The sequence below is a fragment of the Psychroserpens luteus genome (genome assembly GCF_015319355.1).
Classification (GTDB): domain Bacteria; phylum Bacteroidota; class Bacteroidia; order Flavobacteriales; family Flavobacteriaceae; genus Psychroserpens; species Psychroserpens luteus.
Window position 1 is genome coordinate 173015 of record NZ_JADILU010000001.1, and the last position, 115343, is coordinate 288357.

At 32.7% G+C, this 115343-nt stretch carries 95 protein-coding genes, 1 tRNA gene and 2 pseudogenes (2 of these 98 running past the window's edge); 40 read left to right on the forward strand and 58 right to left on the reverse strand.

Annotated elements, in window-relative coordinates:
• On the forward strand, nt 1–327 hold the 3' portion of the coding sequence (locus tag IM744_RS00820) for a CoA transferase subunit B (RefSeq protein ID WP_194506188.1). The gene continues 327 nt to the left of window position 1, outside the view; 327 of the gene's 654 nt are visible here — the last part of the coding sequence; its start codon lies off the left edge, out of view; its stop codon occupies nt 325–327.
• 408 nt (nt 328–735) lie between these two features.
• Here the strand turns inward: IM744_RS00820 and IM744_RS00825 are convergent, their stop codons facing one another.
• Complete coding sequence (locus tag IM744_RS00825) at nt 736–2427, reverse strand: ABC transporter ATP-binding protein (RefSeq protein ID WP_194506189.1); 1692 nt, start codon at nt 2425–2427, stop codon at nt 736–738.
• A gap of 483 nt (nt 2428–2910) precedes the next feature.
• Here IM744_RS00825 and IM744_RS20600 point away from each other — a divergent pair, with 483 nt between their 5' ends.
• The 3 genes from IM744_RS20600 (at nt 2911) to IM744_RS00855 (ending at nt 16120) form a co-directional block, all read left to right on the forward strand.
• Nucleotides 2911–7734, forward strand: a complete 4824-nt coding sequence (locus IM744_RS20600) for a T9SS-dependent choice-of-anchor J family protein (RefSeq protein ID WP_241738267.1) — start codon at nt 2911–2913, stop codon at nt 7732–7734.
• Nucleotides 7735–8086: 352 nt separating this feature from the next.
• Nucleotides 8087–10630, forward strand: a complete 2544-nt coding sequence (locus IM744_RS00850) for an immunoglobulin-like domain-containing protein (RefSeq protein ID WP_194506190.1) — start codon at nt 8087–8089, stop codon at nt 10628–10630.
• Between the two features lie 276 nt (nt 10631–10906).
• Nucleotides 10907–16120, forward strand: coding sequence for a reprolysin-like metallopeptidase (locus IM744_RS00855; RefSeq protein WP_194506191.1), 5214 nt, complete (start codon nt 10907–10909; stop codon nt 16118–16120).
• Between the two features lie 85 nt (nt 16121–16205).
• On the opposite strand, the gene IM744_RS00860 is transcribed toward IM744_RS00855, so the two are convergent.
• The 11 genes from IM744_RS00860 to hemB all read right to left on the reverse strand — a co-directional run bounded on the left by IM744_RS00860 (nt 16206) and on the right by hemB (nt 27382).
• Nucleotides 16206–16919, reverse strand: a complete 714-nt coding sequence (locus IM744_RS00860; RefSeq protein WP_194506192.1) for a 3'-5' exonuclease — start codon at nt 16917–16919, stop codon at nt 16206–16208.
• Nucleotides 16919–19150 carry a S41 family peptidase gene (locus tag IM744_RS00865; RefSeq protein WP_194506193.1) on the reverse strand — a complete coding sequence of 744 codons (2232 nt, stop codon included), beginning with the start codon at nt 19148–19150 and terminating at the stop codon, nt 16919–16921. Before IM744_RS00865 ends, IM744_RS00860 begins: the two co-directional genes overlap by 1 nt.
• 78 nt (nt 19151–19228) lie before the next feature.
• Entirely contained in the window at nt 19229–20380 is a 1152-nt protein-coding gene (locus tag IM744_RS00870) for a serine hydrolase domain-containing protein (protein ID WP_194506194.1), read from the reverse strand.
• An 11-nt stretch (nt 20381–20391) separates the two neighbouring features.
• Nucleotides 20392–20913, reverse strand: coding sequence for a DUF4442 domain-containing protein (locus IM744_RS00875; protein ID WP_194506195.1), 522 nt, complete (start codon nt 20911–20913; stop codon nt 20392–20394).
• Between the two features lie 57 nt (nt 20914–20970).
• Nucleotides 20971–23628, reverse strand: a complete 2658-nt coding sequence (locus IM744_RS00880) for a BspA family leucine-rich repeat surface protein (protein WP_194506196.1) — start codon at nt 23626–23628, stop codon at nt 20971–20973.
• A 113-nt stretch (nt 23629–23741) separates the two neighbouring features.
• Nucleotides 23742–24215 (reverse strand): methylated-DNA--[protein]-cysteine S-methyltransferase, encoded by a 474-nt coding sequence (locus tag IM744_RS00885; protein ID WP_194506197.1) that lies wholly within the window; start codon nt 24213–24215, stop codon nt 23742–23744.
• A gap of 3 nt (nt 24216–24218) precedes the next feature.
• A complete protein-coding gene (locus IM744_RS00890; RefSeq protein ID WP_194506198.1) occupies nt 24219–25301 on the reverse strand; it encodes a CNNM domain-containing protein in 1083 nt (360 codons plus the stop codon).
• 38 nt (nt 25302–25339) lie between these two features.
• On the reverse strand, nt 25340–25471 hold the full coding sequence (locus tag IM744_RS20765) for a hypothetical protein (RefSeq protein ID WP_262892939.1): 132 nt from the start codon (nt 25469–25471) through the stop codon (nt 25340–25342).
• A gap of 9 nt (nt 25472–25480) precedes the next feature.
• Nucleotides 25481–25606: a c-type cytochrome gene (locus IM744_RS20875; RefSeq protein ID WP_194506717.1), complete on the reverse strand. Its 126-nt coding sequence runs from the start codon at nt 25604–25606 to the stop codon at nt 25481–25483.
• Between the two features lie 178 nt (nt 25607–25784).
• Nucleotides 25785–26192 (reverse strand): Lrp/AsnC family transcriptional regulator, encoded by a 408-nt coding sequence (locus IM744_RS00900; protein ID WP_262892940.1) that lies wholly within the window; start codon nt 26190–26192, stop codon nt 25785–25787.
• A gap of 197 nt (nt 26193–26389) precedes the next feature.
• Complete coding sequence (gene hemB / locus IM744_RS00905; protein WP_194506199.1) at nt 26390–27382, reverse strand: porphobilinogen synthase; 993 nt, start codon at nt 27380–27382, stop codon at nt 26390–26392.
• Between the two features lie 218 nt (nt 27383–27600).
• Here hemB and IM744_RS00910 point away from each other — a divergent pair, with 218 nt between their 5' ends.
• Entirely contained in the window at nt 27601–30237 is a 2637-nt protein-coding gene (locus tag IM744_RS00910) for a DEAD/DEAH box helicase family protein (protein ID WP_206694452.1), read from the forward strand.
• A 21-nt stretch (nt 30238–30258) separates the two neighbouring features.
• Here IM744_RS00910 and IM744_RS00915 read toward each other — a convergent pair whose 3' ends face one another.
• The 9 genes and pseudogenes from IM744_RS00915 to hemA form a co-directional block, all read right to left on the reverse strand.
• Nucleotides 30259–30645: a YchJ family protein gene (locus IM744_RS00915; protein ID WP_194506200.1), complete on the reverse strand. Its 387-nt coding sequence runs from the start codon at nt 30643–30645 to the stop codon at nt 30259–30261.
• A 1-nt stretch (nt 30646) separates the two neighbouring features.
• On the reverse strand, nt 30647–31549 hold the full coding sequence (gene hemF, locus IM744_RS20610; RefSeq protein ID WP_317175380.1) for an oxygen-dependent coproporphyrinogen oxidase: 903 nt from the start codon (nt 31547–31549) through the stop codon (nt 30647–30649).
• Between the two features lie 219 nt (nt 31550–31768).
• Nucleotides 31769–32119: pseudogene (locus tag IM744_RS20880) on the reverse strand (transposase); the annotation flags it as partial.
• Nucleotides 32120–32170: 51 nt separating this feature from the next.
• Nucleotides 32171–32707, reverse strand: coding sequence for a GNAT family N-acetyltransferase (locus IM744_RS00925; protein ID WP_194506202.1), 537 nt, complete (start codon nt 32705–32707; stop codon nt 32171–32173).
• Complete coding sequence (locus IM744_RS00930; protein ID WP_194506203.1) at nt 32707–33474, reverse strand: EI24 domain-containing protein; 768 nt, start codon at nt 33472–33474, stop codon at nt 32707–32709. Before IM744_RS00930 ends, IM744_RS00925 begins: the two co-directional genes overlap by 1 nt.
• An 18-nt stretch (nt 33475–33492) precedes the next feature.
• Nucleotides 33493–34518 carry a uroporphyrinogen decarboxylase gene (gene hemE, locus IM744_RS00935; protein ID WP_194506204.1) on the reverse strand — a complete coding sequence of 342 codons (1026 nt, stop codon included), beginning with the start codon at nt 34516–34518 and terminating at the stop codon, nt 33493–33495.
• Nucleotides 34519–34562: 44 nt separating this feature from the next.
• Nucleotides 34563–34919 (reverse strand): four helix bundle protein, encoded by a 357-nt coding sequence (locus IM744_RS00940; protein WP_194506205.1) that lies wholly within the window; start codon nt 34917–34919, stop codon nt 34563–34565.
• Nucleotides 34920–35006: 87 nt separating this feature from the next.
• On the reverse strand, nt 35007–36596 hold the full coding sequence (gene hemC, locus IM744_RS00945) for a hydroxymethylbilane synthase (RefSeq protein WP_194506206.1): 1590 nt from the start codon (nt 36594–36596) through the stop codon (nt 35007–35009).
• Complete coding sequence (gene hemA, locus IM744_RS00950; RefSeq protein ID WP_194506207.1) at nt 36589–37851, reverse strand: glutamyl-tRNA reductase; 1263 nt, start codon at nt 37849–37851, stop codon at nt 36589–36591. Before hemA ends, hemC begins: the two co-directional genes overlap by 8 nt.
• A 196-nt stretch (nt 37852–38047) precedes the next feature.
• On the opposite strand from hemA, the gene IM744_RS00955 reads away from it, so the two are divergent.
• A complete protein-coding gene (locus IM744_RS00955) occupies nt 38048–38941 on the forward strand; it encodes a helix-turn-helix transcriptional regulator (protein WP_194506208.1) in 894 nt (297 codons plus the stop codon).
• Between the two features lie 48 nt (nt 38942–38989).
• On the opposite strand, the gene IM744_RS00960 is transcribed toward IM744_RS00955, so the two are convergent.
• Nucleotides 38990–39595, reverse strand: a complete 606-nt coding sequence (locus IM744_RS00960; protein WP_194506209.1) for a DUF6705 family protein — start codon at nt 39593–39595, stop codon at nt 38990–38992.
• 156 nt (nt 39596–39751) lie between these two features.
• Between IM744_RS00960 and IM744_RS00965 the strand changes: the two genes are divergently transcribed.
• Genes IM744_RS00965 through IM744_RS00980 form a run of 4 tightly spaced genes read left to right on the forward strand, consistent with a single transcriptional unit; the run spans nt 39752 to nt 43377 of the window.
• Nucleotides 39752–40348, forward strand: coding sequence for a hypothetical protein (locus IM744_RS00965; protein ID WP_194506210.1), 597 nt, complete (start codon nt 39752–39754; stop codon nt 40346–40348).
• 26 nt (nt 40349–40374) lie between these two features.
• Complete coding sequence (locus IM744_RS00970; protein WP_194506211.1) at nt 40375–40950, forward strand: hypothetical protein; 576 nt, start codon at nt 40375–40377, stop codon at nt 40948–40950.
• 28 nt (nt 40951–40978) lie between these two features.
• Nucleotides 40979–42025, forward strand: coding sequence for a ferrochelatase (gene hemH, locus IM744_RS00975; protein WP_194506212.1), 1047 nt, complete (start codon nt 40979–40981; stop codon nt 42023–42025).
• A complete protein-coding gene (locus tag IM744_RS00980; protein ID WP_194506213.1) occupies nt 42025–43377 on the forward strand; it encodes an MATE family efflux transporter in 1353 nt (450 codons plus the stop codon). The genes hemH and IM744_RS00980 overlap by 1 nt, the downstream gene beginning before the upstream one ends.
• A gap of 95 nt (nt 43378–43472) precedes the next feature.
• Here IM744_RS00980 and IM744_RS00985 read toward each other — a convergent pair whose 3' ends face one another.
• Genes IM744_RS00985 through IM744_RS00990 form a run of 3 tightly spaced genes read right to left on the reverse strand, consistent with a single transcriptional unit; the run spans nt 43473 to nt 44998 of the window.
• Nucleotides 43473–44051: a DUF6705 family protein gene (locus tag IM744_RS00985; protein WP_194506214.1), complete on the reverse strand. Its 579-nt coding sequence runs from the start codon at nt 44049–44051 to the stop codon at nt 43473–43475.
• A 10-nt stretch (nt 44052–44061) separates the two neighbouring features.
• Nucleotides 44062–44184: a hypothetical protein gene (locus tag IM744_RS20770; protein ID WP_262892941.1), complete on the reverse strand. Its 123-nt coding sequence runs from the start codon at nt 44182–44184 to the stop codon at nt 44062–44064.
• Between the two features lie 19 nt (nt 44185–44203).
• Nucleotides 44204–44998, reverse strand: coding sequence for a hypothetical protein (locus IM744_RS00990; protein WP_194506215.1), 795 nt, complete (start codon nt 44996–44998; stop codon nt 44204–44206).
• 627 nt (nt 44999–45625) lie between these two features.
• On the opposite strand from IM744_RS00990, the gene IM744_RS00995 reads away from it, so the two are divergent.
• The 6 genes from IM744_RS00995 to IM744_RS01020 all read left to right on the forward strand — a co-directional run bounded on the left by IM744_RS00995 (nt 45626) and on the right by IM744_RS01020 (nt 53303).
• Nucleotides 45626–48730 carry a VPS10 domain-containing protein gene (locus IM744_RS00995; RefSeq protein ID WP_194506216.1) on the forward strand — a complete coding sequence of 1035 codons (3105 nt, stop codon included), beginning with the start codon at nt 45626–45628 and terminating at the stop codon, nt 48728–48730.
• A gap of 44 nt (nt 48731–48774) precedes the next feature.
• Nucleotides 48775–49089 carry a GIY-YIG nuclease family protein gene (locus IM744_RS01000; protein WP_194506217.1) on the forward strand — a complete coding sequence of 105 codons (315 nt, stop codon included), beginning with the start codon at nt 48775–48777 and terminating at the stop codon, nt 49087–49089.
• 86 nt (nt 49090–49175) lie between these two features.
• On the forward strand, nt 49176–49724 hold the full coding sequence (locus IM744_RS01005) for a CopD family protein (RefSeq protein ID WP_194506218.1): 549 nt from the start codon (nt 49176–49178) through the stop codon (nt 49722–49724).
• Between the two features lie 45 nt (nt 49725–49769).
• A complete protein-coding gene (locus IM744_RS01010) occupies nt 49770–51224 on the forward strand; it encodes a sensor histidine kinase (RefSeq protein WP_194506219.1) in 1455 nt (484 codons plus the stop codon).
• A gap of 136 nt (nt 51225–51360) precedes the next feature.
• Complete coding sequence (locus IM744_RS01015; RefSeq protein ID WP_194506220.1) at nt 51361–52143, forward strand: enoyl-CoA hydratase/isomerase family protein; 783 nt, start codon at nt 51361–51363, stop codon at nt 52141–52143.
• A gap of 86 nt (nt 52144–52229) precedes the next feature.
• On the forward strand, nt 52230–53303 hold the full coding sequence (locus tag IM744_RS01020) for a PA0069 family radical SAM protein (RefSeq protein ID WP_194506221.1): 1074 nt from the start codon (nt 52230–52232) through the stop codon (nt 53301–53303).
• A 72-nt stretch (nt 53304–53375) separates the two neighbouring features.
• On the opposite strand, the gene IM744_RS01025 is transcribed toward IM744_RS01020, so the two are convergent.
• The 3 genes from IM744_RS01025 to IM744_RS01035 form a co-directional block, all read right to left on the reverse strand.
• Nucleotides 53376–53449 (reverse strand) — tRNA-Asn (locus tag IM744_RS01025).
• 87 nt (nt 53450–53536) lie between these two features.
• Nucleotides 53537–54862, reverse strand: a complete 1326-nt coding sequence (gene rseP / locus IM744_RS01030; RefSeq protein WP_194506222.1) for an RIP metalloprotease RseP — start codon at nt 54860–54862, stop codon at nt 53537–53539.
• Between the two features lie 58 nt (nt 54863–54920).
• A complete protein-coding gene (locus IM744_RS01035) occupies nt 54921–56858 on the reverse strand; it encodes a M1 family aminopeptidase (protein ID WP_194506223.1) in 1938 nt (645 codons plus the stop codon).
• A 279-nt stretch (nt 56859–57137) separates the two neighbouring features.
• On the opposite strand from IM744_RS01035, the gene IM744_RS01040 reads away from it, so the two are divergent.
• The 4 genes from IM744_RS01040 (at nt 57138) to IM744_RS01055 (ending at nt 60377) form a co-directional block, all read left to right on the forward strand.
• On the forward strand, nt 57138–57806 hold the full coding sequence (locus tag IM744_RS01040) for an SCO family protein (protein ID WP_194506224.1): 669 nt from the start codon (nt 57138–57140) through the stop codon (nt 57804–57806).
• Between the two features lie 71 nt (nt 57807–57877).
• Nucleotides 57878–58111, forward strand: a complete 234-nt coding sequence (locus IM744_RS01045) for a FeoA family protein (protein ID WP_194506225.1) — start codon at nt 57878–57880, stop codon at nt 58109–58111.
• Complete coding sequence (gene feoB / locus IM744_RS01050) at nt 58104–60203, forward strand: ferrous iron transport protein B (protein ID WP_194506226.1); 2100 nt, start codon at nt 58104–58106, stop codon at nt 60201–60203. The genes IM744_RS01045 and feoB overlap by 8 nt, the downstream gene beginning before the upstream one ends.
• 30 nt (nt 60204–60233) lie before the next feature.
• Complete coding sequence (locus tag IM744_RS01055) at nt 60234–60377, forward strand: FeoB-associated Cys-rich membrane protein (RefSeq protein WP_194506227.1); 144 nt, start codon at nt 60234–60236, stop codon at nt 60375–60377.
• An 11-nt stretch (nt 60378–60388) separates the two neighbouring features.
• Here the strand turns inward: IM744_RS01055 and IM744_RS01060 are convergent, their stop codons facing one another.
• The gene (locus IM744_RS01060) at nt 60389–61045 is read right to left on the reverse strand and encodes a metal-dependent transcriptional regulator (protein WP_194506228.1); all 657 of its coding nucleotides are present in this window, start codon (nt 61043–61045) and stop codon (nt 60389–60391) included.
• Between the two features lie 125 nt (nt 61046–61170).
• On the opposite strand from IM744_RS01060, the gene IM744_RS01065 reads away from it, so the two are divergent.
• The 5 genes from IM744_RS01065 to IM744_RS01085 all read left to right on the forward strand — a co-directional run bounded on the left by IM744_RS01065 (nt 61171) and on the right by IM744_RS01085 (nt 67550).
• Nucleotides 61171–63402, forward strand: coding sequence for a TonB-dependent receptor (locus tag IM744_RS01065; protein ID WP_194506229.1), 2232 nt, complete (start codon nt 61171–61173; stop codon nt 63400–63402).
• 41 nt (nt 63403–63443) lie between these two features.
• Nucleotides 63444–64352 carry a metal ABC transporter solute-binding protein, Zn/Mn family gene (locus tag IM744_RS01070; protein WP_194506230.1) on the forward strand — a complete coding sequence of 303 codons (909 nt, stop codon included), beginning with the start codon at nt 63444–63446 and terminating at the stop codon, nt 64350–64352.
• Between the two features lie 117 nt (nt 64353–64469).
• Nucleotides 64470–65204: a metal ABC transporter ATP-binding protein gene (locus tag IM744_RS01075; protein ID WP_194506231.1), complete on the forward strand. Its 735-nt coding sequence runs from the start codon at nt 64470–64472 to the stop codon at nt 65202–65204.
• Entirely contained in the window at nt 65204–66331 is a 1128-nt protein-coding gene (locus IM744_RS01080; RefSeq protein ID WP_194506232.1) for a metal ABC transporter permease, read from the forward strand. The genes IM744_RS01075 and IM744_RS01080 overlap by 1 nt, the downstream gene beginning before the upstream one ends.
• The gene (locus IM744_RS01085; protein ID WP_194506233.1) at nt 66324–67550 is read left to right on the forward strand and encodes a metal ABC transporter permease; all 1227 of its coding nucleotides are present in this window, start codon (nt 66324–66326) and stop codon (nt 67548–67550) included. The genes IM744_RS01080 and IM744_RS01085 overlap by 8 nt, the downstream gene beginning before the upstream one ends.
• A gap of 91 nt (nt 67551–67641) precedes the next feature.
• Here IM744_RS01085 and bglX read toward each other — a convergent pair whose 3' ends face one another.
• From bglX to IM744_RS01130, 9 genes are all read right to left on the reverse strand, one after another.
• Entirely contained in the window at nt 67642–70008 is a 2367-nt protein-coding gene (gene bglX / locus IM744_RS01090; RefSeq protein ID WP_194506234.1) for a beta-glucosidase BglX, read from the reverse strand.
• A gap of 8 nt (nt 70009–70016) precedes the next feature.
• Complete coding sequence (locus IM744_RS01095) at nt 70017–70901, reverse strand: endonuclease/exonuclease/phosphatase family protein (RefSeq protein WP_194506235.1); 885 nt, start codon at nt 70899–70901, stop codon at nt 70017–70019.
• Between the two features lie 2 nt (nt 70902–70903).
• Complete coding sequence (locus tag IM744_RS01100; RefSeq protein WP_194506236.1) at nt 70904–72469, reverse strand: family 16 glycosylhydrolase; 1566 nt, start codon at nt 72467–72469, stop codon at nt 70904–70906.
• Between the two features lie 149 nt (nt 72470–72618).
• Nucleotides 72619–74229 carry a RagB/SusD family nutrient uptake outer membrane protein gene (locus tag IM744_RS01105; RefSeq protein WP_194506237.1) on the reverse strand — a complete coding sequence of 537 codons (1611 nt, stop codon included), beginning with the start codon at nt 74227–74229 and terminating at the stop codon, nt 72619–72621.
• A gap of 19 nt (nt 74230–74248) precedes the next feature.
• The gene (locus IM744_RS01110; RefSeq protein WP_194506238.1) at nt 74249–77320 is read right to left on the reverse strand and encodes a SusC/RagA family TonB-linked outer membrane protein; all 3072 of its coding nucleotides are present in this window, start codon (nt 77318–77320) and stop codon (nt 74249–74251) included.
• Between the two features lie 303 nt (nt 77321–77623).
• A complete protein-coding gene (locus IM744_RS01115; protein ID WP_194506239.1) occupies nt 77624–80395 on the reverse strand; it encodes a helix-turn-helix and ligand-binding sensor domain-containing protein in 2772 nt (923 codons plus the stop codon).
• Nucleotides 80396–80486: 91 nt separating this feature from the next.
• The gene (locus tag IM744_RS01120) at nt 80487–81215 is read right to left on the reverse strand and encodes an MIP/aquaporin family protein (protein WP_194506240.1); all 729 of its coding nucleotides are present in this window, start codon (nt 81213–81215) and stop codon (nt 80487–80489) included.
• Nucleotides 81216–81221: 6 nt separating this feature from the next.
• Nucleotides 81222–82724: a glycerol kinase GlpK gene (gene glpK, locus IM744_RS01125; RefSeq protein WP_194506241.1), complete on the reverse strand. Its 1503-nt coding sequence runs from the start codon at nt 82722–82724 to the stop codon at nt 81222–81224.
• A 54-nt stretch (nt 82725–82778) separates the two neighbouring features.
• Entirely contained in the window at nt 82779–84344 is a 1566-nt protein-coding gene (locus IM744_RS01130; RefSeq protein ID WP_317175375.1) for a glycerol-3-phosphate dehydrogenase/oxidase, read from the reverse strand.
• 141 nt (nt 84345–84485) lie between these two features.
• On the opposite strand from IM744_RS01130, the gene IM744_RS01135 reads away from it, so the two are divergent.
• Together IM744_RS01135 and IM744_RS01140 are read left to right on the forward strand one after the other, a co-directional pair.
• On the forward strand, nt 84486–85241 hold the full coding sequence (locus tag IM744_RS01135) for a DeoR/GlpR family DNA-binding transcription regulator (protein ID WP_194506242.1): 756 nt from the start codon (nt 84486–84488) through the stop codon (nt 85239–85241).
• A gap of 23 nt (nt 85242–85264) precedes the next feature.
• Nucleotides 85265–86752, forward strand: a complete 1488-nt coding sequence (locus tag IM744_RS01140) for a sulfatase family protein (RefSeq protein WP_194506243.1) — start codon at nt 85265–85267, stop codon at nt 86750–86752.
• On the opposite strand, the gene IM744_RS01145 is transcribed toward IM744_RS01140, so the two are convergent.
• From IM744_RS01145 to IM744_RS01155, 3 genes are all read right to left on the reverse strand, one after another.
• The gene (locus IM744_RS01145; RefSeq protein WP_194506244.1) at nt 86742–87167 is read right to left on the reverse strand and encodes a hypothetical protein; all 426 of its coding nucleotides are present in this window, start codon (nt 87165–87167) and stop codon (nt 86742–86744) included. The genes IM744_RS01140 and IM744_RS01145 overlap by 11 nt on opposite strands.
• 116 nt (nt 87168–87283) lie before the next feature.
• Nucleotides 87284–89440: an energy transducer TonB gene (locus IM744_RS01150; RefSeq protein WP_194506245.1), complete on the reverse strand. Its 2157-nt coding sequence runs from the start codon at nt 89438–89440 to the stop codon at nt 87284–87286.
• An 11-nt stretch (nt 89441–89451) separates the two neighbouring features.
• The gene (locus IM744_RS01155) at nt 89452–89994 is read right to left on the reverse strand and encodes an RNA polymerase sigma factor (protein ID WP_194506246.1); all 543 of its coding nucleotides are present in this window, start codon (nt 89992–89994) and stop codon (nt 89452–89454) included.
• 132 nt (nt 89995–90126) lie between these two features.
• Between IM744_RS01155 and IM744_RS01160 the strand changes: the two genes are divergently transcribed.
• Nucleotides 90127–90276, forward strand: coding sequence for a hypothetical protein (locus IM744_RS01160; RefSeq protein WP_194506247.1), 150 nt, complete (start codon nt 90127–90129; stop codon nt 90274–90276).
• A 3-nt stretch (nt 90277–90279) separates the two neighbouring features.
• Here the strand turns inward: IM744_RS01160 and IM744_RS01165 are convergent, their stop codons facing one another.
• Nucleotides 90280–91068: a DnaJ domain-containing protein gene (locus IM744_RS01165; protein WP_194506248.1), complete on the reverse strand. Its 789-nt coding sequence runs from the start codon at nt 91066–91068 to the stop codon at nt 90280–90282.
• Nucleotides 91069–91194: 126 nt separating this feature from the next.
• Here IM744_RS01165 and IM744_RS01170 point away from each other — a divergent pair, with 126 nt between their 5' ends.
• The 5 genes from IM744_RS01170 (at nt 91195) to IM744_RS01190 (ending at nt 94717) form a co-directional block, all read left to right on the forward strand.
• Complete coding sequence (locus tag IM744_RS01170) at nt 91195–91602, forward strand: hypothetical protein (protein ID WP_194506249.1); 408 nt, start codon at nt 91195–91197, stop codon at nt 91600–91602.
• Between the two features lie 138 nt (nt 91603–91740).
• On the forward strand, nt 91741–92151 hold the full coding sequence (locus IM744_RS01175) for a BrxA/BrxB family bacilliredoxin (protein ID WP_194506250.1): 411 nt from the start codon (nt 91741–91743) through the stop codon (nt 92149–92151).
• Nucleotides 92152–92252: 101 nt separating this feature from the next.
• The gene (locus tag IM744_RS01180) at nt 92253–92993 is read left to right on the forward strand and encodes a lysophospholipid acyltransferase family protein (RefSeq protein WP_194506251.1); all 741 of its coding nucleotides are present in this window, start codon (nt 92253–92255) and stop codon (nt 92991–92993) included.
• Between the two features lie 17 nt (nt 92994–93010).
• The gene (locus IM744_RS01185) at nt 93011–94000 is read left to right on the forward strand and encodes an acyl-ACP desaturase (protein WP_194506252.1); all 990 of its coding nucleotides are present in this window, start codon (nt 93011–93013) and stop codon (nt 93998–94000) included.
• Between the two features lie 60 nt (nt 94001–94060).
• Complete coding sequence (locus IM744_RS01190) at nt 94061–94717, forward strand: HD domain-containing protein (RefSeq protein WP_194506253.1); 657 nt, start codon at nt 94061–94063, stop codon at nt 94715–94717.
• A 10-nt stretch (nt 94718–94727) separates the two neighbouring features.
• Here the strand turns inward: IM744_RS01190 and IM744_RS01195 are convergent, their stop codons facing one another.
• Both IM744_RS01195 and IM744_RS01200 read right to left on the reverse strand, forming a co-directional pair.
• The gene (locus tag IM744_RS01195) at nt 94728–94901 is read right to left on the reverse strand and encodes a hypothetical protein (protein ID WP_194506254.1); all 174 of its coding nucleotides are present in this window, start codon (nt 94899–94901) and stop codon (nt 94728–94730) included.
• A 48-nt stretch (nt 94902–94949) separates the two neighbouring features.
• On the reverse strand, nt 94950–95822 hold the full coding sequence (locus IM744_RS01200) for an AraC family transcriptional regulator (protein WP_194506255.1): 873 nt from the start codon (nt 95820–95822) through the stop codon (nt 94950–94952).
• 202 nt (nt 95823–96024) lie between these two features.
• On the opposite strand from IM744_RS01200, the gene IM744_RS01205 reads away from it, so the two are divergent.
• Nucleotides 96025–96603 (forward strand): hypothetical protein, encoded by a 579-nt coding sequence (locus IM744_RS01205; protein WP_194506256.1) that lies wholly within the window; start codon nt 96025–96027, stop codon nt 96601–96603.
• A gap of 69 nt (nt 96604–96672) precedes the next feature.
• Here IM744_RS01205 and IM744_RS01210 read toward each other — a convergent pair whose 3' ends face one another.
• The gene (locus tag IM744_RS01210; RefSeq protein WP_194506257.1) at nt 96673–97638 is read right to left on the reverse strand and encodes an NAD-dependent epimerase/dehydratase family protein; all 966 of its coding nucleotides are present in this window, start codon (nt 97636–97638) and stop codon (nt 96673–96675) included.
• A gap of 194 nt (nt 97639–97832) precedes the next feature.
• Here IM744_RS01210 and IM744_RS01215 point away from each other — a divergent pair, with 194 nt between their 5' ends.
• The gene (locus tag IM744_RS01215) at nt 97833–98315 is read left to right on the forward strand and encodes a hypothetical protein (RefSeq protein ID WP_194506258.1); all 483 of its coding nucleotides are present in this window, start codon (nt 97833–97835) and stop codon (nt 98313–98315) included.
• Between the two features lie 112 nt (nt 98316–98427).
• On the forward strand, nt 98428–100491 hold the full coding sequence (locus IM744_RS01220; protein WP_194506259.1) for a M13 family metallopeptidase: 2064 nt from the start codon (nt 98428–98430) through the stop codon (nt 100489–100491).
• 78 nt (nt 100492–100569) lie between these two features.
• Here IM744_RS01220 and IM744_RS01225 read toward each other — a convergent pair whose 3' ends face one another.
• On the reverse strand, nt 100570–101280 hold the full coding sequence (locus tag IM744_RS01225; protein ID WP_194506260.1) for a tetratricopeptide repeat protein: 711 nt from the start codon (nt 101278–101280) through the stop codon (nt 100570–100572).
• 119 nt (nt 101281–101399) lie between these two features.
• Entirely contained in the window at nt 101400–102236 is an 837-nt protein-coding gene (locus IM744_RS01230; protein WP_194506261.1) for a Rossmann-fold NAD(P)-binding domain-containing protein, read from the reverse strand.
• 84 nt (nt 102237–102320) lie between these two features.
• Between IM744_RS01230 and IM744_RS01235 the strand changes: the two genes are divergently transcribed.
• Entirely contained in the window at nt 102321–102788 is a 468-nt protein-coding gene (locus IM744_RS01235) for a CBS domain-containing protein (RefSeq protein WP_194506262.1), read from the forward strand.
• 3 nt (nt 102789–102791) lie between these two features.
• On the opposite strand, the gene IM744_RS01240 is transcribed toward IM744_RS01235, so the two are convergent.
• From IM744_RS01240 to IM744_RS01255, 4 genes are read right to left on the reverse strand one after another with little or no spacing between them, the layout of a single operon-like run.
• A complete protein-coding gene (locus tag IM744_RS01240) occupies nt 102792–103127 on the reverse strand; it encodes a hypothetical protein (protein WP_194506263.1) in 336 nt (111 codons plus the stop codon).
• A 6-nt stretch (nt 103128–103133) separates the two neighbouring features.
• Nucleotides 103134–103823 (reverse strand): hypothetical protein, encoded by a 690-nt coding sequence (locus tag IM744_RS01245; protein ID WP_194506264.1) that lies wholly within the window; start codon nt 103821–103823, stop codon nt 103134–103136.
• Nucleotides 103824–103876: 53 nt separating this feature from the next.
• The gene (locus IM744_RS01250; protein WP_194506265.1) at nt 103877–104227 is read right to left on the reverse strand and encodes a hypothetical protein; all 351 of its coding nucleotides are present in this window, start codon (nt 104225–104227) and stop codon (nt 103877–103879) included.
• Nucleotides 104228–104260: 33 nt separating this feature from the next.
• On the reverse strand, nt 104261–104905 hold the full coding sequence (locus IM744_RS01255) for a fused MFS/spermidine synthase (protein ID WP_194506266.1): 645 nt from the start codon (nt 104903–104905) through the stop codon (nt 104261–104263).
• Nucleotides 104906–105157: 252 nt separating this feature from the next.
• Between IM744_RS01255 and IM744_RS01260 the strand changes: the two are divergent.
• From IM744_RS01260 to IM744_RS01265, 3 genes and pseudogenes are all read left to right on the forward strand, one after another.
• Nucleotides 105158–105328 (forward strand): annotated as a pseudogene (locus IM744_RS01260) (single-stranded DNA-binding protein); the annotation flags it as partial.
• Complete coding sequence (locus tag IM744_RS20885) at nt 105324–105608, forward strand: helix-turn-helix domain-containing protein (RefSeq protein ID WP_394354970.1); 285 nt, start codon at nt 105324–105326, stop codon at nt 105606–105608. The pseudogene IM744_RS01260 and the gene IM744_RS20885, both read left to right, overlap by 5 nt.
• Entirely contained in the window at nt 105589–105921 is a 333-nt protein-coding gene (locus IM744_RS01265) for a single-stranded DNA-binding protein (RefSeq protein WP_194506267.1), read from the forward strand. Before IM744_RS20885 ends, IM744_RS01265 begins: the two co-directional genes overlap by 20 nt.
• Before the next feature lie 130 nt (nt 105922–106051).
• Here the strand turns inward: IM744_RS01265 and IM744_RS01270 are convergent, their stop codons facing one another.
• The 7 genes from IM744_RS01270 to IM744_RS01300 all read right to left on the reverse strand — a co-directional run.
• Complete coding sequence (locus tag IM744_RS01270) at nt 106052–107602, reverse strand: hypothetical protein (RefSeq protein ID WP_194506268.1); 1551 nt, start codon at nt 107600–107602, stop codon at nt 106052–106054.
• 8 nt (nt 107603–107610) lie between these two features.
• Complete coding sequence (locus IM744_RS01275) at nt 107611–108543, reverse strand: hypothetical protein (RefSeq protein ID WP_194506269.1); 933 nt, start codon at nt 108541–108543, stop codon at nt 107611–107613.
• Nucleotides 108540–111734, reverse strand: a complete 3195-nt coding sequence (locus IM744_RS01280; RefSeq protein WP_194506270.1) for a hypothetical protein — start codon at nt 111732–111734, stop codon at nt 108540–108542. Before IM744_RS01280 ends, IM744_RS01275 begins: the two co-directional genes overlap by 4 nt.
• Nucleotides 111727–112422, reverse strand: a complete 696-nt coding sequence (locus tag IM744_RS01285) for a condensin complex protein MksE (RefSeq protein WP_194506271.1) — start codon at nt 112420–112422, stop codon at nt 111727–111729. The genes IM744_RS01280 and IM744_RS01285 overlap by 8 nt, the downstream gene beginning before the upstream one ends.
• Nucleotides 112392–113195 carry a hypothetical protein gene (locus IM744_RS01290; RefSeq protein ID WP_194506272.1) on the reverse strand — a complete coding sequence of 268 codons (804 nt, stop codon included), beginning with the start codon at nt 113193–113195 and terminating at the stop codon, nt 112392–112394. The genes IM744_RS01285 and IM744_RS01290 overlap by 31 nt, the downstream gene beginning before the upstream one ends.
• Before the next feature lie 669 nt (nt 113196–113864).
• Nucleotides 113865–115211, reverse strand: coding sequence for a patatin-like phospholipase family protein (locus IM744_RS01295; protein ID WP_194506273.1), 1347 nt, complete (start codon nt 115209–115211; stop codon nt 113865–113867).
• Between the two features lie 10 nt (nt 115212–115221).
• On the reverse strand, nt 115222–115343 hold the end of the coding sequence (locus IM744_RS01300) for an AAA family ATPase (RefSeq protein ID WP_194506274.1). Its footprint extends 3064 nt past the window's final position; the window shows 122 of its 3186 coding nt (coding positions 3065–3186); the start codon falls outside the window, past its right edge; its stop codon occupies nt 115222–115224.

Sequence of the window (115343 nt, forward strand, 5' to 3'; positions counted from 1 at the left end):
GGTGACATCGCCAATTGGAAAATACCAGGTAAAATGGTAAAAGGAATGGGAGGAGCAATGGATCTCGTTGCTAGTGCTGAAAACATTATAGTAGCCATGATGCACACAAATAGAGCGGGAGCTTCAAAACTATTAAAGCAATGTTCGTTGCCTTTAACTGGAGTAGCTTGTGTTAAAAAAGTGGTTACTGATTTAGCGGTTATGGAAATTACTCCAAATGGTTTTAAGTTATTAGAACGTGCGCCAGGAGTTTCGGTAGAGGATATTAAAAATGCTACAGAAGGCACTTTGATTATTGAAGGTAATATTCCTGAGATGGATTTGTAAACTCTAAAATAGCATTATTCTTATTTAAAATAACATCGAGATATATTAAGCCACTTTTTAGTGGCTTTTTTCATTTCCGAAGAAATAATAACTAATATTTATTGTAAGAAAAATCTGTTAAATACATGCTAAATGTTAAAATATTATGTATTTAATCGATTAATAATGTATTTAGGCTGATTAATTGAAAAATCATATTATGTTTACAGAACCAAATCGGAATAAGATATTTAATGTGTAACCTAGATTTATGATTTGCCCCAAATCTATCATAATTTTAACTGAATGAACTTTTTTGCCCCAAATTTACCTAAACCTACTACTACCGAAAACAAGCTTAATGCTGGTTTTCAAAACACATTCAGATTACTTAAAAGTGTCTTAACCCTAACTAAAAAAATATTCATGCTATAATCCCTTGGGAATAGCATGAATAAGTTTTTTAGTGTATTCTTTTTGTGGATTGTTATAAATCACATCTGCATCATCCATTTCTTCAATTTCACCTTTATTCATAACAATTAGTTGATCAGACATATATTTAACCACAGCCAAATCATGTGAAATAAATATATAAGTGAAACCAAAATTACTTTTGAGATCGTTAAGTAAGTTTAATACTTGAGCTTGTACAGAAATATCTAATGCTGATACAGATTCGTCACAAATAATAAGTTGAGGTTCTAGAGCTATCGCTCTCGCAATCCCGATTCGTTGTCGTTGACCTCCAGAAAACTCATGAGGATAACGATTAAAATACGTTTCATCTAATCCTACCTTTAGTAATAAATCTAATACGCGTTGTTGTCTATCATTTTCATTAGTTCCAATACCATGAACTTTCATGGGTTCCATAATGGCTTTTCCAACGGTTAATCTTGGATTTAAAGATGCGTAAGGATCTTGAAAAATGATTTGAATATCTTTTCTTAGTTTGCGTATCGCAGATTTTGAGAGTTTTGTAATATCTGTTCCGTGATATAAAATAGCTCCCGCAGTTGCTTTGTCTAATTGTAAAATGGCGTTTGAAAGTGTTGATTTTCCGCAACCAGATTCACCAACCAACCCTAAAGTCTCCCCGTTATATAATTTAAACGACACGTTATTAACTGCTTTAAACGTTTCTGGTTTAGAAAACCAACCAGATTTAGAAACGAATTCTTTTTCAAGATTGATAACTTCTAAAAGCGGTTTTTTAGAATATATGTTTTTGTGGACTTCAGCTCGTTCTATTGAAGTTACAACATCAGATTTTGTGGTATTATTTATGAAATCATCAATGGTAGGTAACTGTTTAAGTCGCGTTTCCATAGATGGTTTGGAGTTGATTAATGCTTTTGTATATAAGTGCTTAGGAGATTTGAAAACTTGTTCAACCTCACCTTGTTCTACAATCTCTCCTTTATACATTACCATAATGCGATCTGCAATTTCTGAAACTAATGACAAATCATGAGATATAAAAATGATACTCATTTGCTCTTCTTGCTGTAATTTTTTTAATAGTATGATGATTTCTTTTTGAACAGTAACATCTAGAGCAGTTGTTGGTTCATCTGCAATTAAAATTTTTGGTTTACAGGCAATTGCCATTGCAATCATAACACGTTGTTTTTGTCCGCCAGAAATTTCATGAGGATATGCATTATAAACACGCTGAGGTAATGGTAATTTTACTTTTTCAAAAAGTGATAAGGTTTCGGTTTTAGCTTCTGCTTTAGATAAATTTGTATGCTGAAGAATCACTTCAATGACTTGCTTTCCACAGGTCATCGACGGGTTTAAAGCACTCATAGGTTCTTGAAAAATCATAGAGATTTTGTTTCCTCTTATCTTCTGAAATTGTCTAGAATTAAGACTTGTCAAATCTTGAGAATCAAACAAAATTGAGCCTTGAGTGATTTTTGATATGTTCTTAGGTAGCAAACCAAGTATTGCTAAAGAAGAAACAGATTTTCCTGATCCAGATTCACCAACAACACCTAAAATTTCATTTTTATTTAAATGGTACGATATATTATGTATGATTTCTTTATCAACTCCTTCCGAAGAAAAAGAAATTAATAAGTTTTTGACGTCAAGTAATTTGGATTTATCCATAAGTAAAAGTAGTCATTTTCTCATTTTAATTTTGGTAAAACTGCAAACAAATGTTTTAATGCTTTCAAAAAACAGAATTAAAAATGTTACTCTTTCTGATATAGAATCACAATTTTTTTATTTAAATAATAAGATATCACTAAGATGTTTAATGTACTGATTCATTGTTTGTGAGACAATTTTAAAAAGCATTTTACGAAATTAAAATAATCTGGATTTTTCATAGCGTTTAATTTTTGTGTTTATGAAAAAATATAATAATAATTTATGTATAAAAATTAAATTTCTATATTTGCATGATTTTTAGGTAATTATAAAAAATCCACGTTGTTTTGCGCTTAACCAAACGTTGTTCTTTTTTTTATTACCTATGATTTTTTACAGTAAAGCCTCGTCTACTAAAACGCAATTTTCTACTCATAAATCTGTTGCAATACAGATTTCTTTAAAATTATGAATTAATAAATTGAACCAATCGTGGTTATGAACAAAATTGACAATGCGATAAATGAATCATTGTATTCAACAATCACTTCTGAAAAAACAATAAGCGTTTTAGTAAAAAAAAGTTTAACTAATAATAGCAATAGTGTTAATTTAAAAACAAGCCATTTGCTTAGGCAAATTATACTGCTCTTGATTTTCTTTTTTGCTATAATTACAATTAGTGCACAACAAGTTAAAGCTTTTCCAACTGCAAAAGGTGCAGGAGCTTATACAACTGGCGGAAGAGGGAAACCCGTTTATATAGTAACCAATTTAAATAACTCTGGTCCTGGTAGTCTTAGACAAATACATGATGACACTGCTGCTACAAATGGCGGTATTATTACTTTTTCAGTATCTGGTACTATAGTTCTTACAAGTCGGTTAACTTTAAGTCAAGATAATATTACTATTGCTGGTCAAACTGCTCCTGCTGGTGGCATAACTATTGTAGGTTCAAACAATTCAGCTTATGTTGAATATAAAAATGCTAGTAATTTCATTATTAGATATATAAGGTTTAGACCTAAGTACACTGAAGCTCCTACTTCAGAAAATGATTCATTCTACATGTATGACACGAGTAATTACATTGTTGACCACTGTTCTTTTTCTTGGGCTACAGATGAAGTTGTTGATGCTGGAAATGGTACTGATTACACTTGGCAAAGAAATTTGTTTGCTGAAAGTAATAAAACAGGTGTGCTTATAGGAGCAGAACCAGAGGATTCCGAAAACATGAGTTTTATAAATAACATGTTTTACAACTGTAGTCATAGGTTCCCTAATTGGCAATCTAATGGAAGAGTTGATGTTATTAACAATGTAATATGGAACTTTAGAACAAGACTTTCAGTAGTCTCATTTGCATTTAAAGCAAACCATATAGGTAATTATTATCAATATTTTTCAAGTTCTCCAAGTTCAGATGATGCGAGATGGATGTCATACATACAAGCAGATAATAACTATCCAACTATATACACTAAAGGGAATTATATAAGTGATGTTTTAACTAATCCTAATGCAGATAATTGGTTTATTTGGAGGTGGAGATTTGCTCCATCTGGTGCGTATTCTGGAGCAGCTATAAGTAGTCAACTTACAACTGACTTTAGAACTACTACTCAATTTCCACTTCTTGGTGATCCTTTTACAATTAAATCAGCTACTGATGCTTTTGATGATGTTAGAAATAATGCTGGTGCAAATGTTAGGTTAGATGAAAATGGAAATAGTATTGAAGATATAGATGGTTTAGATTCTGTTTATTTAACTAATGTACAGAATGATATATTAGTTCAGTATGGACAAGTTGATGTCCTTAATACAGCTCATAGAGCAACTTTTCTTAATTCAATTAGTACTATACCAATAAATACTCATCCTTCAAATTTTGATACAAATAATGATGGAATTCCCAATCAATGGGTTGTTAATAAAGGATTTAGCGTTAATGATGATCTCACGACATATGTTTGGGCTAGCGGATATGTTGGTATCGAAGAATATTTAAATGGAGTTGACAATACCACCAATAATACCAATACTACTTTAGCAGAAGACGACATCAGTCAAACAACAGTAAACACGCCTGTAAATGGAAATGTAAGTATAAACGATAGTGACCCACAGGGAGATAATCAAACAGTAACAAGAGTCTTAACCGATACCGATGGTGATGGTGTAAGTGATAATCCAATAACAATAGGAGCAGCTACATCTATTTATGGTACAGATGATACAAATGCAACAGTACCTGCAGGAGCCATAAAGCTTAATGGTAATGGTACCTATACTCATACTCCAGAAACCAATTTTATAGGTGAAGTAGAAGTACTATATACAGTAACAGATGATAATGTTATACCTGCCACAGACGATGCAACCTTGTATTTAACAACATTACCGAATTCAACAGATGTATGTTCTGGAGAAATTACTTCGTATCCTTATTCTGAAGGATTTGAAAATACATTGGGAGCTTGGACACAATCATCATCAAACGATATTGACTGGATAGTGGATACTGATGGAACAACATCAAGTGGAACAGGGCCCTCAAGCGCATCTCAAGGCACATATTATGTTTATGTGGAAGCTTCAGGAAATGAAACAGGATTTCCAACAAAACAAGCGATATTAAATTCACCATGTTTTAATTTGTCTGGTTTGTCAGAAGCAAATTTTAGCTTTAAATACCATCAATATGGGTCAGATGATATGGGAAGTATTGGCTTAGAAGCAAGTGATGATAATGGTGCAAGTTGGACATCCATTTGGAACAGTACAGGAAATAAAGGTGATACATGGTTACTTGCAAATGTTGACCTTGGAGGTTATGTGGGAGGAAGCATTCAGTTGCGTTTTAATAGAGTTACAGGTAGTACATGGGTAGCAGATCTAGCTATTGATGATGTAAATTTATCTGGAGAAAATACACAAGCTAACGTATGTTCTGATGAAATTACTTCTTTCCCATATTCTGAAGGATTTGAAAACACATTAGGCGCATGGACACAATCATCATCAAACGATATTGACTGGATAGTGGATGCTGATGGAACGCCATCTAGTGGAACAGGACCATCGAGTGCTGCTCAAGGTACTTATTACGTCTATGTAGAAGCTTCAGGAGCTCTATCAAAACAAGCGATATTAAGCTCACCATGTTTTAATTTATCTGGTATGTCAGATGCAAATTTCAGCTTTAAATACCATCAATATGTGTCAGCTGATATGGGAAGTATTGACTTAGAAGCGAGTGGTGACAATGGAACAAGTTGGACGTCGATATGGGACAGTACAGGAAACCTAGGAAATACATGGCTAACAGCAGATGTAGACTTATCTGCTTATGTAGGAGGAAATGTTCAATTACGCTTTAATAGAATTATAGGAAACACATGGCAAGGAGATTTCGCAATTGATGATGTGAGTTTATCAGAAGGAGGAGGAAGTACTGGAGGAAACACAGGAAGTAACGGATGTTCTGACGGAATTACTTCTTTTCCATATTCTGAAGGATTTGAAAACACATTAGGAGCTTGGACACAATCATCATCAAACGATATTGACTGGATAGTGGATGCTGATGGAACGCCATCTAGTGGAACAGGACCATCGAGTGCTACTCAAGGGTCATATTATGTATATGTAGAAGCTACAGGAGCTCTATCAAAACAAGCGATATTAAGCTCACCATGTTTTAATTTATCTGGTATGTCAGAAGCAAATTTCAGCTTTAAATACCATCAATATGTGTCAGCTGATATGGGAAGTATTGACTTAGAAGCGAGTGATGACAATGGAGCAAGTTGGACGTCGATATGGGACAGTACAGGAAACCTAGGAAATACATGGTTAACAGCAGATGTTGACATATCTGGTTATGTAGGAGGAAATCTTCAATTACGCTTTAATAGAATTATAGGAAGCACATGGAAAGCAGATTTCGCAATTGATGATGTGAGTTTATCAGAAGGAGGAGGAAGCACAGGAGGTGACGGATGTTCTGATGAAATTACTTCGTATCCCTATTCTGAAGGATTTGAAAACACATTAGGAGCTTGGACACAATCATCATCAAACGATATTGATTGGACAGTGGATGCTGATGGAACGCCATCTAGTGGAACAGGACCATCGAGTGCTATTCAAGGGTCATATTATGTATATGTAGAAGCTACAGGAGCTCTATCAAAACAAGCGATATTAAGCTCACCATGTTTTAATTTATCTGGTATGTCAGAAGCAAATTTCAGCTTTAAATACCATCAATATGTGTCAGCTGATATGGGAAGTATTGACTTAGAAGCGAGTGATGACAATGGAGCAAGTTGGACGTCGATATGGGACAGTACAGGAAACCTAGGAAATACATGGTTAACAGCAGATGTTGACATATCTGGTTATGTAGGAGGAAATCTTCAATTACGCTTTAATAGAATTATAGGAAGCACATGGAAAGCAGATTTCGCAATTGATGATGTGAGTTTATCAGAAGGAGGAGGAAGCACAGGAGGAAACACAGGAAGTAACGGATGTTCTGACGGAATTACTTCTTTCCCCTATTCTGAAGGATTTGAAAACACATTAGGAGCTTGGACACAATCATCATCAGATGATAATAATTGGACGGTTAATGCGAACGGAACACCATCTAGTGAAACAGGACCATCAAATGCGATTCAAGGGACATATTACGTATATGTAGAAGCTTCAGGAACTGGAACAGGAATTCCAACAAAACAAGCGCTATTGAATTCACCTTGTTTTGATTTGAGTTCTCAAGATTCAGCGACATTAAGTTTCAACTATCACCAGTTTGGTGCATCAGATATGGGAACTATTGATTTAGAAGCTAGTGATGACAATGGAGCTAGTTGGGTAAGTATCTGGAATAGTTCGGGAAACTTGGGTGATTCATGGCAATCAGCTAATGTTAATCTTTCTACTTTTATAGGAGGAAGTGTACAATTACGTTTCAATAGAATTACAGGAAGTACATGGCAAGCAGACATTGCTATTGATAATGTGAATTTATCAACTGGTATGGCTAGAATACAGACAGCGAAAACAGTATTTGATGATATTAAAGAAATCACTATATATCCAAATCCAGTAAAAGATAATATACTTAATATTAAGTCTACTTATTCTAATATTTCTTATAAAATTTATAGTACCGTTGGTCAGCTAGTTTCTAAAGGAAATGTAAAAAACAATGCTATAAATATTGGTGATTTGAATAGAGCAATCTACCAAATTACATTTTCTTCGGAAGGAGAAATAATTACAAAACAATTTATTAAGCAATAACTTATTTTTAGAAAATAGACTATCTAAGAAATAGTTTAAAATGTTATTTTGAGCATAATTGAAAATTTATTTTTATAATTTTCAATTATGCTCATTGTTATTTGTATGTAAAAGTGTTTTCATAAATCCTCTTTTTATTGTTTATAAGTCAAGGCTTACATATCGTTCAATTTAGTAGTCTCAACGATTAAATGTAGGCGGTTTCTGAATTTAAATTACGGTAAAACCGTAACTATTTTTTTTGTTACCGTAGTTCAGCGAAAACGTTATATTAAAATTTTGATTTTAACAAAATTTTAATACTTTCATGAAGAATAATTCAATATTAACACTAATTTTTTAAAAATTTAACATGAAAAAAGCAATTACATTAACACTATTGTGTTTGTTTTCAATTGTTTCCATTTTTGCTCAAGATTTACTTGAGAGAAACTGCGGAGCAATGGAAAATTTAGAACTCAGAAAACTACAAGACCCAAATCTTGAAGCTCGAATGCAACAAATTGAAATCTTTACTCAAAACAAGGTTCAGGAGATGCAAAACAACAGAATTGATGGTAGCATCATTACCATACCTGTTGTTGTGCATGTGCTTTATCGTAACAGTACAGAGAATATTAGCGTTGCTCAAATTCAATCGCAATTAGACGTTTTAAATGAAGATTTTAGACGTACAAATCCAGATGCAGATAATACATGGTCTCAAGCAGCCGATTCAGAGATTGAATTTTGCTTGGTAACTGTAGATCCAAATGGAAATGCAACTACAGGTATTACAAGAAAATCTACTACGAGAAGAGATTGGGGAACTTCTGATGACATGAAAAGATCATCAACTGGTGGAGTAGATCCATGGAATACAAGTGAATATTTAAACATGTGGATTGTACCACAAATGTTAAGCAATGGTGGAACCATTTTAGGCTATGCACAATTTCCTGGAGGAAGTGCAGCAACAGACGGTGTTGTAATGGGGTATAATTATTTTGGAAGAACAGGTAATGTGTCTGCTCCATTTGATGGAGGTAGAACAACAACACATGAAGTAGGTCACTATTTTAACTTGCGTCATATTTGGGGAGATTCTAACTGCGGAAATGATTTTGTTAGTGATACTCCAACTCATCAAACTTCAAATGGAGGTTGCCCTACAGGACAAGTATCTTGTGGATCTACAGATATGGTTCAAAATTATATGGATTACACAAATGATTCATGTATGAACTTGTTTACACAAGGCCAAAAAGACAGAATGCGAGCAGTATTAGAAGCTGGAGGTTCAAGACGTACTTTAGCATTATCTGATAAATGTGGAGCAGTAGCACAACCAACATGTACAGATGGTATTCAAAATGGAAATGAAACAGGTGTTGATTGTGGTGGTCCAGATTGTTCTCCTTGTCAAACAGCATGTACTGAAAATGAAATTAACATATCAATTACTTTTGATAATTATCCAGAAGAAACTGCTTGGACACTTACTAATGCAAGTGGAACAACAGTGGCCTCAGGTTCTTATTCATCAGCAAATGCAGATGGCTCAACAGTTAATGAAAGTTACTGTTTACCAAATGGATGTTATGATTTTGTGATTACAGATGTTTATGGTGATGGGATGTGCTGTTCTTATGGTAATGGAGCTTTTAGTGTGACAAGTGGTTCAACTACTTTGGCATCTGGAGGCTCATTTGCTAGTTCTGATGTAACTAACTTTTGCTTAGGAGGAGTTGCAGATACAGAGAAACCAGTTATTTCTTTAACAGGAAGTGCAACTATTAATTTAACTGTTGGAGACACATATAACGAGTTAGGTGCTACAGCTACAGATAATATAGATGGAAACTTAACTTCTAGTATCGTAATTTCAGGGACTGTAAATTCAAATACCGCAGGCACATACACAAGAAACTACAATGTTAGTGATGCAGCAGGCAATGCAGCAGATCAGGTATCAAGATCTATAGTTGTAAGTCCAGCAAGTACATCTGGATGTTCAGGGGCAATTTCATCATTCCCATATAATGAAGGTTTTGAAAGCGGATTTGGAGCTTGGACGCAATCAACTGGAGATGATTTTAACTGGACGAGACGATCTGGTGCTACACCATCAAGTAACACGGGTCCATCAAGTGCAAATGAAGGTTCTCAATATGTATTTATGGAGTCTTCATCACCAAACTACTCTACTAAAAGAGCTATTTTAGTTTCACCATGCTTTAATTTAGCAGGTCAAAACCAGGCAACTCTTACTTTTAAGTATCATATGTATGGAGCTTCTTCAATGGGTAGCTTAAATCTAGCAATTAGTACAGATGATGGTTCTTCATGGACAACTCTATGGACTAGATCTGGAAATCAAGGTAACTCATGGCAAGATGCAAGTGTAGATTTATCTTCTTATTCAGGAAACTCTGTGCAATTGAGATTAGATGGAACAACAGGTACAACATGGCAAGGTGATATGGCAGTGGATGCTATTAGTATAACTAATGGATCTGCATCTGCAGATAAATGTGCAGGCGTTTCAGCATATAATAGCAGTCTATCTTACGCAACAGGAGATAAAGTGACTTATCTAGGTTCTTTATATGAGAGAACATCTTCAGGTTGGACTAATTTAGGAACTTGCGGAACTGCAAGAATGGACTATGAAGGTACTGTACAATATTTAGGGGTTGAAATTTCAATATACCCTAATCCTGTAAAAGGAAACGAATTGTTTATAAAATCTAACATTCAAAACTTAGCATTTACAATAGTAAATATGTTAGGTCAGGAAGTAGCAAAAGGTACTTCGGCAAATAGTGTTGATGTTGGAAATCTTGAAGCTGGATTATATTTGATTCAATTTAAGGTTAATGATAAATTTGAAACACGAAAATTTATTAAACAATAACTAATTTAGTAATCCCTTAATTTTAAAAAAGTCCAGATGTAAATCTGGACTTTTTATTTTTAATAAGATAAATATGAAAATAATGGATGATATAATCTTAAGTTTTTTCAAATGTAGTTGAGCGAAAACTATGTTATAATGTTTTTATTTTAACAATATTTTAATATTTTCACATCTTTTGCGTGTAAGAACACATTTTTATATATAAATCCCTTGATATTAATGATGAAAATTTATGTTTTTAACATTAGTGTTCAATTTAATATATCCGTTGACATGAAAATTAAAATACTATTACTTATTACCCTAATAAGTACAAGTTTTGTTTTGGCACAAAACAAAACATTTTGGCAAAGGCAATCAATTGACAACACAACTAGAATTAAAGCTAGTAAACAAAATCTTCCAAAAACCCACACTTTTAGTCTTAATGTTGAAGGTCTTAAACAGGCTTTGATAAACGTTCCCAAAAGAGGTAAGTATACAAAGTCGTCCAATATTATAGTTGCGTTTCCAAATGAAGATGGAACTTTTGAAAGTTTTAGAATAGTTGAAGCATCTGTTTTAAGTCCAGAACTTCAAGAGCGCTATCCAGATATTAAATCGTATGCAGGACATGGTGTTGAGGACCCTTCCGCAGTAATACGTTTTAGTATATCACCACTTGGGTTTCAAAGCATGAAATTATCTGCCAATAAACCTGCTGCATTTATAGAAGCACTTACTAAAAATGGGTCGCATTATGCAGTATTTAAAAGAGCAGATAAAATTAATTATAATGATGATTTTGAATGTTCTGTGACAGAGGACGTTAATAGTCAATTAAATAGTGGAATGCAGGAACGAAATGCAGATGACGCTATTTTAAGAACATACAGATTAGCTGTATCTACCACTGGAGAATATACTGTTTATCATGGAGGTACAAAGGCTTTGGCTCTCGCAGCTATTAATCAAACGATGACTCGTGTTAATGGTGTTTTTGAAAACGATTTTAATGTGACTATGGTTTTAATATCAAATAGCGATGATGTTATTTATACTAATTCTGGTGGTGATCCTTATACAAGTTCTGCTAATTATAACAGTCAATTACAATCTACATTAACAAGTGTGATTGGAGAATCTAATTATGATATTGGACATTTATTTGCTCAAGCATCTAATAATGGTAATGCAGGCTGTATAGGTTGTGTTTGTGTAAATGGTGAAAAGGGAAGTGGTTTTACTTCTCGTACAGATCCAGAAGGAGATCCATTTGATATTGATTATGTGGCACACGAGATGGGTCATCAATTTGGAGGAAATCATACATGGACATTTAATGGAAATGAAGGTACTAATGCACAAATGGAACCTGGAAGCGGATCAACCATTATGGGTTATGCAGGTATTACAGGTGCAACAGATGTACAGTCTAACAGTGACCCTTATTTTCATGCAAGATCTATCGAGCAAGTTACAGATTACATAAAGACAACAAGTTGTCAAACTAATACCAATACAGGAAATGCAGTACCAAGTGCAGATGCTGGTTCAAATTACACAATTCCTAAAGGAACAGCGTTTGTTTTAGAAGGTTCAGGGTCTGATTCAGATGCAGGAGATGTGCTAACTTATTGTTGGGAGCAGTATGATGAAAATAATGCGTCTACAACGTATCCAAGTGTTACAGCTACAACAGGTGTTGCTTTTAGGTCTTATAGTCCAACTATTAGTACAGATAGATATTTCCCACGATTATCTACAATTAAAACAGGTGCGACTTCATGGCAATGGGAAGCGGTTCCCAATGTGGCTCGTAGCTTAAATTTTAGACTTACTGTTAGAGATAATCGTCTTGGAGGCGCAAACAACAATAGTGATGATATGCAAATAACGGTGAATGGTACAGCTGGACCATTCGTGGTGAATTCACCAAATACTAATGTCTCATGGAGTGCTGGAACAACACAAACTATAACTTGGGATGTTGCTGGTACAACAGGAAATGGAGTAAATACTGCAAATGTTGATATTTTCTTATCTACAGATGGAGGAGATACATACCCAATTTCTTTAGCCTCTGGAGTTGTAAATGATGGTTCGCATGACATTGTAGTGCCAAATAGTCAAGGTAATCAAAATAGAGTGATGGTGAGAGGAGCTAGTAATATCTTTTTTGATATTTCTAATTCTGATTTTACAATTGCAGGCGAAGTCGTTTGTAATGCTACAGTTCCAACAAGTTTAGCAGCTTCTAATATTGGAGAAACAACAACAACTTTAGGATGGGACGCGGTTCCTGGTGCAACTTACGACTTAAGATATCGTGAAGTAGGTGCTTCAACTTGGATTACAAATGCTGTAACAGGAATATCATCAAATATTTCAGGATTAACAACATTAACACAATACGAAGCACAAGTGAGAAGTAAATGTTCTGGAGGAAGTAATTCTGCCTATACAACTTCGGTTGTTTTTATGACAACAGATGTACAATTAGATTATTGTGATTCTGCTAGTACAGACACTGATGATGAATTTATTAGTAGAGTACAACTAAATACTATTGATAATACTTCTGGAGCACAGTTCTACTCAGATTTTACAAATATTTCAACAACCTTAACTAAAGGAACTCAATACACAATCACTGTAACACCAACATGGACAGGAACGACATTTTCTGAAGGATATTCAGTTTGGATTGATTATAATAGAGATGGGGATTTTGAGGATGCTGGAGAACAAGTTTGGACTCAAGCAGCAACTACAAATTCTCCTGTATCAGGAAGCTTTACTATACCTACAGGAGCAGTAGAAAATTCAACAAGAATGCGAGTTTCATTAAAATTTAATGGAATACCTGCGGAATGTGAAACTTTTCAATATGGTGAAGTTGAAGATTATACTGTTATAATTGAGAGTTCTGATCCAGATGTTGAAGCGCCAAGCGTCCCTAATAACTTAATAGCCAATGGTACAACGCAAACAACAACTGACTTATCTTGGGATGTATCCACAGATAATATTGGAGTTACAGAATACGACATATATCAAGATGGAATATTAGTAGCTACAGTACCTTCAATAATGTATCAAGTCACAGGATTAACCCCTTTAACGAGTTATGATTTTTATGTTATTGCTAAAGATGCAGCAGGAAATAGTTCACCACAAAGTAATACTGTTACCATTATTACTTTAGAACCAGATACTGAGAATCCTACAACACCTTTAAATTTATTAGCCAATAATATAACTGATTCAACAGTTGATTTAGCATGGGAAACTTCAACCGATAATTCTGGAGTTGTTTCTTATGATGTTTATCAAGATGGTATTTTTGTTATTAACGTTTCAACGACAACATACCAAGTTACGGGTCTAACAGCAGAGACCGTTTATACTTTCAAAGTAAAAGCTAAAGATGTAGCAGGTAACGAATCAGAAGACAGTAATGAGGTCGCAGTATTGACATTACCTAGTGATTTAAATTATTGTGTTTCAGAAAGTACAGATACTAGTGATGAATATATAAGTAGAGTACAATTAAATACAATTGATAATGCTTCTGGACCAACATTTTATTCAGATTTTACAGCAATTTCAACCACTCTAAGAAAAGGAACGCAATACACTATTGATATAACTCCAACTTGGACTGGAACACTTTATAATGAAGGTTATGGTGTTTGGATGGACTACAATAATGATGGTGATTTTGAAGATATAGGAGAAGACGTATTTACAAATGCTCCTAGTCAAAATACTCCAGTGAGTGGTGATTTTACAATCCCACAAACTGCTTCAGAAACTGATTTAAGAATGCGAGTTACACTAAGATATAACCAAATACCTGGACCTTGCGATTCATTTACTTATGGCGAAGTCGAAGATTATACAGTCAAAATCATAGGTTCTGGAGATTTAATTTATAGCAATAGTGCTTGGACACCTTATGCGCCATCACCAACTACAGGAGTAGATAATGCTATAGTTTTAGACGGAACATACAATCTCACAGGAGATATTCAACTCAATAATATTAGTGTAAATGAAGGTACAAGCATGGTTGTTGAAAAAGGGCAATCTCTTACGTTAAACGGAAATCTAATAAGCAATGATAATGTGATTTTAGAGTCCGATTCTAACGAATATGCAAGTTTGATTGTTACTAATAATGTCGTCGGAAATGTGCAATATAAAAGATATGTCAACACAACAACAGGAGGTAATGATCTTATTGCACCACCAGTTTTTGGAGAACCATTTGATGTTTTTCAAGTTGCTAATTCAAATATTGTAAGCAATACAGAGAATACATCATTCTTATTTGGACCATTTGATAAAGTTACAGATACTTATTTACTGTATTCAGATACAGAAACAACACCTTTATACGCTTCAAAAGGCTATAGAGCAGCCTCAACAAATGCAAGTACGTTTACATTTACAGGCCTAGTGAATACTAGAGATGTGAGTGCGCCAGTGGTTATTTCTGGACCTACAAAACCGGAATGGAATTTAATAGGAAATCCATATCCATCCTATATTAAATTAGCAGATTTTTTAAGTGCTAATAACGCTAAATTCGATATGCAACGCTCTGGTATTTATGGATATGATGGCGATGCTTCAAGTGGTTGGACGATTTGGAACCAAGCATATTCAGATGCGCATCCAAATGCTAAAATAACGCCAGGTCAAGGGTTTTTAATTGCATCTGGTGCTAGCCAAGCTCAAATTAATTTCACACCAATCATGCGAGCTATAGGTAGTGATGATGATTTTATCCTCGGAAGACAAGGTAATAACGTACCAATCTCGCATTTAAAATTAAAATTGGATAATACCTCAAACTCGTACGATACAGATTTTTATTTCACAGAAAATGCGTCTTTAGGATTAGATCCTAATTATGATTCTGGATTATTTGGAGGAGTATCTACATTTGCTATGTATTCACAATTAGTTGAAGATAATATAGGACGTAATTATGGTGTCCAATCTATTGGTTCGACTAATTTATCTAATGTGACAATACCTTTGGGGATTCATATTTCCGAAGGACAGCAAGCAACAATTAGCATTACAGAAACAACACTTCCTGAAAATGTTGAAGTTTATTTAGAAGATAACTCAACAAATACCTTTACGTTATTAAATACATCAGATTATGTCTTTACAGCCAATACGAATCTCTCAGGAATAGGGCGTTTCTTTTTACACTTTGCAGAAAGTACATTAGGTACAAATATTTATGATTCTAACAATATTAAGATTTTTACAACTACAGAGGCTAAAGTGATATTTGTAAAAGGACAACTCTTTGAAGATACAGTATTAACAATTTTTGATATCCAAGGTCGTGTATTGAAAACGATGACTTTAGATGGGTCTCAAACCCTAAACAGAATTGATGTCTCATCATTTTCTAAAGGCGTTTATATTGTGAGCTTGAAGAATGGAATGCAGGAAAGGACAGAGAAGGTTATTGTTAAGTAACTTTAAAATAGATTTATTGTATAATCATAAAAAAGTCCAGATTAACAATCTGGACTTTTTTATGATTATTTAAGGTTGAATTTGTTTATACATGTACAATCTCATTATCATGTAACAATTCATCACCACGTAATCTCAAAAATATTTGAGCCACAGCAATCGTATCTTTTTCACAATACACAATAATACGATCTACTTCTTTTTCTTTATAATACACGCGATAAACTTCGCTACCATCAATATCGTCTTTTGGTGATGGGATACCTAAAACGTTAGTCAATAATTTTAAAGATGTATAGGTTTTGTAGTCTCCAAATTTCCAGAGTTCTAAGGTGTCTAGATGAGGAACTTCCCAAGGCTTTTTTCCGAAGAGATTTAATTTATAAGGTAATTCAATATTATGAATAATCATGCGACGTGCAATGTATGGGAAATCAAATTCTTTACCATTATGTGCGCAAAGTAGATGTTTATTGGAGCTAAAATGTGTGATTAGCATGTTTTTGAAATCTTTCAGGATTTTCACTTCATCACCATAAAAAGAAGTGACTCTAAAGGTTCTTACATCACCTTCCATTTTAAAGTACCCAACCGAAATACAAACAATTTTACCAAACTCAGCCCAAATTCCTGCTCGATCATAAAATTCTTCCGCAGTAAAATCATCACGTCTTTGGTATTTAGACTTACTCTCCCAAAGCTCTTGTTTAGTTTCATCCAATTCAGAAAAATGCTCAGTCTCAGGAACTGTTTCAATGTCTAAGAATAAGATGTGTTCTAAATTGAGTTTATTGATCATTAGTCTTTTATAGTTTCCGTTTTACTTATGTTTTGATTGATGAGTTCTAAGGCTTTTTCCATGAGTTCATCTCGACCTTCTGTAATTCCTACAATCGTTGGTTTTACTTCTACATCTGGAACGATACCAACACGCTGGGTTTCATTACCATCTGGATATTGAACACCAATTCCAGAAATCATGGTACTTAAACCTCCTGGTAAAACAATTGATGAAACGTTGCCATCTGCTCCTGCAGTAGTGCTTCCAATAATTGTTGTTCTATCGCCTGCTCTAAATGCCATAGCTGTATATTCTGCCTGACTTTGAGAAAGCTCGTTCACTAGAATAATTACCTTTTGCCCTTTGTAAGTCCAACCTCTCTGTAGTCCGACTTTATGACCTTCTCTATGTAAAAACTCACCAGGTTGATTTACACTGCCTTGTGTAAATTTAACAAAATCTGAACGATTACTGTTCAAATAGTTGCCTAGTTTAAATGGGACAAACGTAGAAGGGTAATTTCTAATATCTACAATGATACCTTTTGTATCTTTAAACTCCTCTTTTAGTAAACTAATATCCTCAACAGTAATGTTTTGTAAAGTGACGTAGCCAATATCATTACTTATCTTTTTAAAGCTACGCTCAGTTCGTTTTGGATACCATCTATAGTATCCGCTAAAATTACTTTTGTTGAATAAATCTAGGGTTACATTCATAGGCTTCTCTTGACGATTTACTTTTAGCTCTAAAGAATTTTTTGTAGAACGCAACATATCAAAACTGATGTCTCTTAATCGTGTAGGTTGATTAGAAGCTGGATAAAAAGGATTCATATCTTCTACAAGCGCATTAATAGATTTCCCGTTGATATGTGTAATTACATCACCAATTTCTAATCCAGTAGTTTTACGTATTTCTTCATCAAAAAAGTCATCAACCACTAATTGATTTTCTATAAACCGTACATGAACAGGTGCGAAAAAATCACCTCGTTGTTCTTGAATTTTATCATTTCCTCCCCAAAGATTAGCATGTGTGTCATTAATGTCTGCAATCATTTGAAGTGCAACTAACTCATATTCTAATTCATCTTTTGCGTTTATGAACTTCGGAATGTACTCTTCTAAGCAAGAATCCCAATCTTTATCAGTTAAATGTTTATTCGGAAAGAAATAATTAATCATATTCCAATAGCGATAAACTGATAGTAGTCTGAAACCAGCGTCTGGATATCTCATATCTGAATAAGCATTCTCGTTTTTAAATTCCGGATTACCAACACTTGGCATCATACTAATATAATAATGATCGCCTTGATTTCTATTTTGCTGAATGTATTGTAATTTGTCACTCAAGTTCTTAGAAATTGAGCTAGAGGCAATCCATTTTAAATCGGGTTTTAGAAAGGCATCTGTTGAGACGTCTTTACATTTTTCACAAATCTCGACTGCGCCAAGTCTATCAATCCAAGCAATTAGAACTGCATCACGTTCTGCAGTATTTTGTGCTTTTTGATATTTTGGCAGCACTCTAAATAACTCATAATCCCAATTGACTTTACCTTTGGCAATTTCAGGATGATAGTATTTTAAAAATCCCCAAACACGTCCAAGTAAATCTAAGTTTTCTATGTATTGATCATCTAGATTAACGAATGTTATGTTAGATCCTTTATCAAATTCTTGATCTTGTTGAACTTTGTCTAGTTCTTTTTCTGGAGCTTGATCTATGGGTTTGCCATCAATAGTAATTTCTAAATTATCAACCCAAATTTTACCTGTACCAGATAATATTCCGCCAAAAACAATCTGTTTCGCTTTATTGCCTAGTTTCAACTCAATTTCATATTTTTTCCAGTCATTGGTGCCATCAATGTTTCTAGAACGCATGTTGTCAAACGATATTTCGGGATCAACACGCAACCATAATCCAGCCCATCCATTTGTAACATTTTCGGTTTTGAGATAACCTGATAGCTTTATTTTTTTACCACCAAAGTCTGCAGGAATGGTATAGGCTAAAGCTTTAAACTGTGTGTTGCTTCCTGTACTTGCTATAGCTCCAGAGATGTTTCCGTTTTGAACTATAGAAGTATCAAAAGAAACTTCATAATCTCCTGTTCCAAAGGTTGTCCAGCCTTTAGCAGTTTCATTTTTAAGAGTTTCAAAATCTAGATTGTGAGTGTTTTGAGCATATAAAACTGCGCACAAAAAAAGTGTGATTGTGGTGGTTACTGTCGTTTTCATGATTGATTGATTGATTTTTATCAAAAGAAGACATAAATCAAGAAAATAAAGTCTAACTAAACGTTAAATAACAAAATATTAAGATTTGGTATTCAGCATTTTATAGCCTTCTTCTATGTATAATCCAATATCGTTACTAAATGTGTGCGTGTTATTATCTGGAGATTTACGATGCCCTAATCTTACAATAATAACATTGTCTTCTGGTTGAACGATAACATACTGTCCTAAATGACCACGCATCATAAAAAAGTCTTTTCCCATGTAATTATTGAGCCAAAAACCATAGCCATATTCTGGACTTGCTGGAAACCGTGGTATTACAGATTTTGCAACAAAAGCAGAGTCTAAAACTTGTTTTCCGTTCCACTTGCCATGATCTTTGTAAAGTTTTCCAAAACGCGCAAAATCTTTAGCATTACTACCAATACAACAAAATGCTTTTGCCAATCTATGATCTTCATCATCTAATTGCCATAAAGCATCGTCAGAAGATCCTAGAGGTTTCCAAAAACTTTCAGATAGATAATTTGATAATTTTTTCCCTGTAGCTTTTTCAATGACCATACCTAGTAATTGTGTGCTACCACTCAAGTATTCATACTCTACTCCAGGTGTTTTAACGACTTTTTGATTTAATATGGTTTCGGCTAAATCATCATCATAATTGGCTCTTGCTGTTACAGAAAACGGACTCGTATAATGTTCAACCCAATCCAAACCAGATGCCATAGATGCCAAATCTCCAACTGTCGTTTTTGCGTAGCTGTACTCTGGATAAAAATCACTTACAGGTTGGTCAAGACTTTTTATATAACCATCCATAATTGCTTTTCCTAATAATCCAGACACATAACTCTTTGCCATAGAAAAAGAATTTGTTTTAGAATTTTCATCAAAACCTTCGTAATATTTTTCAAACCAAATACTATCATTTTTAATAATAACATAGGCAATAGTTCCCCAATCTTGGTTAGATTTTTCTAAAGCTGCTGTAGTAGAAACAGTGTTGTAATCTTTATGATTTGACCAAGCATCGGTATGGTTTCCTTTCTTTATGGTATCATTTTCAAAATAAGAGAAATCATCAATAAAAGCTGTTTTGTGCCCTGTGAAATAGACCACGCGAACACCTCTTAAAATATAACCGTAATCAAAAACATACATAAAAAGAACTAATGCTGCAATTGTGATAAGCGTCCATTTGAGGATTTTTTTTAAGAATTTCATGAAAATGTAAATTATTTGTTAGCCTGTAGCTGTTTTATTTTTTCTTTATAAAAATGTTTGTCTGCGATATACAGTGTTTTATTAAAAGTAGCAATAATATTCTGTTTTGCATCAATAAGACTCATGGTTTTCACGATGTCTATTTCATTACGATTTGCCACCTCTTTTTTTATGTTTTTAATTTCTTCTTCGGAAAAGATAAACGCACCAAAAATTCTGCTTTTTGCAGGTTTCTTATAGCGAGCCTCAACCGCTTTATCCCATACTACATAATCATCTCCAAGAATTTGAATCAATTGAATCATATAAATAGGATCTGTAGCAGCTAACATGCTGCCACCAAAAATAGATCCAGCATAATTTCTGTTTTTCCAATTGAGTTTGAGTCTTATTTTTACAAAATGCAAATCGTCGCTTACCTCTATCAGTTTTGCGGTTGTGCGACGGTACATTGGTGACAAATTAAAACCGTATTTGTAAATAGTAGCGCTTTTAAAGTAGCGTTCTAAAAATTGGGTAATGATTCTATACATCAAAAACGAGATTGTTGTTTGTAAAGGTTTTTACCATTGATACTTGCAGCAGTACGATTAATTTTTAATTATTTTATAAACTTGATTTTCATTTACACGCATCATATATAATCCTTGATTCAATTTAGAAAGATTTATAGTTTTCGTTAAACTATTGATGTCATTAAAAGATAGTAATAGTTTGCCTGAAATATCATGAATTTCAATTATGCTAATCGTTTCTTTACTGCTATTAATAACTAAGTTTTTGTGTGTAGGATTAGGAAATACTTTCATTGTATTCACACTAAATTCATTTGTGCTTAAAGTTTCAATAATTTCAGTTTGTACCGTATTGGTAATGATTGGAGTATTAAAATCAAAGTAAATGGCAGCATTACCTATAATAAAATCGCCAAGCTCTACATTGGCTTTGGGTTTAATTTTAAATGCAACATAACCTTGACTTTCAGTTTCACTAACTGTTTGCGCTGGGAGATTGATGTTTTCAAAATCAAATTCTAGCTCATTTTCATTTGTGATTCGTAAACTATAAGTGTCACTTGCGCTCAAAGGTAATAAAGTTGAAAAATCTAAATTGTTATCAAGTACATCAACCAAACGAACATTTATAGCACTTGCTGTTCCTGTGTTTTGAAAACGAATAATATAATCAAGATACTCCTCTACGTCATCAATAAAAATCTCAGAGCCTTGCATGACCTGCTTGTCGTTGGGGTCAAAAGAATTGACTACCAATTGTTCTAACTGGTAATTATTATCATTAGGAGTGGCATCATTTGTTACAAGAGTAGTAGCTTCTAAAATTAATATATCATCTCCTTCAACTGTTGGTGGTGCAAACGTTTGTAATGTTACATTAATATATCGTGTTTCAAACGGTTGAATAGTACCGAGGTCAAAATTTAATGAAGAATTTGTAGTTTCACTTGGGTTTGGCGAAGACTCTACAAACGTTTGTTTTGTGTCATTAAAAGATAATGAAGTTATAACATTATCAATAGGTTCAGTACCTATGTTTTTTATTACTAATTGATAAGTTGCTTCAAATCCAGGTCTGGCTTCGTTTATTGCTATTATCGTCGTATTTATATCACTTATTGTTTGATTGGCAGTCAAACAAAAATCAACCGTTTCAGTTGTATTTGTTTCATCTAAAAATATGGATGTAATGGTTGGAGTAGCATCAAAATAATCTGGAATGTTTAATAAGCTTAATGTGTACGTACCTGCTGTTAGTTGGAGTTCATAATTACCATTAACAGCAGCTGTTCCATAATCAAAATCGTTATTTAAGGCTTTGATTAATGTGTTATTTACAGGCAAGTCATTGCTGTCACAACCATTAGAATCATAATCATAAACTACAGATCCCGTAAGGTTGTAAAAATCACATTCTAATCCCAAACTATCCTGAACAAAATTCCAGCCTTTCTCATTTATTAAATAGGACCTCACTGATGCATCGCAATAAGAAACCTCTTCTGCGATGATTGTTTTATTTTGAAGTCCAGATTGTGCAAAATTGAGCAATAAGGCATCATAATTATTGGTATCCATTGCTGTAAAACTTAAAAATGTATTGCCAAACGAAGGTGAATTTAAATCAACTTGCTCATTAAAATCCCAACTTGAAATATCCTGATTAAAAGCTGTTGCATGATGGAATAACCCATTTATTGAAAACACATTTGAAATATCCCAATTATCTAGTGGTTGATTAAAAGAAGATGCTTCACTAAACATTTCATTAATAGACCATGTGTTTTCAAAAACCCAATCATTTAAAGGTTGATTGAAGGCTGATGCGCCATTGAACATGCCACTCATATCATTCACATTTGTGACATCCCAATTTTCCATTGGTTGATTGTATGATGAGGCATTTCTAAACATATATCCCATTTCAGTAACGTTAGAAACGTCCCAATTACTTATGGGTTGGTTAAAGGATTCATTGTTTCTAAACATCCAATACATATCTGTCACGCTAGAGACATCCCAATTATTTAGCGGTTGATTAAACATAGGCGTATCTTCTGGGAAAAAGCCGAACATGGAACCCATATTTGTAACATTGGATACATCCCAATTATCAATATTTTGGTTAAAGGCGTCTGCTCTTCCAAACATGTTCTGCATATTAGTAACATTAGACACATCCCATGAACTTAGAGGTTGGTTGAATAGCTCAGCACCGTAAAACATATCGTTCATAAGTGTCACTTGTGAAACATCCCAATTATCAATTGGTGAATTAAAAATATGAGCATCGCTAAACATTTCCGCAGTACTCGTAACCAAACTTAAATCTGGAATATCTGTGGCGTTGACCACCATATTTTGACAGTTTTTAAATGATTCTTCCATAGAAATCCATTGTGCTGTTCCCCATTGTTCAATGGATTTAACCTTTAAATTTGTATAGTAACCTGTGTTGGCAAAATTTACTCTGTTTATGGAGCCATTTACAGTAATAGTATAAATACCAGGTGCAGAATAGGTATGATGTATTCCTGAGACGTTCACATCATCTTCTGTTAATGTATTTCCATCTCCTAGATCAATAGTAAATGAATCTCCATGAAACGGATATTGCACATATAAACCAGTGTCGTTATTGACCTCATAGGTCATTATAAAATCATTGGGATTTTGGGCTTGACTTAAATAGCTCGAGAGGATGAAAATGATTAGAACATAATTTTTTTTCATAATTTTAATTTTTGCATCAATAATTCAATGAATATAGTAAAAATAAAAATGAAGTTTTTATTCTTAATTCTAATAGTAACTTAGATTAAAAAGAAGTATGATATTATCTGGATTTAAAATAATTTTTGCTGTTTATAAGGATTCTCATGCTCAATGAGCCATTTTTTTCTATGCAATCCACCAGCATAACCGGTTAAACTACCATCACTCCCAATCACACGATGACATGGTACGATTATCCACAACGGGTTTTTACCGTTAGCGTTGGCAACTGCACGAATGGCTTTGACATCACCTAATCGTTTAGATAATTGTAGATAGGATATTGTTTTTCCGTAGGGAATTTGGGTTAAAAGTTTCCAAATCACATTTTGAAAATCTGTGCCTTGCGGATTTAGTTTTAAATCAAATGTAGTACGAGTGCCTTCAAAATACTCTCGAAGTTGAATCACGCAATCTTCTAATTCCGTAGGGATAATATCTGTTTCCTTTTCTTCGGAATTCAATATCGTTACTTGAGAAATACCATTATCATCACCAACAATTTTGGTATAACCTAAAGGCGATTTGATGATACAGGTTTCCATTGATTATTCCTTTTCTTCGGAAGAATTTTTATCGATAATTCCTAATTTTTTAGCTCTTGCTTCCCAGCTTTTTCTTGCCATATGTTGCAAGTCTGATACATTATCGCTTTCATCCATAATCTCCATGCCTAGTAAGGTTTCAATAACATCTTCCATGGTTACTATTCCGCTTACAGATCCATATTCATCAACAACCAAAGCCATATGATTTCTGCTTTCTACCAGTTGTTCAAAAAGTTTTGGGATAGGCAGATTACGCTCAACAACAATAATATCTCTCTTAAGCTCAGATAATTTTTTAGAACCATTATTTAAGGCCATCTCTTTAAAGATTTCATCCTTTAAAACTAGTCCTTTAATATCATCAGGATTATCAACATAAATAGGAATTCTTGAAAATCGTAAATTCAGATTTTTATTAAAGAAATCTTCTACAGTAGTGTTTTCGTCTTCAGATTTCATAACTGTTCTTGGTGTCATAACATCTTTAGCAAAAACTTCTTTAAAGGTTAATAAATTTTTGATGATTTTGCTTTCATTCTCTTGAAAGACTCCTTCTTCATGAGCCATATCTGCCATAACTAAAAAGCCTTCTCGACTTAATACACTGCCATGACCTTTACCTCCAATTAATTTTGTTGTGAGTTGCATGAGCCATAATAAACCAGTCCATTTCAAAGGGAAAATTAAAACCTTTAAGGCTGTAGTTGTGAAGTGAGCTAAACTTTTCCAATAGGTTGCTCCAATTGTTTTTGGGATAATTTCCGAAGCCACTAAAATTAAAATAGTCATCACTGCAGAAACGATGAATACACCATAACCATCTCCATTGCCATATAATCCTTCTGCTTCTTTTCCTACTAAAATAGCACCAACGGTGTGTGCAATTGTATTTAGCGTCAGTATGGCTATTAATGGTCTGTCAACATCTTTTTTTAATGCTTCTAACGACGTTGCATAGCTTTTGCCTTCTTGCTTTCTAAGATTAATAAATGTTGGTGTGACACTTAAAAGCACAGCTTCTAAAATGGAACATAAAAAAGAAAAAAAGATAGATATGACTCCGTAAAATATAAGTAATCCCATGGATTGTTTTAGTTTGATGCTAATTTATTGAAATAAAACTAATTTGTGTAAGATAATAGATTAGAAATGTCTTCATCTGTTAATTCTGGGAAACTTATGCATTTATAATCATAGCCTTCATTTATGATTTTAGTTTTTTCTCCATGAAGAAATTTGATAATTACTAACAAATCATACTTTTAAGCAATGCCTCGCAAAGCAGGTCCTGCCATGTTTTTGTCTAGCTTGTGACAAGAAGCGCAATTGGCATTAAATAGTTTTTTTCTTCGGAAGCTGTTTCTGTAGTAAAAGCATTTGTTCCGCAGAAATCATTAAAAGTTTTATCATCATTTGGAGGTAAATCATCTCGATTTATCAAAGCTATGCATAAAACACATATTCCTACGGTTATGATAACGACTACAATGCCTATGAAACGATGCATATTAATGTCCTTAATTGTAATTTCAGTTTCAAAGTTTATGCTACTTCAGCATCGTTATTTTAACTCTCCAATATGATACTAGTATTTGGCACTCCATATTGAGAAATACGCTCAAGTAAATTAACTAAGTCTTTATTGTCTTGAAAATATCCTAAAATACACAAACTATCTTCGCCAGTGATTCTATCACATCGTTGCACTTCTGGTAAATATTTAATTTGATTATAAGCGGTCCTTAAAGTACTCGATTGATGAATTTTTAGAATGATATAAGCCTTGGTAGTAATGCCTAATTTTTCATGATTTATTAATAAAGAATATCCTCGAATAATCCCTTTTTCTTCCAATTGCCTAACGCGATTTCCAACAGCTGGAGCAGATAATTCTACAGATTTTCCAATAGTTGCAAAAGATTCTCTTGCGTTTTTCTTAAGCATTTCAAGAATTTGTGTATCTATAGCATCCATTTTGATTCGAAAGCGTTATTTGGTTTGACAATGTATTCGAATTTAAAAATAGTAAAATACTTTTAGATAATAAGTGGTTTTGCTTTATAATTTAATGAACTTATGATGTGATTGATTCAATTTGACCATTGGAACACAGTATTTTGAATCCTATTGTGCTTTTATTTTAGTAAATCTCAATCTGATAATTCTATGCTTTAAGAATTAATCAATTTCACAACATCTTTAGCAAAATAGGATGCGATTATGTCTCCTCCAGCACGTTTAATTGCTGTGATTTGCTCCATCATAACAGCATCGTGATCTAACCAACCTTTTTCGGAAGCTGCTTTAAGCATCGCATATTCTCCAGAAACTTGATAAACAGCAACAGGAACATCAACTTCGTTTTTAATTTCACGAACAATATCTAAATAACACAATCCTGGTTTTACCATGACGATATCTGCACCTTCATCAATATCCATTTCGGTTTCTCTAATGGCTTCAAAACGATTAGCGTAATCCATTTGATATGATTTTTTATCCTTTGGAACATCTTTAATATCTGCAGGAGCAGAATCTAAAGCATCACGAAAAGGTCCATAAAACGCAGATGCATATTTAGCAGAATAACTCATAATACCAGTATCTGTAAATCCGTCATCTTCCAAAGCTTCTCTAATAGAGAGAATACGTCCATCCATCATGTCACTAGGCGCAACAAAATCTGCTCCAGCCTGAGCGTGAGACAGGCTCATTTCAGTTAAAACATCTACAGAGTCATCGTTAATTATTTTTCCGTTTTGAATAATTCCGTCATGACCAAAAGAAGAATAAGGATCTAAAGCAACATCTGTCATAACTAACATTGCTGGGCAAACATTCTTCACCGTTTTAATGGCACGTTGCATGAGTCCGTTAGGATTTAAAGCCTCAGTTCCTTTATTATCTTTTAAATTATCTGGTACTTTTACAAATAATAAAACCGATTTTAAACCCATTTTCCAGAGTTCTCTAACTTCATGCTCCAATAAATCTAGACTAAAACGATAATAATTAGGCATAGATGGAATTTCTTGCTTAATCCCTTTGCCTTCAACAATAAATAAAGGCACTAAAAAATCATTAGGTGTAATTATGGTTTCTCTAACTAAGCTTCTTATAGATTCGTTGGTTCTTAATCTTCGGTTTCTTCGTAATGGGTACATAGTTTTTCTTACTTTTATATGATGAAATCTTTTAACCTTTTCCATTTGCTAAAAAATCATCTTTTTTCCACCCACTTTTTATCTTTTTTTTCTTCCGTAGCTATATACTATGCAACTCAAAAAAGACTTCAATTGGTCGAAAAATAACTAATTTTCGCTTAAATGTAAAAGGTTAAAATAAGTCAATGCAAAGTTAATGAATAAAAGCCATTTTTATATTGATTAAATCACTAGATACACTAGAATTTAAGTTTCCATGGAGAAGTTATCAGGCAGAACTTTTAAAACATTTTAATAGTCATATCGAAGACAATCATTTTCATGTGATTGCACCTCCAGGTTCGGGAAAAACCATTTTAGGTATTGAAATCTTGAGAAAATTAGGTAAAAAGACATTAATTCTTGCTCCAACTCTCACGATTAGAAATCAATGGGAAGATCGTATGCAATCTTTTTTTACTGAAACATCTAACTTTGAAGCCTTTTCGTTTGATGTAAAATCGCCAAGTGATATTACATTTTCAACATACCAATCACTTCATGCGTTCTACAAAACGTTTGAAGATAAAAATGACTATTACCAGTTTTTTAAGACTCATAATATTGAAACTCTCGTTTTAGATGAAGCCCATCATTTAAAAAATGCTTGGTGGACGTGCTTAATGGATTTAAAAAAGAATAGTGTATTTCATATTATTGCACTCACAGCAACGCCTCCTTATGATAGTAGTAGAATAGAATTGTCTAAATATTTTAATCTTTGTGGAGAGGTAGATGATGAAATTGCTGTACCAGATTTGGTGCGTGAAAGTGATTTGTGTCCGCATCAAGATTATGTGTATTTCTCAAAACCAGAAGATTTAGAGATTAATTTTATTGTAGATTATAGACGTAAAATTGCAGATTTTAATGACGAGATTTTAAAAGATGAAGACTTTATTTCTTTTTTGACAAATCATCGTTTTTATAAAAACCCTAATTGGCATTTAGACGAGTTATATACTGATACTCAATATTTTTCTGCCATTCTTATTTTTTTAAATGCTTGTGGTTTTGAAATTGATCATCAAAAATTAGAAGTCTTAGGTTTTGAGCAAAAGGAAATGATCCAATTTCCAAAGCTAGATTTACAATGGCTTGGGATTTTATTTCAGAATTTATTAGTAACAGATCGAGAACAATTAATCGAACAAGAAGCATACGTTTTAACTTTAGAAAAAAAGTTACGACGTCTTAATGTATTTGAGAAAAACACGATTGATTTTGTAGGTGAGCAATTACTTTACAAATCACTATCAAATAGTCCAAGTAAGCTTAAAAGTATCGTAAGTATCGTTAATGCTGAGCGTGAGAGTTTAAAAACGGACTTGAACTGTGTGATTCTAACCGATTATATAAGGAAGGAGTTTTTAAATATCTCTTCGGAAAAGATAGATGATATTAATAAGATTGGAGTCATTCCTATTTTTCAATATGTACGTCATTGTTGTGATAAGCCAGAAGAATTGGCTGTACTTTCCGGAAGTATTGTGATTATTCACAAATCTATTTTAAAAGCTTTTGAAGCGATTGTGTCTCTTGATGATTTTTCATTTTCACCACTAGAAATTGATGCGTCATTTTTATTAGTAACCGCTAAAGGAAAATCAAAAAACTCGATAGTTCACATCATTACCCAACTTTTTGAAAACGGAAACATCAAAGTTTTAATAGGGACAAAATCTTTATTAGGAGAAGGTTGGGATGCGCCATCCATAAACAGTTTGATTCTAGCTTCTTTTATTGGTTCGTTTGTATCATCTAATCAAATGCGTGGTAGAGCGATTAGAAAAGATTTAGATTCTCCAGATAAAACTGGTAATATTTGGCATTTAGCATGTGTAGATCCAACCAATTTAGATGGAGGTAAAGAGGTAGATACCTTGAAACGACGATTTGAAGCTTTTGTTGGAGTTACTAATTCTACGATTCCTTATATCTCTAATGGTTTTGATCGCTTGAATATACCTGAGAAAATCCCTGTAGAATCGATTGAAACACTCAATGATTCAACATTAAAACGTGCAACAAATCGTATTTTGATTTCTGAAAAATGGAATAATGCCATTGGAAAAGGAACCAAATTAACCAAAGAAGTTAAAGTTTTAAAAACCGGAAACCTACCTTATAAAAAGCAACAGCAAATCTATTATTTTGATGCATTACGATTTTTTGTGGTGGATTTATTTTTTGCGTTCATGCTTTTTTATGTTGAGTTTGCTATTGAAAGTTTTAATCTCATATTACAAAGAGGCTTACTTTATTTTATTTATGCATTTTTAGCTGCTTTCGTAGCTGGATTTGGCTATAAGTTTTATAAAGCATTAAAGTTGTACTTGCGTCATGGCTATCTCTATAAAAAGATTGGTAAAATGGGACTCGCCATTCTTGACACCTTAAATGAATTAAGCTATCTAACATCTACTAGAAATGCAATCACGGTTAATTCTCATTTGGTAGGTAAAGGAGATGTCGTGTGTAATTTAGATGGAGCAAATGCTTTTGAGAATTCATTATTCTCTAAAGCACTAACTCAGCTTTTAGAACCTATAGATTCTCCACGCTATTTAATTATAAAAACCAGTGCATTTAGAAAACGATTAGATATTGAAAACTTCTACGCCATACCTGAAATTTTTGGAGACAAAAAAGAAAAAGCACTAGTCTTTCAAAAACATTGGAGTCATTATTTAGGCAGAAATAAATTAATATACACTAGAAATATTGAAGGTCGAAAATTATTGTTAAAAGCAAGATTGTTTCATGTTTACAATGCATTTAAGGAAGTGACTAAGGAAGTAATGGTTTGGAAATAATTTGTCGTAAATGTTGATACTTTACTTACTCAAGCCTAAGTAAAACCATTGGTTGTTTTCTTTTACAAAAGCAGATTTTTCATGGATGATATCTACTTTTTCATTGTCAAAAAAATAGGCATTAAAGGTTACTGTGCCTTCAATATCATTTTCAGTGCCTTTAGAAGTTTCTGTAACTTCTAGTTTAATCCATTGTACGGACTTTGCCCATTTTACAATAGCCTTTTTTTCTTTTATTGGTCGTGTAGAACTGTGATGTGTTGCCATTAAATAATCACCATTAGCCAAGACAAATGCACTATATCTTGACCGCATAAGTTGTTCGGCTGTTTCGGTTTTACCTTCATTTAAATGAGATATTTCACAACAAGATTTATAAGCTTTATCGTTTCCGCAGTAACAGTTCATATTAAACCCATTCTATAGGATTTTGTAAAACCTCAATCAATTTCTCCTCTTCGCTACCAACTTCAGGATGATGATCATAAACCCATTGTACGTGAGGTGGTAAACTCATTAAAATGCTTTCTATTCGTCCGTTTGTTTTTAAACCGAAAAGAGTTCCTTTATCATGAACCAAATTGAATTCTACATAGCGACCACGTCTAATTTCTTGCCAATCGCGTTGTACTTTTGTGTAATCTAAATCTTTTCTTTTTTCTACAATTGGGATATAAGCTTCTAAAAAACTATCACCAACTTCAGTAACGAAATCATACCAGTTTTGCATGCTCATTTCTTCGGAAGCTTTGCAGTAATCAAAAAATAAACCACCAATACCACGACCTTCATTTCTATGAGTGTTATAGAAATATTCATCGCAACGTGCTTTATATTTTGGATAGAATTCTGGATTATGTTTGTCACAAGCTGTTTTGCAGGTTTGATGAAAATGCTTAGCATCGTCTTCAAACAAATAGTAAGGCGTTAAATCTTGTCCGCCTCCAAACCATTGATCAACAATATTCCCTTCTTTATCATACATTTCAAAGTAACGCCAATTTGCATGTACTGTTGGAACCATTGGGTTCGTAGGGTGTAAGACTAAACTTAATCCGCAGGCAAAAAAATCAGCATCTTCAACGCCAAAGTATTTTTGCATGGAGTCTGGTAATTTGCCATGAACTCCTGAGATATTAACACCGCCTTTTTCAAAAACAGCTCCATTTTCTATGACGCGAGTTCTTCCGCCTCCACCTTCAGGACGATCCCATTTATCTTCTTGGAATTTTGCTTTTCCATCAATTTTTTCTAATCCAGCAACAATACTGTCTTGTAATTCGTGTATGTATTTGAAGAATTTATCTTTGATATCAGTATCGATTTTGTTTATTTCTCCTGCAAGGTTTTCAATACCTTGTAGGTATGAATCTGGATTTTCATGCATATGCTTAAAGTTTTTAATATTATCAAAATGTTTCATCACTTCGGATTTTGATAATTTAAATGTTTTGGGATTAGTATCGTTTAGATAATGGAGATAGGATGAAAACTTGTATGTCTCAATAACACTAGCTGGATTATTATGAATATACAAGATTAAGTTTTTGAGATAATCTTCCGTATCCAAACGTTTTCTCTTAAAATGCTTTTCAAATAGACTTCCAGTTCTATTCTGTTGTTTGTTATATGCTTTTGCATAAGAATTGAATAACTTAGAAAAACTATTTACAACATTTTCTTCATTTGTCACTTTTATAATAAAATGAAAATGATTATTCATTAAACAAAAAGCAATAACATCAATGCTATCATTGAGATATTTGCCTACTAAGCTCAGAAAATAAGACATATTATCTTCATTTTTAAAAATGAGGTCGCTGTTAATCCCTCGATTATAAATGTGATAATAATAATCGTTTTCTAAGTTGTCTAACTTCATGTTTTGTCTATTTGAGAAACCTACAAGGTTTTTGAAACCTTGCAGGATGTTTTAGCTTTTATATAATTCATACAACTCCATATTTAAAGGTGCTTCACCAGTAGGAGTAAATTCATTTTCTAAAGTTTTTTGCCATTCAAAACCATTATTTAGAGCTACTTTGACACTAGAGATATTGTCTTTATGTGCAATGATTTGCAAGGTTTCAATTCCTAATGTTTCAAAAGCATGTTTGGATAAGGCTTTAACAGATTTTGAAGTTAATCCTTGGCCTTCAAAAGTGTATCCTATACAATACGCAAACTCACCTTGCTTTATATTTAAGTCGACTTCTTTGATATAAATAAGTCCTGCAAGTTCTCTAGTTTCAGAATGCTTTAAAGTGAATAGAAATTCTTTTTTAGTATTGAAAGCTTTCACCTTTTTCTCAACAAAAAGTTTCGATAATGTAGGGTTTAAATTTTCAGCTAAAGTACCAGGGAAATAGCGTTTAAAACGGTCGGTATTAGCAACCATTAAATCACAAATTTTCCAAGCATCTCCTTCAAGGATGGCATTAATTTCGAAACCATCAAATTGAGCGATCATTAGACTGTAGGTTTTGTGTTATTTAAAAGATTGTCTTTTTTTAATAGCTCTACCGTTTTTATAGTTGCAGCAGTAACACTCATAGGTAGAACTAAAATGACACCTATAAATGGAATAATAAGAAACAAAATAAATACAAGACCGTTGCCAATGGCAATACCTCGGTTTTTTCTAATAAATTTAACGCTGTCTCGATAATTAAAATGACGCTCTAGAGTATAATCCATGTTTCCAAAACCAGCATAGTATGCTTGCAATAAAATCAATAAAATTGTTGAAAATATATTGACAACAGGGATGAATTTGAGAAGCAAAAGAGGGATGGTAATTAATAATTCCTTTCCTAAATTTCTAACGTTTATTCTAATCCCTCTCCAGAGTTGTTCTTTAAACGATGTTTTTCTATGATCGTGCTTTTCTACACCTGTTAAATGTGCTTCAATTTTTTCTGAAACCGGACTCATAAATGGCGCAGATAAGGCCATTATGATATGCTTGTAAAGAATCAAACCTATAGCAACGACGACAATTACTCCAATAAAAGTTGAAATCCATGTAAAGGTGTCTTTCCCAAAATCCCAAGGCCAAACTTTAGCGAGGTAGTTTCCTATGTTGTCTGATAATCCATAAGCTGATAATGCAATTAATGAAGCAGTAATAACACTAATAATGATAGGAACTAAAAAGTATTTCCAAAGCTTCAACTTTGATATTAATGCTAAAGCACCTGTATATGCTTGAATACCTTTTAATATATTCTTTATCATCTTTAAAACTTAAATCAGTTATGCCTTATATTCCTTAACAGCATCAATAAATGCTTTCGCGTTATCTAAAGGAATGTTAGGTAAAATTCCGTGACCTAAATTTACAATATATTTATCTTTTCCGAAGTCATTAATCATTTGCGTTACCATTTTCTTAATCTCACTTGGAGGAGAAAATAAACGTGTTGGATCAAAATTACCTTGTAAAGTAATATTCCCTCCAGTTAAATAACGTGCGTTTTTTGCAGAACACGTCCAATCAATACCTAAAGCAGAAGCACCAGATTTTGCCATTGTATCTAAAGCAAACCAGCAGCCTTTCCCAAAAGCAATCACAGGGGCATCATCCTTTAGTGCATCAATAATTTGTTGAATATATTGCCAAGAAAACTCTTGATAATCAACAGGAGATAACATTCCTCCCCAAGAATCAAATACTTGAACAGCATCACAACCAGCTTTCACTTTTTCTTTTAAATAAGCAATCGTAGTATCTGTAATTTTTTGCAATAATTGATGTGCAGCCATAGGATTTGTAAAACAAAATTCTTTGGCTTTATCAAAGTTTTTAGAACCTTGACCTTGCACACAATAACATAAAATCGTCCATGGAGAACCTGCAAAACCTATTAATGGAATCTCATCGTTAAGTTTTTCTTTGGTAGCTTTTATGGCTTGGTAAACGTAATTAAGCGCTTCTTTTACATCTGGAACAATGACATTATCCACATCTTTTTGAGTACGAATAGGATTTGGTAAATAAGGACCAAAATTTGGCTTCATTTGTACTTCAATATTCATTGCCTGCGGAATCACCAAAATATCACTAAACAAAATCGCAGCATCCATACCATAACGACGTATGGGTTGCACAGTGATTTCACTAGCCAGTTCTGGAGTTTGACAACGTGTAAAGAAATCATATTTAGCTTTGATTTCCATGAATTCTGGAAGGTAACGACCTGCTTGACGCATCATCCAAACTGGTGGACGTTCAACCGTTTCTCCTTTTAATGCTCTTAGAAATAAATCGTTTTTTATCATAATTGGCTATTAGCTGTTTGCCTTTGGCCTTTAGCAAAAGACAGTTAGCTATTTTTAATTTTATTTATTAAACTATTTATCATTTTAGCCTCTTTATTTAGAAGCTCAAAAATAGTTTTTAACTCAGTTTCTGGAATAAATCCTAATTCTTGCGCTATTATTAATTGTGTTTCTACTTCAAAAAGAGAACCAATAGCAATTTCAAGAAAGCGCTTAAATTCAATATCACTATTTCTACTGCAACCTTCTGCAATATTAGATGGAATAGAAATTGAAGATCTTGTAACTTGACTTCTTAATCCGAATTTTTCTTCGGAAGGTAATACATCAGCTAACGGATATAATTGCTTTACAATCTCAATTCCGTTCTTCCAAATTTCAAGATTTCTAAAATTCCTCATACTACTAGTTATTATTGGTTACTTATTTTAATTTTCAGCCAATAAATTTAAGTAAGATAAGTTTCGCTAATAGCCAAAGGCAAAAAGCTAAAGGCTGTTTTTATAATATTCATTAACCAAAGCCACAACACTCTCAACCGTTGGCATTTTAGCAATTCTTACATCTTTAAAATGCTTCTTAGCTTCTTTTGCTGTAGTGTCACCAATACAAAATGCTATCATATTGTCTTCAACATCATTCTCTTGTTTGAAACTTTGCACAGTTGATGGGCTATAAAACATGACGCCTTCAACAGTGTCATCTATTGTTTGCGAATCGTATTTCGTTTCGTATGCAATGACTTCATTGACATCAATATGATTCTCAGCTAATATTGTTGGTAAATCATCTAATCTTAAATCACTACAAAAATAAGTAACATTGGTACCATCAATATAATCAACAAGATATTCTGCTAGCGCTTTCGCGCTATTTTCGGTATGTTTTACTTTACCAATTTTACGTTCTACAAATCGTTTTGTTTTTCTACCAACGCAATAGATGTTCTCGAATTTCAATTCTTCCGAAGAAAAATTAGTAAGCAATGCTTGAACCGCATTTTTACTCGTAACAATTACATTTTTTGGCATTGGTCGTAAAACGGTTGGTGTCATACGATTGAAACTTATTTTTATGAAATCTGAACTCTCACTAACAACATCATCACAAAACAGATTTTTTTGATCATCTGTTAAGGTTTTAGTCGAGTAAATATTGATTTTTTTAGTAGACTTTTCAAGAGCGTCCATTAATCTATTTCCACCACGTTCAATAATATAATCTGCACAAAATTGAGCCAAATCATGATGCGACCCTAAAGCGACTGTGCGTTGAACTTCTATTTTTTTGGTTCCGTCGAGACTTAATAACACACCTTGAAAGTGTACCTCTTCTTCTTTTATAAATGCTAAAGCGCCAATTGGAGCAGAGCATCCGCCTTCTAAAAGGTTCAAAAACTTACGTTCTATAGATGTTGAGATTTCTGTCTCTTCATGATTTATTTCTGCACAAATAGCACGTGTTTCTTCGTCATCTTCTAAAGCAGTCATCATAATTGCGCCTTGAGCAGGTGCAGGAACCATCCATTCTAGATTAAAACTCTCTTCTGGTTTAATGTCAAGACGACCTAATCCAGCTGCTGCGAAAATTGCACCATTCCAGTCACTATTTTCTAATTTTTCTAATCGAGAATTTACATTACCACGTAAACCAACCATTGTATGTGTTGGGTAACGGTTTAACCATTGTGCTCTACGACGTAAACTTCCAGTTGCAATTATAGCTTCACGTTGCGAAAGAAATTCTTCATTATCATTAAAAACAAGACAATCTCTTACGTTACCACGTTTAATAACTGCTGCTTGTACAATACCGTTTGGTAATACTGTTGGCACATCTTTGAGTGAGTGTACTGCAATATCAATGTGACCATTAAGCATTGCGACATCTAATGTTTTTGTGAAAACACCTGTAATTCCTAATTCGTAAATTGGTTTGTCAAGTACAATATCTCCTGCAGATTTTACAGGTACTAAGACCGTTTTGTGTCCTAAATGTTCTAGTTGACTTTGTACAATTTTGGCTTGCCATAGCGCTAATTGGCTATCGCGAGTTCCTATTCTTATGAGTTTAGACATTGTCTGTGGTTGCTTCTAATTGAAACACTTTTTTTATGAGTTCTAGGCTATCGTCTGTAGAAACATCATCGCCTTTTAAATGATGTGCAAAATGATTAGTGATTTTTTGGATAATTTTACTGCTTATCAATTCGGCTTGCGCTTCATTGAAATCACTCATTTTTTTGCGTTGTGTATCTAATTCTGCAGTTGCAAAACCAGTTAATTTGTGTTTTAATGCTTTTATGGTTGGTGCAAATTTTCGTGTTGCTAACCATGCGTTGAATTCAGTTTTAATATCTTCAATAATAGATTCTGCAACAGGAATGTGTTCTTTTCTGCGCTCTAAAGTATCATCTGTAATTTGTGCTAAATCATCAAGATGCACTAAAGTGACGTTGCTTAATTCTGAAACGTTTTCATTCACGTTCTTCGGAATGGAAAGGTCTAAAATTAATAAAGGTTTAGACGTTTGAATACAATGTTTGTCTACCGTTGGGTTTTGAGCTCCAGTGGCAACAACTAAAATATCTGATATATTAATCTCTTCTTGAAGGTTAGCATAATCTTTTACCAATAAATTGAATTTACCAGCAACAGCTTCGGCTTTATCTTTTGTTCTATTGATTAAAGTGATGTGAGGATTTTTAGTGTGTTTTACTAAATTTTCACATGTATTTCTTCCAATTTTTCCTGTTCCGAAAAGTAAAATATTTTTTTCTGAAACGTTTTCAATCGACTTCATGATATATTGAACAGAAGCGAATGATACAGAGGTTGCACCAGATGATATTTCAGTCTCAGTCTTAATACGTTTTGAAGCTTGAATCACAGAATTAACTAAACGCTCTAAAAACGGATTGAATAATTGGTGTTTTCTAGATAATCTTGCACTGACTTTCAACTGACTAATAATCTCAAAATCTCCAAGTATTTGGCTATCTAAACCAGAACCTACACGAAATATATGAGAAATAGCATCTTTATTTTTATAGATGTAAGCTACTTTTTGAAACTCTTCGACCGTCCCTTTTGTGTTATCACAGAGTAATTGAATGAGTTGAAAAGGGTGCTCTGCAAAACCGTAGATTTCGGTTCTATTGCAAGTTGAAGTGACAATTAAGCTTTCAATGCCATTTTGTTTTGCTTGTTCTAATACAGCGCGTTTGGAGTTGTCGTCCAAACTAAAATGACCTCGCACCTTAGCATCAGCTTTTTTGTAGCTTAGCCCAATTGCATAAAATGTTGTGCCTCTCGACATATTGTAGTGCTCCATACCTGATTTGGAAATTACCAAAGCAAAAGTAAAAAGCTCAATCGACAAAAAACAACGCTAGAAGAACTTTAAGTATCGTTTGTGGTTTTTTAGGGTTATTTATTACAAAAACATGATAAATATCATATTTTTGTAGTCATATCAACGCTTTAAACCCTGTTAGTTTAGAACGAATCTAAATAAGAATAAAAACATTATGGATTTTTCAGACTCAAAAAATATCGCTAGAGGTTCATTTAACGAAACAAAATTAGATGACGGTTTTTTTGTGCTTACCTATCAAAATGAAACAAACGATTTACAAATAGTTGAACGTGAGATTGATAGTAGTTTTATTCAGTTTCACTACTGTATTAAAGGGTCAAGTGAGTTTATTTTTAATAATGGTAATTATAGATTGAAGATTGAGGAAGAGAATTCATTGTTGTTGTATAATCCGCAACGTGATTTGCCGATTCATTTGGAAGTCCACTCTAAATCTTGGTTGGTATCTGTTTTGGTTTCGATTAAAAAATTTCACGGTTTGTTTTCTCAAGAAGCAGATTATATCACGTTTTTGAGCGAAGATAATAAAGACAAGAAATACTATAAAGATGGTAAGATTTCTCCATCTATGGCAATTGCGCTCAACCAAATTATCAATTACAACCTTAATTCATCTATTAAAACACTCTATTTTAAAGGTAAAGCTTTAGAATTGTTGAGTTTGTATTTTAATAGGAGTGAGGATGCAGATATTGAGCAATGTCCGTTTTTAGTAGATGAAACCAACGTCATTAAAATTAGAAAAGCCAAAGATATTATGATTGCTCGCATGGCAGAGCCACCAACATTACAGGAATTGAGCGAAGAAATAGGCTTAAGTCTTAAAAAGCTAAAAGAAGGCTTTAAGCAAATTTATGGAGATTCTGTGTTTAGTTTCTTATTTGATTATAAAATGGAAGTTGCTCGTAAACTTCTAGAAGCTGGAAACCATAATGTCAACGAAGTTGGTCTTAAAGTGGGTTACAGTACGTCGAGTCATTTCATTTCAGCATTTAAAAAGAAATATGGCACGACACCTAAGAAATATTTGATGGCTTTGGGTTAGAAAATAAAAAGGCTTCAATTTTTATGTTGAAGCCTTTATTAATTTAATTTATTGCTTTATAAATGTATAATCACCAAATGGGATTCTGTTTGCTAATGGAGAATCCGTACTTGGTGGTACAAAACTATTATAAGAGTAGAATACAACTTTCATCTTTTCGATCCCATTCTCTATTTTATGTCTTAACACCATAGAAGAATGTATATACTCATAAAGTGGATCTGTAAAATATACAAAAACTTGTCTTTGGTTAATTGTGCAATCTTCACATTTAGGATATTGACCTTTGTGTAATATCGTATTACCAGCTATATAATGATCTAAGCCTGCTAACGAATTATCATTTAGCCTAGTTAAATAGTCTTGTATAATGTTATTGCCAACAGTGAATTTATATTCTCCAATTAGATAGTCTTCATATTGATTATAGTCACTGTCATAAACGTCTACTTTTTTTTGTAGAACTATGGTAATAATTGAATCATTACTTTGCCATTTCCAAGTACCTTCAAAATTATCGAGATCATTATCTAAATCCTTGAAATGCGTGCCTTCTGGTAAATCTGGATTCATTTGATATAAGGGAGCATTTTGTGCTTTGCATGAGCTGAATATTATTGTGAGTAGCAGTATTAGTTTATATGTGTTTTTCATGTTTAGTTTTAACACGTTAAAATTAAAAAAAAAGACTACAACATAAAATAGAGATAATGCGTAAAATGGATATTCTGTCAAGTGAGACCCAATTTTGACTTAGGGAAAGTATTCTTTAAAAAATACTATCGTATTTTTGTAAAAACAAATTTTACTATGAAAAGCCTCATAATATTAATATTTACTTTATTAATTTCAATTTCAAGCTTTGCGCAATCTCATAGAGAAGAGGTGTCTAAAAATGCTCAGACTTACTATGATTACATGACAGCTCAAAATTTTGATGGCGTTTTAGATTATATGTACCCTAAAGTTTTTGAAATGGCATCAAGAGATCAAATGAAAGCTGGTATGGAGCAAATGTTTAGCTCTCCAGATATGAAAATTGAATTCTTATCTAATGATGTGACTAAAGTTACAGATAAAAAAGAGGTAGAAGGAGTTACTTATGCTGCGGTTTTTTATAACAGTAAAATGAAAATGACGTTCTTATCTGAAAAAGATAAATCTGCCGAAGATCAAAAAGCTTTCTTAGAGTTTATGAAAGTGACCATGGATACTCAATTTGGAGAAGGTAACGTGGCTTCAGATCCTAAAACTATGTCTTTAGTGATTAATATGGATGCTACAATGTTTGCAATCAAAGACCCACAATATGATGGTTGGAAATTTATTGGAAATGATGATGCCATGAAGCAATTAGTAGATTCTATTATTCCAAAGAGTGTGAGAACTGAGTTGTTAAAAGAGTAGTATCTCTAATTTTAATGTAAAAATTCATGAAAAAGTATATCATACTATATCTTATTTTAGGACTGTCTATAACTGTTAGTTCTCAAAATGATGCAACTAAAGAAAGTGTAGAAAAATCTGTCTTTGGCGTTCAAACTGGATTTTTAGGTGTTTGGGTTCATAATGAATCTAGGTTATCAAATTCTATTGCATTAAGAAGTGAAATTGGTCTTGATACTGGTATTACGGGAGGTGACGTTTATGGAAATACATCAGCATTTTTTGTTTCAGTAATTACATTAGAACCTCGTTGGTATTACAATCTAGAAAAGCGCAAAGCAAAATCTAGACGTACTGATGGAAACAGTGGTAATTTTATCTCTATTAAAACAAGTTATCATCCAGATTGGTTTACTATAAATAAACCCAATAACGTTATATTTTTAAGTGATATCTCAATTATCCCAACTTGGGGAATTAGACGTAATATTGGTAAACATTTTAATTATGAAACTGGTATTGGTGTTGGGTATGTTCATGTATTTGAAAAAGATAATGTCATACTTTTAGATGATCCAGATGTAGCAGTGAATTTACACCTTAGAATTGGATATAGGTTTTAAATTTTTAACTGCGGAAAAAGATAAATAAATGAAAAAAGGAGTTTTACTTGTAAACTTAGGCTCACCAGATAGCCCAAACCCTAAAGACGTTAAAAAGTATTTAGGAGAATTTTTAATGGATGAACGTGTGATTGATGTTCCGCTTTGGGCAAGAACATTACTCGTAAAAGGAATTATTTTAAACACAAGACCAAAAGCATCGGCTGCTGCTTATAAAAAAATATGGTGGGACGAAGGGTCGCCTTTAATTGTGCTTTCTGAACGTTTACAAAACGGAATTCAAAAAGAAATTAATGTACCAGTGGCTTTAGCAATGCGCTACGGAAGTATGACCATTAAAAAAGGACTTCAAGAATTGGTAGATAAAGGCGTTGATGAGGTGTTTCTTATTCCGTTGTATCCACAGTTTGCTATGGCAACGACCGAGACTATTCTTGTTTTAGCAGAAGAGATTAGAAAAGCCAATTTTCCGCAGATAAAAATAACCGATTTAAAACCTTTTTATAACAATCCACAGTATATCGAAGTGCTTTCAAATTCGGTTGCAAGGCATCTCAAAGGTAAAGATTATGAGCATTTATTATTCTCATATCATGGTGTTCCAGAACGTCACATTAGAAAAAGTGATATTACAAAATCGCATTGTAAACCTAGTGATAAGGAGAATTGTGTGTGTTGTAAAACACCATCACCAGCTCACGAATTTTGTTATAAACATCAATGTAAAGAAGTTACAAGATTAGTAGGTGAAAAGCTCAAATTAGAGCCAGGTACTTTTTCAACATCTTTCCAGTCTAGATTAGGGTTTGATCCATGGTTGCAACCTTATACAGATCGTACAATTGAGCGTTTGGGTAAAGAAGGCATCAAAAAAATGGCCATCGTTACACCTGCTTTTGTGAGTGATTGCTTAGAAACTCTTGAAGAAATTGCTATGGAAGGTGAGGAAATTTTTCATGAAATGGGTGGAAAAGACTTTACAACAGTACCTTGTTTAAATGACGACAAAGAATTTGTAGATTTATTATCCAACTGGATTAATGATTGGGCAACTTCTGAAAACGTTACCGCATAATGGCAAAAACATCATCTAAAGATTTAGGAACGCAACCCATTGGGAAACTGCTCATAAAGCAAGCTGTTCCTGCATCTATAGGGATTTTAGTGATGTCACTCAATATTCTGGTCGATACTATTTTCGTCGGAAATTGGATTGGTTCAACCGCAATAGCAGCCATAAACGTTGTACTTCCCGTTTCATTTTTTATTGCTGCTTTAGGAATGGCTATTGGTATTGGAGGCTCATCTATGATTTCTCGTGCCTTAGGTGCAGATAATCCTACAAAGGCTTTTAAAACTTTTGGCAATCAAATTACCTTAACCTTTTTGTTTACTGTATCATTTGCCATTTTTGGGCTCTATTTCGTGGATACACTCATTCCAGCTTTTGGAGGTAAAGGCAATATTTTTGATCCTGCTAAAGTCTATTATGAAATCATCTTGTATGGTGTTCCTATTCTAGGATTCGTAATGATGGGAAATACTGTGATTAGAGCAGAAGGGAATCCTAAATTCGCAATGTATGCCATGTTGATTCCGTCTATTGGTAACTTAGTATTTGATTATATTTTTATCAATATCATGGATTTTGGAATGGCAGGAGCAGCTTGGGCATCTACAGGTTCTTATGTCGTTTCATTTTTATTTATTTTGTGGTATTTCTTATCTAAAAATTCCGAATTAAAAATCAATCTCTCCCATTTTAAATTAAAGAAAACAATTGTTTCAGAAATTGGTTCACTTGGCTTTGTAACCTTAGCAAGGCAAGCAGTTGTGAGCGTTACATTTTTGCTCGTCAACAATGCGCTCTTTGATATTGGTGGAGAAACTTCAGTAACCGCTTATGCGATTGTTGGGAGATTGAGCATGTTTGCGTTGTTTCCTATTTTTGGGATTACTCAAGGCTTTATTCCCATTGCAGGCTATAATTTTGGAGCGCATCATTATGATCGCGTAAAAGAAGTTATTTATACAGCAATTAAATATGCAACTATTCTAGCAGCTATTGTGTTTATCTGTTTAATGGTGTTTCCAGAAGTTGTGACCAAATGGTTTACTACAGATGCAGATGTGATTCGTGTCACGCCAACCAATATGCGTTGGACCTTTGCTGCGGTTCCTATTCTGGCATTGCAACTTATTGGAGCAGCATATTTTCAAGCAGTCGGGAAAGCATTGCCAGCTTTGATATTAACATTGACAAGGCAAGCTATTTTCTTTATTCCGTTAATGTATATTATGCCTCTTTATTTTGGAGAACTGGGCATTTGGATGTCATTTCCAATATCAGATGTATTATCTACTATTGTGACTTGGTTCTTCTTGCGACGTGAGATTCGGTTAAAATTAGATAAGGCGACTACATAATATTATTTTATGTAAATTAATCATATATGCTTTCCTAATTAAAAAAGCAGTCATAAACAACTTATATATTTACAACTGCTATTTTTTATTATAAATTACAATTTTGTAACTACAAAACTTGTAGGAATTGAGAAATTGAAATTATGTTCAGGAGTGCCTTCTAAATGACCATAGGTTCCTTCTATATTTGCCAAACTAGCTTGCATCTGATTTGTACTTCCGGGTAAAAATTCAAAAGTAATTAAACCAAACCCTTTATCCAGTATAACATCGTAAAATGTCAATGTAACCTTGTTGGGAGAATCTTTAGCACAAGGTGAATACATAACACTGGCATCTGGACTCTCATCTAAAAGAGATGGTGTAATTTCGTTAACGATATTGGTCAAACCACCATCTTGAGAATAGTTATAGTTACCTACTAAAAAATCTTCGTATGTTTGATTTTCGCTGACATAATAATGAGTTACTTTTTCAATTTTAAATGTAATTACTTCGTTACCATTGGTATATTGCCAAGTTCCTAAAAAAGGCGTAAACGTGTTGTTTATATCTTTAAAATAAGTGCCACTTGGAGCTTCATCTGGATTGCTTTCATAATTACATAGTTCAACTACTTGGCTATTAGCCTGTATTGATATTAGAGTTATAAAAATTATTAGTATTGATTTCATATTTTGTTTTTTAATTTTCGTTGCAGTTTGATTCAATAGTATCGCCAGAAGCATATTCTAGTTTTAGATAATTAGTAAAAGTATTATCTTTAGGTTTAAACATAGCTAAGCCAGCATTTTTTTTATGGAGCATTTTTACAATACCATCCTCATTATCTTGTACGTACCATTATTTGTAACATTGTAATATACATGTCTTGTAAATCTTTTACTGAGATTGTTGATAGTAGACCATTATAATGACTACGAATAAAACCTTGAGTACTTGCAAAGTAGTTATAAGTGACTTTTGGTTGACTAGGTGTGCCATTTTTAGGAGCATAAAGATATTTGTCTGTTAAAGGTGCAAGTCCAGTTTTGTTATATAATGTAAATGTATTTTCAACATTCTCATCATCAGCAGCAGTCTTGAGTTCTACCATTTTAGCTCTAAATCCTGTATCTGCTTTTAGTTTATTCATTTTTTCGCAAGGGGTTTTAGGTGTTAAAATAAAAGGAGAGGAAGTAGTTGTAGAGCCTCCAGTATTGGTGTCATCAGTATCTGTATCACCATTACCACCACCTCCAGAAGTCCAAACTGTTCCATCCCATTGGGTAACATCGTTTTCTCCTGTAGTACCAGATGATGTTGAGCCATTACCACTGGTTGAGCCTGTAGTAGTACCACTGCCAGATTCTTCTGCTTCCGCAAATTCAACTTGATTATCATCGGTACAAACCTGATCATACGAATATGCTCCACAAGTAGGGTCTTCCTCGCATTCGCAATAATTCCAACTCGTACATGAATACCAACCTATACAAACTCTACTTGTCATATTATCAAATATAGTATCACTATCAAAATCGATTTCTTGGCGACCTATACCTATATTGTTAAAGTCTGGAAAATGATAGGCTACAATAGCAGTATTATATGTACCGTCATCTTGTAGTGTTAATACCAAGTTTTCTGTTAATTCATTTGGGTTTTCTCTTCTTATTGAAAACGTATAAGAGTGATGCGACCCATCAACTGCTTCAACATATTTAGTAAAATCAGTATCTAATACAAAACCATATTGATCACTTGATACATATCTGCTATTGTATCTGTTTTCTACAGATTTTATTTTAGAGAGTTGTGACGACAGTTTACTGTTTTTACTAAAGGTTTGTTTAGTTTGATATTCATAGGTAAATTCGACGTTAGATTTTGTGCTATTTTCTAAAATTACTTCATCTACTTTTTGACAAGTTTGTAAAGTAATTGAAATCCAACAAGCAAAATACCAAGTTTGAGATAGTTTTTAATGTTTTGTTTCATAAATAATTTGGTTTAAAGGTTAGCTAGCAATCTAGAGTTTTAATTAACACGAATTAATACGTAGTTCTACGTATATTTTCGGGTTTTTTATCCGCTCAGCCCAGTAAAACTGTTTCAAAGATATTTTAAGGCGTCGTATTTTAAAATTAATAATGAGTAAACTGTTCTTTTCATCATGTAAAACCTAATTTTGATTGAGTAAGGTGATAATCTCAATTTCTATTGTATTTTTACGTATAGCTTTTTTATAATAAAAACCAACAACACAATGAGACTTTTCACTACACTTTTGTGCCTTTTTCTCTTCGGAAATTTAAGCACCTTAGAAGCTCAATCTTTTGAAGAATCACAATACGACGCACTAGAATATCGACTTCTTGGGCCTTTTCGTGGCGGAAGAAGTGCAGCAGTCACTGGAGTTCCTAATAAACCTAATTTGTATTATTTTGGAGCAACAGGTGGAGGAATTTGGAAAACACAAGATGGTGGACGCAGTTGGGAAAATATTTCCGATGGGTTTTTTGGCGGAAGTATTGGAGCAATAACAGTTTCAAAAAGCGATCCTAATGTCTTGTATGTTGGAGGAGGAGAGAAAACAGTTCGTGGTAATGTGTCTTCAGGTTATGGGATTTGGAAAAGTGTTGATGCTGGGAAAACGTGGACTTCCGCAGGACTAAAAAATTCACGTCACGTACCAAGAATTGCAGTAGACCCTACAGATCATAATGTGGTGTATGCTGGTGTTCTTGGTAATATCTACAAACCAACACAAGAACGAGGTGTTTATAAAAGTACAGATGGTGGAAAAACGTGGAAAAAAACATTATTCGCTAACGAAAATGCAGGTGTTGTTGATTTATTGATAGACCCAACTAATCCAAGAATTCTCTATGCTTCAACGTGGAGAATTCAACGTACACCTTATAGTTTGAGTTCTGGAGGCGAAGGTTCTGCATTATGGAAAAGTACAGATAAAGGTGAAACTTGGACAGAAATATCTACTAAAAAAGGATTTCCAGAAGGTACACTTGGGATTATGGGAGTAACGGTTTCACCAGTGAATAACCAACGTGTATGGGCAATTATTGAAAACAAAGATAAAGGAGGATTGTATCGCAGTGATGATGGTGGAGAGACTTGGAATCAAGTCAACAGTGAGCGTAAATTGCGACAACGTGCTTGGTATTACACAAGATTATATGCAGATACTAAAGATGCAGATGTCGTTTACGTATTGAATGTACGTTACCATAAAAGTACAGATGGCGGAAAATCATTTGACACCTACAATGCTCCTCATGGAGATCATCACGATTTATGGATTGCACCAGAAGATCCAAACCGAATGATTATTGGAGACGATGGTGGAGCACAAGTGACTTATGATGGTGGTGAGACGTGGAGTACGTATCACAATCAACCAACATCTCAGTTTTATCGTGTGACTACAGATAACAGTTTCCCATATCGTATTTATGCTGCTCAGCAGGATAATTCAACTGTGAGAATTCCGCATAGAACAGATGGACGTTCAATTTCCGAAGATGATTGGGAAAATACAGCAGGAGGAGAATCGGCACATATTGCTGTCGATCCAGAGGATAATGATATTATTTATGGTGGAAGTTATGATGGTTTTTTAACCAGAAAAAACCATAGAACAGGAACCGTTAGAGCAATTAATGTTTGGCCAGACAACCCAATGGGTCATGGAGCAGAAGGTATGAAATATCGTTTTCAGTGGAATTTCCCTATTATATTTTCTAAGCATAATCCAAATCGTCTGTATACATTTTCACAACACGTTCACGTGACCGAAAATGAAGGTCAGAGTTGGGACATTGTTAGTCCGGATTTAACACGAAACGATCCTGAAAAATTAAAATCTTCAGGAGGACCAATTACTCAGGATAATACCTCTGTAGAATATTATTGCACCATTTTTGCAGCTCAAGAATCTCCAATTACCGAAGGTTTATTGTGGGTTGGTAGTGATGACGGATTAATTCATATGACTAAAGATGGTGGTCAAAATTGGGAAAATGTTACTCCTAAAGGCATGCCAGAATGGATGATGATTAATAGTATTGAACCAAGTGCTTTTGATGCAGGAACTTGTTATGTTGCAGGAACTAAATATAAAACAGGTGATTTTGCACCTTATTTATATAAAACTACAGACTACGGAAAATCTTGGAAGAAAATCACAGAAGGAATAAATGAAGAACACTTTACAAGAGTATTAAGAGAAGATCCAAAACAAAAAGGTTTGCTTTATGCAGGAACTGAAACTGGGATGTATATTTCTTTTAATGATGGAAAGAACTGGAAACCGTTTCAGTTAAATCTTCCTATTGTTCCAATAACAGATTTAGCGATTAAAGACAATAATCTAATTGTTGCAACTCAAGGACGAAGCCTTTGGATGATTGATGATTTAACTGTTTTGCATCAATTATATGGCAATCCCGATAGCTATTGGGACCGAGAAAATAAATTGTTCAAACCAAAAGATACTTACAGAATGCGTGGTGGAAGTAGAAGTGGTAGTAAAACGTCTGGTACAAATCATCCTAATGGAGTGATGACGTATTTTAATTTGAAAAATTATGACGTTAAAAATGATGAGGTTTCCTTAACTTATTTTGATCCTAAAGGAGATACAATAAAGACGTTTTCTACTAAAAATAAGAAAAAAGATAAACTTGAGGTCAAAAAAGGAATGAACCAATTTGTTTGGGATATGACGTATGATGGTGCCGAAAAATTGGATGGAATGATTTTATGGTGGGCAAGTTTAGATGGTCCACAAGCAATTCCGGGAACTTATAAAGTGCATCTTAATATTAATGGAAAAGCAATACCACAATCGTTTAATATTGTTGCAGATCCAAGAGCAGAGAGTACTCAAGCTGATATGGAAAAACAATTTATTTTCATAAAAGACATCAATAAAACAATGGATGATGCTCATAAATCCATTAAAAAAATTAGAAATATCAAAAAACAATTGACTGCTTTTGAAACGCAATACAAGGATAATGAATCTGTAAAGGAGCTTTTGGAAAAGTCAAAAGTACTTAAAGAGCAATTTACTGAAATTGAAGAAGCTTTATATCAAACTCAAAACAAAAGTGGTCAAGACCCTTTAAATTTCCCAATTAGATTAACTAATAAATTGGGACATCTAAATTCATTAGTTGGTATGGGAGACTTTGCGCCAACAGATCAGGATATTGCTGTAAAAAATGAGTTAAGTGAGCAGATTAAAACACAATTAGATGCTTTTAATACATTAATTAGTAGTGAAATCACTGCGTTTAATAAAGCATTCAACAATAAACAATTAAACTACTTATTTGTTGAAGATTAACTCTGTCACTTCGAGCGGAGTCGAGAAGTAATAAAAAGACAATTATGAAATTCTATTACGTTTATATGTTAAAATGTTCAGATGATTCTATTTACACAGGAATGACAAATAGTATTGATAGACGTTTGGAAGAGCATAAATTGGGATTGAATATTGATTGTTATACATATAGAAAAAGACCATTAAGATTAATTTATCATCAAGAATTTATGCAGTTTGATCAAGCACAGTTTTATGAAAAAAAAATAAAAAAATGGAGTCGAAGTAAAAAGTTAGCTTTGGCAAATGAAGATTTTGAATTATTGAAGGATTTATCAATTTGCAAGAACGAAACGAATTATAAAAATTTCGAAAAATGAGCATCTCGACTACGCTTGATGTGACAGTTATAATTTATTAAACTGTTATATTTAGCTTCGTCAATGATACTATCAGACAAAACTTAATGGAATACTACAACTACATAAAAGCCTTACATCTCATTTTTATAGTGACATGGTTTGCAGGTTTATTTTACATCCCAAGATTATTTGTGTATCAAATTGAATCATTTCATAAGCCATCTCCAGAAAAGGAGATTTTAGGAAAGCAACTCAAATTAATGGCTAAACGATTATGGAATATCATCACATGGCCATCAGCAATTTTAGCAACTTCTTTTGCAGTTTGGTTACTTGTTTTAAATCCAGGTTTGCTTCTTGCACCTTGGATGCATGTGAAGTTAGGGTTTGTTGTATTGCTCATTTTATACCATCTACAAACACATCAATATTACAAACAATTACAAAACGACGATGTAAGAAAAACGTCTAACTTCATGCGTCTCTGGAATGAAGGAGCCACTTTTATTCTCTTCGCGGTCGTGTTTTTAGTAATTCTGAAAAGTGCCATAAACTGGATCTTTGGTGTTGTAGGTATTTTTGTCTTAGGCATTTTATTGATGCTTGGATTCAAAATTTATAAAAAAATACGAAGCAAAAATCCAGATGCTTAAAAATGGCTTAATTATTGTTACATTTATTGCACTACAAAAGTTGAAATGAAGTTAAACAAACTGTCTTTACGAGTCCGTATTTTCTTTGCTATGATATTATTGGTGCTAATTGCGTCTGTATTAATTGCAGGTGTAACAATTTACCAATACAATGAAGAAGCAAGAGATTACCATAAAGAACGATTAGAGCGCAAAGAAGCTGCTATTATTAGTGACATAAACTATGTCATTAGAGAAACAACTTGGCCTGTAGAAACAGAGAAAGTCCCTTTGATTTTTAAGGATGAAATCTATCGTATTGATGCCATTCATGGTTTGAGAGTTATTTTATATGATTTGGATGGAACGCTTTTAAAATCTTCAAAAGCTAGTATTACTAAAGATTCAGTTGTGAGCTGTATTGATGTTGATATTTTAAATGCAATTTCAAATGGAGCAGAGCATAGGTTTGTCGTTAAAAATCAAAAAAACGGTGAAACTTTTCAATCTTCATATAGATATATTTATGATGTAAGATCTAAGCCATTAGCTATATTAAACTTACCTTATTTAGAGAATGACGACTTCCTCAATAAAGAACTTAATGAGTTTTTAGAACGTTTGGCCTACGCTTATGTTTTTATGATGTTAATTGCTATTCTATTAGCTTTATTATTATCAAAATACATTACAAGAACACTTAAGACGATTTCAGATAAAATCAATGAAACACGCTTAGAAAAAAGGAATAAGAGAATTGATGTATCTTCATCAAGTGAAGAGATTTCTACTTTGGTCAACTCATATAATAGTATGATTGATGAGCTTGAAGAAAGTGCTGTACAATTGGCAACTAGTGAAAGAGAACAAGCATGGAGAGAAATGGCAAAGCAGGTGGCTCATGAGATTAAAAACCCGTTAACACCAATGCGATTAAGTGTTCAGAGTTTTCAACGAAAGTTTGATCCTCAGGATGAAAATATTCATCAAAAAGTTGATGAATATAGCCAGACGTTGATTCAGCAAATTGATACGTTAAGTTCAATAGCATCTGCTTTTTCAAATTTTGCTAAAATGCCAGCACAAAAAAATGAAACCTTAAATGTGGTGAATATTGTTAAGTTAGGGTTGGATATTTTTAGTGAAGATTATATTGTTTTTTCTTCGGAAGAAGATGAAATCCTAGCCAATTTTGATCGCACACAATTGATACGTGTTGTTACTAATTTGGTTAAAAACAGTATTCAGGCTATTCCTGATGAACAAGAAAATCCTAGAATTGAAGTTAGAGTGTTTTCAGACAACGAGATGGTTAAAATTACGGTTGAAGATAATGGTGTGGGAATTTCCGAAGACAATGAAATAAAAATTTTTGAACCTAAATTCACTACAAAATCAAGCGGAATGGGATTAGGGCTTGCTATGGTAAAAAACATTGTTGAAACTTACAAAGGAAATATTACCTTTACATCTCAACTAGGTATTGGAACCACTTTTACGGTTACATTTCCGAAGAAATAATGCTATTCCTGCGAAGGCAGGAATCTCTTAGTAAATATTCAATAACTATAAATCAAGTGCAACACTTTTGTAAAAGTGTTTTTAAAAAATATATTAATAAGATTCCCAATGTCTCGGGAATAAAAATAAATTTTCGATGAGTTACCAAAATATTTTAAGTACAACAAATAACGGAATTACAACAATTACTGTTAATAGGCCAAATAAACTTAATGCGCTTAATAAAGCAACTATAGAAGAGCTTCATGGCGCTTTTAAAGCAGCTAATAAAAGTAAGGACAGCAAAGTTATTATCATCACAGGAAGTGGCGAAAAAGCTTTTGTTGCTGGTGCGGATATTAGTGAATTTGCAGATTTCGATGTGAAAAACGGAGGAAAATTAGCAGCTAATGGTCAAAAAATTCTGTTTGATTATATCGAAAATCTATCGACTCCAGTTATTGCAGCTGTAAATGGTTTTGCACTTGGAGGAGGTTTAGAATTAGCAATGGCTTGTCATTTTAGGGTAGCGAGTACTAATGCAAAAATGGGGCTTCCAGAAGTGTCTCTAGGAGTGATTCCTGGTTATGGTGGTACACAGCGTTTACCGCAATTAGTTGGTAAAGGTAGAGCTATGGAAATGGTGATGACCGCAGGAATGATTGATGCTAATCAGGCGTTAGAGTACGGATTGGTTAATCATGTGACTTCTCAAGAGGAATTGATTGCTTTAGCTGAAAAAATTGCTAGTAAAATAATGCGAAATTCTTCTGTCGCAATCAAAGGAGCCATTAAAGCTATAAATGCAAATTACAAAGATGGCGTTGATGGTTATAAAACTGAAATCAAACAATTTGGTAAATGTTTTGGTACCGAAGACTTTAAAGAAGGCACTACAGCGTTTTTAGAAAAGCGTAAAGCTGACTTTCCTGGTAAATAATTAAAATTTTGTGATTTGTTTATAAGTTAGATCTTAATTGGATTTTTTAATATAACATTTTTGTAATTTTACAAAAAATAAACAATATGTTAAATAAATCAATTATAAAAGGTCGTGGTGCGCAGCAAAATGTACACAACCGGTTTTTTCAATTGAGCCATGAACAGAGAAATGATTTTTTAGAATATTGTGCAAAAGAAGGCGAAGAGCCAGATAAAAATAAAACGTTATATCTTCCCGTATTTCCAAAAACTATAGTCAATAAAGTTAAGAGTCCAGATGTTGGGATGGCATATTCTATGAATATGTATCAAGGCTGTGAACATGGTTGTATTTATTGTTACGCTAGAAATAGTCACGAATTTTGGGGATATAGTGCAGGTTTAGATTTTGAACGTCGCATTTTAGTTAAAAAGGATGCTCCAAAATTATTAGAGGCTTTTCTTAAACGTAAGAGTTGGGAAGCATATCCTATTATAATGTCTGGTAATACAGATTGTTACCAACCTGCAGAACAAAAATTTGAAATCACAAGGCAATGTTTGGAGGTGTTTTTAAAATATAAACATCCTGTTGGTATTATTACAAAAAACGCTTTAATTCTTCGAGATTTAGATTTGCTTAAAGCGTTGTCTAAAGATAATTTAGTAAACGTTAATATCTCAATTACGTCATTATCAGAAACAACGAGACGAATTCTAGAGCCTAGAACAGCAACCATAAAAAAACGTTTAGAAACTGTAAAGGTTTTAAGTGATAATGGGATTCCTGTTAATGTGATGTTGGCACCAATTATTCCGTCAATAAATAGTCATGAGATTTTACCACTAGCAAAAGCGGTTGCAGATGCTGGAGCATCTAGTATAGCGCATACCATCGTGAGATTAAATGGTGCTATTGGAGGCATATTTACAGATTGGATTCATAAAACCATGCCAGATCGAGCAGATAAAGTATTACATCAAATAGAAGACTGCCATGGAGGAACGCTAAACGATTCTAGATTTGGTCAACGTATGCGTGGTGAAGGTCAAATAGCTAAGCAAATTAATGATTTAGTTAAATTGGCACGACTAAAATACTTTAAAGGAAAATTGATGCCTCAACTCAATACTGAACTACATGAGGTTTATAAGGATGGGCAGATGCGGTTGTTTTGATTTAATAGACCATTCTTTAATATTTAAGGCTATAAAACAAAAAAGCCACTACTTTCGTAATGGCTTTGTATGCTCCTCTTCAAAGACTCGAACTTTGGACCCTCTGATTAACAGTCAGATGCTCTAACCAACTGAGCTAAAGAGGAAGGTTATTTTTCGCTTAAGCGAGCGCAAATATATATTATTTTTTAAGTTAGTCAAAGACTTTTTTGAAAAATTTTTTAAAAATTTATCTAAATCCAATCATTAATATTGGCAGACAGCACCATAGCAATTAATAGAATAAATCCAACAAGCTGAGCTCGCTCTAAAAATTTCTCATTTGGCGCTCTTCCTGAAATCATTTCATACAATAAAAACATAACGTGACCACCATCTAAAACAGGTATTGGTAATAAATTAAGTACACCTAACATAATGGATAGAAAAGCAGTAAGTGCCCAAAAAGCTTGCCAGCTCCATTCGGCAGGGAAAATACTATAAATCGCTTTAAAACCACCAACACCTTTATAGGCTCCTGTACTAGGTGTGAATATTTTTTTAAGTTGTACTCCGTAAGAAGACACTTGACTTGTAAACTTATCAAAACCTACTACAACACTTTCTCCTAAACCATATTCTTTCTTTACGATATCATAATAGTCTAATTTTTCAAGGTCACTAAAGTTACCGCCTGGCATAATACCTAGTTTCCCATCATTATCAACATTAAGTTGCATTGGGATGGTTTTTCCGTCTCTCAAAATACCAACAGAAACCTGTGTGCCAGAGAATGGTTTTACTCTACTTTCTAATTCATCAAAATACTTTAAAGGCTCATTATTTATAGAGACTATAATATCTCCAGTTTTAAGATCTTTTCCTTTATTTGCTAAAGTATCAATAACAAAATCTACAATAAAAGGATAACGTAAGCCAAAAAAGCTTCTGCTATCTCCTGTACTTAATTGCCCTAAAAAATCTTCTGGTAGTGTGATTTCTTTTGTTTCGTTATTGCTTAGAATGGTTAATTTTTCAGCTTCAATTAGTTTCTTTCTTATTTCAGAAACCATCGTTACTTTTTCACCATTAATTGAAACAACCTTATCTCCTGTTTTTAAACCTAAATCTATAAGGATAGGATTTGTAACCGAGTAACCATCTTTTACACTATCTGTAGTAATATCTGTATCTCCATAACCAAAAGCTAAGAAGACATAAATAACATAGGCAAGTATGAAATTTACAGTAACACCACCAAGCATAATAATTAGACGTTGCCAAGCTGGTTTTGAACGGAATTCCCAAGGTTTTGGCGGTTGAGCCATTTGCTCCTTATCCATACTCTCGTCCATCATACCAGAGATTTTCACATAACCACCAAGAGGTAGCCACCCAATACCATAAACCGTATCTCCAACTTTCTTTTTAAATAAAGAAAACTTTAAATCAAAAAATAGGTAAAATTTCTCTACTCTAGCTCCAAATAACTTAGCTGGTATAAAATGTCCTAATTCGTGTAAAACGATTAGTAGTGAAAGACTCAGTAAAAATTGAGATATTCTTATTACAAACTCCATGTATCTTAAATCAAAAAAATTCTAAGTTGCAAAAGTAACGTTTTAGCACGATGTATACTTATTTTTTTAACACCGTTTTAGTAATGACACCATCTTTGGTTTGAAATTGAACAAAGAATAATCCTGAATTCCAAGCAGATGTATCAATAGTGGAGTTGAATGGTAACCGATTAATTAGTTGACCTAACGGATTAAAAATTTTCACTTCGGAAATATCTAAACTTGAAGGTTTGTCAATAAATAATACTTCGGAAGTTGGATTTGGATACAACAAGAGGGCATTAGCTATCTCTAAATCGTCAACACCTAAAACCACATTGTTATTTCTTGAGATTAAATCAGATTCTGGATCAAACACCACATTCTGAATTTCAAAATTAACAGTCTCTAAAAAGTTTTGTCCATTAGTACTGTTATCTAAAACAAGATTTAGTGTTTCGCCAAGAGTACCAATTAAACGCACAGGAACTGGCGCTTCAAAAAAGGAAACCGAAGGATGACTCTGAGTTTGCACTATAGTTATTGATACTTGATTCGTTGCAGGTTGGTTCCAGTTTATTGTATAACTAGGATAGCCTTGATTGTATAACCAATCATCAAAAAACTCGGTCAAATCTTCTCCAGTAGATGTTTCGACTATATTGATAAAATCTTCCGTTTTAGCATAGTCATAAGCATGCTCTGAACTAGCTAAATAAGTCTGTAAAGCTTGGAAAAATGGTGTATCTCCAAGTTTTTTTCGAAGCATATGTAAAACCATAGATCCTTTGTTGTAAGATAATCTACTGCTAAATATTCTGCTTACACTTGTGGTGTCTGTATCTGTGAGATATACAGATCCATCCGTTTGTGAAGTGATGGAACTATTTCGTTGCTGTTTCCATGTGGTAAAAGCATCGTTGCCATCTAAATTTTCAATTGTAATTCCAGATAAGTAGGTGGCAAAACCTTCGTTAAGCCAGATGTCTTTCCAACTTCCGCAGGTAATTTTGTTTCCAAACCATTGATGAGCTAATTCATGAGCAACAAGATTGCGACCAAAGCTTCCCATAAATGAGACAGTTGTGTGTTCCATTCCGCCTCCCCAGCCAAATTGAGCATGACCATATTTTTCATCAGCATAAGGATATTCTTCAAATAGATTTGTGTAGATATTCATGATATCTACAGTGATAGGTGTGTTGGCCTGTGCATTTGTTAGACTTTCGGGATATACATAGTTCACAATGTCAAACGGATTCCCATTATTTGGTACTATATGAGAATAGACTTCATAATTAGTAGCAGCAATTGCAATGAGATATGCTGGTATTGGATATTCATGCTTAAAGTGAGTCGTTTTTGATGTGCCATTAACGACTTGACTTTGTTCTAATCCATTAGAAACAGATATATATTCTTCATTAGAAGTATTGAATTGTGGTGTCGTTATAAATACATCAATAGCATCTATTTTATCATTTAAATCTTGCTTGCAAGGCCACCAAGCTTTTGCACCATAAGGTTCAGAAAGTGTCCAAATTACAGGAGCTCCATTGTGTTCGGTTTGCTCAAATGAACCAAAACCAGAACTTATTGGATTTCCAGAATAACTTACTGTTAATGAATCTAAAACACCAGTATTTTGGATTATTGGTAATGTGATTATTAACTCATCATCAGTATTTTGGGTAAATGATAATGCATTTCCTCTTTGCATAACTTGAGAAACAATCATATTTGAGGTCAAATCAAATGTAACTGTTGATATATCACTTTTTGCTTCAAAGTAACTAGTAATATCTCCAGAAATAAACGCAACTGAAGGATCCAAATCCAGTTCTAGTCTATGATATTTTAAATCATAATTACCTGTGTTGAGGTTTGAGCGTTGCATCATATGATTTAATGCAGACTTGGCCTCAGCCTCACTAATGGCATCTAAAGTTTCGTTATAATCTTGTGAAAATGATAGTGTAGAGTAGAACCCTAATATGAGGAGTAATCTTAATTTCATAATATTTTCTTTTTATTCTAATAGTAAGAACTAGTTTAATCTTTTAGCGTTTAAGCGAAAATTAGTCAATTTTTAGTTATTTGAAAGCTTTTTTGATCTGCATAGCATGTCTATGGAAAGATAAAAAGAGGATAAATAACTAAATAAAGTCAATTTTTTAGCAAATGGTAAAAGTTTGAATTAGTTCTAAGTTAAAAGTAGGTAATTTGTAGGTATTCTGTCGTATTTTTGCACACCAAACTTACAAGTCACTTTGTATAAAGTCCTAAATATCAGTTTATGTTGAGATATCTAAAACAGTTGAAATTGTTTTTTTTCGTTTTTGCGATAGTATCAGGTGTGATTATTTATTTTATTTATTCAGCTTTATATGTAGAGTATCCTTTACCAATCTATCAACCTAATAGAGTAGATGCTTCACTTGTAGATAGTACGATTCAGTATAAAAAAAAGTATCATAAAATTGCAGATTTTGAACTCATAAATCAAAATGGTGAAACGGTTACTCAAGACACTTATAAGGATAAAATCTATGTGGCAGACTTTTTTTTTACAACTTGCCAAACAATTTGTCCAATTATGACAGACCAGATGTTTCGTGTACAACAAGAGATTTTGAATGATGATGAGGTGATGTTGTTATCTCACTCAGTAACTCCAGAAATAGATTCGGTAGCGCAATTAAAGCGTTATGCGGTTGAGAAAGGAGTTAATGATAAAAAATGGAATCTTGTCACAGGAGACCGAAAACAAATCTACGATCTAGCAAGAAAATCATATTTAGTAGTCAAGGATGATAATTCTGAAGACTACGGAATGGTGCACACCGAAAACTTTGCACTCATAGATAAAAACAAGCAAATTAGAGGGTTATACAATGGAGTGAGCCCGACTTCTGTAGATTCATTAATACAAGATATTAAGCGTCTAAAAAAGGAATATCAATAAAAAACGACTACAATTTTTTTACACTAAAATTTTCCTTTACTTTTGCTTACTTAAAATCAATCTAAATAAGCTTGAAATTAACATTAGCAGATATCAAACGAGGTCAACAAGGTGTAATTATCGATGTTTCATCAATTCATATACCACTTAAACTCTTAGAAATGGGATGTTTACCTGGTAATCCTGTCGAGTTAGTACAAGTTGCTCCATTTGCAGATCCCATGTATCTCAATATTAATGGAACCCATTTAGCGATAAGAAAAGAAACTGCAATTCACATTTTAATCGAGATCTCCAATGTCTAAACAAATAAATGTTGCACTTATTGGAAACCCAAATACAGGTAAAACCTCTGTTTTTAATTCGCTTACCGGTTTAAATCAAAAAGTAGGTAACTACCCAGGAATTACGGTTGAGAAAAAAGAAGGTATCTGTAAACTCCCAAGAGGAGTTAAAGCTCATATCATTGATTTACCAGGAACGTATAGTTTAAATGCGTCTTCTCTTGATGAAAATGTGGTGATTGAATTACTTCTTAATAAAAACGATAAAGATTTCCCTGATGTTGCAGTCGTCGTAAGTGATGTAGAAAATTTAAAACGAAATTTACTCTTATACACTCAAATTAAAGATTTAAAAATCCCTACAATTCTAGTTATTAATATGTCTGATAGAATGGCTTATAAAGGCATTCAGTTAGATATCGCATATTTAGAAAAAGAACTACAAACTAAAATTGCACTTGTAAGTACTAGAAAAAATAAAGGGATTGATCAACTTAAGGAGTTGATTACAAATTACAAAGAGCTTTCTACAGAGCCTTGTTTGAATGCTTCGGAAATTGATAAAGAGTATTTTGATAAACTAAGAAAAGCATTCCCAAATCAATTATTATATAAACTGTGGTTGGTTATCACGCAAGATGTTAACTTCGGAAAAATTGATAGAAACGAAATTGATGCCATCAATAGTTTTAAAACAAAAGGTAAAGCAGATCTTAAACGTTTACAGCAAAAAGAAACTATAAAACGCTATCAATTTATCAATAATACGCTTAAAAAAGGGCAGACGATAGATCTTAAATCTGCTAAAGATCTTAGAATAAAATTAGATAGAATACTTACTCATAAGGTTTGGGGTTATTTGATTTTTGCGGTTATTTTACTCACAATTTTTCAGGCCATCTATGATTGGTCAAGTGTTCCTATGGATTTTATTGACAGTGCATTTGCGTCATTAAGCGAATGGACAAAAAATGTCATGCCAGAAGGCGCTTTTACAAGTTTAATTGCCGAGGGTATTATTCCTGGATTGGGTGGTATTGTAATATTCATTCCGCAGATCGCATTTTTATTTTTATTCATCTCAGTATTAGAAGAAACGGGCTATATGAGTCGCGTCGTCTTTTTAATGGATCGTATTATGAGGCGATTTGGATTAAGCGGGAAAAGTGTTGTGCCATTAATATCAGGAACAGCTTGTGCCATTCCTGCAATTATGGCTACTCGAAATATTGAAAGTTGGAAAGAACGATTAATTACCATTTTAGTGACGCCTTTCACAACCTGTTCTGCACGACTACCAGTCTATTTAATAATCATTTCATTAGTCATACCAGAAGGTCGTTTCTTCGGTTTGAGTTATCAAGCATTAACCTTAATGTTACTCTACCTTATTGGATTTGGCGCAGCAATTATTTCAGCTTGGATTTTAAATAAAATTTTAAAAATTAAGAGTAAGACCTTTTTTGTGGTAGAAATGCCAAATTATAAGTTGCCATTATTTAAAAATGTAGCGCTTACTGTTTTAGAGAAAACAAAATCATTTGTGTTTGGTGCAGGTAAAATCATTTTAGCCATATCAATTGTGCTTTGGTTTCTTGCATCTTATGGATCTGGAGATGATTTCAATAATGCAGAAGAAATTATAACAACTCAATTTGCTTCGGAAAATTTATCTTCGGAAGAATTGCAACAAAAAATATCATCACATCAACTAGAACATTCATTTATAGGTATTGCAGGACATGCCATTGAGCCAGCTATTAGACCATTAGGTTATGATTGGAAAATAGGAATCGCCATTGTAAGTTCATTTGCAGCGCGTGAAGTTTTTGTAGGAACATTAGCAACTATTTATAGTGTTGGAAGTGATGAAGAAGAAACTATAAAAAACCGAATGGCAGGAGAAGTCAACCCAATTTTGGGAGGACCTTTATTTAATTTTGCTAGCGGAATCTCACTCTTACTTTTTTACGCCTTTGCCATGCAATGTATGAGTACTTTAGCAGTTGTAAAACGAGAAACTAACTCTTGGAAATGGCCAATGTATCAATTAGTAATTATGAGTGCATTTGCTTATGTTGTTGCATTGATTGCTTATCAGGTTTTAAAGTAAAGAAATAGGTTTAGATACGACCAAACAGATATGAACACGATAATTCAAAACATATTAGTTTTTATAGCAGTTGCTTTAGCGATTTGGTTTTTATTGCATAAGTATGGTGTACTTCCAAAGAAAAAAACATCGGGTTCTAAAGCTTGTGGTCAAGATGATTGTGGATGTCACTAAAGTCATTTAGGCTAGAGAGCTTTTAAATATAGATTTTTAGCAACATTTTGCGACACGACCATTTCGGTGGTGTTCAGTTTTATTTTTACAGAGTTATCAAAAGGTTCTTTATGTAAAACTTCAATAGTTGTACCTAAACCAATAGAATTACTATCTAAATATTGAAGAAAATTAGTAGAAGTGTCCTCAACTCCAATACACTTATATTGTGTTCCAATTTCAGCTTGTAACAAAGCTATTTTGTCAATTTTATTAAACTTTCCATTTTTATCAGGAATAGGGTCTCCATGTGGATCGTACATAGGGAATTCTAAAAAAGCATCAAGTTCATCAATTAGTTTGTCAGATTTGATGTGTTCTAAATGCTCTGCCACTTCATGGACTTCATCCCAAGTAAAATTTAATTTTTCTACTAAAAAAACTTCCCAAAGCCTATGTTTTCTAACAATATTGACTGCAATATTAATACCATTTTTAGTCAATTTAACACCTTGATACTTTTTATAGTTGAGGTACTCTTTATCTGCTAACTTCTTAACCATATCAGTAACAGATGATGCTTTAGTATTTAAAACTTCAGCAATAGCATTCGTGTTGACCATGTCTTTACCATAGTTTCCCAAATGATAGATGGCTTTGATATAATTTTCTTCGGTAAGTGTAATCATAACTATTATATAAACTAAGTAACAAATATACATATATTAAAATTTTAAAATAATTTTTAGACTAATCTAAAACTTATTTTATATTTGTTGAAAATTATATTGTGATAAGACTAATTTTTCTTTCGATGTTCTGTTTTAGTGTTTTAGTTCAAGGGCAAAATTCCTATGAAATTAAAGGTCGAGTTTTGTTAGAAAATGAAGGTTTACCTTATGTAAGTGTTTATATTAAAGGATCAAGTATTGGAGCAATTACAGATGATGATGGATTTTTTGTGCTTAAAAATGTTGAGCTTGGTACTCATGAAATTGTTGCATCCTTTGTTGGTTACAAAACCATTGAAAAATCAGTTGATGTTTCCGAAGCTATAGAAAATCTAAACTTCAACATGGTTTATGACGAGTCTTTAGATGAAATTGTAGTAACTGGTACACTTAAAGCTGTGAGTCGTTTAGAAAGTCCTGTACCTGTAGAGGTCTATTCTCCTGCATTTTTTAAAAAGAACCCAACACCTAATCTTTTTGAGGCACTTCAAAATGTAAATGGAGTTCGACCACAACTTAATTGTAATGTCTGTAATACTGGAGATGTTCATATTAATGGTTTAGAGGGACCTTATACATTAGTTTTAATTGATGGTATGCCAATTGTGAGCGGTTTGTCAACGGTTTATGGCTTGTCAGGTATTCCAAATTTTTTAATTGAGCAAATAGAAATCGTAAAAGGTCCTGCATCTTCATTATATGGAAGTGAAGCAGTTGGCGGTTTAATCAACATCATCACCAAATTACCAGAAAATGCACCAATCGTTTTTGCAGATAGTTTTGTAACAGGTTGGGGAGAAGTCAATGTGGATGCGGGTTTTAAAACTAAGGTTGGAGAAAAAACAACCATGTTGTTTGGTACTAATTATTTTACTTACAATAATAAAGTTGATAATAACAACGATAATTTCACAGATTTAACACTTCAAGATCGCATCTCTATTTTTAATAAATGGGATTTTAAAAGAAAAGATAATAAAGTACTTTCTCTTGCTGGTCGGTTTTTTTATGAAGATCGTTGGGGAGGAGAACTCCAATGGAACAAAAGTTTTAGAGGAGGAGATGAGGTTTATGGAGAAAGTATTTATACGACGAGATATGCGTTTTTAGGAAAATATGAACTTCCAATAGATGAAAAGATAGACTTCCAATTCTCATACTCAGATCATGATCAAAATTCTGTTTATGGAAACACAACATATTTAGCACAACAGCGTATCGGTTTTGGACAATTTGTTTGGGATAAACCTCTAGAAAAGCATGATCTTTTATTTGGTGTTGCTATACGTTATAATTATTATAATGATAATACAACTGCAACATTACATCCAGATGAAGTAACCATCCCATCGTTATTTGTACAAGATGAAATCAAACTGACTAATAAACAAAACCTTCTACTAGGTATTCGCTATGATTATGATGAAAGACATGGTTTTATATTGACGCCTCGTATTGCCTATAAATATAAACCTACAGATAATGATATTATAAGAGTTAATGCTGGTACAGGATTTAGAGTTGTAAACCTGTTTACAGAAGAGCATGCAGCACTTACAGGAGCAAGAGATGTTATTATTGAAGAAGAATTAGATCCAGAGCAATCCTATAATATTAATGTCAATTACCTTAAAAAATGGTATACTAAAAAAGGGATGATATTTACCTTTGATACATCTTTATGGTACACTCATTTTACTAATGCAATCGTTCCAGATTATGATACTAATCCTAACCAAATTATTTATGATAATTTAGATGGATACTCTACATCAAAAGGGTTGAGTTTGAGTTTAGATGCTGTTTTAGCAAGTGGAATACGAGGCAGTATTGGTACAACATTTCAAGATGTTTCACAAACAGAAAAAGGGGAGCGTACACGTCAAATCTTGACAGAACGTTTTACAGGGACTTGGTCTTTATCTTACAAAAACTATCCTACAAATATCACAATAGATTATACAGGTAACCTTTATGGGCCAATGCGTTTGCCAACACTTGGAGATTTAGATCCTAGACAAGAATTTTCTCCTACTTGGAGCATTCAAAACATACAATTTACTTATGATGGTTTTGACAATTTTGAAGTATATGCAGGTATTAAAAATCTTTTAAATTGGACTCCAAACAAAGGAAACCCTTTCATCATTGCCAGATCAGATGATCCTTTTGATGAGAATGTTGAGTTTAATTCCGACGGAAATGTGCTAGCTACACAAGACAATCCATATGCATTAACTTTTGACCCATCATATGTTTATGGACCAAATCAAGGAATTAGAGCATTTTTTGGATTACGATATACATTAAATTAACTTGCTAATTTTTAGTACCTTCGTAATTAAAATTTAGAGTAATGAAAAAACTGATTGTTTTAGTATTGATTACTATATGTTTCAGCTGTAAAAACGAAACTAAATCAAACGGGAAATTAAACATCGTCACAACCACAACAATGATAACCGATTTGGTTAAAAACATTGGTGGAGACTACATAAACGTTCAAGGTTTAATGGGAAGTGGAGTGGATCCTCATCTATACAAAGCCAGTGAAGGTGATGTGACTAAATTGGTAGAAGCCAATGTGATTTTTTATAGCGGTTTGCATCTAGAAGGGAAACTTGTTGATGTATTTGATAAAATGGGAAGTGCTACAAAAACTCCAATTGCCTTAGGAGAAGAATTGGATAAAAGCACGTTGATTGGTTCAGATTATTTTGCATCCAATTACGATCCTCATGTGTGGTTTAATATCGAATATTTTAAGCAGTTTGCTTCTAAAGTTGAAGAAGTACTTTCAGAAAAAGATCCAGTTCATGCCGAAAACTATAAAGCTAATGCAGAATCTTACATAGCTAAGTTAGATGCACTTCAAGCAAAGGTAAAGGCGACAATTGAAACGCTTCCGGAGGAAAAAAGAATTTTAGTCACTGCGCATGATGCTTTTAATTACTTCGGAAAAGCATATGACTTTGAAGTTGTTGGCTTGCAAGGATTATCTACTGTCACAGAAGCTGGTGTTCAAGACGTTCAGAAACTTTCAGCATTTATTATAGATAAAAAAATCAAGGCTATATTTGTAGAGAGTTCAGTTCCGAAGAGAACAATAGAAGCTTTGCAAGCAGCAGTGAAATCTAAAGGGCATGATGTTGAAATAGGAGGTACGTTATACTCTGATGCCTTAGGAAACGCAGGAACTGTAGAAGGTACATATATTGGCATGTTTGAGTATAATGTGAATACGATTGTGAATGCTTTAAAATAGTTAATATTACAAACTATGAAGCGATTAAAATAAGACCGTTCTGTCATCCTGAACTTGATTCAGGATCTCACAAAATTAGATTCTGCATCAAGTGCAGATTGACAAAAAAGATAAGACATGACTAAAATAGCAGTACAAGTAGACGATTTAACCGTAGCATACAACTACAAACCTGTACTTTGGGATATTGATTTAGAAATTCCAGAAGGTGTATTAATGGCTATTGTTGGACCAAATGGTGCAGGGAAATCGACACTCATTAAATCTATCTTAGGAATTCTAAAACCCATTGCTGGTAGTGTGACTATCTATGGAAAATCATACGATAAACAACGTTCTTTAGTTGCCTATGTTCCGCAAAAAGGAAGTGTGGATTGGGATTTTCCAACAACTGCTCTTGATGTGGTTACCATGGGAACTTATGGTAGTTTGGGTTGGATTAAACGTCCGCGTCAAAAACAAAAGAAAGTTGCTTTAGAAGCGCTTGAAAAAGTTGGTATGTTAGCATTTAAAAGCCGACAAATAAGTCAATTATCTGGAGGACAACAGCAGCGTATATTTTTAGCACGTGCCTTAGTGCAAGATGCTTCAATCTATTTTATGGATGAACCATTTCAAGGCGTTGATGCGACTACAGAAATTGCAATTATCAATATTTTAAAAGAACTTAGAAAAGCGGGAAAAACAGTCATCGTCGTACATCACGATTTACAAACCGTTCCCGAATATTTTGATTGGGTAACATTTTTGAATGTCAAAAAAATAGCAACAGGTCCAGTTAAAGATATTTTTAATGATGATAACTTGACTAAAACCTATGGGATTAATTATAAAGTGAGCATACAAAAGTAATGGATATTCAAGAGTATTTTTCTTTAGTCTTTTCAGACTATACCTTAAGAACCATCACACTAGGAACTGCAATTCTTGGTGCTGTCACTGGTATGTTAGGTAGCTTCGCAGTACTTAGAAAACAGAGTCTTTTAGGTGATGCCATTTCTCACGCAGCATTGCCAGGAATAGCCATTGCGTTTTTGATTACAGGCTCAAAAGACAGTAATACATTATTGTTGGGAGCATTGGTAAGTGGACTTATTGGTACATTTTGGATTCGTGGTATTATTACCAAAACGCATTTAAAATCTGATACTGCTCTTGGGTTAATTTTGTCTTTGTTTTTTGGCTTCGGAATGTTATTGCTCACATTCATACAAAAACAACCCAATGCTAATCAGGCGGGATTGGATAAATATTTATTTGGACAAGCAGCAACACTCGTAGAAAGCGATGTTTGGATGATGGCAATTGTCACAGGAATTTGTCTATTTGTACTCCTGTTATTCTGGAAAGAGTTTAAAATTTTACTTTTTGATAAAGATTATGCTAAAACACTTGGGTTTAATACCAAAGCTATTGACATATTGATTACCAGTTTTATTGTTTTAGCAATTGTTTTAGGGCTTCAAACCGTAGGTGTCGTTTTAATGAGTGCAATGCTTTTAGCTCCTGCTGCTGCTGCTAGACAATGGACAAACAGTTTGGGGACAATGGTGTTTTTAGCAGCAATTTTTGGAGCGTTTTCTGGCGTTTTTGGTACAGCAATTAGTGCAAGTCAAAATAATTTGTCTACAGGTCCTGTAATTGTTCTTGTTGCTTCATTTTTTGTTTTGATCTCTTTCATATTTTCCCCAAGCCGAGGTTTATTATTTAAAAAGATACGTTTTATAAAAAATCGTCGAGATTTAGAACTACATAAAACACTAGCGTTTATGTATCATATTGCAGAAACACATGATAATATTTCGCATCCACATGAGATTAAAATATTAAATAATTTTCATGGATTTACTAGAGCGACTTTAAATAAGCTCGTTGGTAAAAACTATGTAACACTTCAAGGTACGACTTGGTGTTTAACTAAAGAAGGTTTTGAGTCTGCAGCAAACTTGTATAACCAATTAAATAGAAACGATGAGTAACGCACAAATAGAAATACAGCTTATTGCGAGTTTGGTAGCTATTGCTTGTGCTATTCCAGGTACGTTTTTAGTGCTTCGGAAAATGGCTATGATAAGCGATGCTATTAGTCATGCTATATTACCAGGAATTGTTATTGGATTTATATTTATTCACGGAAGTTTTTCATTTATAGATGACTTTGTAGTGTTATCAAAATTCAAACAATTTTTAATACATAACGGACTTGAATCTCCTTTCATTATTTTATTAGCAAGTTTTACGGGAGTCATTACTGTTGTTTTAGTGGAGTACATTCAAAAAACAGGATTAGTAAAAGAGGATACTGCTATAGGCTTAGTGTTTCCCGCATTATTTAGTATTGGAGTCATCCTTATTGCTAAAAATGCTAACGATGTGCATTTAGATGTTGATGCTGTTTTATTAGGTGAATTGGCTTTTGCTCCATTTGATAGATTGATTGTTGATGGTACAGATATTGGTCCAAAAGCTTTATGGATTATTGGTGGAATATTAGTGATTACTGTAGGATTATTGATCGCTTTTTTCAAAGAATTAAAACTGAGTACGTTTGATAAAGGACTAGCTGCATCATTAGGGTTTTCTCCTGTGATTATTCATTATGGTTTAATGACAGTCTCATCAGTAACGACTGTAGGTGCTTTTGATGCTGTAGGAGCTATTTTAGTGGTTGCACTTATGATTGCACCAGCTGCGTCTGCCTATTTATTGACAACAGATTTAAAGAAAATGCTATTATTATCTATCGTATTTGGTGTGTTTAGCGCTATTTCAGGATATTGGTTAGCTCGCTGGTTAGATGCCTCAATTTCTGGATCGATTACAACAATGTTAGGTTTGTTGTTTTTGGTAGTGTATTTATTTGCACCTAGTAAAGGTGTGATAGCTGTGTTATATAGGGAAAAACAACAACGCACAGAAGTATCGTTATTGACATTTTTACTTCATTTGAAAAATCATGATGAAGAGCGAGAACGTCACGTTAATCATTTAAATGAACATATTAATTGGCAAAAGGTGCGCTCTAAAACAGTTTTAGATTTAGCTTTGAAAAATAACATGATTGTGATTGACAATAATATAGTGTCTTTAACTGCTAAAGGTGATAAATTTACGACTCAAGCTATTGATTATATTATAACAAATGAAGATGCTCAAATTGAAGATATGAAGGATGACTTCTTTTTATTTAGAGGTTAGATGATTCAGTTGTTCTTTCTTCTAATGAGAGGGATTAATTATAAGTAAGAAATACTGAATGAGTTTTAAAATTTCCGAAGAAAAAAGTTTACTATTCTTCAACATTAAAACTAGTTTTTAACTCAGCTTCAGAGCTTCCGCCAATCCAAACATTAAATTTCCCAGGCTCTACTTCCCACTTTTTATTAGCGGTATAGAATTGTAAGATTTCAGAATCTATAGTAAACATCACATTTTTGCTCTCTCCAGCTTTTAGCATCACTTTTTGAAAGCCTTTTAATTCTCTTACAGGTCGTATTAAGCTACCAACTAAATCTCTAATATAAAGTTGTACAACTTCTTCGCCAGCACAATCTCCAGTATTGGTGACTTTTACAGAAACTGTTAAGTTGCCATTTACTTTTATTTTGGTTTGAGAACTTGTTATATCACTATATTTAAAAGTGGTGTAACTTAACCCGAAACCAAAAGGATATAATGCGGTTTTTGGCGAATCACGATATGCAGAAAACGTTACACTCCTTGCATTATAAGGTCTTCCTGTGTTTTTTTGATTGTAATACAAAGGTTCTTGACCAACATTGTGCGGAAATGAAACAGGTAATTTACCAGACGGATTGTAATCACCAAAAATCACATCTGCAATAGCATATCCAGATTGAGAACCTAAATGCCAGCATTCTAAAATAGAAGGAACCATCTCTGTTGGACGACTTAAATCCATAGGGCGACCATTCATTAAAACAATCACAATATTGGGATTTACTGCTTTAATAGCTTCTAGTAATTCTATTTGCAATCCTTTAAAACCAATATCTGTTTGACTTCGTCCTTCACCAGATTGGTAAGCATCTTCTCCAATAGCTAATAAAACAACCTCTGTTTTTTTTGCAGCTTCTACTGCTTTTTTTATGTCAGAACGATCTGTAGTGTTAAATTTTAAAGGTTGTGAAAATTGATTTTCTCCTGGCTTAACAGTTGGTATCGTTAGATCAATTCCTTTTTCGTAATAAACTTTAGTATTTTTTTCTACGGAAGCTTTTACGCCTTCTAACAGAGATACAGCCGAATTATATTCTCCTTTGGCTCTCCAATTACCTAAAGGTGAATTTTTATCGTCTGCCAAAGGACCAATTACTGCAATACTACCAATACTTTTAGAAAGCGGAAGGATTTTATTTTCATTTTTGAGTAGCACGATTGATTTCTTAGCTACATCGCGAGCAATTGCTAGGTTTTCTTCGGAATATACTTCGGTACGTTCTCGCTCTTCGTTACAATATTTGTAAGGATCATCAAATAAACCTAGTTCAAATTTAATTCTTAAAACGCGTTTTACTGCATCGTCTATTTGTGCAATTGACACCTTTTTTTCATTGAGTAATATTTCTAAGTAAGTTTCGTAGGCGAAAGACTGCATATCCATATCGCTACCTGCGTTTAGAGCAATTTCTGCTGCATGTTTTTCGTCTTTTGCATAACCATGAACTTCCATTTCAGCAATACTTCCCCAATCTGAAACTATAAAACCATTAAAGTTCCATTCTCCTTTTAATAAATCTCTTTGTAAAACCTTATCTCCAGTTGCAGGAATCCCATCAATATCATTGAAAGCATTCATAAATGTTGCAACTCCAGCATTTGCAGCAGCTTTAAAAGGTGGTAGAATAACGTTATGTAATTCGTTTTCTCCAATGTTTACCGTGTTGTAATCACGTCCTGCTTCTCCAAAACCATAACCAGCAAAATGTTTTGCACAGGCTGCGATTGTTGAGTTGTCTGACAGATTATTACCTTGAAAGCCTTTTATTCTTGCCACGCCAATTTCAGAATTTAAAAATGTGTCTTCTCCTACACCTTCCATAACTCGTCCCCAGCGTGCATCTCTTGATACATCTATCATTGGAGCAAACGTCCAATTTAAACCTGATGCAGCAGATTCTTTTGCAGCAATTGCAGCAGATTGTTCTATAATTTTTAAATCCCAACTTGCACTTTCTCCTAAAGGAATAGGGAAGATGGTTTTATAACCATGAATAACATCGTAAGCAAAAATTAATGGGATTTTTAATCTTGAATGTTCTATGACAATGCGTTGAGTTTCTCTAATAGAAGTTACAGATGTGATGTTGAGCATGGAGCCAACCTCGCCTTTTTTTAGTTTTTCTAGCTTGTACTGATCGCTATTTGATGATGAGGGACCAGTCATGTTCCATTTGCCACTGTATTGAACGAGTTGTCCAATTTTTTCATTGATTCTCATGAGTGCCAATACAGAATCTACTTTTTGATTTAGAAGATTATTATTAAAATGAGAAGAATTATTAGATGTGTTTGGTTGAATTTGTGTTTGGGCAACATTGTCTTGTGCTTTTAATTTGTTAGCACCTAATATGACTATGATTCCTATGAAAAAAATGATAATAAATTTGTAAAAAAAAGATGGAGATAATCTCATGAAAACTATTATTTGTATTCTAATTCAATAAAAACTGGGAAATGATCTGAAGGGAATTTAGCATCAATTGCACTTGAAAAAACAGCATATTTATTCACTTTTAGATTTGAAGATTTTGAAAGTAAAATATAGTCAATACGTCTTGATGCTGGTTCATCATAATTGAACCCATTAAAAGTACCATTTGAGCCAAATTTCACCTTTGCTAAATCTCTTGAGTCATTCATCGCTGTTTTGGTTGATGAAATAACCTCGCTATTCGGTTCTACGTTAAAATCACCCATGACTATTACAGGTAGATTTTCGGTATTTATAGATTTGATTTTTTTAAGAATGAGTTTTATTCCTTCTTTTTGAGCTTCTGCTCCTATGTGATCTAAATGTGTGTTAAATACCCATATTTTTTCATTATTTTCTAAAAGTGTAAATAATCCATAAGTACAAATTCTTGGGTAGGCAGCGTCCCAGCCTTTTGATAATTCATTTGGTGTTTGTGATAACCAAAATGTGTTTTCTTGTTCTACTTTTATTTTTTTTGAGTTGTAGTAAATCGCAGAATATTCTCCTTTTTTTTCACCATCACGTCCAATACCAATGTATTTGTAATTTGTTAATGATGCATTTAAATCTTCAATTTGATTAGGTCTAGCTTCTTGAACACCCAAAATATCTGGTTCTAAAAATAAAACTTGAGAGCTAAAAAAGTCTTTTCTGTTTGGCCATGCGTTTTCGCCATCTGAGGCAACATCTAAACGCATATTGTAGGTCATTACTTTTAAATGTTTTGGAGCTGTGTTTTGCATAGTATCATTTTCTGTTGCGAGTTTCGTATTGGTATCACAACTGACAAAGTTAAGGATTAGCAATCCAATAAGTAATGTATTCCATTTCATATTTAATTCACTTTTTGGTATACTCTTACATAATCTATCATCATTTTATTTGGAAAACTTTGGTCATCAATTCCTTCTTTACCGCCTAGCATTCCGCCAATTGCCACATTGATTTTAAGATGAAAATCTTGATCAAAAGGCCACTCATTGGTTGTTTTATGTTCATTTACAATGTGGTTATAAACTTTTCCGTCAAGAATAAAATCCATGTATTCTGGTGTCCAAACAAGCGTGTAGGTATGAAACGTATCATAAGGTTTGTCAATAAAAATAGTCTTTCCTTTTTGAGTACCTCTCATGTGGTTATAGGATTTTGTATGGATGGTGCCAAAGATGGAATCGGGATTAAAACCAACGTGCTCCATGATGTCTATTTCACCACTTTCTGGCCAACCAACTTCATTGTAGTTTGCACCTAGCATCCAAAAAGCTGGCCACGAGCCAACACCTTTGGGTAATTTTGCTCTAATGTCTATACGACCATAGGTCCATTCTGCTAAGTTTTTAGTAGTTAAACTTGCAGCAGTATACTCTGAAAATTCTTGATTTTTTCTCCAGTCTTTAACGTCTTTATTTTCAAATACTGCGTTTTTAATTTTTTCTTTATGGGATTCTATTATAAGAAATCCGTTTTCAACTCTAGAATTTTTTAAACTATCTGTGTAGTATTGTTTTTCAATATTGCGAATTAGTCCAATTTCATGACTCCATTTTAAAGCATTTGGTTTTCCTTGTTCATTAAATTCATCACTCCAAACTAGAGTATAATCTTCATGTAGTGAACTTACCTTTTCTCTTTCAAAAACTAATTCTGGTTCATTGGTTGTGATGTAATCAAAGTCGTTTGCGATTAACCAATCGATGTCTTCAGTTTTATCTGCAGTCCATGCGTTTAATTTTAGATCTAAAATTTTTGCTTCCTCAATCCAATGCGGTTTTTTCTTTAATTTATATATTAAATAATCTAAACCAGTAATACCATCATTTTTTAAACCTTGAGGGTCTTTTGACCCATCGAGATATAATGTTTTAGCCTTAGGATTGACTTTAACGATATGTTTTAAAACTTCGTAACTAAAACTAATATAATAGGAGATGTAAGAATCTGCTTTTAGTTCTTTAACCAAGGCGAGGACTTTATTTGTGATTTCAATATTACGACCTTTTATTTTTGACGGTTTAATTTCGCAAACTAAGCCAGTAGTAGGGTTATTAGTCATTCCTGCTTTGATGAAATCTCTTAGCTTGGGAAGCGTTTCTCCGTTAGAAAGTTTGGTTTTTGCTAATTCGTCGTAAGTAGATTTTTCTATCATCAAACCTTCATAATCGGCATCATGAGTAACAATAAGAATATTATCTGAGGTCATACGGACGTCAAATTCAGATCCTGTACAATTTAATTCTATAGCATGTTTTAGAGATGCAATGGAGTTTTCTGGTAAGTTTTTAGCTTTCCACGCTCCACGATGAGCAATAACTTTATTATCTGCAAAACTAATATTTTTAACCTTAGAAGACTCACAGGACATTAATATAAAGGAGACTAAAACAAAAAATATGTAACGCATAGTTATGGGCTTTAAAGCGAAAATACAATTTCGCAGATAATTATAGTTGCTACTAATTAGGGTTGGGATTATGAGCTATTAAAAAGGTATGAAAACTCATCATTATACTCATTTTAATGATATATAACGATGAGTTAAGTGTTCAAATTTTAGTATCCATCATTTTGAGGGTAATCAGCACCTAATAAATCTAAATCTCGCTGAGCAATAGGCCAATTTATAAAATATGGTTGCCAGTTTTCTCTAGGATCTTTTGATCCTAAATTAGCTGGGTAATATTCTCCATCTCCTGCATAATTAGTGATTTGAAAATCAATAACAGACTGTCCCATTCTTTTCAATGTAAACCAACGTTGACCTTCAAAAGCTAATTCTCTAGCACGTTCATCTAATATTGATTGTTGGTTTACACTTGTTAAAGGAGTTGCATTTGCTCTTTCTCTAACTGCATTTATATAAGGTAAAGGGTCTCCAGAGGACATCATGATTGCCTCTGCAGCAATTAAGTATGTTTCTGCTAATCTATAAACCATTGTGTTACTTCTTTGTAAATAAGAATCTTTATTATCATCTTCTTGAGCAAATTTTATACAAGAAGGGTGCATTCTTTTGTAATAGTTTTGATAACTTGAAGATGGATTGTCAAGATCTGTTATAGGTTCATAATCATTAACTACTTGACCAATATTGTCTCCAGATGTATAATAGTATTTTAGTCTAAAATAAGTATTGTCATCTCTTGTATCGTTAGGGTCTTCAGATAATAGATTTAATAAATATAGGTTAGGTAATACTCGAGAAAATCCTCTACCTCCTTGTTCTATATTAGATTCTATACCAGATATTTGAAAATATTGTGTGACGTAATTGGCATTCATCATTGTGTTGTCTCCACCACCAAGTAAATCATCTTGAGATTGTACGACAAATAAAGCTTCGGAGTTATTTCTATCACCTTCAAATACAGCAGCTGTTGTAGATACTAGACTGTGAGGGCTTTCAGGGTCTTCAATTACAGATAATGCCTGTGTTTTAGCTTCAGTCCAATCTCCTTCCCACATAGCAACTTTTGCTTTTACGTGTTTTGCGGTTCCTTTGGTGACGCGACCAAAAGTGTCATTCCACTCTAAATGCTCAATAGCAAAATTTAAATCACTGTTTAAAAGTGCGAAAATCGCTTCTTCGGAAGATCTATCATTAACAACATCAAAAGCATTATCAACAGTTATGGTTTCTGTATTGATATAAATGTTGTTATACATTCTATAAAGATAAAAATATGAGTTAGCTCTAAAAAACTTAGCTTCTGCTATGATTTGATTTCTTGAATCTTCATCTATATCTTCAATTACTTCCGCAGCATTGATAATTGCTGTTGCCTTATTAGTGATGTTGTAAAAGTGTTTCCAAAATAGTGATGAAGCAAAATTAGAACCTTGATCTATTGAAGAAACTCCTCTTTCGTATCTGCCCATTAAACCTGTGTAGCCTGTTCTGCTAAACGCTAAATCACTTCTTGATGATAAGAGAACACTTCCCATGAAATCTTCTGTACTATTATCATATCGATCTCTGTTAAACTTGTATAAACTCACAACACCAGATTTTAAACCATCTTCAGTTGTATAAATGTAATCAGAGTCAATTAATGTGCTTGGTTGTTCATCTAAGTAATCTTCACAAGACAACGTAACAAAACATATTGCCATTACTAATAGCATGCTAGTTTTGAATTCCGAATAAAAAAACCTCGTTTTCATAATATTTTTATTTTTTTAATTAAAATTTAACTCTTATACCAAATGTGAAACTTCTTGCATCTGGATAACCTGTATCTGCATTAGAAAATGTACTTCTAATATTAACCTCTGGACTATAACCTATGTAATCTGTATTTGTAAATAAGTTACTACCAGTAATATAAAATCTAATTTGATCCAAGCCTAATTGTGAATTCACAGCATCAGACAAAGTGTAACCTAAACTTACAGTTCTTAATCTAATATAAGAAGCATCTCTTACAGCTAGAGAATTTAAATATAAAGGTGTAGAATCAAAATTAGGTCTGGGGAATGTTGTTGATGGGTTTTCTGGAGTATAATAATCTACTTTTACACCATTTAACTTTCCAGATAACGTTCCACCATTATTAAAGTCTGATAGAAAAGGATTTATTTTTGTTGCGCCTTCTACAATGTAAAAGTCTACGAATAAATCAAATCCTTTATAGGCTAAATTTGTTGAGATTGACCCAAACCAGTCTGGATTAGGATCTGTAAAAACACGATCTTCTTGTGTGATTTTACCATCTGGAATACCAGTAATATTACCTTCTTCGTCAACACCGTTTGTGTCTGCAATTTTAATATCTCCAGGTCTTAAATCTTCTTGAGTTAATGCTGAATCTGGGTTAGCTTGTGGCGCATTTTCAAAATCATCTCCTTCTTGCCAGATGCCATCAAATTGATATTGATAGATAACACCTACTGCTTGACCAACATAGTAATTGTAGGTGTTATCTTCATTAATAACATTACCATCACCGTCATTGTATAATTCTAATAATTTATTTTTGTTATTAGACCAGTTTGTTGAGACTGACCACTTAAAATCTTCTTTATTGAAAATATTGGCTGTTAAACCTAACTCAATACCTGTATTTTGTAATTCACCTGCATTAAAGTAAGTAAAAGAGTATCCTGTAGTAGATGGAACTCCTCGTTTCAATAATAAATCTTCGGTTCTAGCATCATACCAGTTGAAGTTACCAACTAAAGCTCTATTAAATATTGAAAAATCTAAACCAAGATTGGCAGTCGTAATTCTTTCAAATTTTAAATTTGTATTAGGAAGAATTGTTGAAGGAGAATAACCCGAAGCAGATTCAGAATCAAAAATATAATTTTGACCATCTGCAGTAAAAAGGGATGTGTAAGCGCGACCCAAATCATTAACTAAAGACCCATAACTTGCTCTTAACTTTAATTCTTGGACAGCGTTAACGTTTTCTAAGAATCCTTCATTATGAATTTTCCAAGCAAATGAAGCTGCAGGATTGAAACTCCATTTATTATCTGCTGAATTTACAGAAGCACCATCTGCTCTTGCGGTAGCGGTAAATAGATATCTATTCATCAAGTTGTATCGAGCTCTTCCCATGAAAGAGGATAATCTTTGTTGGTTTTTATCACGTTCAACAGTAACATTTCCAATAGCATTGGTAATACCATTGTAACTAAGGCTTTCGTTTGTAAAACCTTGACCCTCTGTAAATGTTCTACTAAAGGTGTTCTCTTGTGACGATTGAACTACTGTTAAATTAAGTTTGTTATTATCGTTGAATGCCTTGTCGTATGTTAAAATGTTTTCAATTAAATAAGATTCTCTTAATTGATTGTCAATTCTTGCAATACCATTAACATCATCACCTGCAGAACTCAATGAAGATTGGTATTGACCACGCTCTGATGTTCTTCTTGTAAAGTTAGTTTTTAATTGATATTGCAAGTCTTTGGTTATTTGCCATATTGGAGTCACGTTGACCACAAAGTCATTTCCTTTCTCATCATTATCTTGCTCTCTAAGATTCCATATTGGATTTACAGCAGATAATTCTTCACCACTTGGAAATTGAGTAAGATTACCTTCTTCATCGTAAGCTCTACCTAAAGGAGAGAATGTGATAACATTTACATTTGCAGCTCTTTCTATTCTGTCATTTAACAGATTTAAATCAAAATTCACAGAGATTTTATCATTGATTTTTTGATCTACGTTTAAACGTAATGTTTTTCTTGCATAACTAGAAGTTGGGATTAAGCCTTCTTCTTTAAAATAGTTAATACTACCAAAAACTTTTGTGTTCTCTGTACCACCACTAATGCTTATCGCTTGGCTGTTTACCATTCCATTTCTAACTAATTCATCTTCCCAGTTAACAAATTCGTTGTTAGTAATAGACTCTAGTTCTAATTCAGAGAAAATATCTTCATCATTAGAATAAAGATCATCAGCATTGTTAGATCTAACAGCTTCTCTTCTCAATTGTGCAAATTCTGCACCACTATAAACATCAAAGTTTCTTTCTATAGATTTAGTAGTAAGATAACCATGATAGCTAATACTCATTTTATCTGATTTACCACGTTTTGTTGTTATTAAAACAACACCATTGGCTCCTCTAGAACCATAAATTGCTTGTGCTGATGCATCTTTAAGAAATTCAATTGATTCAATATCATCAGAATCTATATCTTCAATACCACCATCTCTAACAATACCGTCAACAACGTAAATTGCACTTACATTACCTTCAATAGATCCTCGACCTCTAAAGATAATTTCCGATGTTCCTCCTGGACGTAGTGTACCACCTCCAACATCTACTTGTAAGCCTGCAATTCTTCCTCGTAACATTTCATTTACATCTGAAGTTGGTGTTAATGTTGCTTTGTCTAAGTCTGTAGTTGCAACAGCATTTACAATATCACTTTTTCTCTGCGAACCATAACCAACAACAACAACTTCGTCTAAAGCACCTGCATCCTCTGTAAGTGATATGGTTATTTGATTACTAGTAACAATAACTTCTTTAGTTTCAAAACCTAAATATGAAACTACTAATGTTGCTCCAGAATTATTAAGGGTTAATGTGAAAATTCCATCAAAATCTGTTGATGCTCCGTTTGTTGTGCCTTTTTCAATTATAGACGCACCTATTAAAGGCATATTATCTGTAGCAGAAAGGACTGTTCCTTTTACTGTGGTCTGAGCCCAAGCGGAAAAAGAACTGCAGAGAATGAAAAGGAATAAGAATATTTCAATTCTCGGTCTTTGTAATTTTAAATTCATGGATTATTCAGTTTTTTTAAGAATTAATAATCAAAACTATTGTTAAGTTTTTAGATCACTTTAACCTTAATATTATGGTTATGTAAATTTAAGAGCTATAAAATGATAGATTGATAATTTTTACCACGATAAAAAACGAACATCGCAATTTTAACAATGAAAAACTAAGGATTAAATGCTTGTGTTTGCTGTAAATACTATAAAAAGTAGATTAAAGTTAAATTTTTAAAAATCAATAAAAATAAGGATTAATAGTTGCCTTGTAGTGGTAAAGTCTAGGTAAAAAAACAGGTTGTCAAGGTCTTAAAATTTTAGGATATAATTAACTAAGCTGTCATCATGACTTAAATTCAATCGTTTTCGTAGTCGATATCTTTTTGTTTCAACGCTTTTAGTAGAAATGTTGAGTAGTGGAGCTATTTCTTTTGACGATAAATTGAGCCTTAGGTATGCACAAAAACGTAAATCATTTGGTGTTAAATCTGGATGCTTGGCTTTAATTTTATCTAAAAAGTCTTTATCTGCATTATTGAACGCTTGTTTAAAGAATTTCCAATCTTTAGTATTATTTAAGTTGTGATCTATAAGGTTTATGGCATCTTCTATATCTTTATTCGTGTTGCTTTTCTTTAGTTCTTTCTTTATTTTACTTAGGAGCTCATTCTTTTTAATGATACTCATTGTAGAAATTACGAGTTCACGATTTTTACTTTCTATATCTTGATTTAATTTTTCATTTTTTATCTGAATAATCGCTTTTTCATTCTTAATTTGTTCATGCTTTAATATTCTAATGTAGTAAAACTTATAAGCTTTGTGAATTAAGAATCCAATACCAATTAGAGCCAACAAATAAATTGCAAGTACTACATTTGAAATGTACCAAGGTCTATTGATTTTGAAACTATAACGACTTGTATTTTGAGATAATTGATTGCCAACCATAGCTTTAACTTCAAAGACATAATCTCCAAAAGTTAGGTTTTCAAATTGAATAGAAGTTTTATTAGACCAATCACTCCATTTTTCCATATGTCCGTCCAAGCGATATCGATATTTTACATCTAGATATTTGTCATATTGCGGTACAGAATAGTTAAACGTTAAAATCTCTTTTTTGTGCTCAAAAACTCCATTATTTTTGATAGGCAGTTGTTTTACTTGTCCTTCTAAATTTTTAATAGAAACGTCTTTAATATAGATCGTAAACTCTTTTTGAGTTTCTGCTTTTGATAAATCTAAAGTGAGGTAGCCATTGGAGGTTCCTAATACGTAAGTTTCATTTTCAATTTGCTGAATATTCTCAAACCCCAAAACTCCTGCTCTCAAATGAGAAGGAATTGGAATATTTGTGATTTCTGGTTTATTAGTGAGATCATCATTTTTTATAAAACTGATATTGTTTTTAGAAAACAGCCAGAGCTTACCTGTTTTGTCTATTTCCATTTTGCCTGACGTATACTGCTCAGGAATTAATAATTTGCTTATTAAAGTGTCTTTACTAAATATGGATTTTTCTTTTTCATATTTAAAAATTCCTTCATTTGCTGCGTATAAGATCGTATTCCGATAGGATATTAAACTCGAACTATTACTAGTTGGTACTTCTGGGTGAAGTTTTACAGCATCAATTTTCTCAAAAAATTCATCAATTTTCATGCTAAATAAACCTTTGTATTCATGATTTACAAAGACTTCGTTATTGCTGTTAATTTCGAAAAATCGAGCCGAATTATTAAACCCTTCAATTTTATGCTTTAAATGCCATAGGTCTTCAGTTTTTTCTAAAATGTATAATCCGTTGTAATTTCCTTGTAATAATAGATTTTCATGATTAGGTATTTTTTTAAAATTCCAAGCACCTAAAACAGGGCTTATGTTTTTTGCAGTATTATTTTGAATTAAAAATGTCCCAAGATGATGACCGCAGATTAGGTTTTCATTATTATCGTTATAAAGAGTCCAGACTTGACCAGCTGTACCTTCAATAAAAGTGAATTCTTGATTTTTTGATGCTAATGTTTTGAAAAATAGACCTTGATTGGTTCCAACATATAGATTGTTATCAAAAATAATGGTAGAATAAACGGTTCCTAAAACGCCTTCATAATCTATGAAAGTTCTAATTGGTGATGTAACATTAATACAATTGATGCCATTGTCTAATCCAGCCCAAACATTACGATCTTGATCTTCAAAAAGTGACAATACAGTATTATTAACCAAACCTTTTTTCTGGTTTATAATATATTCAATATCACCACTTTTGTTGATTTTTAGAATTCCATTAGAAATTGTACCCAGAATAAAACTTCCATCATCAAGCTTAATGCTATTAAAAACACTATATTCTTTTAGCTTAGAATAACTTGAAACGTCCCATTGTTTAAGGGTGTCATTTTCCAAAAAGTAAAATCCAGAATTTCTGGTGAGTAATAGTAATTGATTTTTATGTTCAAAAATATTAATCACTCTATCTTTTAAAACAACAGGCTCATTATTAATTAATTTAGCTTCTCCATCAATAATTCTATAAAGACCTTCCTTTGCAACGTGATAATATATATGGTCGCCAACAAGAAATGCTTTATAAATAATGTTTTCCGAAGAAATAATTTTAAATGTGTCGTTTGTTTTATTGTAAAAATATAATCCGTGACTAGATTGAAATAAAATCCATTCATGATAAGTTATGATGTTCCAAATTTGATCATCTTTTAAGTTTATATTTTTTAACTTCGGAATTAAAGATGTGTATTCTAACAGTCCTAAATCGTTCTTTTTCCAATATCCAAATTCTTCATAACAACCTGTATAAATCTTATCTTCAATAACATTTACAGCTCGCAAAACAGAATTATTTGGAGATACATAACTATTCCAAACAGAGCCATTAAATTCTAATAAACCTTTGTTGTTGGCAACATAAATAAATTTGTCTTCACTTTGGGAAATCATCCAATTTTGATTATCACCACCATAATCTATAGCTGTAAATTTCTCAATAGGAGGTAGCTCTTGTGCTTGGAGCGACAAGGTTAAAAACAAAATAATTATTGAGAAAATATGTTTCATCTGTCTTGTAAAGATACTTTTAGAAAGTTAACAAACAAAATGCCAATTCAATTTGAATTGGCATATATTATTTTATAATTTATAGAGTGTTTTAAGAAAGCAAAAGCATGAGTACTGCTGCCAAAGTGCCACCAACTAAAGGTCCTAAAACAGGAATCCAAGCATATGACCAATCACTTTTTGCTTTATTTTTAATTGGGAGAATAGCATGCATGATTCTTGGACCTAAATCACGCGCAGGATTAATTGCGTAGCCAGTTGTGCCTCCAAGAGACAAGCCAATTGACCAAACTAAAAAAGCGACTGGTAAAGCTCCAAGAGAACCTAGACCTACAATAGTTTTTGTCTCTGTAATATTAGCATCTGTGAAATAAAATATGGTAAATAGTAATACAAAAGTTCCTATGGCTTCACTGAAAAAGTTTGAAAATGTATTTCTAATTGCTGGAGCGGTACAAAAAACAGCTTTTTTTGCATCTGCATCTTCTGTAGCATCAAAATGACTTTTATAAGTTAACCAAACAGTTGAAGATCCAATCATAGCGCCAATCATTTGTGCTAAAATAAATAGTGGTACATCAGTCCAAGGAAATTTTCCAGCTACTGCCAAGGCGACGGTTACCGCTGGATTAATATGCGCGCCACTGTGAGGTCCTGCAATGACTACCGCAACATAAACAGCTAAAGCCCATCCTGTAGTAATAACGATCCAGCCACTATTATTACCTATTGTTTTATTAAGTACAACATTGGCAACAACGCCTCCACCTAATAAAATTAAGATTGCTGTTCCAATAATTTCTGCTATAAAAGGTGTCATCTTTTTTTATTTAGATTCGTTAGTAGTCCAGTATTCTAAAGCATCAATTGCTCTGTACCAACCTTTAATATTGGTTTCGGTTTCTGCTCTGTCTTTAGTAGGTTTAAAGGTTTTGTCAATTTGCCAAATATCTTGAATTTCGTCAGTACTTTCCCAATAACCAACTGCTAAGCCTGCTAAAAATGCTGCTCCCATTGCAGTAGTTTCTACTATTTTAGGTCTAACGGTTTGTGTGTTTAGTACATCAGATTGAAACTGCATCAACATATTATTAATCGTAGCTCCACCATCTACACGTAATTCTTTAATTGAAATATCTGCATCAGCTTCCATTGCTTTTAAAATATCCATAGTTTGAAATGCAATAGATTCTAAAGCAGCACGAGCTATATGTGCGTCTGTACTTCCTCTTGTTAAACCGAACATGGTTCCTTTGGCATGTTGATTCCAATGAGGAGCACCTAGACCTGCAAAAGCTGGAACAAAATATACACCATCTGAACTATCTACAGAAGCTGCAAGTTTTTCTACTTCCGATGAATTTCTAATAATTTTTAAACCATCACGTAACCATTGTACAACTGCTCCAGCTATAAAAATACTACCTTCAAGTGCATACGTAGTTTTTCCATTCACTTTCCAGGCAACTGTTGTCAATAAATTGTTTTGAGAAACAATAGGCTTCTCGCCAATATTCATTAGCATAAAACAACCTGTACCATAAGTATTTTTTACCATTCCTGGCTTTGTACACATTTGTCCAAATAAAGCTGCTTGTTGATCTCCTGCAATACCTGCAATTGGAATTTTTGTATCATAAAATGTCGATTTCGTATGACCGTAAACTTCACTAGATTGTCTTACCTCAGGCAACATACTCTTTGGTATAGTTAGTAACTCTAGCAACTCGTCATCCCAGTCCATTGTGTTGATGTTAAACATTAACGTTCGAGAGGCGTTCGTGACATCTGTAATGTGTTGTTCTCCTTTGGTGAAATTCCAAATTAACCAAGTGTCAATAGTTCCTAAAATTAGTTCTCCAGCTTCTGCTTTTGTGCGAGCTCCTTCAACATTATCAAGAATCCATTTTACTTTTGTTCCAGAAAAATAAGAGTCTATAACCAATCCTGTTTTTTCTCTAACAAGATCATTTTTGCCTTGTTTTTGTAATTCGTCACAATAATCAGATGTTCGTTTATCTTGCCAAACAATGGCATTGTAAACTGGTTTTCCTGTTTTTTTATCCCAAACAACAACAGTTTCTCGTTGATTTGTAATACCAATAGCAGCAATATTTTGCGCATCAAGTCCCTTTTTTGCAAGAGCTTCTGCAGCAACACCTGTTTGTGTTGACCAAATTTCTAATGGATCATGTTCTACCCAACCTGGTTTGGGAAAATGTTGCGTAAATTCTTTTTGTGCCATGGACACGATATTACCTTTTTTATCAAAAACAATGGCTCTTGAGCTGGTTGTTCCTTGGTCTAATGAAAGAATATATTTTCCCATAATATTGTGTTTAGTTAGCTTATTTCCGAAGTGAAAATTTCAGAAAAACGTATATTATTTTAAAACGTATTGGTCTGCAATTTTTATAAATTCTGAAATTTGCTGTGCTCGCCAATCATCTGTTTCATTTAATTCTTCTCTAATAATTTCGCCAACCACAGGTGTAATCTCTATGGCAGCTTTAGCATCTAAGAACAAAACACGAACGCGTCTTGCTAAAACATCTTCAATAGTTCTCGCCATTTCGTGCCTTACAGCAAAAATAACTTCAGCTTTAGTAAATTGTAATCTTGAATGTAAAGGCTCAGATAAATGAGGATTTTCTCGAATTAGTTTCTCTATTTTGGTTTTATCTGTTCCATAAATATACAAATGATTTGAGCGATCTACAGTCCCATTTGCGCCATGAATGAGTAAATCTTTTGTTTTACAGGTTGCGTTAGGTAATTTATTTAATTCAATGATTTTATCAACGGTGTCTTGAGCCATACGTCTGTAAGTGGTCCATTTTCCTCCTGTGATGGTAATCAATTCAGAATCTGAAACAATAATCTTATGGCTTCTAGAGATTTCTTTGGTTTTTTCAGACTTATCTTTTGGTGCTGCTAAAGGACGTAAGCCAGCAAAAATACTTAGAACATCACTTTTAGTGACATCTTTATTTAAATACTTATTAGCTGTTTCAATGATAAAATTTATTTCTTTTTCTAATGGTTTTGGTTCTAAACTATGGCTATCCAATAAAGTATCTGTTGTGCCAACTAAGACTTTATCATGCCAAGGCACTAAAAATAAAACACGACCATCATCTGTTTTTGGAATCATAATCGCATCATTTCCAGGTAAAAATGACTTATCAAAAACCAAGTGGATACCTTGACTTGGACGAATCGTGTTTTTAGCAGATGTATCATCCATTTTTAAAACTTCATCTGTAAAAACACCTGTGGCATTAATTACAGTTTTGGCGTTTAATGTATATTCTATATTTGTTTCAGTGTCTATTGCTACAACACCATTAACTAGTCCTTTTTCATCCTTAAGAAGATTTTTAACTCTACAATGGTTAATAGCTGTTGCGCCATTTTCTATACAACTTTGAGCTATATTTATTGCTAGTCTAGAGTCATCAAATTGACCATCGTGGTATACAACTCCTCCTGTTAAATTGCTTGTCTCTAGTGTTGATAATCTTGAAATGGTTTCAGATTTTTTAATTCTAACAGATTTGCCAAAACTTAATTTACCAGAAAGAAAATCGTATACTTTTAAGCCAACCGTATAAAAAATATTGTCCCACCACCTGTAATTAGGGATGATAAAAGATTGGTTGCTCACAAGGTGTGAAGCATTTTTAAGCATTAAACCTCTTTCGTATAAAGCCTCACGAACCAAATCAATATTGCCTTGAGCTAAATACCTTACACCTCCATGTACTAATTTTGTGCTTCTGCTTGACGTTCCTTTAGCAAAATCTACTTGTTCTAATAGTAGTGTTTTGTAACCTCTAGTTGTGCAATCTAAGGCAACACCTAGTCCTGTTGCACCACCTCCAATGATGATGACATCCCAATTTTTATTCGTATTTATCTTATTTATTAAGGTTTCTCTATTGAACACTGTTGCTTTTATTTTTTACAATTAATTTCAAATATATAAAATATTATATAAAACGAAAGTAAACGAAAGTAAAATGTTTTAAAACGAAATAAATTCAATGAATTTTACTTCATATTATTTCGTTTTGCTATATTTGTTTTCATGAAGAGACATGAAGACATATTAAATAGACTTGCTAAAGAAAAACATCTCGAAGTTCTTGAGTTGTGCGAGATTTTAGATGTATCAGCAGTAACTATTAGAAAGGATTTAAAATTTTTAGAACAAAAGGGTTTATTACACAGAACTCATGGTGGAGCTTCATTGGAGAACCCTTATATAAATGAGCGAACGGTTGTTGATAAGGAGAAAATTTCCGTAGAAGAAAAAAACGGAATTGCACAAATGGCAGCCTCAAGAATTGTAGAAAATGATTCTATATTGATAGCTTCTGGGACAACGGTTCAGGCACTTTCAAAGTTTATTCAACCAAAAAATAAATTGACAGTTATCACGTCGTCGCTTCATGTGGTGCTAAATTTAATTCATGATAAAAACATTGAGATTCTACAACTTGGCGGTTATATACGTCACAGCTCTGCTTCGGTCATTGGAAATTACACCGAATATATTTTAAAAAACATTTCATGTAGTAAATTGTTTTTAGGTGTTGATGGTATTGATTTAGAATACGGATTATCAACTACCAATTTAGAGGAAGCAGAATTAAATAAAAAAATGCTCAACGCAGCTCAGAAAGTTATTGTTTTAGCTGATTCTTCAAAGTTTGGAAAAAAGAGTTTTGCACGTATTTGTGATTTATCTCAAATACATGAAATTATAACAGATAATGGTATCTCAAGCTCTATTAGAAAAAAGCTTGAAGAGAAAGATATTAAAGTAACTATTGTTAATTAGGTAAATAATTAAAATGGATTAAAATGAAACAGTCGGTATTAGTACTTTTATTAATGGTCTTATTTTCTTGCAACTCCAAAAAAGAAAATAAGGAGATAGTTAAAACTCAAGAAAAACCAAATATTCTATTAATTGTCGTTGACGATCAAGGATATAATGATTTTTCTCCATTTGAAAGTCATGATAAAACGATTTCTACACCAAATATTACAAGGCTTGGTCAAGCAGGAACTGTTTATACGCAAGCTTATGTAACTGCTCCTGTTTGTAGTCCGTCACGAGCAGGAATCATCACTGGTAAAAATCAATTTAGATGGGATAAACCAGCAAGTTGGGGACCAGGATTACCAAATGATGTTAAAACCATTGCAGAATATTTAAAAGAAGCAGGTTACCAAACCGCGAGAATAGGAAAGAATGATTTAGGTCGAAATTTTCATAAAAATGATGTTAGAGAATATCCATTAAACCATGGTTACGATGAGTTTTTAGGGTTTTCTGCACATGCACATGATTATTGGTTGAATTCTCAAAGTATTAAAGATCGCACTCCAGATCCTTTTGGAACAAGTGCTTTGCTTGGACCATTGATGCATAATATGGGAGAAAAAAGTTACGAAGAAGGTTATCTAACAGATATTTTTACAGACGAGTCTATAGAATTTTTAAAGCGTAAACGTGATAAGCCTTTCTTTTTAACCTTGTCTTATAATGCAGTTCATCATCTAATTCATGAAGTTCCAAAAAAGTATTTAGATAAGTATAACGTTAAAGAAATCCCGAATTACGAGCCAGATAGTTTAGTCGCTTACGGGAAACATGATGCAGGATCTTACTCTGCTTATTATGATAAATATTCTAGAGTTGGAGCTATAAATACAGACGATTTACGAAAGTACTATTTAGCAAATCTTAACTGCCTTGATGATAATATTGGTCGTGTTCTAGATGCTATAAAAGAACAAAAATTAGATAAGAATACCTTGATTGTTTTTATATCAGATAATGGAGGCTCTCCATTAACAGGTTCTAACAATGCACCATTAACAGGAGGAAAATATTCACTTTGGGAAGGTGGAATTAGAGTGCCAATGGCTGTGAGTTGGCCAGGAATTGTAGAAGCTGGTAAAGTGGAAACCAAATATGTGTCTGCTACAGATATTTTACCAACGCTTGCAAAAGCAGGAGGTGCAACAATTACAGATACAAATATTGACGGAATCAATTTGTTTGGAGATGCTAAAGAAGACAGGTTATTAGTTTGGAAATGGCAAAAAACTTGGGCAGCACGTAAAGGCAAATGGAAAGTGACTAACGCTAATGAAAACCACTGGAAAAGTGAACCATCTGCTCAATACATTGCGCCAATTAGAGACGATTTAACTATTAAATTATTTGATGTAGAAAATGATCCAGGAGAACGCAACGATGTATCTGCAGCGCATCCTGAGATTGTAAAAGAATTAGAAACTGCTTATAATGCTTGGTGTGAAGCTAATATTATAAAGTAGAAGACTGAAATAGTTTAAGTCGTTGTGCAATAAATACATCCGTTTTATAAAAAACAATAAAGTTTGCAATGACGCGATCTGTTTTATCTCTTGGTGATTTACTATTAAATCGAGCCTTAGAATTATTAAAATCGAGTGTGTATTTTGAATCTAGATCTGAGGCTTCCGTAGAAAAAGTGATGACCTTTTTTTCTTTAGTCCATGTGCCTTTTCCGTAATAATTAGTCTTGTTTCCAATGACATCATGATTTTTATCATAACCATGAAACTCAAAGGTGCCATCGTTATTTAAGGTAAGCGTTCTTATTGAACTATGCTCTTCAGAATCTGATTTTATTTGATACACTCCAGCAGCGTTTTGTGCGTTCATTGAAAGTGAACTCAATACTACAATAAAAGTTAATAGGTATTTCATAATTTGATTTTAATACAAGTAAGATTCTTCAGTCGTGCCTACTTCTGAATGACATTCGACTTTGTATTGAAAATATATAATGTCATTCAGAGTGAAACTAAGAATCTCATTTAAAGTTACGATTTAATATTTTCTATAGCCTTTTTTAGTTGCTCAATAGTTACCTCCTTAAAGTCAAAATCTATTTGCGGATTTGATTTAGTTTTGGTTTCTACCATGTCATAATAGAGTTTACCATCTTTACGTTTAATCGCAACCAAAACAACATCTTCATTTGCTCCAACGGTTTGAAAATCATAAACATCATTCGTGTACCAACTTGGAAGTGCTGAGTTCAACGATTTAAAAACCATATTCACACTTGCGCCTTCTGCATTTTTTATTTTGAGTTTGTATTTAATTCGGGTTGTTCTCCCGTTGATAAAACGATCACAGTTAATCCAGCCTAAATTTGATGTTCTTAATGCATAATAACCAACGTCTCTCGAAGAAATAGTGTTATCTGCTACATCTCCTAATCTTGCTTCAAACGCTTTACCAGTTACCATTTTGCTTCCTGCTTGAAATATTGGTTTAGGTACAAGTTTATAACCTCTAGAACTCGATGGAACTTGAGCTTTATCCCAGGGTACTCTAATAATGTGTCCACCTCTCGTAATAGAATCATCTTCCAGAATTTTAAATTTACTACCATCCATTTCAATTAACGGTTTTCTTAAAACGATGGCGCTTTCAATATAGTTTGGTTTTGTTTCTATGTTAATACTTCTAATTAATTTTTGAGTTTTGTACTGTTCCCATTCGTTTATAAATAAAGAATCTACAGGGAAATCTTTGTCGTGCATCACTTCTCTAATAAATTCAATGCTGCCACGATTACTAGTGTAAATTGTGTCCATTTCTACAGATTCCGAAGAAATAAGAGAGCCAGTTAGAGAAGTGTCACGAACTGTTGTACTTCCAAAGCGTTTACTTAATTCTTCATCTTCCAAAATATCAAAATTAATAGGCAAGGAGTAAGGCACAATAACAGCTCTACCACGTTGTTTGCCAGGAATCATTTTTGGTAATAATGCAACAATACGATCTACTTCTTCACTCAATCTTGGATGTGACGCTCTAGATTGTATGAAAATGATATTTCCTTCAGTATCAATTTTAAAAATAGAGTTAATGCGTTGTCTTCCTGTTAAGCCTAAACCAAGACCAACATCAGTATTAAATTTCTTCCTTATAAATTTGGAAATCGCATCACTTGTACACTTTTTTATAGCTTCATTACTGACTTCATCTTCACATCCTGGAAAAATTGGAACTTCCTCCACAACGCTAAAAGGCACTTCTACGAGTTCTTCTATATGTTCTTCGGAAATATCTAAATTTTCTAATACATCATCTGTTTGAAGTTTCCAGTTGATATTCTCATCTTTCCATTCTCCTGAGAATAATTGCATTCCAGTTTTCTTGTTTTTCGTCGGAAATGAGATGTCAATAGACTTATCGTCTTTTAATTCTAATTTTATATCACCTTGTGTTGCTTCAATGTATAACATGCCTCCAGTTTCTAGTTGTCTGTCATTAGATACTGTGGAAAGATTTGCTAATAAGATGTCTGAGAGTTTATAATATTCAGTCACTTTTATATCTACTTTGCCAGTGACCGTTTTTCCTGTTTTTGGATTGATAAATGAGCCTTTTGTGATTTTTAAAACCGTACCTTCTTTACAAGTAATTGTAGTATCTTTTTGAGTATTGAAACTAATGGTTTGAGGATGTTTTTTTATCTCTAAATCTGTACTTGAAGTGCCTCCAAATTTTTCATAGATTGTTGTAGTGGTATACCTAATTTCGTGCTCAGACTTTGTTTCTATCTCATTGACTTTTGTAGAATCTACAAACGTTTTGCTGCTTATTTTTTTATTAGATGTAGAATCAATAATTATTGTATTTAAAGAGTCAGAGTTTGGAGTTGGCTCCATTTTCGAAGTATTAAAAACCAAAGTGTATAACATCACTAGTACTCCAATAACTAGGATTGAAATTCCTGAAATTTTTATCCATTTCTCTGTGTGATAAGTACGTTTTGCTTTTTGGATATCGTATTTAATTTCTATGCGTTCTATACCATTTACAAACACAATATGCTCTTGATAAATGGTATTAAATGCTGTGTCATTTTGAAGTTTAGTTTCAAAATCTACTCGAGCTTCTTTTGAGAGTAAATTGTTGAGGTAATCATTTATGAGTTCTATATATTGAGTGTAAGTTTCCATGCTTTTCGTTTTTAAGATTGAACCGATTTTAATTTGGTTTGATAGATGTCTTTTGCTTTTTGTAAGCACTTGTACTTCTGGTTTTTTGCAATTTTTGAAGATTTAAATTGCATGACTTTGGCAATGTCTTTAAATGACATGGCTTGGTGATAAAACAGTTGTAAGAGTTGTTGACATCGTTTCCCTATTTCTAGAAAAGCATGTTCGGCAAGTTGGTAATTTTTTTCCTCAATAACCTCTTGAAAAACTTGAACTTCTTGCGTATTAAGTTCTTGTAATTGTTGTTTAGTATGACTTTTTTGAAGATCTGACCACACAAATCGCGATACCGAATATAGATAGGTATAAAACGAAGAGGTTAATTTAAAGTTTGAAGTTTCGAGATTTCGGTTTAAAATAATAAGTGCTTCTTGAAACACATCACTTGCATCATCTTTACTGCCTCCTTTTGAGAGTACGAGTTTCTCAATTCTGGGATACAGATGATAGAGTTTTTTAAACGCTTTCTCGCGTTGACCGTTTTTAAAAAGTACTAAAATGTCTTGATCACTCATACACTGTTTTACTTATTAATGGTCAAAAGTTGAAAAGGTCTCTTGATTTTTTTATAAAATTGTGCAATTATAATACCAAATTAGAATTGAAAGGTTTAATCATAATTACGACTATAGATTTTATTAAATATCATGGACATACTCAATTACATCACAGGACAAGGCGGAATAATGATTCTTGGTCTCATCGTAGTCACTGTTTTTATCTACAGAAAATATAAAGAAAAACGCTATTTTAAGGATATTGAAAAGCGAATAAATAAGAGAGATAACAATCGTTAAAGACTAGAATCTACGCTCTTTTTGCAATTGCTCGTAAGCGTTTTGTACTTGTCTGAATTTTTCTTCTGCACCTTTTTGATGTTCTTTACCTAAGTGAATCACTTTATCTGGATGATATTTTTTAGCCATTTTTCGGTAGGCTTTTTTAACTTCATCATCTGTTGCCTCTTTAGTGATTTCTAAAATTTTATAAGCATTATCAGTACTATTATAAAACATGGCTTTTATGCTTCCGTAGTCACGAGAACTAATTCCTAAATAACCAGAAATCATATAAATCTGAGACACTTCGTCATCAGTAACCATTCCATCTGCTTTTGCTATTCCGAAGAGAAAATGAAGCAACTGCAAACGAGAGGAGTGATCCATCATTTCACGTATTTGTAAACATACTTTTCTAGTTGGTATTTGTTGTTTACTTATGTTTTTGAAGAGTTTAAAAGCTTGATTAGCTCTGTCTTTTCCATACATGCTCACAAATTGATTGCGCACAAAATCTAACTCGCTTTGTTCTTGTTTTCCATCTGCTTTAATCACAACAGAAGCTAAGATTAGAAGGCTCACTTCAAAATCTCCAGAGTGTGTTTGTGGTCGTCGTGTACGTGTTTGTGTTCTAGAACGAGAAGTTGTTTGCCTTCTGCGATTTTGTTGCGTGTTTCCGTCGCCTAATAAAAAACCTCCACCTTGAGTAGAACTATCAATTAAACTTCCAATAGCAAGACCAATGATAGCTCCAATTGGTCCACCAAATGACCAACCTAAAGCACCTCCTATCCATTTTGCAAAACTCATGTATGTGATTTATTTATTGTGAATTTCAAATATACTATTTGTTAGTAGACTATTTTTTGATTTTGTTACTTATCCACGCAACCTTTTAGGATTTTGGTATCTTTAATATATAAAATCAATCGTATTATGAAAAAGTGTATTTATGTATTACTCGTTACCTTTTTTGTTCTAGCATGTAATAATGATGATGATAGATCTTCAAATAATGAGCCTACTTTAAGTGGTTCCTGGTCAGTAATTAACGTTATAGGTGGCTTAGCTGGTATTGATGATAACTATGAGGAAGGCGTTATTGTTTGGAATTTTGATGAACAAACTCAAGAGTTGACTGTGACTAATAACAATGTTGAATCAGTGATTTATGATGGTTTGGCAAGTGGAATTTATAGTTATGAAATTTTGATTGAAGATGAAAATACGTCGTTAATAATTGATGACATTATCTATAATCTTTCAATTTTAACCGAAACTAGTCTTGTGCTAGATGAAGGTGCTTTTACGAGTGACGGATTTCAATTAACTTTTAGTAGATAATTATTATTCTTTCTTCGGAAATATCTCACTATAGAAAATTCATATCTAACCATTCATACTGCTAACTGAATACTGTATACAGACTACTTATTTTACGTATCTTTGCATTTCAGAATAATAATCTAAAAATTAAAATATATGTATCCAGCAGAATTAGTAAAACCCATGCGTGAGGATTTAACCAAAGTTGGTTTTGAAGAATTACATACAGCAGATGCTGTAGAAGTTGCTTTAGCAAAAGAAGGTACGACGTTAGTTGTTGTAAATTCGGTTTGTGGTTGTGCAGCTGCCAATGCTCGCCCAGGAGCAAGACAAAGCTTACAAAACGCAAAACGTCCAGATAACATTGTTACAGTATTTGCAGGAGTTGATAAAGAAGCAGTAGATGCTGCTAGAGGTCATATGGTACCTTTTCCACCAAGCTCACCAAGTATGGCTTTGTTTAAAGATGGAGAATTAGTACACATGTTAGAGCGTCATCATATTGAAGGTCGTCCAGCAGAGTTAATTGCTGAAAACCTTATGGATGCTTATAATGAGCATTGCTAGAAAAATCTTCACTTTGTTCATAAAGACAAATAAGTAAAAAAACCACTATTTTTTAATCGTGGTTTTTTTGTGTTTTGTATTCATTCGGCTAATTTTACCACATGAGAAAAATTTTGGCATATCCATTATCGGTTTTATACTACATTGTCTTTGGGATGACCTTGGTGTTTTTTCACCCAATTCAATGGTTTTGTTTTAATGTTTTTGGTTATCAGGCATTTAAAAAAACCGTTGATGCTTTGCAATTTTGTATAATGAGATGTTTAAACCTCTTAGGAACTCGTATTAGTTGGGATAATCCTTATGAGATTTCTACAGACAAACCCTTACTCATTGTTTCTAATCATCAAAGTATGTATGACATTTCTCCAATAATGTGGTATCTGCGAAAACATCATGTCAAGTTTGTCTCTAAACAAGAATTAGGTAAAGGTATTCCAAGTGTTTCCTATAATTTGCGTCATGGAGGATCTGTGTTGATAGATCGTAAAAACCCTAGACAGTCATTGCCAGCAATGATAAAGTTTGGTGAATATCTGGAAGCTACAAATCGTGCTGGAGTAATCTTCCCAGAAGGAACAAGAAGTAAAGATGGTTATCCCAAACCTTTTAAAACTAGAGGCTTGGAAATACTCATGAAGAAAACACCATCTGCTTTGATTGTGCCAATAACAGTTAATAATTCTTGGAAGATGTTGCGTTATGGAAAATTCCCAATGGGAATAGGAAATCATATAAAATTTACTGTTCATAAACCCCTAGAAATCGCTAACTTTACAGATAAGCAAGCGTTATTAGCTACTGTTGAAAAAACAATTACAGATGCTATTCGTGTTAACTAACCATTAAACGTATTGATATGTCTTTAAAAAACATACGATTAGAAGTGATGCAACATCTAGAAAAAGATGTAGATCAACTCATTGAAAAATACTTAATTCCTATAGAGAAAATTTGGCAACCAACAGATTTTTTACCTAATTCTCAAAGTGATAATTTTTATGAAGAGGTAAGAGAAATTAGAGAGCTTTCTAAAGAACTCCCTTATGACTTTTGGGTAGTTTTAGTTGGTGATATGATTACAGAAGAAGCTTTACCATCTTACGAATCTTGGTTGATGGATGTTGAAGGTGTTGATCAAGTGGGACGTAATAGTTGGGGAAAATGGGTTAGACATTGGACAGGTGAAGAGAATCGTCATGGAGATGTGCTCAATAAATATCTATACTTATCTGGTCGTGTTAATATGAAAGAAATAGAAAAAACCACGCAATATTTAATTGCAGATGGTTTTGATATTGGTACAGATCGAGATCCATATAAAAACTTTGTTTACACGAGTTTTCAAGAATTAGCAACTTACATTTCTCACAATCGTGTGGCTAAAATGGCTAAAGAGAAAGGGAATAAGCAATTGGCAAAAATGTGTAAGATTATCTCTGGAGATGAGATGAGGCATCATCATGCTTACTCAGAGTTTGTAGAGCGTATTTTTGAGGTGGATCCAAGTCAAATGATGATGGCTTTTCATTATATGATGAAGCAAAAAATTGCGATGCCAGCACATTTTCTTAGAGAATCTGGTGATAAAATTGGTACAGCATTTGAGGAGTTTTCAAATACAGCACAACGTATTGGTGTCTATACATCTAAAGATTATGTTGATATACTTCAAAAATTAATTGATCGTTGGGATATTGGAAACATAAAAAATCTTAATGATGAAGCTGAAAAAGCTAGAGACTATTTAATGAAATTACCACCAAGAATGTTACGATTAGCAGATCGTATAAAAATTCCAGAAAACTCATATCAATTTAAATGGGTAGAGCCTGCTCGTTTAAAATAATTCAAAATAAAATAGAATTAATTCCTTTCAGTTTCTGAAGGGAATTTTTATTTTTAAACCATGTATACTTCCGAAGAAATAATAGAAAAAACAAAAATTTTTGTAAAAAAAGAACTCGAAAAAGCCGAAGGTGGACACGACTGGTTTCACATTTTAAGAGTCTATAATAATGCTTTGCTTATCTCTAAAAATGAAGATGTAGATGGTTTTATTGTTGCACTTGGTGCTTTACTTCATGATATTGCAGATAGCAAGTTTCATGATGGTGATGAAACGGTTGGTCCAAAAGTAGCTCGTAAATTCTTATTTGAAAATAATGTAGATTCAATAGTCATTGAACATGTTGTTAATATTATAAAACACATCTCTTTTAAAGGCGGTAATATAAATCAAACTTTTATGTCTTTAGAATTGAATGTGGTACAAGATGCAGATCGTTTAGATGCGCTTGGAGCAATTGGTATTGCAAGGACGTTTAATTATGGTGGCTTTAAAAACCGAAAACTATTTGATCCATCTATTAAAGTAAATCTGCAAATGACTAAAGAAGAATACAAAGCGTCAACTGCACCTACAATTAATCATTTTTATGAGAAATTGCTACTATTAAAAGATAGAATGAATACTAAAACAGGTCAAAAAATAGCTTTAGAAAGACATCAATATATGGAACAATTTCTGGACCAGTTTTATGCAGAGTGGGATGGAGAAAAATAAAATCAAACCTTTAATTTTCTTTAGCAATTTCTAAAGCAGTTAATTTATAATTAATTATAGATGCTTCTTCACCAAAGTGTATAATGTCGTCTATGGTTAAGTTCTTGTTTGAATTTACAGCATTTAGTATTTGTTGTTCTTTTGTTTTGTAATACTCTAATGTTCTATCTATTTGATCTTTCATTTTTTTAAATCTATAATTATTTAACTTTTTTTTAAAACTCGTTTAAAATTAATGCATAATCTGAGTTAATTCTTTGCGGTATTTTAAAGCACTTTTGCCAGTAAATTCTTTAAATAATTTATTGAAGTGTGAGAAATTATTAAAACCACACTCAAAAGCTACATCTGCAATGCTCATTTGACTTTCAGATAATAGTTTTGTTGCATGAACAATTCTATATTCATTAACAAGTTTTGTAAACGTTTTACCAGTAGATTTTTTAAAATACCTACAAAAAGCTGGTACAGTCATACTAACTTTATCTGAAATCTCATCAAGAGAAATATGCTTTTGAAAGTTGTTATTTATATGTTTATAAATGATGTCTATTTTGCCACTATCTTGTAATTCGGTTTCAAAGACGAATCCATTGGCATTTAAAATCTCATAATCTTTAACTTCAGCTAGTTTTTTTAAAATTTTAAGCAATAATAGGATGCGTTCAAAACCTTCAACTTCATCTAATTTCTGAATTTTTTTACCAAGACGTCTTTTGGTTTCTGGTTTAAATAAGATTCCATTTTTTGAACGTTCAAAAAGAGCATTAATGTTAGCCATTTCTGGAATATCAAAAAAATAAGCACCTAAAAATTCTGGTTTAAATTGTACTAATACTTCAGAGCCATGCTGTGTGAGACGATCTGTAAATCCGTTATGTGGTAAGTTGGAGCCTATTAAAATAAGCTGACTGTTATTAAAATAAGAGAGATGACTACCAATATGACGTTTTCCTTGCCCTTTATTAACATATATTAATTCAATCTCAGGATGAAAATGCCAATAAGGCTTATAATCATTGACATTAGAAGTGCTTTTTTTAACAAAAACAGAACTTCCAAAATTTGGGCTAATTTTTTCTAAAGTAGGTTTTCTATTTTTCATGATTTGTAGTTATATACAAATTTAAGGTAAATGAAATTAAAAACCTATATAGAATTAGCATTAAAATATGCTATTTTAACATATAGATATATATGCGGTTGATATTCTGCTAAAATAGCATACAAATGTGCCAAATTTGATGTTTTCTAAGAGTGCGTTCCAGTATATATTTGCAGTGTTAATCATTAAAACCCAAGAAGTAATGAAAACAATGAAAACACTATTTTTAGTAGCATTTATGTTAACGATAGTAACAGGCTACGCAAATGAAAACGTAATTGATGTGCCTTCAAAAGCGATTACAGTATTAAAATTCTCTAACGTTAAAAAAGGACACCAATATACTATTATTGACAATCAAGGAGTCTTACTCTATTCAGAAACTATTGATCGTAATGGAACATTCTCAAAGAAGTTCGATTTTACAGCGTTAAAAGATGGTTCATATACTGTCGAGTTAAACAAAGATTTTGAAATTATTGTAACTCCATTTATTGTTCAGTCTAAAAGTGTCATCTTTTTAGAGAGTAAAGTAAGGACTGTTTTTAAACCAGTGGTGAGAACAAAAGGTAATCAATTATTGATTTCTCTAATGTCAATGGACGTTCAAACTTTAGATATAGAGTTGTTCTACAATGGAGAAAGTATTTTTAAAGATCAATTAAAAGGAGATCAGATATTAAACCAAGTCTACAAATTGTCTTCTCAAGAAAAAGGAGATTATTATTTACACATGACCTCTGGAGATAGAGTCTTTAATAAAAGTTTCAAACTTTTATAGAAAAGAATTTCTCTTTAAAAAAAAAGCACTTTCTAACGAAAGTGCTTTTTTGTTGTTGTAATTATACCATTAGTTTACTGTCGTAGACTCTTTATATTTATGACGTAATTGGGTAATCATTTCTTCAGTCATTTTTTCAAGACTATAGTTGTGAGACCAATTCCAATCTGTTCTTGCAGATGAATCATCAATAGTTTTAGGCCAACTATTGGCAATATCTTGTCTAAAATCTGGTTCGTATGTGATTTTGAAATCAGGAATATGTTTTTGTATCGCTTCGGAAATCTCTTTTGGAGTAAAACTTATAGCTGCTAAATTATAAGATGATCTTATTTTTACACTTTCTGAAGGTGCTTGCATTAATTTAACTGTAGCTTCAATAGCATCATTCATAAACATCATTGGAAGCTTTGTGTTTTCAGACAAGAAACATTCATATTGTTTGTCTAATACAGCTTTATGGTAAATTTCTACAGCATAATCTGTTGTGCCTCCTCCTGGCATCGTTTTCCAGCTTATAATTCCGGGATAACGTAAACTTCTCACATCTACACCATATTTATTATGATAATACTCACACCAACGTTCTCCTACTTGTTTAGTAATCCCGTAAACGGTAGTGGGTTCTGTAACTGTATGTTGAGGTGTATTTAAAACTGGAGTTGTTGGTCCAAAAACAGCAATACTAGAAGGCCAGAAGATTTGTTTTATAAACCCATCTTTAGCAAGATTTAAAACATGAAAAAGAGAATTCATATTCAAATCCCATGCTTTCATTGGATATTTTTCTCCAGTAGCACTTAACATTGCTGCTAGAAGGTAAACGGTATCAATGTTATGTTTTTCAATACAAATTTTTATTGAGGCATAATCTTGAGCATCAACAATTTCAAAAAGACCAGAATTTACAATATGTGTATTGTGATATCCTATATCACTTGCAACTATATTTTCGCTACCATAAAGGTCTCTTAATCTATATGTAAGTTCAGATCCTATTTGACCACCAGCACCAATAATTAAAATTCTAGGCATATTATATTGTTTATTCTTACGAGCAAAAATAAAAAGAATAAAATCACAATAAACATATTTTAAGAAAATTATAAACGCTTTATTTTTTTGTTAATTACATTTAAGAGTTATACACTTTACTTATATTTACTTCAAATTGAATTTTTCCTATTATGCGTTTAGTATTGTTCTTTAGTCTAAGTATTTGTTTTTTAATGACGAGTTGTAAAAGTGATAAAGTTTCCGAAGTAAATGTAGAAACCCAAGAGCAAATAGATGCAAAAACGATTTTTAAAAAAGATATTGAATCTATTCGCTATGACGAATTTGGTTTAAGCTCAGATTCGCAAAAAGCAGTTAATGATTGGCAAAAATTTCAAGAACTAAATATTCAGATTGACTTATTAAAAAATGGAGATTTAGCTTATTTTTCTGGAGATCCTCTAATTATAAAAACGTTTTTACAAGAATTGAGAACAGAAATGCCTAAGCAATTGAGAACTAATGAGATTTCTGCTAGAATTACTGCATTAGATACAAAAACTCAAAAGTTAAACAGTCTATTAAGACTTGCAAATATTGATAAGCAAGAAAAACTTAACGCTATTAGGGAGTTTTTTGTAACGACTTCTAACCTCAATTTACAAATTAATAAGAAATTTGAGTTTGAAAAAAACAATGTGCCTAAGCCACAATAGGCACTAGTTTGACTTTTTGAATTCTTAATATTTTGTTAATATGTAACAAATTAGGCTTTAAGGCTTCTAACTAATAACTAATTTTAGTCAAATTTAAATTATTAAGCACATTATGAAAACCAATATCAAAAGTATTTTGGTGGTTTCTGCATTAGGACTTTTTGCATTTTTAGGATGTAAAGAAGAACCTAAAGAAGAGACTGCAATGGTTGAGGAAATTCCTGGAATTAATCTCGACAACATGGACACCACAGTGAGTCCAAAAGACGATTTCTATAACTATGTTAATGGAAATTGGGCAAAAACAACAACCATTCCAGACGATGAAACACGTTGGGGAGGATTTGGAGTTTTACGTAAAGACACGAGAAAAGATGTTCTTGACATCATGAACACGTCTAAAGAACTTGGAAAATATGAAGAAGGGACAGATCAAAAAAAGGCACTTCTCATTTTTGAAACAGAACTTGATACCATTGCAAGAGACAAAGCAGGTATTGCACCATTACAACCTTTATTAGATAAGATTGAAGGGATTAAAAACCTTAATGATATGCAAACTGTTTTTGCTACTACAATTGGTGTTTCGGCTCCATTTGCTGGGATTGGTGCTAATGCAGATTTAAATGACAGTAGCATGAATGTTGCTTGGGTATTTCCTGGAGGCTTAGGCTTACAACGTGATTACTATTTAGATCAAGATGCAAAATCAAAAGAAATAAGAGAACAGTACAAATCTCACGTTTCTAGAATGTTACAATTCATCAACTATAGTAAGGAAGATGCAGATGTTGCAGCAGTAAAGATTTTAGCTATGGAAACGCAATTAGCAGAGCCTAGATTAGATAAGGTTGCTATGAGAGATGCACGTAATTACAATAACCCAACATCTTTAGAAGATTTACAAAAAATGGTTCCTGCTATTGATTGGAATAAAATGGTTAAAGATTTAGGGATTACAGCTAAAATGGAAACTCTAAACGTTATGCAACCAAAATATATGGCTGCAATGAATGACTTTTTAAAGTCAACATCTATTGAAGATGTTAAAACCTTAATGGATTGGAGTACAATTGATGGAGCTGCAGGTTTTTTAACTACGGAAATTGAAAAAGCAAACTGGGAATTCTACGGAAAAACCTTAAATGGTTCTAAGAAAATGCGTCCAGCAGATGAACGTGCACTTGGTACAGTAGATGGAACAGTTGGAGAAGCTATTGGTAAATTATATGTAGATGCTAAGTTTCCACCAGAAGCGAAGGTAAAAGCAGAAAAAATGATTGCTAACGTGATTACAGCTTTCCAAAACAGGATTAAAAATTTAGAATGGATGACTCCTGAAACTAAAATTAAAGCTGTTGAGAAATTAGATAAATTCACAGTAAAGATTGCGTATCCAGATGAGTGGGAAGACTACTCAAAAATGATGGTTAAAGAAGGAAACACTTATGCTGAGAATATGATGGCTGTTGGACAATGGTCTAGCGAGAAAAATTTAGCTGAAATAGGACAGCCTGTAGATAAATCAAAATGGGGAATGCCACCACAAATGGTAAATGCTTATTTTAATCCTATGAATAACGAGATTGTTTTTCCAGCTGCAATTTTACAACCACCTTTCTATAATTGGACTGCAGATGAAGCTGTGAATTATGGTGGAATAGGAGCTGTCATTGGTCACGAGATTTCTCACGCTTTTGATGATAGTGGAGCTCGCTTTGATGGCGACGGAAACTTGAAAAACTGGTGGACAGATACAGATCTTGAAGAATTTACAAAACGTGGAGATGCTTTAGCAGAACAGTACAGCGCTATTGAAGTAATGGATAGTGTTAGCATCAACGGTAAATTTACTTTAGGTGAAAACATTGGAGATCTTGGTGGTGTACTTGGAGCTTATGACGGTTTACAATTATACTATGCAGAAAATGGAAGACCAGAAGATATTGACGGTTTCACACCAGAGCAACGTTTCTTTATGTCTTGGGCTACCGTTTGGAGAACATTAACAAGAGAAGATGCTTTGAGAACACAAATCAAAACAGATCCTCACTCTCCAGGAATACAAAGAGCAACACAACCTCTTAAAAATATAGATGCTTTTTATGAAGCGTTTGATATTAAAGAAGGTGATAAAATGTGGTTAGCTCCAGAAGAGCGTGTTAGAATTTGGTAACACATCACATAAATAAAAATAAAAAAGCACCCAATTTGGGTGCTTTTTTTATACTTTTAAAAGAGGTTTGATTTTCTTTTAGTTCTTTTTTTCAGGTGCACTTGTTCCTTCTGCCTTTCTAGCCACAAGCGCATCCTTACTAATTTTTGCTAAATTAAAATTAGCATCCATAGTTAAAGCTTCATTTAATAAAGCAATGGCTTGGTCTAAATTATCGGTTTGGTTCATATTATAAACAATCAAAGCTTTCATGTACGTTAAAGCAGCTTTAAGCGAGACTTCATAAGGCTGTTGAGATTCGTAAAACGCACGTTTCATGTCTGGTTTTACGTTCGTTAAACCATAATCAATTTTTGCTTTTGCACCAGCAAAATCTTGCAATTGTGTTTTTAGATCTGCAATTTCATAAGCTAAATAAGAATTGGAGTTTCTTTTAAATAACTCTTCATAAAAAACAATAGCTCGTTCAGGTTGATTAAGCGCTTTTAATGCGATGGCTTTAACCTCTGTATTGATATCTGAATCATTTGCATTTTTGTCAATCCCAATAGTATTTAAAGCCTCAAGGTTTCTACCCTCAGACACATATACATATGCAAGAGTATCTGATCTTTGTTGATTTGGTTGTATCACATTAAGATGCGTCATGGCGTTAATTACACCTTGTACATCACCTTGACCTTTCATTTCTTTATGATAAGCTTCAAAGTGTTTTAAAAGTTCAGATTTGGTTTGAGCAGTTACATTAAATGTGGTTACAACTGCTAAAAGGAGAATAAGTTTTTTCATGTGTTCGTATTAATTGTTTTCATTAATTAATTGCGCCAAAACTAAAAAAATATCTGGCATAAATTCTTAAAAGTCTGCTAATTGTTAAATTTTTACTTCATTTCGACAAGCTTAATAGCTTATAAGAGTGATTTTATTTTAAAGTCATAATCCAAAAGTTGTACCAATTTTGTCGAATCAATGATTTTTCCTTTGCTAATTGTGGTGTTGTCAAACTCTGGAATTGGTATTTGGAGCGACTCGCAAATTGAAGTATAATAGTTTTTTTTGGTTGGATGTGATGGCGTAGAAGCATTAATTATAGTATTCCAAATATTACTTTTTACTACGGAAATGATAATAGAAATACAATCATCTCTATGAATTAAATTTATTGGAGCATCACCATTTTTAAGGTTTGTTTTTCCTGAAAGATATTTTGCTGGATGTCTGTCTTCAGCAAAAAGTCCGCTAAAACGTAAAATAGTGGTTTTGAAATTTTTGTTTTTACTAAAAAGTGCCTCGACCTCTAATAATTGTATTGGGATGTTGTCATTTGAGGTTGGAGAATTTTCGTTAATTACAGGGAATCCTTGCTCATCATCGTAAACAGAAGTAGAACCAATAAATAAAACGTTTTCTACGGAAGACTCTTCAATGCATTCTACAAAATGAGTCATTTGTTTAACATAATCGTTTCCTGGGTTTTTACGCAAACCAGGAGGAATGTTTACAATGAGCGTTTTACAATTATTAAGACAAGACTTGAGATTACCGATTACACCTTCCGAAGAAAATTGAATTAAAAACGGATTAATTTGTGCGTCTTCCAGTTGTGATAATTTCTCTTTTGACGTCGTTGAACCATGAACAGTATTGCCAAGTTTTATTAATTTTTTGGCTAATGGGAATCCTAACCAACCACAACCGATGATACAAATTTTTGAATTCAATAGTGCTCTTTTTAATGTTTTCAAATTTACAAATTAATGCGTTAGTTAAAGTGTTGGTTTAGTTCGCTAATTTTCAGTAACTTTAAGTTCACACAAAAAAAATTGGTTATGGGTATAAAAAGTTTTCAAGGCGCTAGAAAGCAACAGCAAAATACGACAGAGGTCAATGCGTTTAAAGTAAGTGATTTTATGTCACGTGATTTAATTACGTTTAAACCAGAGCAATCGGTTGATGAAGTCATCGAGTCACTCATTAAAAACAAAATTTCTGGAGGACCTGTTGTGAATTCCAAAAATGAATTGGTTGGAATAATTTCTGAAGGTGATTGCCTCAAGGATATTAGCGAAAGCAGGTATCATAATTTACCAATGGAGCAACATACTGTTGAAACTAGAATGGTGAAAAATGTAGAAACCATTGATGGTAACATGAATGTTTTTGATGCTGCAAATAAGTTTTTACAATCAAGAATACGACGTTTTCCAATTGTTGAAAACGGAAAATTGGTTGGACAAATTAGTCAGAAAGATATTTTAAAAGCTGCGCTTCAATTGAAAGGACAAAATTGGAAGTGATTATTAACAAGGCATACCACGAGTGGCTCCACTTATATACTTTTCATACTCTTCTTTGGCAAGATTATAACATAAGTTTAATTCATTTTTATTTAGGAAAAAGCTTGTTTCTATAATAGATTCGTCTGTCCAGTGACCTCCATTTCTAAAGTAATTAAAAAATCGCTTTTTAAAAACCAATTTAGCAATATCTTTTTGGGCTTCTATAGGTTGGTTCTTATCTGCTAATAATTTTTTGCAATAGTTAATGACTTTCAATTTATAACGATGAGGCTCTTCGATAACTGTAACTAACTTCTCGATAGTTAAATTTTGATAGTGTTTCCTAAAATCGGTCATTATAAATTATCTCAAACGTTTATTTGGTAAAACCTCAGGTAAATCTGTGATAATCAATTTTTGTTTGCCATCACTTTCTAAAGTTGCAATTTTAGAATATGGATATTCTGGTAAAGGCTCGCTTAGTGATTTCCATTTAGCGATTCCTGCCACAGTGATACGTTCTCCAATTTCTATAATGCCTTCTTCATAACGCAAGGTTCTATTAAGTCCAAAAAATGTTTCTGGTTCAATATTATAGCGTTCTAATAATGCAACAAATTTTGGAGTTGGATCATTAAACGTCCCAGAAGATTGGTTACTATCTTTTACTAAATGACAAATGTAATTTCTTGGATGCTCTTGTGGTTTTATAATCACAAAGTCACCGTTAGTATCTACAAAAAAATCTTGAAATTTTTCTTCAGCAACTATAGTTTTCCAATGTGAGCTTTTACCATTACTTACTTTTTTCTGAATTTTCATTTGGTAAAACACACATTTCCTACCAGAATATGGTGCTTTTAAAGGTTCTTCAACATGAAGTGCTTTACCACTAACTTTTGAAAGTTGATTAGTTTTTAAACTAGAAGTAGGCTTCGTCGGGATTTTTGAAAGCGTTCTAATTATAACTTGTTTTCCATTGAAGTAATAAACAGAAAAGCCTATGATTGCTATAACACAAAAAACGAGAAATATAATTATTGGAGTTGTCATGGTTGGTGAGGTTATACAATATGAGTCATATAATCAATCAAAATGTTACAGGTTTAGCTTTCTCTTTTTACCAAAGCATAGTACTCATTTTCTAAAGGTAAGTAGCCTTGGTCGTAAACAAAATAATAAATAGTACCTGCTTTTGTAGTATAGATACTGGTGAAGTAATTAAAGTCAAATCCTTTTTCTACTAATCGTGCTCGGGAGATTTTTTTCTTTTGATCGGGATTGAGTTCTTCGAGAATGCGGTAGTTTTTCCTGAGTCGGTTATTGGTATTTCTAATAAGATTCTTACTGTCTTTATTAATGTTGTTATTGTAAGCATTTCGGCAAGCATCACTACAGAATTTCTTATCAATACGACCAACTATTTTTTCACCACACTCTGGACACTGTTTTTGCATAATTCAATTTGCTTGTTGTTACAAGATATACATTTATAATGATTTGGTAATGACAACTGTATTGACATTGTTTACCTTTTCAAAAACATCAACCTGATACACTTTAGATTTTAAAAATTTAATAACCGTTTTTAAGTCATTGCTTCTTTCTTTTTCTAAAGACGCATTAAATAAAATCACTCCATTTGCAGATTTTAATTTTATAATATCATTCCAAAAATTAAGGGATAAAAATACCTTCGGAATAGAAGTATCTATAAATAAGTCAACAATAATAAGGTCATATTGTTGTGAGTTTTGTTTAACAAACTCAATAGCATCTTGACAAATAATTTTTAATTCTGAAGTGTCTTGTACATTATATTCAGATTTTGCAATGTCAATAATTATAGGATCAATATCTACAGCAGTAATGTGTTTTTGATACTTAAAATCCTTTCTTAAGGTTTGAATGACACTTCCACCACCAAGACCTAAAAGTAATATCGAATTCACTTTATTAAGATCAATTTTGTCTAAACCAAACTTTAAAACAGCTTGCAAAGCACCATAACTATAATTAGCGTTTTTGGTGTTGAGGTGTTTTTTTCCGTTTATCCAGGTGATTTCTAAAGTACCAGAAAACTGAGATTTAACTGTCCTGGTAATAGGTATTATGTGGCTTATGAGTTTTATCATTGTTGGTGAAGGTATGAAAAATTGTTAAAATAATTAAACAACAACAAACGACAACAAATATTTACAAACGAGTTTAAATACGTAACTACCGACTAATACTTGTAACCCATCGCATATTTGCAGTGTTGAATGATTGCAGACAAATTTAAGATGTTTAGAAATGTCTACTTGAGATTCATCACGACGTAAAAAAAGATTCTGAAATACATTCAGGACAAAGCATTAACTGTTTAACATTAAAATTTAGAACACATGAACACATTAAGAAACAAAGTACAGTTGATTGGAAGATTAGGACAAGATCCGGAAATCGTTAATTTTTCCGATGGAAACAAAATGGCAAAATTCTCTTTAGCTACAGATGATAGCTACAAAGACAAAGAAGGTAACAAAGTAGAGCGTGCCTATTGGCACAACAGTGTTGACCATTTGCGATATAGATTTACAAGCCTTCGCGCCGTTGCCTAAAGGATATCCGTCTATACCTGTAACGATAGGAGACTACTTAAAGCAATATCGAATAGATAATAGTTACACCGCTTTTGAGGTCTCACTTGAGTTAGATGTTTACGAATCAACAATACATAAATGGGAGGGAGGTAACTCAAAGCCTACTCCAAATAATATAATAAAAATAATAGAGTTTATGGGTTATAACCCAATGCTCAAAAAAACAGAAAAGCATGAATTCATTAAGAAATAGAGTACAATTAATAGGGAATTTAGGAAACGACCCAGAAATTATCACTTTAGAATCAGGAAAGAAATTAGCGAAGTTTTCATTAGCAACAAATGATAGTTACAAGGATGCCTCAGGTGAGAAAGTAAATCAAGTGCAATGGCATAATTTAGTAGCATGGAACAAGGCAGCAGAAATTATTGAACAATACGTAACCAAAGGGAAAGAAATTGCTATTGACGGGAAGTTAACGACGAGAAGCTATGAAGATAAGGACGGACAAAAACGTTATGTGACTGAAGTTGTTGTAAATGAGTTGTTGATGTTAGGGAAATAATAAAAAGAAAATGGGGTAATATAAATTATTCAATTACCTCATTATCATTTTTGCAACTAGTTCCGAAAAGCTCCAAACTGTAACAAAAATTTTCTACATAAATGAAATATATATTTTTCTGAAAGCGTCATTATATTTTAACAAGACACTTACCTTCTACTTTCTTCTCGCTTATGTATGAATACACTTTAGGAAGATTAACAATATGGCCAGAAAACCCAGATGCTTTTAGAATTAAGATTGCTGTAAGCTTATGGACAATCATACTAATATGGAATAACCCTTTGAATTCAACTTCATAGTCTATGTTATTTGATAAAAAATCGTCGCCGTGTAAAAATTTATTACGATCAATAAATATTGCATCAGATTCATCTTGACTTAGTTTATAATTAAATTTATCAAATGGTTCAGAAAGTTTTTTGTTATTCGTACCACGATTAAGTCCATCTAATTTTGAACACATTCGAGCGTAATTAGCTTTATATGCATTTAAATCTTCTTCTGATAAGTCTTTGGGCTCATTATCCCTTTTCAGTTTGTTGACCTCTTTTTTAGCGTTATGGGCAATTTTTTTTAGTGCTTTTATGATTTTACCCTCTTCTATAAGTGTTGATTCCCCTTTGTCTACTTCGGCAAACATTTTTGATATATTTTCTAATGCGACAAATAGGGAAGGTACTTTTAATTCTAAGGTGTTGGAGTGACTATTAATTAATATTATTATAGATCTTAATACCTGTCCATTAGAATTAATCAAAGAGCAGAGGTTTGAATAGTTCTCCGTAGGGAATTCATTCATATATTCTAAAGAGGTATTACGATTAACTCTTTGAAGTACACCATTTTTATCTTTTTCAATTTTCATTTCTTGAAACTTCATATACTTGTGAGGGCTTGCTGTATGAAGCTCAAAACCTTTTAAATTACTTTTTGCGTAATCTATAGTTTTCATTCCTAGTGGATTTTCAAACTTATTATAATTATAAGAGAAAATATACCCTTCTCCACCAAAGTATTTACCCTTTAAAAAGGCATAAGTCATTAAAATAGAATTACAAACTCTGGTGAATTCATCGTAACAAATTTTGGACTGAGAATCTATACCTAGAAAAGTTTCTTCTTTCTTTTTGACGGTATAAAAATGACATTCTTGTGAGTCTATGCTTAATTTGATGAGTATATCTGGACTGTTAAGATTATCTATCTGTATGCCCCAACTGGGTTGGAAATCTCTCATTAAAATGGTTGCATTTTCAACAGGAAGTAATAGTCGGTAATATTTCGTTTTTTTATAATGAGTTTTACTCTTGTTAGAGATAGAGTGAATATTCGAAATGACTTTTTTTGTGATTGAAGTACTTGTAACCGTTGGATCATCAAAATTTGGCAGAGAAATATGTTTTGGTATGATATGCTTTCCTAATATGTAATAATCAATATCAGTACAGCTTAGTTTTAATTCAGTTTCTGCCTTTAATTTATAATCAGACTCATTTAGTTTTTGAGTTATATATGGGTCTGGATCTAAAGTTATATTATCAGTAAAGGATATGTTACAATTTAGATTTGTATAAGGGTGTTTTGGTGATGTGTGCACCGATAGGATACCGTTACGATCTGTCTTAAGTAGTTCTAGAAGCTTAAGATTGGGAGCTATTTGTTTATTGATTATTGCCATTAGATATTTTATGAATTATTATTATCGATCATTCTTTTGAGGTTGTTTCCTTCCTCAGTAATCCAATGATTTTCACGTATTAATTCTTTAATACGAGCTATGTCTCTTTCTGAATATAAGTCTTTTATTAAACCAGATAAATTATCAGGATTATCAGAATCCTTCCAATGACTTATATGCCCTGTGTCTTTTATACTTCGAGAAATTCCATCGGGATGTAAAAGCTGTATATCTGGAATTATCTTTTTCACCATTTGATATATTTCTAATCCATCTTTATCCCAATCTGCAGAATAATAAATAGACAACCCTCTTCTTAATTCATAAGTGTATTTTAACTTTGGAACATTCTTACCACCAGCATACCAAAGTTCATAGCCATTTTCTCTTGGTAATTTGTCTCTGTTTAAAAAGTTTCCATTTTCGCATAGAATAATAAGTTTTGGATCATAGCATTGTAAAACATATAAGAACTGTTGGCTTTTATTATCTACAAGTTTTAAATCAAAAATTGAATTGATGGCATCTACAAGTGTAGGATGCTTATCTAAATACTTTTCATTTTTAAAAAACATTAATGAGAACCCTTTTACACTTTCTTGGGCTTTTACAAGATCAGCTTTTAGCTTTTTTAGGCTTCCATCCTTAATACCTTCTTTAAAATCTATTAGTAATTTTATGTCCTTTTCTTCAAACCTAAGTTGAGGCTTCAATAGGTTTTCATTATCTAAAAAAGTAGTGTAGCGATTATAATCTTCTAGATATTTATTTTCATATACCGCTATAAAATCTTGATTTCGACTAAATGTTTTTCTATTACGCTCAATTTCTAAAGCGGTCTCGTGATTTTTAAAAACAGGACTGTTACTTATTGTCTTATTCAGTTTTACTTCTCCAGTTTCATAAAGTTTATGTAATGCCTTTATTTCTATCCAATTCATTTAGTAGTCTTTCTTTTTAAATATCCTTGTAACTGTTCATTTTTATAGTTTGTTTTGAAGCTACTATTAGGAATGGGATAATTACAATTTTTATCTGTTTTGCCTTCAAGAAGTTGATGTAAATACCAACCGTCCTCTTTGTTAGAACCAAAAGGTTCTGGTGTCATTGTTATAATTTGATAACCATATTTTTGAGCAATTTGTGGGAAGGTATTGAAATTGTCATCATCTAAATTAGATACTTCCTCCAGTATTAAAAATCGTAAACCATCTCTTTTTTCTTTAGATGTTATTGACAATCTGCCTATACCTAAGAGGACTCTAGCAGTATAACTCTCTCCTGTACTACCAGGATATTCTTTACCATCGCTATCCTTAAATTCTGTTTTGAGAGTGAAATAAGTCTTTGGGTCTAGAAGATCTGAAAACTCTATATTTTTGGAATAACCAGAGATATCCTTAAATGCCTCTTCAACAAATTTCTCTACTGTATCTGATTCAAATAATCCTGCTGTTTGAGCTCTTGATGATAGGTTGTTTATCCAGCTAATATTAAAATTGTCATTAGATTTAAAGACTACTTGAAAGTAATACTTGTTGCTTATGAGTTCTCCTTTAAAAAAGGTGTTAAGTTTTGTTACTACAGATTTATAATGGTCGTACTCATCTTGAGTCTTATGAAAAATCTTTAGCATTGTATTAATTATTGTCGAAGCCAGTTTATTTCTGTCTTGATGAATACTACCTAATGCTTTTTCAATATTTTTTGTGGTAACAATATCATTACCTAATAATTTTTTCTCAAGAATTTTATACTCAAAAGTCTCTGTTTCTTTTTCAATCTCTTGTCTTACCTCAATATCATCCTTTAGTTCTTTGTAGTTTGTTAGTGAGGATTTGTAGCTGGACTCATATGCAGTTTTTGCCAGTGCAAATTTTTCTTGAATAGAAGTAAGGTTATCTACAGATGGAATATCTTTTAATAACGCACTTTTTAAGCTTGGATATTTAATTAATATAGTTTTCTCTTCTTCTTCAATTTTTTTGATCCCTTCGTTTTTTAAACCTTCAATCACTTTGGGATCGTAGTTAATTTTTTCTAGTTCTTCAGTTTTAGTATTTAATAGGGCTTTTGTGCTCTCAAATAACCCATTTGCCTCAAGTTGGCTCGTGTTAAGTTTACTTTGTTCTGCACTACATTTGTTTATTTCTTCATCTAGATTTTTATCAGAAAATTTGAAAGGAATTTTCTCAGACAACTCATCTAATTTTTCTTTTTTATCAGCAATAGAGGCTTTTACATCAGCTTTAAAAGTATCTAGATTGTGAATCATTATTACAGAGGACTTATACTCTTCAACTTTTCTTTGGTCTGGGATATTTACATCCCAATTAAAATCTAAATTAAGAGATTCTATACCATCTAATTGACCTTGTTCCAGTTTTTTTATACTGCTAAGTGTCTCATCTATTTGAGTGATTTCTGTAATTAAATTCTGCTTTTTAATACTAAAAGCATTGGACAAAGCATCTTTATCACCAAACAGTCGATCTGTAGAAAGTGATTTTATAAATCTTTTTATGCCTCCTATGTTATACCACCATCCTTGGTTTTCTTCATCTTCTTTTATAAATGCCTCGTTGAGAATATCTAAATTAGTGGTATACATTACTTGATCTACAACCTGCTCTGGAAAATTCCATTTAGTGTCTAACAGAAAAGAGCGAAGTACCGTTTCTTGTCCAAGAGAAATACTCTGCTTCTTATTAAGAAGTTGTGATGCAAATGAGGTGTCATCTTTGAGTTCTAATATTTCAGACAGCTTTTCAATATTACTTTTCTTTTTTAAGAGTTGATTTTTTAGTGCGTTTAATTTCTCATTTTGCTTTTGATATTGCTCTTCAACACCTTCACTAGTTTTATATTCCCCAATTACTTTTGTTACATCCTTAATTGACTGAATAATTTGTTTTACAGTCAAGTTTTTAAAATCAAATTGAACATTCTCGTTTTGAACTATTTTGGGCAGTTTACAATCATTCAAATCGTATAAATCTTGTTTTGTTTTAAGATAATCCGAAAAGTTGTTTTTATAAGTGTTAAGGTTGCTAAGAGCGTCCGAATATGATTTGAATTTTTCAATTGCCTTTTTCTGCTTTTCTTCTAAGCTTGGAATAGAATCAATATGTTTTTTAATTTCAGTATTAAGCTTATCTACTTTTGTTTTTGTATCATCCCAAGTTTTGCGATGCTGTTTAAAAGTATTTTTATTTGTATAAAATTTATTCAACAAATATTCTTTTTCTGTTTCCTTATGTGTGATCGAAAGTTCTTCTAGAACTTCTAAATACTCTCTCTTAACGGTAAGTGAACTTATTAAATCGCTTAGGTTCTTATAGCGCTCAACATAATCATCTAAGTTTTGTTTATTCTGTTTGTACTCAGCTTCAATTGCGTTTTTCTTGTTCTCAAATAAAAAACTCTTTAGGCTCTCATCTTTATCAGTCTCTAGAGTGTTTGCTTTTGAAAATGCTTGTAAAACTTTCGCGAAAGCGGTAAGATGTGTCTCTTGACTTAGATTGAGAGGAAGTATGTTTTTGTCAAAAAAGAACTGGTATAACTCATTTCGTTCTGCTTTTCTTGTAAATACATCAAGATATAGTTCTTTTTCGTCTCTTAGATGTTTAGTAAGTACATCGATAGAAGGTATGGAAGGTTTTGTGCCTTTTGTAATAAAATCATCTTGATATACGAGCTTGTGTTCAGGTATTAAACTACTTCCAAGGCTTTGCCTTTCTTTTTTAGTTTTTTTTGAATCTTTTTCTGAATCAAAAGGTTCGTTAAGAATTCTAAATAGTTTGATTTGACTAGCGCTAGAGTTGGGTATGTTTACGCCAAAAGTGATATACGTTTTATGCTCAACTTCTATGTTTAGAAAGAAATAAGCATTGGGTGTTTTATAAGGAATGGTATGAATTTGACGATGTTCTTTTTTTACACTATCAGTTCCAAAATGTATTTTCTTGCGCTCGGCAATAAATAGAATTTGTAGTAAATCTGCTAAAAGGGATTTACCTATACCGTTAGGACCAGTAAAATCTGTACGTATATCGTGTATAAGATAATCTTGATTATAATGCTTTATGACTCCTACAGTAGATATGGAATGTATTAATGGTAGTTTATTCATTATCTGTTTCTGTTAGGTTATTTACAAACTCTTCAAAATTTGATATCTCGTACTCGTACATCATCTGAAAGCGATGTATAGATTCTTTTATCACAAAGGAAAAATCGTTTTCTCCCTTTTGAGTTAGTTGGTCTACCCAACCTAACTGCTCAAAATCTTGAATAACATTTCTAATATTTTTCGTCACATTTGCCCACTCCTTTGGTGTGAAATTATCTCTTGCTCCGTTTTTAAAGAAAACAGATTTGTACAGGCTACTAAACTCGCTTCCTAAAATTTTTGATTTGATATCTTTTAAAAAGGAAATTTCTTTTACATTTTCAAAATACCTATCATAATACATTTGTAGCAGGGTAATTGCAGTGATTGTCTCAATAGCAGTTAAATCTCTATGCCGGGTATAATCTGAAAGTATTCCTTTAGACTCCTCACTAAAGGTTAAGAAGAAATAAGTTACTCCTTCAAATGTTTTCTTATCTAAAACAAGACGATAGAAAACATCATAATATTTTTTGAACTCTATATAGTATTTTGATAGAATTCTATGATGATAATGTTCATCATCCTGAATGTGCTTTCCTCTCAGTAGTTCAATGTTTAAATCTGCAAAATGTTTTTGAACATCTCTTAGCTTAAAAACATCTATAAAACTACTATTTAGCGTTTCTGCAATATGTTCATCTGCCATATTAAAATATTTTTATCCTGATAGTCCTCAGGTATTTGTTGTAGTATCTTTATGTCATAGTCCTTATGTTTACTAGCATATTTTAAGACATCATATATTACTTTTAAAGCAACTCCCTCATCATTGGTCTCATCTAACAATTTGTAGAACTCTTTAGTAATATCAGTGTTCTTATGTTTTGACAAGTTGATCTTAAGTATGTTGAGTTGACGTGCTATTTCTTCCTGTTTTAATAATAAACTATTAGCACTCTGTGTCTGTTGTAGTGCATAAACAGGATCTATTTCTTGAGTAAGGACGTAACTTTTTTTCTTTATAAAGTTGTTGTACTTTTTAACATTTAAGAATTTAAACGACTCTTCAGGAATATTTTTTAAATCAATGTTTTTATAAAACTTAAGACCTTCTTTTCTATCATATATAGATGCTTGAAGACTAGCTTCTAGAAATCTACGTAGATTTCTCTGGAATTGTGTTCTGGTTCTAAAATTCTCTTTAAAATTAGCTAACTGCTTATCAGCATAAATATATCTTTCGATAATCTGCTCTAATTTCTGCTCAATAATTTCAAAAAATGTATATACTTCATTTTTGATTTTTAGAGCTATTTCATAATCGGCTTTTAGTCTTTCTAAGACTAAAGGCTCTCTTTCAATTTTGGTATGTGAAACTTGTAAAATTTGACTTTCAAAATAATCGACGACAATTCTTATTTGCCCTTTTAAACTTCCACTGAGTTGAAGGGTTTCTTTAATTTCTTCCGACCTACCCATACTATCTCTAAATAGAGTAGTGAAAGCATCAAGATTTTCTAAAGCCAGACTATCTGTATTAGTAATGATAGTATTAAGTTTAATAATAGATTGATTAACTAGGTCCTTGAAGGCCTCTAAATGGTCTTCAATAACTGTTTTACTACTATTTTTAAAATTATGCTCATACCAAGATTCAAATTCTAAAATTTCTTTAATTTCTTCAGCTTTGAAAAGTCCGTAATTTTGAAATGTTTTACGAAGTGGAAAATGTTTATGCTCATTAAATAACTTCTTTCCAACAAATTGAATAAACCTTACTGCATGCGGTGTCAGAATATATTTATAAGGTTTATTAGGTGGATGTTCTATAAAAAAATGAAGTAAATTTTGTGTGAGTTTTTCAATTTGAGGTTTTGCTTCAGGAAAGAAATCTGAAGCCTCACCAATAGCTCGTTCAAGATCAACCTCTTCAAACTCATTTTCTATATAATCCAGTTCAATTCTTTTTTGAAGGATATACAGAAGCAGCCCTTCTGCTTTAGAGGGAACAAGTCTATCGTAAAAATCGTTTATATCTTGTAACTCGGTTTCTATGTTGGAATATTTATTATGAGTTTTCTATATTTTGAATGTTTGATGCTTCTTACCAAAACATAAAACTATTCTATCGTTGAATCAAGTCTAATTTTATAACCAATTTAAATCATTAATAGCATCTTTATAAATTGCATGTCCTTTTGCAAAAACGTAATCGCCATTTATTGTTTTTGTCCATTGAACGGGCTCATTCCTAATACTTCCTTTTTTCCATTCATCATAACAAGATTTCAATAATTCTATATCATCCTGTTCAGTGACATCCATATCTAAATCATATAACTTATTAATCAATTCATTTGAATTACCATCTTTTACAACTTGAGGCGATAATCTTAAAAATCTATTATTGTTATTAGGATTATCTATTCTACCTGAAAAAAGGCTTGTATAAGCACTATATGATGCCCACGTTTGAGGTTCAAATAGGATTGATTGAGATAAGTTTGAAATTGTAGAAGAATAAAAACTAGTTCCCTTAAATAGGCGGAAAAAAATTTTAGGTTTTTTAATTTTAAAACCAAGTCCTTTCCAATATAGAGTTTTTTCAAAATCAATTTTTTCACCATCTTCTGTTCTAAAAACTTTCTTTCCCAATAGAGTACTATAATATTGATCTCTGAAATTATCTGAATCTTCATCAGAAATCAATTTCCCACCAGTACCAATAGAAAGGATACAGATACTGTCCCTATCTCTATTATTAGCAAATGCTTCAGTTATTCCTGCCATTACAGGATTATTAAATCCTCCTAAAGCTCCATCCCACAAGTAAAACCTCCTCCTAGTATCTTCTGGACTAAAAATTGCAGGAAAATCAAAATAATTTACAGGCGCATTAGATGCTCCATGGATTGCCTCAACCAAACTAACTTCATCAAAATGATCTAATCCTGCTATTATTTCAGCTCTGGCTTTACTATTTTTATTTGACCTAAATAGTTTTGCTCTTTTATTAATTATATCAAAAGTTGTTACAATAATTTCAAGAGACTCTTTTCCTATTAATTTTGGAAGGTCAGGTAATGAAACATCGGAAAGCTTTTTCTTTCCGTTAATTCTCAAAATATCTTTTAAAGCATCTCCCTTTGCAGTAGTAGAATAACGTGTTCCGACAGACTTAACTCCAAATAATCTCATAAAATTTGTTGGAAAATATCTTTGTCTAAAACTTAAGCTTTTGAAAATCTTATTCCTTACTTTTTCATCATCAAATAATTTAACTATCTCATCAAAAGTCCAATTACATGCTAATGCAGCTAATACCATACTACCACCTGAATTTGCAATAACTAAATCAAAATGTCGCAATACTTCATGACCTTTCATTTCTTTATTTGGATATTTCCTTTGAAAAATGTCTTTTAAAGTCAAAACTTGAAGTATTGCCCAACTTCCACCTCCATCAAGTGATAATATTTTATATTTTTCGTTCATCACAATAGATTTAAGACATTAGCATTTCATTACTATCATCACTGTTCTTTTTTGTTTCTTTAATAGATATATTTGATATTATATTCAAATTCTCTTCTCTTTTTAATTTTCCAAAAGTTTCTAATTCTAAAA

Bases quoted from the DNA above. Each gene is read 5' to 3' on its own strand.
- IM744_RS00825 (WP_194506189.1), bottom strand. From the start codon at position 2,427: ATGGATAAATCCAAATTACTTGACGTCAAAAACTTATTAATTTCTTTT.
- IM744_RS20600 (WP_241738267.1), top strand. From the start codon at position 2,911: ATGAACAAAATTGACAATGCGATAAATGAATCATTGTATTCAACAATC.
- IM744_RS00850 (WP_194506190.1), top strand. From the start codon at position 8,087: ATGAAAAAAGCAATTACATTAACACTATTGTGTTTGTTTTCAATTGTT.
- IM744_RS00855 (WP_194506191.1), top strand. From the start codon at position 10,907: ATGAAAATTAAAATACTATTACTTATTACCCTAATAAGTACAAGTTTT.
- IM744_RS00860 (WP_194506192.1), bottom strand. From the start codon at position 16,919: ATGATCAATAAACTCAATTTAGAACACATCTTATTCTTAGACATTGAA.
- IM744_RS00865 (WP_194506193.1), bottom strand. From the start codon at position 19,150: ATGAAAACGACAGTAACCACCACAATCACACTTTTTTTGTGCGCAGTT.
- IM744_RS00870 (WP_194506194.1), bottom strand. From the start codon at position 20,380: ATGAAATTCTTAAAAAAAATCCTCAAATGGACGCTTATCACAATTGCA.
- IM744_RS00875 (WP_194506195.1), bottom strand. From the start codon at position 20,913: ATGTATAGAATCATTACCCAATTTTTAGAACGCTACTTTAAAAGCGCT.
- IM744_RS00880 (WP_194506196.1), bottom strand. From the start codon at position 23,628: ATGAAAAAAAATTATGTTCTAATCATTTTCATCCTCTCGAGCTATTTA.
- IM744_RS00885 (WP_194506197.1), bottom strand. From the start codon at position 24,215: ATGGAAACCTGTATCATCAAATCGCCTTTAGGTTATACCAAAATTGTT.
- IM744_RS00890 (WP_194506198.1), bottom strand. From the start codon at position 25,301: ATGGGATTACTTATATTTTACGGAGTCATATCTATCTTTTTTTCTTTT.
- IM744_RS00900 (WP_262892940.1), bottom strand. From the start codon at position 26,192: ATGGATGCTATAGATACACAAATTCTTGAAATGCTTAAGAAAAACGCA.
- hemB (WP_194506199.1), bottom strand. From the start codon at position 27,382: ATGTACCCATTACGAAGAAACCGAAGATTAAGAACCAACGAATCTATA.
- IM744_RS00915 (WP_194506200.1), bottom strand. From the start codon at position 30,645: ATGAACTGTTACTGCGGAAACGATAAAGCTTATAAATCTTGTTGTGAA.
- IM744_RS00925 (WP_194506202.1), bottom strand. From the start codon at position 32,707: ATGATCGCTCAATTTGATGGTTTCGAAATTAATGCCATCCTTGAAGGA.
- IM744_RS00930 (WP_194506203.1), bottom strand. From the start codon at position 33,474: ATGATAAAGAATATATTAAAAGGTATTCAAGCATATACAGGTGCTTTA.
- hemE (WP_194506204.1), bottom strand. From the start codon at position 34,518: ATGATAAAAAACGATTTATTTCTAAGAGCATTAAAAGGAGAAACGGTT.
- IM744_RS00940 (WP_194506205.1), bottom strand. From the start codon at position 34,919: ATGAGGAATTTTAGAAATCTTGAAATTTGGAAGAACGGAATTGAGATT.
- hemC (WP_194506206.1), bottom strand. From the start codon at position 36,596: ATGTCTAAACTCATAAGAATAGGAACTCGCGATAGCCAATTAGCGCTA.
- hemA (WP_194506207.1), bottom strand. From the start codon at position 37,851: ATGGAGCACTACAATATGTCGAGAGGCACAACATTTTATGCAATTGGG.
- IM744_RS00955 (WP_194506208.1), top strand. From the start codon at position 38,048: ATGGATTTTTCAGACTCAAAAAATATCGCTAGAGGTTCATTTAACGAA.
- IM744_RS00960 (WP_194506209.1), bottom strand. From the start codon at position 39,595: ATGAAAAACACATATAAACTAATACTGCTACTCACAATAATATTCAGC.
- IM744_RS00965 (WP_194506210.1), top strand. From the start codon at position 39,752: ATGAAAAGCCTCATAATATTAATATTTACTTTATTAATTTCAATTTCA.
- IM744_RS00970 (WP_194506211.1), top strand. From the start codon at position 40,375: ATGAAAAAGTATATCATACTATATCTTATTTTAGGACTGTCTATAACT.
- hemH (WP_194506212.1), top strand. From the start codon at position 40,979: ATGAAAAAAGGAGTTTTACTTGTAAACTTAGGCTCACCAGATAGCCCA.
- IM744_RS00980 (WP_194506213.1), top strand. From the start codon at position 42,025: ATGGCAAAAACATCATCTAAAGATTTAGGAACGCAACCCATTGGGAAA.
- IM744_RS00985 (WP_194506214.1), bottom strand. From the start codon at position 44,051: ATGAAATCAATACTAATAATTTTTATAACTCTAATATCAATACAGGCT.
- IM744_RS20770 (WP_262892941.1), bottom strand. From the start codon at position 44,184: ATGCTCCATAAAAAAAATGCTGGCTTAGCTATGTTTAAACCTAAAGAT.
- IM744_RS00995 (WP_194506216.1), top strand. From the start codon at position 45,626: ATGAGACTTTTCACTACACTTTTGTGCCTTTTTCTCTTCGGAAATTTA.
- IM744_RS01000 (WP_194506217.1), top strand. From the start codon at position 48,775: ATGAAATTCTATTACGTTTATATGTTAAAATGTTCAGATGATTCTATT.
- IM744_RS01005 (WP_194506218.1), top strand. From the start codon at position 49,176: ATGGAATACTACAACTACATAAAAGCCTTACATCTCATTTTTATAGTG.
- IM744_RS01010 (WP_194506219.1), top strand. From the start codon at position 49,770: ATGAAGTTAAACAAACTGTCTTTACGAGTCCGTATTTTCTTTGCTATG.
- IM744_RS01015 (WP_194506220.1), top strand. From the start codon at position 51,361: ATGAGTTACCAAAATATTTTAAGTACAACAAATAACGGAATTACAACA.
- IM744_RS01020 (WP_194506221.1), top strand. From the start codon at position 52,230: ATGTTAAATAAATCAATTATAAAAGGTCGTGGTGCGCAGCAAAATGTA.
- rseP (WP_194506222.1), bottom strand. From the start codon at position 54,862: ATGGAGTTTGTAATAAGAATATCTCAATTTTTACTGAGTCTTTCACTA.
- IM744_RS01035 (WP_194506223.1), bottom strand. From the start codon at position 56,858: ATGAAATTAAGATTACTCCTCATATTAGGGTTCTACTCTACACTATCA.
- IM744_RS01040 (WP_194506224.1), top strand. From the start codon at position 57,138: ATGTTGAGATATCTAAAACAGTTGAAATTGTTTTTTTTCGTTTTTGCG.
- feoB (WP_194506226.1), top strand. From the start codon at position 58,104: ATGTCTAAACAAATAAATGTTGCACTTATTGGAAACCCAAATACAGGT.
- IM744_RS01055 (WP_194506227.1), top strand. From the start codon at position 60,234: ATGAACACGATAATTCAAAACATATTAGTTTTTATAGCAGTTGCTTTA.
- IM744_RS01060 (WP_194506228.1), bottom strand. From the start codon at position 61,045: ATGATTACACTTACCGAAGAAAATTATATCAAAGCCATCTATCATTTG.
- IM744_RS01065 (WP_194506229.1), top strand. From the start codon at position 61,171: ATGTTCTGTTTTAGTGTTTTAGTTCAAGGGCAAAATTCCTATGAAATT.
- IM744_RS01070 (WP_194506230.1), top strand. From the start codon at position 63,444: ATGAAAAAACTGATTGTTTTAGTATTGATTACTATATGTTTCAGCTGT.
- IM744_RS01075 (WP_194506231.1), top strand. From the start codon at position 64,470: ATGACTAAAATAGCAGTACAAGTAGACGATTTAACCGTAGCATACAAC.
- IM744_RS01080 (WP_194506232.1), top strand. From the start codon at position 65,204: ATGGATATTCAAGAGTATTTTTCTTTAGTCTTTTCAGACTATACCTTA.
- IM744_RS01085 (WP_194506233.1), top strand. From the start codon at position 66,324: ATGAGTAACGCACAAATAGAAATACAGCTTATTGCGAGTTTGGTAGCT.
- bglX (WP_194506234.1), bottom strand. From the start codon at position 70,008: ATGAGATTATCTCCATCTTTTTTTTACAAATTTATTATCATTTTTTTC.
- IM744_RS01095 (WP_194506235.1), bottom strand. From the start codon at position 70,901: ATGAAATGGAATACATTACTTATTGGATTGCTAATCCTTAACTTTGTC.
- IM744_RS01100 (WP_194506236.1), bottom strand. From the start codon at position 72,469: ATGCGTTACATATTTTTTGTTTTAGTCTCCTTTATATTAATGTCCTGT.
- IM744_RS01105 (WP_194506237.1), bottom strand. From the start codon at position 74,229: ATGAAAACGAGGTTTTTTTATTCGGAATTCAAAACTAGCATGCTATTA.
- IM744_RS01110 (WP_194506238.1), bottom strand. From the start codon at position 77,320: ATGAATTTAAAATTACAAAGACCGAGAATTGAAATATTCTTATTCCTT.
- IM744_RS01115 (WP_194506239.1), bottom strand. From the start codon at position 80,395: ATGAAACATATTTTCTCAATAATTATTTTGTTTTTAACCTTGTCGCTC.
- IM744_RS01120 (WP_194506240.1), bottom strand. From the start codon at position 81,215: ATGACACCTTTTATAGCAGAAATTATTGGAACAGCAATCTTAATTTTA.
- glpK (WP_194506241.1), bottom strand. From the start codon at position 82,724: ATGGGAAAATATATTCTTTCATTAGACCAAGGAACAACCAGCTCAAGA.
- IM744_RS01135 (WP_194506242.1), top strand. From the start codon at position 84,486: ATGAAGAGACATGAAGACATATTAAATAGACTTGCTAAAGAAAAACAT.
- IM744_RS01140 (WP_194506243.1), top strand. From the start codon at position 85,265: ATGAAACAGTCGGTATTAGTACTTTTATTAATGGTCTTATTTTCTTGC.
- IM744_RS01145 (WP_194506244.1), bottom strand. From the start codon at position 87,167: ATGAAATACCTATTAACTTTTATTGTAGTATTGAGTTCACTTTCAATG.
- IM744_RS01150 (WP_194506245.1), bottom strand. From the start codon at position 89,440: ATGGAAACTTACACTCAATATATAGAACTCATAAATGATTACCTCAAC.
- IM744_RS01155 (WP_194506246.1), bottom strand. From the start codon at position 89,994: ATGAGTGATCAAGACATTTTAGTACTTTTTAAAAACGGTCAACGCGAG.
- IM744_RS01160 (WP_194506247.1), top strand. From the start codon at position 90,127: ATGGACATACTCAATTACATCACAGGACAAGGCGGAATAATGATTCTT.
- IM744_RS01165 (WP_194506248.1), bottom strand. From the start codon at position 91,068: ATGAGTTTTGCAAAATGGATAGGAGGTGCTTTAGGTTGGTCATTTGGT.
- IM744_RS01170 (WP_194506249.1), top strand. From the start codon at position 91,195: ATGAAAAAGTGTATTTATGTATTACTCGTTACCTTTTTTGTTCTAGCA.
- IM744_RS01175 (WP_194506250.1), top strand. From the start codon at position 91,741: ATGTATCCAGCAGAATTAGTAAAACCCATGCGTGAGGATTTAACCAAA.
- IM744_RS01180 (WP_194506251.1), top strand. From the start codon at position 92,253: ATGAGAAAAATTTTGGCATATCCATTATCGGTTTTATACTACATTGTC.
- IM744_RS01185 (WP_194506252.1), top strand. From the start codon at position 93,011: ATGTCTTTAAAAAACATACGATTAGAAGTGATGCAACATCTAGAAAAA.
- IM744_RS01190 (WP_194506253.1), top strand. From the start codon at position 94,061: ATGTATACTTCCGAAGAAATAATAGAAAAAACAAAAATTTTTGTAAAA.
- IM744_RS01195 (WP_194506254.1), bottom strand. From the start codon at position 94,901: ATGAAAGATCAAATAGATAGAACATTAGAGTATTACAAAACAAAAGAA.
- IM744_RS01200 (WP_194506255.1), bottom strand. From the start codon at position 95,822: ATGAAAAATAGAAAACCTACTTTAGAAAAAATTAGCCCAAATTTTGGA.
- IM744_RS01205 (WP_194506256.1), top strand. From the start codon at position 96,025: ATGAAAACAATGAAAACACTATTTTTAGTAGCATTTATGTTAACGATA.
- IM744_RS01210 (WP_194506257.1), bottom strand. From the start codon at position 97,638: ATGCCTAGAATTTTAATTATTGGTGCTGGTGGTCAAATAGGATCTGAA.
- IM744_RS01215 (WP_194506258.1), top strand. From the start codon at position 97,833: ATGACGAGTTGTAAAAGTGATAAAGTTTCCGAAGTAAATGTAGAAACC.
- IM744_RS01220 (WP_194506259.1), top strand. From the start codon at position 98,428: ATGAAAACCAATATCAAAAGTATTTTGGTGGTTTCTGCATTAGGACTT.
- IM744_RS01225 (WP_194506260.1), bottom strand. From the start codon at position 101,280: ATGAAAAAACTTATTCTCCTTTTAGCAGTTGTAACCACATTTAATGTA.
- IM744_RS01235 (WP_194506262.1), top strand. From the start codon at position 102,321: ATGGGTATAAAAAGTTTTCAAGGCGCTAGAAAGCAACAGCAAAATACG.
- IM744_RS01240 (WP_194506263.1), bottom strand. From the start codon at position 103,127: ATGACCGATTTTAGGAAACACTATCAAAATTTAACTATCGAGAAGTTA.
- IM744_RS01245 (WP_194506264.1), bottom strand. From the start codon at position 103,823: ATGACAACTCCAATAATTATATTTCTCGTTTTTTGTGTTATAGCAATC.
- IM744_RS01250 (WP_194506265.1), bottom strand. From the start codon at position 104,227: ATGCAAAAACAGTGTCCAGAGTGTGGTGAAAAAATAGTTGGTCGTATT.
- IM744_RS01255 (WP_194506266.1), bottom strand. From the start codon at position 104,905: ATGATAAAACTCATAAGCCACATAATACCTATTACCAGGACAGTTAAA.
- IM744_RS01265 (WP_194506267.1), top strand. From the start codon at position 105,589: ATGAATTCATTAAGAAATAGAGTACAATTAATAGGGAATTTAGGAAAC.
- IM744_RS01270 (WP_194506268.1), bottom strand. From the start codon at position 107,602: ATGGCAATAATCAATAAACAAATAGCTCCCAATCTTAAGCTTCTAGAA.
- IM744_RS01275 (WP_194506269.1), bottom strand. From the start codon at position 108,543: ATGAATTGGATAGAAATAAAGGCATTACATAAACTTTATGAAACTGGA.
- IM744_RS01280 (WP_194506270.1), bottom strand. From the start codon at position 111,734: ATGAATAAACTACCATTAATACATTCCATATCTACTGTAGGAGTCATA.
- IM744_RS01285 (WP_194506271.1), bottom strand. From the start codon at position 112,422: ATGGCAGATGAACATATTGCAGAAACGCTAAATAGTAGTTTTATAGAT.
- IM744_RS01290 (WP_194506272.1), bottom strand. From the start codon at position 113,195: ATGGGTAGGTCGGAAGAAATTAAAGAAACCCTTCAACTCAGTGGAAGT.
- IM744_RS01295 (WP_194506273.1), bottom strand. From the start codon at position 115,211: ATGAACGAAAAATATAAAATATTATCACTTGATGGAGGTGGAAGTTGG.